The organism is Kitasatospora sp. NPDC051914 (assembly GCF_040680995.1).
Classification (GTDB): domain Bacteria; phylum Actinomycetota; class Actinomycetes; order Streptomycetales; family Streptomycetaceae; genus Kitasatospora.
In genome coordinates, this window is record NZ_JBFAXX010000012.1 from 1 (window position 1) to 114496 (window position 114496).

Here is a 114496-nt window from a genome sequence, read left to right on the forward strand (position 1 = left end):
GTGCAGTCGCGAGGGTGTCTGTCTCGGTCGTCACAAACTGAGGTTGGACACCCTCGCGCTGTCCGCGCAGCTATCCCTTGGAATCAGTCGTCTAGTGCGGACGCGGCCGGTGCCGGGGCCCGGGCCGGAAACCGGCTGCGGCGGGTACGGCCTCGGCGGTCGGCCCGGCGGCTCAGCCCAGCAGGCGGGGGGTCAGCGCACCGCAGGGCAGCAGGCCCAGCTCCGCCCCGGCGTCCCGGAGGTCGGTGAGCACCAGCTCGTCGTGCATCAGCAGCGCCGACTGCTCGGGCCAGGCGATCGCCCACAGCCAGAGCCCGCGGGCCTCGCCGACGTACACCGCTCGGTCCACCGGGGCGTCCGGCACGTGGAACATCGGGGTGGGGCGGCCGGCCGCCATCAGCTTGGCGTCGGCCGGCTTGTAGAGGGAGACCGTCTCGCCCGGGTCGGGCCCGTCCAGGCCGGCGTAGCGGGCGCCGAGGCCGACGCCGAGCTCCTCCGCGACGAGCACCAGCTCGCCGAAGCCGCCCAGCGGGGCCGGGCCGGCGCAGGCGACGGCCGTCGCGCGGGCGCCCGAGAGGTCGTCACCGACGTGTGCGATACCGGTGAAGAGCCAGCCGACCGGCAGCGGCCACGGCAGCCAGACCGGCACCTGGGAGCGGGCCACGGCGACGTTCAGGGCCTCGACACTGGGCGGCAGCACCGGCTGCATCGGGTGGACCGCACCGTGCTGGTCGCACTGCCAGGTGTCGGAGAAGAGACCGGGGGCGCGGACCCGACCGGCGCACCTCGGGCAGCTAGGCTCGCCCCTCATAGCCGACAACGCTCCTCCCTCCGGACCGCCGCGTCAAGGACGATCACCCGTACGGGGTGCCTCGCGTCGGGGCGGCGCGGCCCCGTTGGGAAATGTCCCGTCCCGGGCGGCGGCAAACGTCACGCTGGTCGCACCGGGTGCCACCCGGACGCACTGACGCCCCGTCGTCCTCTCGCAGGGTGACGGGGCGTCAGTGGGTTCCGGAACGCCGGGCGCGGCCGGGGCCGGCCCGCCGCCGCTCACACGTTCTTGCACGGCCGGATGTACAGGCGCTCGCCGGTCGCGGCGGCATCCTTCACGTACTGGCCGACGGTGTCGGCGTCGACGATCAGTCGGTCGGTGGCGACACCGGAGGCGTCGTCCAGTCGGAGGATCTCGAAACGCATGGGCCTCTCCCTTCCCGGCCGCCGGGGCGGCTGCGGCGGGCCGCCGACCACGGGGTCGGCGACCGGCTCCTGCTGGGTCTGTCGTCCGGCGGCTGCTGCTACCCGCATCGTCCCCCCTCGCGCGTCGGGCGGCCTGTGCGCCGAGAGGCGACAGCGCCTCATGGGTCCACAGTGCCGGAGTGCTGATTCCTGGCGGTTGCCCGTCCGTAAAGTCCCGGTTTCGTCGCATACCGCCGACGGGGGAACGGGGGTGCAGGGGTGATGATTCCCGGACAGACTCAAATATTACCCGACCTAAAGAAATCTGTCCCGGGATTTAGCCGGGCAGGGCCGGGCGCGGACAGGGCAGCAGGCCGGGCCGGCGACGCACGAGGGCCCCGTCCCGGCAGCGGGACGGGGCCCTCCGGGCGCGGCGGGATCAGCCCCAGAAGGCGGCCAGGGCGGCGGCCGTCACGGCGGGCTGCTCGGCGTTGGGGGAGTGCCCGGCGTCCGGCACCACCACGTGCGGGGCCTCCAGCCGGTGGGCCATCGCGGCCTGCTCCTCCACCGGCCACGCGTAGTCGCGCACCCCCGAGACCACCTGCACCGGCAGCCGTACGGCGGCCAGCTCGGCGACCCGGTCCGGAGCGGCCACCAGGTGCTCGCCCATCGCGGTGAGCGCCTGCGGCACGTTCGCCACCCATCGGCGGTGCAGGAACTCCGCGATCTCCGGCAGCGGCGCCGGGCCCGCCCCGCTGCCCTCCTCCATCTGCTGCATGACCTGCCAGATCGCCTCCAGGTCCATCGTCCGGAGGGCGTCCAGCAGCAGCTTGGTCCGGGCCGCCTCGACCGGGTCGATCGCCCCCGGGCCGGTGGCCAGCAGGGTCAGCGAGCGCCACGGCAGCGGCCCGCGGACGGCCAGCACGGCCTCGCGCGCCACCTGTCCGCCGAACGAGTGACCGAGCAGGTGCAGCGGCCCCCGGTCGGCGAGCGCCGCCGACATCGCCAGGACGTCCTCGGCCAGCTCGCCGATCCGGTACGCCTCCGGGTCCGCCGGGCCGCCGGTCTCGTGCTGGCCGCGCTGGTCGACCGCGGCCACCCGGTACCCGGCCGCGGCCAGCGGCTCGAGCAGCCCGATGAAGTCCTCCTTGCTGCCGGTGAACCCGGGGACGAGCAGGGCCGTGCCCCGCACCGGCCCGTCCGGCTCGGCCAGCAGGGCGGCGAACCCGCCGCGCGCGGTGGCCAGGCGCAGCGCACGGGCGCAGCCGGGCAGGGTCAGGAACGGCGGGGTGCTCATCGCGGGGGCTCCAGGCGGCGCGAGGGGATCGTGCTCCCGAGCTTAGGCCGTGCCTTGCGGATCTCGTGGGACCGGGCCGCGGCGTCCGGGTGCGTGCCCGGGCCCGCAAACGCCGGAGGGCGGGCCCGGGTCGTTGCGACCGGGCCCGCCCTCCGCGGGTGCTCAGCCCTCCTGGACGACCTCGGCGGTCGCGGTGGAGCGGCGGGTGCGGGTCCGGCGGCGCGGGGCGGCCTCGGCGTCCGCCGCCGCCTCGGTGGCGGTGGCAGCGGCCTCGGTGCCCTCGGCCGCGGCCTTGGCGCGGGTGCGCCGGCGCGGGGCCGGGGTGGTCGCCCTGGCCTCGGTGCCCTCGGTCTCCGTCGCGGGCTTGGCGGCCGCGGTGGAGCGGGTCCGGCGGCGCGGCGCCGGGACGGTCTCGGCGGCCGGCTCGGCCGCGGCCGGTGCCTCCGTGGTCTCGACCACCGCGGTGACGGTCTCGGCGGCGCCGGCACCGCTGCGGGTGCGGCGGCGACGGCGGCGCGGGGCGGCCTCGCCGTCGCCCTCGGCCGGGGCCGCGGGGGCCTCGGCGGCGGTGTCCGCGGTGACGGCCTCGGCCTCGGCGCTCGCCCCGCCGCGGGTGCGGCGGCGCTCACGGGTGCGGCGCGGGCGCTCGGCCGGCTCGGCCTCGGCGGCCTGGCCGCGTCCGCCACGCCCGCCGCGGCTGCGGGAGCCGCGTCCGCCGGTCTCGCCGAGGTCCTCGACCTCCTCCGCGTCCAGGCCGGCGCGGGTGCGCTCGGAACGCGGCAGGATGCCCTTGGTGCCGGGGGCGATGCGCAGCAGCTCGTACAGGTGGGCCGAGGTGGAGTAGGTCTCCTCCGGCTCGTTGAACGGCAGGTCCAGCGCCTTGTTGATCAGCTGCCAGCGCGGGATGTCGTCCCAGTCGACCAGGGTCACCGCGGTGCCGGAGGCGCCGGCGCGGCCGGTGCGGCCGATCCGGTGCAGGTAGGTCTTCTCGTCCTCGGGGCACTGGTAGTTGATGACGTGGGTGACGCCCTCGACGTCGATGCCGCGGGCGGCGACGTCGGTGCAGACCAGCACGTCGACCTTGCCGTTGCGGAAGGCCCGCAGGGCCTGCTCGCGGGCGCCCTGGCCGAGGTCGCCGTGGACGGCGCCGGCCGCGAAGCCGCGCTTGGTCAGCTGCTCGGAGACGTCGGCGGCGGTGCGCTTGGTGCGGCAGAAGATCATCGCCAGCCCGCGGCCCTCGGCCTGCAGGATGCGCGAGACCATCTCGACCTTGTCCAGCGAGTGGGCGCGGAAGATGTGCTGCTCGATGTTGGCGACGGTGGTGCCGGTGTCGTCCGGTGCTGCGGCGCGGATGTGCGTCGGCTGGCTCATGTACCGGCGGGCGAGGCTGATGACCTGGCCCGGCATGGTGGCCGAGAAGAGCAGGGTCTGCCGCTTGGCGGGCAGCATGGTGATGATCTTCTCGACGTCCGGCAGGAAGCCCAGGTCGAGCATCTCGTCGGCCTCGTCGAGGACCAGCGAGCGGACCTTGGACAGGTCGAGCTTGCGCTGGCCGGCCAGGTCGAGCAGGCGGCCCGGGGTGCCGACGACGATGTCGACGCCCTTCTGCAGAGCCTCGACCTGCGGCTCGTACGCGCGGCCGCCGTAGACCGCGAGGACGCGGACGTTGCGGACCTTGCCGGCCGTCTGCAGGTCGTTGGTGACCTGGGTGCACAGCTCGCGGGTCGGCACCACGATGAGCGCCTGCGGGCTGTCGGAGAGGTCGGCCTCGGTGGCGCGGCCGGCGTCCACGTCGGCGCGCACGACGACCCGCTCGATGAGCGGGAGGCCGAAGCCGAGGGTCTTGCCGGTGCCGGTCTTGGCCTGGCCGATGACGTCGTGGCCGGTCAGCGCGACCGGCAGGGTCATCTCCTGGATCGGGAAGGGGTGGACGATGCCGACGGACTCGAGGGCCTCGGCGGTCTCCGGAAGGATTCCCAGGTCCCGGAAGGTGGTCTTGGGGGTCTCGGTGGTGGACAGGGTGCTGCCTCTTCCATGTGGGGGCCGAGAGCGAGGGAGGAGCAGCGGGCGACCCGCCGCGGTCAGGGGGAGGAATGCCCCGTCACAGCTCGGGACGCACAACCGCGCCCGCCCCGGGTCGCCTGCCGGGTGGGCGCCCCGTCTCGGGGCGTCGTCGGCGGCGTTGGGGGAGGAATCCCGCGAGGGGCTTGCGCGGGACCTGCGCCGTGCGGCGCGGTCCGCGGCGGCCCTCGCTCGGCCACTGGTGCGGTGCCTGGGCCCGAAGTCCGGGCCAAGGTCGGAGCCGATCGGCTCTCCGACCGGGCATCCGCGTACGTGAGCGCCCGGTGAGGTGTCCGTGCTGAGCACGTCTGCGCGGCCTGCCACCGTTGGCGGGCCGCGCGATCACACCAGGCCTCACTACCACCATACAGGGGCGCGACCACTCGAACACGTGACGCGCCTTACTCCGTTCCCCGTGGGCCCGGCTAGGGTGGCGAGCCATGGAGTCACAGGAATCTGGCGATGTCACCTCGATCGGCGACTGGGCGTCCTGCGCGGCGGACCCGGGCTACCGGGCCGCGGTGCTCGACCTGCTCGGTGCGCTGGCGTACGGCGAGCTGAGCGCGTTCGAGCGGCTGGCGGAGGACGCGAAGTTCGCGCCCGGCCTGGTCGACAAGGCCGCGCTGGCCCGGATGGCGTCCGCGGAGTTCCAGCACTACCAGCAGCTGCACGACCGGCTGGCCGAGGTCGGGGCGGACCCGACCGAGGTGATGACCCCGTTCGTCGAGCCGCTGGAGGCCTTCCACCGGCTGACCGCCCCCTCGGACTGGCTGGAGGGCCTGGTCAAGGCGTACGTCGGCGACGCCATCGCCACCGACTTCTACCGCGAGGTGGCCGTCCGGCTGGACGACGACACCCGGGAGCTGGTGCTGCGGGTGATGGCCGACACCGGGCACGCGGAGTTCGCGGTGGAGCGCGTGCGGCAGGCGATCGAGGAGGACCCGCGGGTCGGCGGACGGCTGGCGCTGTGGGGCCGGCGGCTGATGGGCGAGGCGCTCAGCCAGGCCCAGCGGGTGGTGGCCGAGCGCGACGCGCTGTCCAACCTGTTGGTCGGCGGCGCCCGCGTGGAGGGCTTCGACCTGGTCGAGGTCGGCAAGATGTTCACCCGCATCACCGAGGCCCACACCAAGCGGATGGCGGCCCTCGGCCTGGCGTCCTGAGGGGCGTCGTCGGAGCAACCGGGCAACGCACCCCCGGGTGACCGGGTTGTCCGGGGGCGCCCGGTGTGCGCTGCCGGTGCGGCCTTCAGGCGTGCCGGTGGTGGCGGGCGCGGCGGGGGGCGGTGCGGTCGACGAGGTCGGGGCGGGCCAGGACGGAGACCAGCAGGGCCGAGCAGACCGCGCTGACCGCGAGGGAGGCGCCGGGCTCCTGTTCGGCCAGCACGTAGCGGGAGACCAGCCCGGAGAGCAGGGCCGCGATCACCGCGGTGGACGCCGTCAGGGTGCGGGAGGCCGGGAAGTACTCGGGCAGCGCCAGCAGTGCGCCGGCGCCGACGGACAGGCCGATGAGCGTGTAGGCGATCGTCTCCACCAGCACGGGCAACCTCCCGGGGTCGTGCGGTGCCTCGCCTCCGGCCATACCCCGGGCCGCCGGGTCGTACGCGCTCCGCCGGCGAACTCCCCCGCTCGGACCCGGGACGGCCTGCGCGGAAACGTCGGCGCCCCGCCCTCGGGAAGAGGACGGGGCGCCGGTGGTCCTGCCGTCGGGCCCGGCGGGCCGGACGGCTGCGGGCCCAGTGTTCAGAGCGTGCCGAAACCGACCTTGCGGGCGGCCTGCTCGCCGATCTCCACGTACGCCAGGCGCTCCGCCGGGACGATGATGCGGCGGCCGTGCTCGTCGGCCAGCACCAGCAGCTTGGTGGTGCCCTCCAGCGCCTTGGCGATCGCACCCTCGACCTCGTCGGCAGTCTGCGGGCTCTCGAGAACGATCTCTCGGGGCGCGTTCTGCACGCCGATCTTGACCTCCACGGCTTCCGTCCCTCCGGGGTTGCAGCCATCCACGCGCGTTGTTCGAACGGGTGTCCGAGATCGCCGCGCCGTACGGCTTCACCTTAGAGCACGGGCCGGTCGGTGCGGCGAAGGTCGGCCGATCGCCGCCGGGCCGCGGCTACTCGCCGGAGGCCGGCTTCTCGCCCTCGCCGGGGTGCATCGGGAAGCCCTTGAGGCCGCGCCAGGCCAGGCTCGCCACCAGTCGGACGGCCTCCTCGCGCGGGATCTCCCGGCCCTGCGAGAGCCAGTAGCGCGCGGTGATCTGGGCCAGGCCGCAGACGCCGGCGGCCAGCAGCATGGACTCGGCCTCGGGAAGGTCGGTGTCCTCCTGGATGACCTTGCTGACCAGCGTCGCGCTCATGTCCGAGGCGCGCTCCACCCGCTCGCGGACGGCCGGCTCGTTGGTCAGGTCCGACTCGAAGACCAGCCGGAACGCGCCCGACTCGCTGGAGACGTAGTGGAAGTACGCCTCCATGGTGGCGGCCACGCGGTGCTTGTTGTCGGTGGTCGCCTCCAGCGCGGTGCGGGTCGCCTCGACGAGCGCGTCGCAGTGCTTGTCCAGCAGCGCCAGGTAGAGCTCGAGCTTGCCGGGGAAGTGCTGGTAGAGCACGGGCTTGCTCACGCCCGCGCGGTCGGCGATGTCGTCCATCGCGGCGGCGTGGTACCCCTGGGCGACGAACACCTCCTGCGCCGCTCCGAGCAGCTGTTCACGGCGAGCGCTTCGCGGCAGGCGGGCACCGCGCGGACGCTCCTGCGCCTCCTGGATGGCCGTCACGGCGGTCCTCACTTCACGATCTGGGCGTAGCCGACAGGGCCCGAGTCTACTTTTCGGTAACCCGATCTGCGCCTGGGAAAGCCGAGTAAAGCGCAGAAACGGGCTTGTCGGGAGCCCACAATACGACCCGCGTACGCCCCGTCCACAGGGTGAGACCCCGCCGGGGGCTGGGGAAACGGCCCCCCGGATCACTACGATCGTGCTCCATGAGCGCTGATCAGCAGGTGCAGAGCGAGTCCGGGCCGTACCGCACGGTCGAGGTGCCGGGCGCGGTGCTCGCCGTCGGGCCGAGCGTGCCCGCCGAGGCGGACGGCCTGCCGCCCGCGCTCTTCGTCCACGGCCTCGGCGGCTCCGCCGACAACTGGACCGACCTCATGGCCGAGCTCGCCGGCGAGGTGTCCGGCGAGGCGGTCGACCTGCCCGGCTTCGGCTGGTCCGCCCCGCCGCAGGACGGCAACCTCTCGCTCTCCGGGCACGTCCGCGCGGTCATCGGCTACCTGGAGAAGTCCGGCCGCGGGCCCGTCCACCTGTTCGGCAACTCGCTGGGCGGCGCGGTCTCCGTGCGGCTCGCCGCGCTCCGCCCCGACCTGGTGCGCAGCCTCACCCTGATCTCGCCGGCCCTGCCCGAGCTGCCCCCGCAGGTCAGCGCCTGGCCGACCGCCGCCCTCGCCCTCCCCGGCGTGCCCGCCCTGCTGCGCCGCCGCGCCGCGGCCGGCGGCAAGAGCGCCGAGCAGGCCACCGAGGAACTGCTGCGGCTGGTCTACGGCGACGTCTCGGGCATCCCCGCCGAGCGCCGCGAGCGCGCGGTGGCCGAGTACCGGCGGCGGCTCGGCCTGCCGTACGCGCTGCAGGCCAGCATCGGCTCGGCCCGCGGCATCGTCTCCGCCTACACCGAGCGCGGCGACCAGGCACTGTGGCGGCAGGCCGCGCACGTCCGGGCGCCCGTCCTGCTGGTGTACGGGCTGAAGGACAAGCTGGTCTCGTACCGCTCCGCGCGGCGCGCCTGCGCGGCCTTCCCCGACGCCCGCCTGCTGGTGCTGCCGGAGTCCGGCCACGTGGCGATGATGGAGCACCCCCGGCAGGTGGCCCGGGCCGTCCGCGAGCTGCTCGCCGAGGCCTGACCCGAGCTCGCCCCGAGCATGCCCTGAGCGTGCCCCGAGAGCGGCCCGCGCGGGCGCGCGCGACTCGACGGAACGCCCGGTACAACGCGCCGGGCGGCGGTAGGTCACGCCCTTTCACTCGATCAGGTGGCATGGCGGCGGGCGGTCGAAGAGTTCTCGGCGATCCGCTCTACCTTCGTGCTGTCAGACCGAACAGGTGTGGGGGAGCGGCAGCCGGCACCGGGCCCGAAGCGGCCCGGGCGACGGCTGCACCGCGGAGCCGTGCACCGCGGCCGCGGGGAGAGCGGCCGCGGCCGGGTGCCGCCGACTCTCCGAGCATTGGTGTCACTGGGTGATCAGGCTCCCTGTCTCGCCGTCGTCGAATCCGATCCGTCGCACTGCTCCGGAGGTCGTCGTGCGCATCGCTCTGCTCACCGAGGGCACCCATGCCGTCGCACAACGTGCAGGGGGCGGCTGGTGCGGCCGACTCGCCGGCGCGCTGGCCGAGCACGAGTTCCAGCTCTACCTGCTCGGCACCGGCGGCGGCCCCGAGTACGCCGGGCCGCCGCCGCGCGGGCTCGCCGCCGTCCACGAGCTCCCGATATGGGGCCGCCGCCCGGCCGGCAGACGTCCCGCCGCGCACCGCCGCCGTTCCTACGCCGCCGCGTACGAGGAGCTCGTCCGCTCCCTCGTCCGCCCCGCCGACCGGGCCGGCTTCGGCCCCGCGCTGTACCGCCTGGCCGAGCTCGCCGCCGAGGACGGTGCGCTGCCCGCCTTCCTGGCCTCCGGCCGGGCGCACCGCACCCTGGAGCGCGTCTGGCGCGCACCCGGTGCCGAGACCGCCGCCGGCCAGCCGCTCGTCCGGGACGTCCTGGTCGCCGGCGACCTGCTGGAGCAGCTGCTCCGCCCGCTCTCCGCCCCCTGGTACGGCACCGGCCCCACCGGCCTCGGCTCCGCGGACCTCTGCCACGTCGCCGGCGGCGGGCCCGCCGCGCTGCCGGCCCTGGTCGCCAAGCACCTGCACGGCGTGCCCTTCGTCCTCACCGAGCACGGCCTGCACCTGCGCGAGCAGTACCGCGGCTACCGCACCGCGCCCTACCGCTGGCCGGTCCGCGCCCTGCTGCTGGCCTTCTTCCGGCAGCTCACCGCCGAGACCTACCGGCAGGCCGCCGTGCTCACCCCCGGCAGCGCGTACGACCGCCGCTGGCAGGAGCGCTGCGGGGCCGACCCGGCGCGGATCCGGGTCGTGCACGAGTCCACCCCGGCGGCGTCCCGGGAGCCCGCCGGACCCGAGCCCGAGCGTCCCACCCTGGTCTGGGCCGGCGCGCTGGAGCCCGGCCGCGACCCGGAGCTGATGCTGCACGCCTTCGCCCGGGTGCGCACCGAGCTGCCCACCGCCCGGCTCCGGATGTACGGCGAGGAGGCCGCCCCCGGGTACCTCGCGCACTGCCGGGCCATCGCCCGCAAGCTCGGCATCGAACCGGCCGTGGACTTCGCCGGCCGCCCGCCCGCCACCGCGGACGCCTGGGCGGCGGGCACCGCCGTGGTCTTCACCGCCCTCGCCCAGCGCAGCCCCCGGCTGCTCGCCGACGCGATGCTCAGCGGCCGCGCCGTGATCGCCACCGAGGTCGGGGTCGCCCCCGAGGTGCTCGGCCCGGCCGGGCTGCTCGTCCCGCCGCGCAGCCCGCGGGCCCTCGCCGACGCCTGCCTCGCCCTGCTCACCGACGAGGAGCGGCGCGCCCGGCTCGGGCTGGCCGGACGGCTGCGCGCCCAGGAGCGCTTCGCCCTGGAGCCGGAGGCCGCCGCCTTCCGCGAGGTCTACCTGGAGCTGGTCTCCCGCTGGCCGGCCTTCCCCGCGGCGGCCGCGCGGATGCAGCCCTTCGCCCGCCCCGCCGAGTACTGGGTGGCCGGAGCGCCGGTCACCGTCGAAGCGCCGCGCACCCCGGCCCCCGGCGGCGCCCCCGCGCCGGAGGCCGCCGCGGAGGCCGACCCGTCGCCGGACGGCGGCCGGGCCGCGCCCGGGGCGCTGGCGGAGGCGCTCTGATGGCCCGCACCGCCCGCCCGCCCGCACCGCCGGACACGCCCTCCGGGGACCCGGTCCGCGCCCTGATGGCGGACCACCGGCGGCTGTGCGAACAGGCCGTCGACCCGCTCGACATCGCCGCCGGGCTGGAGGACGCCGGCTTCTCCGACGCCACCGCGGCCCACTACCGGCACGCCGACGTCTTCGCCCTGGCCGAGGAGCTGTACGCCCGGGTGGACCGCCGGCCGACCGCGCCGGCTCCGGCGGCCCCCGCCGTGCCCTGGCCCGCCGAGGCCTGTCGTGCGCTCGCCACCGCGGCCCTGCACCTCCCGGCGGCCGGCCTGCTGGCCGCCGTCCCGTGGCTGGCCGAGGTGGTCGGCCCGGTCGCGGCCGTCCCGGTGGCGCTGCTCGCGGTGGGCTGGCTCAGCCTGGCCGCACCGGCCCGCGGCCCGTCCGCCCGGGCGGGCTACGGCTTCGGCGCGGGCCTGCTGATGGCCGCCGCGGCGACGGGCGGCCCCGGGCCCGCCGCCGTGCTCGCGCTGGCCGCCGGTGCCGCCGACTTCGCCTCCCGGCGGCTGCGCGCCGCCGGCCGCAGGCACCTGGCCTCGGCGAAGACCGAGGCCGAGTTCCGCTCCCGGATGAGGGCGCTGCTGCCGTGCGCGGCCGCCGCCCAGCTCGCCGCGGCCGGTGCGGCCTCCGTACTGCTGCCCGCCGATGCGGGCACGGGTGCGGCGGCCGGGGCGGTGCCGGCCCTGCTCGCGGTGCTGCTGCTGCTCGCCGCGGTGCTGCTGCGCTGCGGCCGGACGGCGGCCGCGCTGGCCGGGCCCGCCGCGGCCGGGGCCGCGCTGGCGCTGCTGCCGGCCGGGGCGGCGCCCTGGGCCTGCGCCGCGGCGGTCGCCGCGGTGGCGCCGCACACCTGGCTCGCCCTGGGCAGCCCGCGCTCCTACCGGGCCTGGCTCGCCGGCGGCCCGCCGGAGGACTGACCGGCCCGGGCCGGCTCCGCATTCCGTACCGCATCCGTAGTCACGCCCGGCCGCATGCGGCCGGGCCTCGTGGAAGGACACCCCCGATGAGGGTGCTGCTGCTGGGCGCCGACGGCTTCATCGGCCGCCGGGTCGCCGACCGTCTGCTCGCCGAGCCCGACCTCCAGGTCACCGTGCTCGGCCGGCGGGACTCGGCCGACATCCGCTTCGACCTGACGGCGGGCAGCCCCGGTGCGCTGTCCCGGTTCCTGGACGCGGTGGCCCCGCAGGTGGTGATCAACTGCGCGGGCGCCACCTACGGCAGCTCGCGGACGCTGATCCGTTCCAACACCCTGGCCGTGGCCACCGTCTGCGAGGCGATCCGGCGCAGCCGGGAGCCCGCCCGGCTGGTGCACATCGGGTCCGCCGCCGAGTACGGGCCCATGCAGCCCGGCGCGCCGATCGGCGAGGGCACCGAGCCGCGGCCGGTCGGCCCGTACGGGGTGTCCAAGCTGGCCGGCACCGAGCTGGTGCTGGCCTCCGGGCTGGACGCCGCGGTGCTTCGGGTCTTCGACGTGGTCGGCCCGGGCGCGCCGCCGGCCTCGCTGTTCGGCAGGCTGGCGGACGGCCTGCGCCGGGCGCTGGTCCACGACGAGCTGCAGGTGCGGATGCCGGACCTGTCCGGATACCGGGATTTCGTCGACGTCCGGGACGTCGCCCGGGCCGTCCAGGCGGCCGCGGTCTCGGCGGCCACCGGGGTGATCAACATCGGCAGCGGGCACGCGGTGCGCGCCCGGGACGCGGCCCACCTCCTGGTCCGGGCCTCGGGTTTCGAGGGGATCGTGGCGGAGGACGGGCGCCCGGCGCTGGTGCCGAGCCAGGGCGGCGAGCACCACCGGGCGGGCGAGCCGCGGCCGCTGCCCGAGCCCGTCCCGTGGCGCCAGGCGGACGTCCGGACCGCGCGCGACCGTCTCGGATGGCGGACGCAGGTGCCGCTGGAGGAGTCCCTGGGCGACGTCTGGCTGGAAACCGCCTGCCGGGTGTGACCCCGCTGCTGAGCCCCCGTACGCCCGTGACCAGCGGCATCGCGGGAATGGCCGACATCTCGGTATCCGATGTCGGCCATCTCACATATCGGACCCACTGTCTCGGAATACCGATGGCACGTGACACTGTTGGCCTAGCAAAAGACCTACCGAACTGACGACCATCGGAGTCCCCGTGTCGCTGCCACCCCTGGTCGAGCCGGCCGCCGAGCTCACCGTCGACGAGGTCCGCCGGTACTCCCGCCACCTGATCATCCCCGACGTGGGGATGGCCGGGCAGAAGCGGCTGAAGAACGCGAAGGTGCTCTGTGTCGGCGCCGGAGGCCTGGGTTCACCTGCGCTGATGTACCTGGCCGCGGCGGGCGTCGGCACGCTCGGCATCGTCGAGTTCGACACGGTGGACGAGTCGAACCTGCAGCGGCAGATCATCCACGGCCAGTCCGACGTGGGCCGCTCCAAGGCCGAGTCCGCGCGTGACTCGGTCAAGGAGATCAACCCGTACGTCGACGTGATCCTCCACGAGGACCGGCTCGACAACTCCAACGTCATGGAGATCTTCTCCGGCTACGACCTGATCGTGGACGGCACCGACAACTTCGCCACCCGCTACCTGGTGAACGACGCCGCGGTGCTGCTCGGCAAGCCGTACGTCTGGGGCTCCATCTACCGCTTCGACGGCCAGGCCAGCGTGTTCTGGGCCGAGCACGGCCCCTGCTACCGCTGCCTCTACCCGGAGGCCCCGCCGCCGGGCATGGTCCCCTCCTGCGCCGAGGGCGGCGTACTGGGCGTGCTGTGCGCCTCGATCGGCTCGATCCAGGTCACCGAGGCCATCAAGCTGCTGGCCGGCGTCGGCGAGCCGCTGGTCGGCCGCCTGATGATCTACGACGCCCTGGAGATGCAGTACCGCTCGGTCAAGGTTCGCAAGGACCCGAACTGCGCGCTCTGCGGCGACAACCCGACCGTCACCGAGCTGATCGACTACGAGGCCTTCTGCGGCGTCGTGTCGGAGGAGGCCCAGGCCGCCGCCGCGGGCTCCACCATCACCTCCAAGCAGCTCAAGCAGTGGCTGGACGACGAGGAGGACATCTTCCTGGTCGACGTCCGCGAGCCGAACGAGTACGAGATCGTCAGCATCCCCGGCGCCACGCTCATCCCCAAGGGCGAGTTCCTGATGGGCAGCGCGCTGGAGAAGATGCCGCAGGACAAGAAGATCGTGCTGCACTGCAAGACGGGCGTCCGCTCGGCCGAGGTGCTGGCCGTCCTCAAGTCGGCGGGCTTCGCCGACGCCGTCCACCTGGGCGGCGGCGTGATCGGCTGGGTCAACCAGATCGAGCCCGAGAAGCCGGTCTACTAGTCGCGAACGAGGAAGGGCCCGCCCGGCTGCTGCCGGGCGGGCCCTTTCCGTACGGGGGCAGGTCCTAGAGGGCGCCCCTGCGCTGCAGCACGTTGTAGGAGATCCAGCCCGGCAGCACCGGCAGCCAGAAGGTCAGCAGGCGGTAGAGGAAGACCGCCGGGGTCGCGGCGGACGGCGGCACGTTGCCGACCGTCAGCGCACCGATCAGGGCGATCTCGACCGGGCCGATGCCGCCCGGGGTGGGGATCGCCGAACCGGCCGCGTTCGCGGTCAGGAAGACCACGGCCACCGCCGAGTAGCTCATCTCGCCGCCGAAGGCCCGCACCGAGGCGTACAGGCAGGCGGTGAAGGAGAGCGTCAGCAGCAGGATGCCGCCGAAGCCGGTGATCAGCTTGGACGGCGTCTGCATCAGGTCGAGCATCCGTGGCACCACGCCGAAGAACAGCGAGCGCACCCGGGTCACCACGAAGCGGCGCAGCGGCGCCACGGCGGCCACCACCAGGGCGAGCACCGCCGCCGACAGCACGCCGATGATCACCGCGCGGGAGGCGCCGAGGTCGCCGTTCTTCTGCGACCCGGTGATCAGGCCGAAGCTGAACAGCAGCAGCAGGTGCCCGCCGAGGCCGGCCAGCTGCGAGGCACCGACACTGGCGACGGCCTGGCCGGAGCGGATGTTCGCCTTCTGCAGGTAACGGGTGTTCAGCGCGATGCCGCCGATCGCGGCGGGTGCGACCAGCTTCACGAAGGAGCCGGCGAGCTGCGCGGCGACCGTCCGGCCGAACGGCAGCCTCTCCGGGACGAAGCCGGTGAGGCTCATCGCCGCCGCGACGTAGGTGACGGCCGCGGCCGCCAGCGCGAGGGCGGCCCAGCCCCAGTCCATCTGGGAGAGCTTGAGCTGGCCGGGCTGGATGGTGGTCAGCGCCAGGTACGCCGCGAAGGTCAGCGCAATGACCATGATCAGCGTCTTCGGCTTGAGCCGTTCCAGCTTGGCCGGGGCGAGCGGCGCCTCCGGGGCGATCTGCAGGATCTGCCGCCGGATGCGGCTCAGCAGGTCCTCGCCGGCCGCGGCGATGTCCTCCTCGGCCTGCTCCTGGGTGCGCTCGCCCGCGGCGACCTGCTCCAGCGCCAGCGCCTGCGCGGCGGCCTTCCGCTCCTTGGTCATCCGCTGCAGGTCGATCCGGGTCGACCTGCTCAGGCCGACCGGCTGCAGCAGCGGCAGCGCGGAGGCGACCCGGTCGGCGCCCAGCACCCGGTTGGCGACCGCCACCGACCGCTCCGGGCCGACCCGCAGCGCGAAGGTGGTGAGCAGCTGGGCGACGTCGATGCGCAGGGTCAGGTCGCCGGCCGCGATGTCGCCGCCGGAGAGGTTCACCAGGCAGCCGGTCTTCTCGTCGACCACCAGCAGCGACTCGCCGGTCAGCCGGCGGTGTGCGATCCGACGCTCGTGCAGTGCGGCGACCGACTCCCACAGCGAGACCATCACGTCGTCGGTGATCTCGTCGTCGGCCAGCTCGTCGAGGGTCCGGCCGGCGACGTTCTCGTACACCAGGATCGCGGCGTCCGGGCCCAGCTCGGAGGTGGCCACCAGCTGCGGGGCGAGCGCCCCCGAAGCGGCCGCCGCGTACGCGATCAGCGCCTCCTGCTCCAGCGCCTGGCGCAGCGACTGCGGGCTGCGCCGCACGGCCACCGAGCGCAGCCTTATCCGCCGCCACGCCCGGTAGAAGAAGCCCGAGGCCTGCTGCTCGCGGTCGATGATGTGGACGTCCAGCAGCGGGCCGTCCTGCTGGGTCACCAGGTAGCGGCGGGTCTCGCCGGGGGCGTCGGGCGCGCGGTGCGCACCGGAGGGGGTGAAGCCGACCTTGCGGAGCCCGATCAACAGGTGCTTGCCGGTCGGCCGGATGTTGGGCGAGCCGATCGCGTACAGCGTGCCGTACGCCACCGACCAGCCGATCAGCACGGTGAGCAGCAGCGACAGCGGCGTGGTGTAGCCGCTGATCAGCTCGGTGGCCCCGCTGAGGAGGACCACCACCCACAGCGCCACCCGCCAGCGCGGGCGGCTCGACATGCCGACCGCCGTCATGTAGGCGATCACCGGGGCCAGATAGCCGTGCACCGGGTCGGTGAGCGTGTCACCGCCACCCGGCGGGAACTGGGTCAGCGCGTCCCGGACGGCCGGCGGCGCCCCGGCCGCCACCCACCAGTCGACGCCCAGCGAGACGCCGTAGGCGAGCACCGAGGCGAGCACGCCGTCGGCGACCCGCAGGCCGTCCCGCTTGATCAGCCGCTCCACCGCGAAGGCCAGCGGCACCGCCAGCACCGCCACGCTGGAGGCCAGCGCGGCGATCGTGCTGAACACGCCGGGCACCTTGTCGGCGTTGGAGGAGATGTCGGTCTCGATGCCGGTGGTGGTCGACACGGCGACCTGCGCCAGCACGAACACCGCGATGATCCCGAGCACGCCCGCCAGGAAGCGCAGCAGGTCCGACGGCCGGTGGGCGCGGGCGGCGAGCAGCGGCTCGTCCACGGCCAGGTGCTCGCCGGTCGGCTCCTCGGCCGGCAGGTCGCCCATCGCGTCATGGCCGTGCTGCAGGTGCCCGTGCTGCGGGTGTCCGTCCTGCGCGTGCCCGTCCTTGCCCGGCGCGTGCCGCTGCGGGGAGACTGTCGGCGGTTCGGGTTCTGGGCCCGCAGACCGGTCGGTGGCGGACTCGTCGGAGCCCTTGTCCACGTTCACGTCTGCCGTCCCGGTCATCTGGTCTTGTCCTCGTATCACCCACGTTCTGCCCCGAAGATGCTGCCATGCCGCGGCTCCTCGTGTGGGACAGGGGCCGGATCGGGCGCGGCGGATCGCCCGCACGGGGCCCGGGAAATCGACCGGATGGGGAGAAATGCCGCACCAGACCGACGGGCCCGGCGGGGACGTCCTGCCGCCCTTCGCCGAAGCCGTGCTCGACCTCACCGAGCGCATCCCGCCCGGCCGGGTCATGACGTACGGGGACGTCGCCGAGTACCTCGGGCAGGGCGGCCCGCGCCAAGTGGGCCGGGTCATGTCACTGTACGGCGGCGGAGTGCCCTGGTGGCGGGTCATCCGCTCGGACGGCCGCCCGCTGCCGGGCCACGAGCACCGCGCCCTCCCCGAGTACCGCGCCGAGGGCACCCCGCTGCGCACCGTCGGCGGCGAACCCCGCGTCGACCTGGGGCGGGCCCGCTGGGACGGCAGCTGACCGCCCGCCGGACCGGATTCCCGGAAGGGGTGCGCGGGGCGGGGCTGTCGGTGCAGGATCGTAGGCTCGGTGCGGACGCCTCCACCCCCGGTGCGCCCGTACGAACCGCACGACCGCCGCACGACCAGCCTGGACCGCAGTGACCTCCCCCTTTCGCCTGGTGCGCAGCCCGCTCGCACGACCGGCCCCGCCCGTCCTGGACGAGTTCCAGCGGGCGGTGGCCGAGCATGCCGGCGGGCCGCTGCTGGTCCTCGCCGGCCCCGGCACCGGCAAGACCACCACCCTGGTCGAGGCGGTCGCCCGACGGATCGAGCACGGCACCGACCCGGAGCGCATCCTCGTCCTCACCTTCAGCCGCAAGGCGGCCATGGAGCTGCGAGACCGGATGACCGCCCGGATCGGCGCCGCCGGGGCGGCGCCGCAGGCCACCACCTTCCACTCCTTCTGCTACGCCCTGCTCCGCGAACAGCAGGAGCCCGAGGAGGCCGCCGAGCCGCTGCGGCTGCTCTCCGGCCCCGAGCAGGACGTCATGGTCCGCGAACTGCTCGCCGGCGGCGCCGAGGACGCCCGGGACGGCACCGGCCGGATCTCCTGGCCGCTGGACCTGCGCGCCTGCCTGACCACCCGCGGCTTCGCCGACGAGGTCCGCGCCGTGCTCGCCCGCAGCCGGGAGCTCGGCCTCGGCGAGGCCGAACTGGCCCGCTTCGCCGAGGGCGTCCAGCGCCCCGACTGGGCCGCCGCCGCCCACTTCCTCGCCGACTACCTCGACGTCCTCGACCTGCGCGGCGTCCTCGACTACGCCGAACTCGTCCACCGCGCCGTGCTGCTCGCCGAGCGCCCCGACGCCGCGGTGCGGCTCGCCGCCCGCTACGACGTGGTCTTCGTCGACGAATACCAGGACACCGACCCCTCCCAGGTGCGGCTGCTGCGCCGGCTCGCCGGGGGCGGCCGCGACCTGGTCGCGGTCGGCGACCCCGACCAGTCGATCTACGCCTTCCGCGGCGCCGACATCAACGGCATCCTCGACTTCCCGCAGACCTTCCGGCAGGCCGACGGCCGGCCCGCCGAGGTCAAGGTGCTGCGGGTCTCCCGCCGCTCCGGCGCCGTGCTGCTCGCCGCCACCCGCGAACTCGCCCGCCGGATGCCGATGGGCCGGCTGCCCGCCGACAAACTCGCCCAGCACCGCGCCCTGCGCCCCTCCCGCGAGGGCGGCCGGGTCGAGGTGTACACCTACCCCACGCCCGGCACCGAACTCGACTCGATCGCCGACCTGCTGCGCCGCGCCCACCTGGAGGACGGTGTGCCCTGGGGCGAGATGGCCGTCCTCGTCCGGGCCGGCGCCCGCTCCATCCCCGGCGTGCGGCGGGCGCTGTCCGCGGCCGGCGTCCCGCTGGAGATCGACGGCGACGACCTGCCGCTGCGCGAGGAGCCCGCCGTCACCCCGCTGCTGCTCGCCCTGCGCGTCTGCGCCGAACCGGTCGACCGCCTCACCCCCGACACCGCCCACACCCTGCTCACCGGCCCGCTCGGCGGCCTCGACGGCTCCGACCTGCGCAGGCTCGGCCGCGCCCTGCGCGAGGAGGAGCGCACCGCCCTCCGCGACAGCGGCGAGCAGACCGCCGTCCGGCCCGCCGAGGAACTGATCCGCGAGGCCCTCGTCGAACCCGAGCGGCTCGTCGCCATGGAACCGGCCGCCGCCCGCCGCGCCCGCGACCTCGGCACCCTGCTGCGCAAGGTCCGCGAACTGCTCGCCGGCGGCGGCAGCGCCGAGGACGCCCTGTGGATGCTCTGGGACGGCAGCCGCCGCTGGCGCGAACGCCTGGAGCGCGCGGCCCTGCGCGGCGGCGCCGCCGCCCGCAACGCCGACCGCGACCTCGACGCGCTCTGCGCCCTCTTCGAGACCGCCGCCCGCGCCGAGGAACAGGTCGCCGGCCACCGCAGCGCCCCCGACTTCCTGGCCGAACTCGAAGCCCAGGACATCGCCGCCGACACCCTCACCGTGCGCACCGTCCGCCCCGAGGCCGTCCGGCTGATGACCGCCCACCGCTCCAAGGGCCTGGAGTGGCGGCTCGTCGTCGTCGCCGGCGTCCAGGAAGGCCTCTGGCCCGACCTCCGCCGCCGCGGCTCCCTGCTGGAGGCCGACCGGATCGGCCGCGACGGCCTCGCCGAACCCCTCTCCCCGGCCGCCCTCCTCGGCGAGGAACGCCGCCTCTTCTACACCGCCGCCACCCGCGCCAAGGACCGGCTGATCGTCACCGCCGTCAAGGCACCCGCCGAGGACGGCGACGAACCCTCCCGCTTCCTGCGCGAGCTCTACCGCGAGGAACTCGACCCGCGCACCGGCAAGGTCCGCACCCGCACCCCCCAGGTCACCGTCGCCGACATCACCCACCGTCCGCGCCGGCCGCTCTCCGTGGCCGCCCTGGTCGCCGAACTCCGCGCCGTCACCGTCGACCCGGGCCGCTCGCCCGCCCTGCGCCGCGCCGCCGCCGAACGCCTCGGTCGGCTCGCCGCGGCCGCCGACGAGGACGGCGCCCCGCTCGTCCCCGCCGCCCACCCCGACCGCTGGTGGGGCCTGCTCGACCAGACCGCCGCCCCCGAACCGCTGCGCTCCCCGGACACCCCCGTCCGGCTCTCCGGCAGCGGCCTCGAACAGCTCGACAGCTGCGCCCTCCAGTGGTTCCTCGACAAGGACGTCCGCGCCGCCGGCACCACCAGCTCCGCCCAGGGCTTCGGCAACGTCCTGCACGCCCTCGCCGACGAGGTCGGCTCCGGCCGCACCCCCGCCGACCTCGCCGTCCTCATGGAGCGCCTCGACACCGTCTGGGACGCCCTCGCCTTCGACGCCCCCTGGAAGTCCCACCAGGAGAAGACCGAGGCCCGCGCCGCCCTCGAACGCTTCCTGCACTGGCACGTCCTCGAACGCGGCCGCACCACCGTCGCCACCGAGCACGGCTTCGACCTCACCCTCACCGTCGGCGGCGTCGCCGTCCGCATCCGCGGCTCCATGGACCGGATCGAGCAGGACGCCCTCGGCCGCGCCTACGTCGTCGACTTCAAGACCGGCAAGCAGATCCCCACCGAGAAGTCCCTCCCCGAGCACAAACAGCTCGCCGTCTACCAGCTCGCCGTCCGCAACGGCGCCCTCGACGGGCTGCCCGGCATCCCCGGGGGGATCGCCTCCGGCGGGGCCGAACTCGTCCACCTCCGCGAGCCCGGCAAGACCGACAAGGAGGCCCCCAAGGTCCAGCAGCAGGCCCCGCCCGAGGGCGAACCCTGGATCGAGAACCTGCTCGCCGACGCCGCGGGCCGCGTCCTCGCCGAACGCTTCGTCCCCACCCAAGGCGACGGCTGCACCCGCTGCACCTTCCGCAGCAGCTGCACCGCCCAACGCGACGGCCGCCAGCTGATCGAGTAGGGGAGGGGCACTCAGGGGCGCGGGCCGACCCCCGGCGCCCCCGTGTGCTCACCCCGGGCGCCGGTACGGGCTGTCGGCGGAGCCGGTTAGCGTTGGGGGGTGCGTTCCGTGCTCGACGATCCCGGTCAGTTGAAGGAGCTGCTCGGCATACCGTTCAACGCCGAGCAGATGCAGGCCATCGGTGCCCCGTTGGAGCCTGCCGTGATCGTGGCCGGTGCGGGTTCCGGCAAGACCACGGTGATGGCCGCCCGGGTGGTGTGGCTGGTCGGTTCGGGGGCGGTGGCGCCGGAGCAGGTGCTGGGTCTGACCTTCACCAACAAGGCGGCGGGCGAGCTCGCGGAGCGCGTCCGCACGGCCCTCGTCCGCGCCCGCGTCCTGGAGCCCGACGACGCCGAGTCGCTGGGCGAGCCGGAGATCTCGACCTACCACGCCTTCGCCGGCCGGCTGCTGAAGGAGCACGGCCTGCGCCTGGGGATAGAGCCGGACGTCCGGCTGCTGGCGGACGCCACCCGGTTCCAGCTGGCGGCCAAGGTGCTGCGGTCGGCCCGCGGCCCGTACCCCGCGCTGACCGGCACCTTCTCGGCGCTGGTCGCCGACCTGATCGGCCTGGACTCCGAGCTCGCCGAGCACCTGGTGGAGCCCGAGCGGCTCCGCGCGTGGGACGGCGACCTGCTGGACGTGCTGGCGACGGCGAAGCTGACCAACGACGACCTGCGGGCGGTGCCGAACGCGGCCCGGGCCCGGCAGGAGCTGCTGCGCCTGGTGGAGGACTACCGCCGGCGCAAGCAGGCCGGCGGCCTGATGGACTTCGGCGACCAGATAGCGGCCTCGGCGCGGCTGGCGCAGGAGCGCCCCGAGGTGGGCCGGCTGCTGCGCGAGCAGTACCGGGTGGTGCTGCTGGACGAGTACCAGGACACCTCGGTGGCGCAGCGGCTGATGCTGGCCGGCCTGTTCGGGGCGGACGGCGGCGACGGCGGCGGCCACCCGGTGACGGCGGTCGGCGACCCGTGCCAGGCGATCTACGGCTGGCGCGGCGCCTCGGTGGCGAACCTGGACGACTTCCCGGTGCACTTCCCGCGGGCGGACGGCACCCCGGCGGCGCGCTTCGCGCTGAGCGAGAACCGCCGCAGCGGCGGCCGGCTGCTGGCCTTCGCCAACCAGCTGGCGGCACCCCTGCGCGCCATGCACGAGGGGGTGGAGGCGCTGCGCCCGGCGCCGGACGCGGAGACGGACGGCTTCGTGCGCTGCGCACTGCTGCCGACGCACGCCGAGGAGATCGACTGGCTGGCCGACCGGATCGCGCACCTGGTCCGCACCGGGACGGCGCCCGGCCGGATCGCGGTGCTCTGCCGCGGCGGCGCCGCCTTCCCGGACGTGCACGCGGCGCTGGTGGCCCGCGAGGTGCCGGTCGAGGTGGTGGGCCTCGGCGGCCTGCTGCAGCTGCCCGAGGTGGCGGACCTGGTGGCGGTCTGCGAGGTGCTGCAGGACCCGACGGCCAATGCCGCCCTGGTGCGGCTGCTGATCGGCCCGCGCTGGCGGATCGGTCCGCGCGACCTCGCCCTGCTGGGCCGGCGGGCCGCCGAGCTGGTGCGCACCGAGCGGCTGCAGGGCGATGCGCTGGCGGCCGCGGTGGCGGGCACCGACCCGACCGAGGTGGTGTCGCTGGCCGATGCGCTGGAGACCTTCCTGGAGGCGGAGCAGCCGGACGAGCTGCCGTTCTCGCCGGAGGCGCGGGTGCGGTTCGCCCGGCTGGCGCGGGAGGTCCGCGAGCTGCGCCGGGCGCTGGCCGAGCCGCTGATGGACGTGCTGCACCGGGTGCTCGCGGTGACCGGTCTGGAGGTCGAGCTGTCGGCCTCGCCGAACGCGCTGGCCGCGCGCCGCCGGGAGACGCTGCACGGCTTCCTGGACATCGCGGCGGGCTTCGCCGACCTGGACGGCGACCCTGGCCTGTCCGCCTTCCTGGCCTTCCTGCGGGCGGCGCAGGAGTACGAGCGGGGCCTGGACGCCGGGCTGCCCGGCGGCGAGGACACCGTGAAGGTGCTGACCGCGCACAAGTCCAAGGGCCTGGAGTGGGACGTGGTCGCGGTGCCGGGCCTGGTGAAGGGCGGTTTCCCGTCCGGCCAGGGCCGCGAGCGCTGGACGAGCACGCGCCGGGTGCTGCCGCACGCGCTGCGCGGCGACGCCGACACCCTGCCCGGCGATCCGCCGTGGACGGCCAAGGGCATGGGCCTGTTCAAGAAGGAGATGGCCCGGCACTCCCAGGTGGAGGAGCTCCGGCTCGGCTACGTCGCCTTCACCCGCCCGCGGGAGCTGCTGCTGGCCTCCGGGCACTGGTGGGGGCCGAGCCAGAAGCGGCGCCGCGGCCCGTCCGACTTCCTGCTCGGGCTGCGCGAGCACTGCGGCCTGCCCGGCAACGGCGAGGTCGAGCTGTGGGCCGGGGAGCCGCTGCCGGACGCGGAGAATCCGGCGCTGGCGCGGTCCGCGGAGACGCCCTGGCCGATGCCGCTGGACGCGCCCGCGCAGCTCGCCCGCCGCCGGGTGGCCGAGGTGGTGCGGCGCAGGCTCGCCGGGGCGCCGCCCGCGCCCGAGGAGGAGCTCGCCCCGGAGGACGCCCGGCTGGTCGCCTCCTGGGACCGCGACCTGGACGCGCTGCTCGGCGAGCTGGAGCGCTCCCGGCGCTCCGTGCGCGAAGTGCCCCTGCCCGCCTCGCTGTCCGCCTCGCAGGTGATGCGGCTGGCCGCAGACCCGGACGGCTTCGCCCGGGACCTGGCCCGCCCGATGCCGCGCCCGCCGCAGCCGGCGGCCCGCCGCGGCACGCGCTTCCACAGCTGGGTTCAGTCCCGCTTCGAGACGGAGGAACTGCTGCTCCTGGAACCGGACGCGCTGCCCGGCGCGGACGACGACGGCATCGAGGACGAGCGCGACCTGGCCCGGCTCAAGGAGGCCTTCCTGCGCAGCCCGTACGGGGACCGGGTGCCGTACCGGGTCGAGGCGCCGTTCCAGCTGCTGCTGGCGGGGCGCGTGGTGCGCGGCCGGATCGACGCGGTCTACCGGGAACGTGACGGTGGCTCAGGGTCACCGCACCCGTGGCGCTACGAGGTGGTCGACTGGAAGACCCACCGGGAGGAGACCGCCGACCCGCTGCAACTCGCCATCTACCGGCTGGCCTGGGCCGAGCGGATGGGCGTCGGGCCGGAGCAGGTCAGTGCGGCGTTCCTGTACGTGCGCAGCGGCCGGGTCGTCAGACCCGCAGGACTTCCTGACCGAAAAGAGTTGACCAGGCTCCTGATCGGGAATAGTGAAGAATGAGTCACGCAGAGCATCCAAGCCGTCACGGGATCGTGCGAAACCTGTGCACTGTGCACTTTTCGCGCCTATTGTGGGGTCGGTAACCGGTCACCCCGTACTCCGGCCGCATGCGGGGGCTGCACGCCCCTGACTTTCCGTCATCACCGCAGGTGTCCCTGGCACCGGCGACCTTCTGCTGGAGAGACCGACGTTGAGCGCGACCGGATGGATCAGAGACCGGCTCGCGGGGCCCGCCCCGGGGGCAGACCCGGGCAAGGTGACGGGCACCTGGCCGAGAACCGCACTGGCGCTGCCGTTCATCGGCATGGCGCTGGTGGTCTCCCTTGACTTCTTCAGCAACACCGAGGTGACGGTCGAGCCCGCGCTCACCGCCGTCCCGGCGCTGGCCGCCGTGGTCAGCCGGCGCACCTGGTACCCGCTGCTCATCGGCGTACTGACCGAACTGGCCGCCTTCCTGATGGCCGGCTACAACCAGGTGCTCGGCGAGTCGGTGCACAGCGCCACCGTCTTCGCCATCGCCCTGGTCGCCGGCATCGGCTGGGTCTCCACCACCCTGAGGCTCCGCCAGGAACTCGCACTGGCCGAGGCCCAGCTGGTCGCCGAGATCGCCCGCCGGGTGCTGCTGCGGCCCGTCCCCGACCGGGTCGGCAGCGTCCGCGCCGCCGTCCACTACGCGGCGGCGCACGCACACGCCTCCATCGGCGGCGACCTCTACGAGGTGGTCAACACCCGGCACGGCGTACGGGCCGTGGTCGGCGACGTCCGCGGCAAGGGCCTGGCCGCCGTGGAGACCGCCGCCGCCGTGCTCGGCGCCTTCCGCGAGGCCGCCCACCAGGAGGCCTCGCTCGACCGGGTGGCCGGCTGGCTGGCCGTCAGCCTCGACCGGGCCCTGCACGAGAACGACCACCCGGGCATCGAGGAGGAGTTCGTCACCCTGGTGCTGATCGGGCTCCGCTCGGACGGCACCGCGGAGATCGTCAACTGCGGCCACCCCGCACCCGTCCTGCTGCGCACCGGCGAACCGGTCGCGCTGCTGGAGCCGGCCGAGCCGGTGCCGCCGCTCGGCGTGCTCGACCCGGCCGACGTCCGGCCGCCGGTGCAGCGGCTGCCGCTGCGGCCCGGCGACCGGGTGCTGCTCTACACCGACGGCGTGATCGAGGCCCGGGACGGCGGCGGGGCCTTCTACCCGCTCACCGACCGGCTGCCGCACTGCGCCACGGGGTGCCCGGTGGAGGTGCTGCGGAACCTGCACCAGGACGTGGTGCGGCACGTCGGCCACAAGCTGGGCGACGACGCGGCGATGCTCCTCCTCCAGTACGAACCGGTGGGCCCCCACCTCCCCGCCCAGGGCGGCCGCCCCGTGCTCGCCAAGGGCACCGGCCGGATCGGCTAGGGCCGGCCCGCAGGGGCGCGGGGCAACCCGTCGAGTCCGGGGCAGCCGCTCAGGGCCGGCCCGCGCCCCTGGGCGGTCTGCCGCTACAGGTCGACCTCGACGAGGAGGGGGCGGTGGTCGGACACGGGGGTGCGGGGGGCGTCGGCGGGGCCGACCGCGGTGCGGGGGACGCCTACCGCCAGGACGTGGTCGAACTGGACGGCGGGCTTGTGGGAGGGGTAGGTGGGGGTGCGGGCCAGGTCGTACCAGCCCTGGAGGCGGGGGCGCGGCTCCCGCACCCGCCGCCGCCGTCCGCCGTCCTGGGCGAGGCGGGTGCGGCGGGCGGCCCGGGCGGCCCTGATCCGTTCGCGTGAGGTGCTGCGGTCGAGGGCGGTGGCGCCGCCGAGCACGGTCCGCGGGACCGCGCCGATCAGGTTGAAGTCGCCCAGCACCAGGTAGGGCTGCGGCAGGTCGGCGATCCAGCGCCGGATCGCGGCGAGCTGCGCCACGTTCCACCCCGGCACGAAGGACAGGTGGGCGGCGACCACGGTGAACGGGCCGTGCCGGCCCTCGAGCACGGCGGCCAGTGCGGCCCGCGGCTCGTCCGGGACGGGGGTCAGCCCGCGCCGTCCGGCGACCCGCAGGGGAAGCCCGAAGGGCGCGGGGGCGAACCGCCGGGCCCGCCAGTGGTGCACTGGGAGCCGGGTCAGCAGGGCGGTGCCGTAGGCGGGCCGGTCGGTGGCGGAATCGACCTCGGCGGGGCCGTAGACCTGCAGTTTCGTCATGGTCGGGTCGTGCACCCAGCCGGCGAGCGGGGCGGGCCGGCCGTGCAGGGCCGCGGCGAACCGCCAGTCGGCCGCGCCCATGGCCTTGGCGGCGACGGCGGCCTGGTCGGCCAGGCCGGAGCGCTCCTGGTGGCGGTCGACCTCCTGGAGGGCGAGCACGTCGGCGTCCAGTTCGGCGATCGCGTCCCCGAGCGGGGCGGCGGGGTCGGCCGGGAGGGGCAACGGAGTGCCGTCGGCGGCGAGCGGTTGACCGTGCAGCAGGTTGAAGGTGGCGATGCGCAGCTGGGTCACATCCCCGACCGTACCCGGTGCCGGGCTTGAGGCCCTCGGGCATACCGGGTATACATACTCGGTATGTCGATCCGTCATGGTCTCCTCGCCCTCCTCGACCAGGGCCCCCGGTACGGCTACCAGCTGCGCTCCGAGTTCGAGGCCCGCACCGGTGCCACCTGGCCGCTGAACGTCGGCCAGGTCTACACCACCCTCGGGCGGCTGGAGCGCGACGGGCTCGTGGAGCCCGCCGGCGAGGACGACGAGGGCCACCTCTTCTACGCCGTCACCGATGCAGGACGCACGGAACTGCGCCAATGGTTCGACACCCCGGTGCCCCGGACCAATCCGCCGCGCGACGAGCTGGCGATCAAGCTGGCGATGGCCGTCGGCGTCCCCGGGGTCGACGTGCAGGCGGTGGTGCAGTCGCAGCGCCGGCACAGCATGAAGGCACTGCAGGACTACACCCGGCTCAAGGCCCAGGCGCTGACCGCCGCCGAGCAGCAGAGCGACCTCGCCTGGCTGCTCGTCCTCGAGCAGCTGATCTTCCAGACCGAAGCCGAGATCCGCTGGCTCGACCACTGCGAGACCCGTCTCGCCCAGCACGCCTCGCGTCCCGCGCAGGCTCCCGCGCCCGCCACCGAATCCGCACCGGCCACCGGCACCGCGCGCACGCGCCGCCGCAGCCGCATCTGATCAACCGACAGCAGGGGGAAGCATGAGCACCACCCACACCGAATCGCGGCCACCCGTGCTGCACCTCGACCAGGTCAGCCGGGTGCACGGCCAGGGCGCCGCCGAGGTGCACGCCCTGCGCGGCGTCGAACTCGTCGTCCACCCAGGCGAGCTGGTCGCCGTCATGGGCCCGTCCGGCTCCGGCAAGTCCACCCTGCTGACCCTGGCCGGCGGCCTGGACAGCCCCAGCTCCGGCCGGGTGCTGGTCGAGGGCACCGTCCTCGGCGAGCTCTCCCGCAAGCAGCAGGCCCAGGTCCGCCGCCGCTCCATCGGCTACGTCTTCCAGGACTACAACCTCATCCCGGCGCTCACCGCCGCCGAGAACATCTCCCTGCCGCGCGAGCTCGACGGCGTCTCCGGCCGCGCGGCCCGCCGCGAGGCGATCGCCGCGCTGGAGGAGCTCGGCATCCCGGAGCTCGCCGACCGCTTCCCCGACGACATGTCCGGCGGCCAGCAGCAGCGCGTCGCCATCGCCCGCGCCCTGATCGGCGACCGCCGGCTCGTCCTCGCCGACGAGCCCACCGGCGCCCTGGACTCCACCACCGGCGAGGCCGTCCTCGCGGTGCTGCGCGCCCGCTGCGACGCCGGCGCGGCCGCCATGATGGTCACCCACGAGGCCCGGCACGCCGCCTGGGCGGACCGCGTGGTCTTCCTGCGCGACGGCCGCCTGGTCGACCAGAGCGTCAGCCACGACGCGGCCAGCCTGCTGGTCACCGCCGCCACCAACAGCGTGAAGGGGCCCGGCGAGTGAACCCCCGAGCCTGGCGGGTCGCCCTGCGGATAGCCCGCCGCGACGCCCTGCGCGCCAAGGGCCGCAGCGCCCTCGTCCTCGCCATGATCGCCCTCCCGGTGCTCGGCGTGGCCGGCGCCGACGTGATGTACCGCAGCGGCGAACTGGAGCCCCGCGAGCAGGCCGTCCGCCTGATGGGTTCGGCCGACGGACTGCTCCACGCCTTCGGCCGCGGCACCGTCGTCCTCCAGCCGCCGAACGCCGAGGAGAGCGGCTGGGGCGTCCCGCCGGAGGAGGGCAAGAAGCCCACCGCCGAGCAGGTCCGCAGCGCGAAGGCCGACCCCGCAGCGCTCGCCAAGGAGCTGCTGCCCGCCGGCACCGTGCTGGTGCCCGTTCCCGCGGGCGAGAGCGCCTCGGCCACCAGCAAGGAGGGCCGCCTCGGCGCCGAGACCACCGAGGCCGACCTCACCGACCCGGTCTGGCACGGCCGGCTGAACGTCGTGGAGGGCCGGGCCCCGAGCTCCGCGCACGAGATCGCCGCCACCCGGGGCTTCCTCGACAAGTCCGGACTGCACCTCGGCGACCGCACGGCGCTGCACGGTCTGGACGGCACCCCGTTCCTCATCACCGCGGTCGCCGAGTTCCCCGGAGAGCTGGGGGCCGTCACCCTGGTCGGCCGCCCGGGCGAACTCGTCGCCCCGCTGCGCGCCGCCAACCGCGGCACCGACCAGGACAGCCGCTACGGCGGCGAACGGTGGCTGGTCCGGCTGCCGCAGGGGGCCGCCGCCCTCGACTGGCCGAAGGTGCTGGAGCTCAACAAGTACGGCCTCGGGCTGACTTCCCGTGCCGTGCTGATGGACCCGCCGCCCCGCTCCCAGGTGCCCTACTACGTCGACATGGACCGGCACGGCTACGGAGGTGTCGACACGGTCGGCCTGGTCGTCGTCGGCACCGTCGTCGGCATGGCGCTGCTGGAGATCGTGCTGCTCGCCGGGCCCGCCTTCGCGGTCGGCGCCCGCCGCTCGCGCCGCCAGCTCGGCCTGCTCGCGGCCGGCGGCGGCGACCGCTCGCACATCCGGGCCGTGGTGCTCGGCGGCGGCGTGGTGCTCGGCCTGGCCGGTGCCGTGGTCGGCGTGGTCCTGGCCGTCGTCCTGGTCGCGGTGCTCCGCCCGTGGGCCGAGGAGGCCGCCGGGATGCGCTTCGGCCACTTCGACCTGCAGCCGCTGGACCTGCTCTGCATCGCCCTGATCGGCCTGGTCACCGGCCTGCTGGCAGCGGTCGTCCCGGCCTTCCAGGCCGCCCGGACGGACGTCGTCGAGGCGCTCACCGGCCGCGGCTCGGTCAGGCCCCCGAGCCGCCAGCTCGCCGTCGTCGGCCTGGTGACGGTCGGCTCCGGCGCCGCGCTCGCCCTGCTCGGCACCTTCACCGGTGCCGCCGGCCGTGCCCTCGGCGTGCTCGGCGGCTCGGCGCTCGCCGAACTCGGCATGATCGCCTGCACGCCGATGCTGGTCGGCCTGTTCGGCCGGCTCGGCCGCCACCTCTCGCTCAGCCCCCGGCTCGCACTGCGCGACGCCGTACGCCACCGCGGCCGCACCGCCCCCGCCGTCGCCGCCGTGATGGCCGCGGTCGCAGGCTCCGTCGCGGTCGGCGTCTACACCGCCAGCGACGATCTGGAGCAGCGTCGGAACTACCGCGCCGAGATGCCCGCCGGCGCCGTCCGGCTGATGGCCGACGACGGGCCGGGTCTGCGTTCGGCCGACCTGCCGGCACTGCGGGCCGCGGTCGAGCGGTCCGTCCCCGACCTGGGCCCGCGCGCCGACCCGCTGATCACCGCGTACGGGAAGGACTGCGCCCGCATCTCCTGCGGCTGGGTCGAGGTGGGCATCCCCAAGGAGCGCCGCTGCCCGACCCGCGACCCCGACAACGAAGACCGGACCATGGACAACGCCGAGATCCGCCGGATCAACCGCACCGACCCGCGGTGCGCCGACGACCCGATCTACGGCGGCGTCGCCGGATACGTCCCGGCGGGCGACGCCACGGTCCTGCGCAACCTGTTCGGGGTGAACGACCCGGCAGCCGCCCAGGCGCTCGCCGACGGCAAGGCGGTGGTCTTCGACGCCAAGTACGTCAAGGACGGGAAGATCACCCTCGACCTGACCGTCGCCGAGCCGGAGACCACCGAGGACATCAACGCCGCCAGGCCCGGCAAGCCGGTCGTGCACCACGCGACCGTCGACGCCGTCGTCGTCAAGCCCGAGGTGGTCGCGGCCCAGGCACTGGTCAGCCCGAAGACCGCCGAGCGGCTGGGACTGAGCACCCGTCCGGTCGGCAGCGTGTGGCGCCCGGCCGCGGCGCCCTCCGACGGGGCCGAGCAGAAGGCCTCCGCCGCCGTCGGCAAGCTGGACGACGCCGCCGACGTCCAGGTCGAGCGGGGCTACCGCTCCCAGCAGACCCTGGTCGGCCTCGCCCTGACCGGCTTCGCCGGCCTGGTCGCCCTCGGCGCCGCCGGCATCGCGACCGGCCTCGCCGCCGCCGACTCGCAGCGCGATCTGGCCACGCTGGCCGCGGTCGGCGCGACGGGCGGCATCCGGCGCCGGCTCTCCGGCTTCCAGTGCGGGGTGATCGCCGCGATGGGCACCGTCCTCGGCACGGTCTGCGGCGTGATCCCGGCGGTCGCGCTGCGCAAGATGGAGGCATCCGCCGTGTACGACTCCTCGTACGGGATGCTCAAGCCGGCCGAGGCGGTGATCGCCTTCCCGTGGGCGGAGCTCGCGGTCACCCTGGTCGGCCTGCCGCTGCTGGCCGTCCTGCTGGCGATGCTGTTCACCCGCTCCCGCCTGATGCTCACCCGCCGCTCGGCCTGACCGGCGGACAGGGGCACGGGCCGACCGCAGGGGGCGCTGGGGGTACCTCCCGGCCGAGGGCCGGGGGAGAACCGCACAATTCGGATGTCCCGGACTGTGCGGATCCCCGCGCCCCCTGCAGGTCCACCGGGGTGATCGAGGTTACGGGGGTGCGCGCCGCCGGAGGGCGGCACGCACCCGTCCGGGCGAACTAAAGTCGTCCGTATGACGAAAACCCCGGACAGCGTCGTCCGCTCCTACATCGACGAGCACGAGCCCGCCTTCCTGCAGGACCTCTCCGACTGGCTGAGCATCCCCTCCGTCTCCGCCGAACCGGACCGGGCCGGCGACGTCCGCCGCTCCGCCGAGTGGCTGGCCGCCGCGCTGCGCAGCACGGGCTTCCCGGTCGCCGAGGTGTGGGAGACCGACGGCCTGCCGGCGGTGTTCGCCGAGTGGCCGTCCGGGGACGCCTCCGCGCCGACCGTCCTGGTCTACGGGCACCACGACGTGCAGCCCGCGGCCGAGGAGGACGGCTGGGAGACCGAGCCCTTCACCCCGACCGTGGTCGGGCGACGACTGTTCGCCCGCGGCGCCGCGGACGACAAGGGCCAGGTCTTCTTCCACACCCTCGGGGTGCGCGCCCACCTCGCCGCCACCGGCCGCACCGCGCCGGCGGTCAACCTCAAGCTGCTGATCGAGGGCGAGGAGGAGTCCGGTTCGCCGAACTTCGCCGCCCTGGTGCGCCGCGAGGCCGAGCGGCTCGCCGCCGACGTCGTGATCATCTCGGACACCGGCATGTGGTCCGAGACCACGCCGACCGTCTGCACCGGCATGCGCGGTCTGGCCGACTGCCAGATCGACTTCTTCGGCCCGGACACCGACATCCACTCCGGCTCCTTCGGCGGTGCCGTCCCCAACCCGGCGGAGGTGGCGGCCTCGCTGGCCGCCGCCCTGCACGACGCGGACCGCAGGGTCGCCGTCCCCGGCTTCTACGACGGCGTGGTCGAGCTGACCGAGCGGGAGCGCGAGCTCTTCGCCGAGCTGCCCTTCGACGAGGCCCAGTGGCTGCGGGTCGCCAAGTCGTACGGCACCCGGGGCGAGGCCGGCTACTCCACCCTGGAGCGGGTCTGGGCCCGTCCGACGGCCGAGGTCAACGGCGTCTGGGGCGGCTACACCGGCCCCGGCGGCAAGACCATCGTGCCGTCCGAGGCGCACCTCAAGCTGTCCTTCCGGCTGGTCGCCGGCCAGGAGGTGGAGAAGGTCCGCGAGGCCGTCCGCTCCTGGGTGGCCGATCAGGTGCCGGAGGGCATCCGGTACGAGATCGCCTTCCCCGGCGCGACCCGCCCCTGCCTGACGCCGCTGGACCACCCGGCGCTGCAGGCGGTCGTCCGGGCTATGGGCCGGGCGTTCGAGCAGAAGATCCTCTTCACCAGGGAGGGCGGCTCCGGGCCCGCCGCCGACCTGCAGGACGTGCTGGGCGCGCCGGTGCTGTTCCTGGGCATCTCGGTGCCCTCCGACGGCTGGCACTCCGTCAACGAGAAGGTGGAGCTGGACCTGCTGCGCAAGGGCGTCGAGACCTCGGCGTACCTGTGGGGCGAGCTGGCCGGGGACGGGCAGCGGGCCTGATGACGACGATGCGGGAAATCGGGAATTGCGGACTTCGAACGGGGATGGACCGAGTTGAGCAGCGCGTCTGACACCGGGCACCTCGCCCTGGCCCGCGCCGGGGTGGACCGTGCCGCGCACCACCGGTTCGACGAGCCGTGGCTGGCCGCGGCGTGGAGCCACCCGACCACCAGGGTGCTGCCGATCGCCGGCGGCGAGGTCTTCGTGGTCGACACCGAGCGGGGCACCGAGCTCGTCCTGCTGCCCTCCTTCGAGGCGCCGGACAGCGGCGACCGCTTCTACCTGGGTACGGACGAGGACGGCGTCTCGTACTTCGCCCTGGCCGGCGAGAGCCTGCCGGGCCGGCTGGACGGCGACGCCCGCCCGGCCGGGCTGCGCGAGGTCGGCGCCTCGCTCTCCGACCGGGACGCGGGGCTGCTGGTGCATGCGGTCGCCCTCGAGCACTGGCACCGGCTGCACAGCTTCTGCTCGCGTTGCGGCCACCGCACCGAGAAGGCCGGCGCGGGCCACGTGCGCCGCTGCACCTCCTGCGCCGCCGAGCACTACCCGCGGACCGACCCGGCGGTGATCATGCTGATCACCGACGGCGAGGACCGCTGCCTGCTGGGCCGCCAGGCGATCTGGCCGGAGGGCCGCTGGTCGACCCTGGCCGGCTTCGTCGAGCCCGGCGAGTCGATCGAGCAGGCGGTCGCCCGCGAGGTGCACGAGGAGGCCGGGGTGCGGGTCTCCGAGGTCGAGTACGTGGCGAGCCAGCCGTGGCCGTTCCCGTCCAGCCTGATGCTGGGCTTCATCGGGAGGGCCGACCCGGCCGGCACCGGGATCACCGTGGACGGCGAGGAGCTCGCCGAGGCGCGCTGGTTCTCCCGCGAGGAGCTGAAGGCGGGCATGGCGGCGGGCGAGATCCTGCCGCCGTCGGGGATCTCGATCGCCCGGCACCTGGTCGAGCTCTGGTACGGCGAGCCGCTGCCCGCGGCGGCCCGCTGGTAGCACCCGGCCGGGGCATTCGGATCACGAAAAAGGGGGCGCGCGGCGATTGTCTGCGCGCCCCCTTTTGCTTCGGTCCTTCGATTAAGTGCGCACCGCTTTCGTTCTTGCCGTGCTGTTCGGTCGATCCCGATCGGAGCCGTCCGTACCGGCGCCCATCTGCGGCGGAGTGCGCCCGCATGCGCTGTTCGCGCCCGTTCCAAACCCCCTGACCCGCGTTCTTGGCCGGTTTTCCTGAAATGCGGGAAGCCGTCTGACTAGATTCACCGGTGTGACGATCCCCCGAGCCGGAGTGCCCGCCCCCAAGTACCAGCGCCTCGCGGCCGACCTGCGCCGCCGGATCGAGTCCGGCGAGTGGCAGGGCGGCGCGCAGCTCCCCGTCGAGACCGAGTTGGAGCACCACTACGGCGTCGCCCGCAACACCGTGCGCCTGGCGGTCGACGTCCTGGTCAACGAGGGGCGGCTGGTCCGCCTCCAGGGCAAGGGCACCTACCTCAAGCAGCAGCCGATGCTCGACCACCGGGCCTACGGCCCGCCGCACGGCGCGGCCGGCCCGGCGGACTGCCTGGCAGCCCCCTCCGCGGTCTACGCCGACGAGGCCGTCGCCTCCGGCCGCCGGCTGACCTGCGACTTCGAGATGCTCGTGGTGCGCGCCCGGGCCGACATCGCCGAACTGCTCGGCATGCTGCCGGGAGAGGCCGTGGTCGTCCGCCGCCAGCTGAGGCTGACCGACCGCGAGCCGTACTCGATCGAGGAGAGCCACTACCGCGCGGGCCTCGCCGCGGGCACGCCGCTGATGGAACCGGTACCGGTGCCCGGCGGCGACGAGACGGTGCTGGCGGCGATCGGCCGCTGCGAGTCCGCCGCGGCGGACCGCCTGGTGGCCCGGATGCCGGGCCCCGAGGAGGCCGCCTGGTTCGAGGTCGGCCCCGGGGTGCCGCTGCTGGTGCAGACCCGGGTCACCAGCGACGCCCGCGGCCCCGTCCGGGTCGTCGAGACGCGCTACGCGGCCGACCGCTGCCGCCTGCTCTACGGGCTCGGCCCGCTCGCCGCGGAGGCCGGAGCCGGCCTCCGGGTGCCGGCCGGGGTCTCCTGAACGGGCCGCCCCCGCGGTCGGGCCCCCGAGGCGCCCGGCCCCCAGATCCGTCCGGAAGCGGCCTCCGGACGCAGCCGGCCCCGGCGGAGGGAATCCGCCGGGGCCGGGCCGCCGTACCCGGAGGGCACGCGGCGCGGCCTCCGATTGGCTAGCATGCCGGGCGTCCAGCGAGGCCTGCCGCCGCCAGGCGGCCGCCGGTACCCGTCGGGGGGATCCTGTGCAGCAACCGTCGTCTTTCCCGCCGCCCCAGGAACCGCCGTCCCACCCGCCGACGGGCACGGGAACGGGCGCACCGGAGGGGCCGCAGCGGTCGCACATCAAGCTCTGGGGCGTCGTCGCCGCGGTGGTCAGCGCCATCGCGGGGGTGGCCAGTGCGGTGGCTGCGTTCACCGGAGGCCCGTCCGGGCCGGACCGCGCTCCGTCGGCCCAGGTGACGGTGACCGTCGCGCCGCCGCCCGCCGGCGGCAGCGCCCAGCAGGTGCCGCCCGCCGGGGCCTCCGCCACGAACGCCGCCGCGGAGGGCGTCCGCTGGTCGGGGCCGATCGTGCTCGGCCTCGAAGGCATCGACCTGACGCAGTCGCCGCCGCGCAAGGGGAGCCCGCCCTTCACCCGTCCCGCGGCCGCGCGGAGCGGCAGCAACGGGATGATGGTCAAGGGCACCGTGGCGCTCTGGACGGGCAACGGCGCGCCCACCGCCCAGGGCTGCAAGGACCTCCTGCTCACGCAGTCCCGCGACGAGGCGGACGTGGCCGCGGGCGACGTGGTCTGCCTGGCCGAGGGCAGTTCGCCGGTCGCCGCGCTCAAGGTGACCGCCACCCACTACGACCGGGGCGGGTACGGGGAGCTGGACGGCGAGCTCACCGTCTGGAGCCTGCGCCTGAACCGCTGACGGCCTTCGGGCAGCGCGGTCTTCGGGAAGCGCGGTCTTCGGGAAGTGCGGTCTTCGGGAAGTGCGGGGGCGGGCACACGCGTACGTGTGCCCGCCCCGCGGGTCCTGCGGGCTGACGCCGGGTCAGCCGGCCAGCGCGGCCTGCACCTGGCGCAGGCTCGGGTTGGTCATGACGACGTCCTCGCCGCCGCTCTTCGGCGACACCAGCACGGTCGGCACGGTCTGGTTGCCGTTGTTCACCGACTCCACGAAGCTCGCCGAGGCCGGGTCCAGCTCGATGTTCACCTCGGTGTAGGCGATGCCCTCGCGCTCCAGCTGGCTCTTGAGGCGGTTGCAGTAGCCGCACCAGGTCGTGCTGTACATCGTGACGGTGCCGGACATGGCGGCGTGCTCCTTCGGAGAGGGGGCGTACGGTCGTGGGTCCCAACGCCCGGCGTGCACCCGGCATTCCGCGCACGCCCGGCGCGTGCGGAACGCCACACGCGGGGAGGCGGGCCGATCGTCGTACCGCAGCAGCCGGCCTGTGGACAACCCGCAGGCTGTCACCGCCGACTGCCAGGATGTGCGTCCGGCCGCACCGCCCGCCGGGCTGAGAGGATGGTAGTCATGCAGGAAGAGCTCTCGGGCATGCCGTCCGACCCGTACGAGTCCTGGGGCGGCGCCCCCGCCGGTGCCGACGCGGTGCTCGCCGGGCTCGACCCCGAGCAGCGTGCCGTCGCCACCGCCCTCACCGGCCCCGTCTGCGTCCTCGCGGGCGCCGGCACCGGCAAGACCCGGGCCATCACCCACCGGATCGCCTACGGCGTGCGCAGCGGCGTCTACCAGCCCCAGCAGGTGCTCGCGGTGACCTTCACCGCCCGCGCTGCCGGCGAGATGCGCGGCCGGCTCCGCCAGCTCGGCGCCGAGGGCGTGCAGGCCCGCACCTTCCACTCCGCCGCGCTGCGCCAGCTCCAGTACTTCTGGCCGCGGGCGATCGGCGGCGAGGTCCCGCGGCTGCTGGAGCGCAAGGTCCAGCTGGTCGCCGAGGCCGCCTCCCGCACCGGCCTGCGCGTGCAGCGCACCGAGCTGCGCGACCTCACCGGCGAGATCGAGTGGGCCAAGGTCACCCAGATCGTGCCCGACGACTACCCGGCCGCCGTCGCCAAGAGCAGCCGCGAGGCCCCGCGCGACCCGGCCGAGATCGCCCGCGTCTACGCGACGTACGAGCAGGCCAAGCGCGACCGCGGCCTGATCGACTTCGAGGACGTGCTGCTGCTCACCGCCGCCGTCCTGGAGGACCGCCCGGAGATCGCCGAGCGGGTCCGCGCCCAGTACCGGCACATCACCGTCGACGAGTACCAGGACGTCTCCCCGCTCCAGCAGCGGCTGCTGGAGCAGTGGACGGCCGGCGGCGCCAGCCTCTGCGTGGTCGGCGACGCCAGCCAGACCATCTACTCCTTCACCGGCGCCACCCCCGACTACCTGCTGAACTTCCGCACCCGGCACCCGGACGCCACCGTGGTGAAGCTGGTCCGCGACTACCGCTCCAGCCCGCAGGTCGTCCACCTGGCCAACGGGCTGCTCGCCCAGGCCCGCGGCCAGGCCGCCCGGCACCGCCTGGAGCTGGTCTCCCAGCGGGAGGCCGGCCCCGACCCCGAGTACGCCGAGTACCCGGACGAGCCGACCGAGGCCGAGTCCACCGCCCACCGCATCCGCAAGTTGCTGGACAGCGGCGTGCGGGCCAGCGAGATCGCCGTGCTGTTCCGCACCAACGGCCAGTCCGAGGTGTACGAGCAGGCCCTCGCCGACCTCGGCCTGCCCTACCAGCTGAAGGGCGCCGAGCGGTTCTTCGAGCGGCCCGAGGTGCGCGAGGCCGGCGTGCTGCTCAAGGGCGCCGCCCGCGCGTCCGACGACCCGCTCACCGCGGACGCCCCCGACCTCGCCGGGCAGGTCCGCGCGGTGCTCGCCACCCGCGGCTTCACCGCCGTCCCGCCGGCCGGCTCCGGCGCCGTCCGCGAGCGCTGGGAGTCGCTGGCCGCGCTCGTCCGGCTCGCCGAGGAGTTCGAGGCCGGCCGCCTCGCCGCCGGGGAGAACGCCGGGCTGGCCGCGTACGTCGCCGAGCTCGACGCCCGCGCCGCGGCCCAGCACGCCCCCGCCGTCGAGGGCGTCACCCTGGCCTCGCTGCACGCCGCCAAGGGCCTGGAGTGGGACGCCGTGTTCCTCGTCGGCCTCAGCGAGGGCACCCTGCCGATCATCTACGCCAAGACCGACGAGCAGATCGAGGAGGAGCGCCGGCTGCTCTACGTCGGCGTGACCCGCGCCCGGCAGCACCTCAGCCTCTCCTGGGCCCTCTCGCGCTCTCCCGGCGGCCGGGCGAGCCGTCGGCCCACCCGCTTCCTGGACGGCCTGCGGCCGGGCTCCGGTACGGCGCAGGGCGGCGGCCGCGGCGGCCGGGGCGGGGTCGAGCGCGGCGAGGCCCGCGCGGCCTCCCGCCGCGCCCCGCGCGGCCCGGTCACCTGCCGGGTGTGCGGCCGCACCCTCACCGAGGCGGTGGAGCGCAAGCTGCGCCGCTGCGAGGGCTGCCCCTCCTCGATGGACGAGGCGCTGTACGAGCGGCTGCGCGAGTGGCGGGCCCGCCAGGCGAAGAAGCAGGGCGCGCCGGCGTACGTGGTGTTCACCGACGCGACCCTGATGGCGATCGCCGAGGACGTCCCGTCGAGCGAGCGCGAACTGGCCCTGATCTCCGGGGTCGGCGCCATGAAACTGGACAAGTACGGCGCCGCTGTGCTGTCGTTGTGCGCGGGGGAAGAGCCTGTCGACGACATCGCGGACGGGCTCGTGGGGGAGCCGACCGAGCCGGCCTGAGCCGCTCGCGGAGATCACTCCGGAACTCGCCGGAAAAATAGTTTGCGCCCCGTACGCCGCGCGCAATAGCCTGCCGGAGCGGTCAAGGGGACGAGATCGCAAGGCCGCTCGGAGGGCCACCTTCAGCGTGCCGTTCGGGCGCGACCGGATCTTTTCGGGTCCGACAGCGCCGGTACAGCAGCAACACCGCACCACCAGCAGGACCGACCGACATCCGAACACCGGGGCCCGGGGAACTGGGCACCGCGAGACGCCGAGAGGAGGCGAAGACAGTGGAAACCACGAAGACCATCACCAAACTGACTGGCCAGACCGTATTCGCCATGCCCGCGGGCGCCCTCTCGCTGTTCGGCACCCGTTGCACCTCGACCACCGTCTCGCGTCTGCGTGGCGCGGTCGTTCTGGCCGACAACGGTCTGGGTCTCCAGGGCACCGATGTCTCTGTTGTCAGTGGCTCCGGCTTCACTGGCTTCGGCGGCGCCGATTCCCGCGAGACGGGTCTGTCCCGTGACTGGGCGATCTTCGGCGGCGGCCTCGAGCTGCGCGACGAGCGACCGACCCAGGCACCGAAGGCAGTGGCAGTGGCAGCCATGCATGGCAGCTATGTGCGCGTCTCCGGTGCCGGAGCCGCCAAGCAGGACGAGCAGCTGATCAACCTGGCCCAGGCCGCCCAGATGGGCGCCCAGGCCACCCGGATGAGGGCCTTCCGCGGCCCGGAACCCTGGAGCGAACGCACCTGAGGAAGCCTCAGGTCGGTCTCCAGGGCCGCGGAACCCGTCACACCGGGATCCGCGGCCCTTCTGTTTTGTCCGGTACGTCAAGACAAACCCAGGCCCCTCGGGGCCTCCGGTCCGGCCCCACCAGCCGGCTGGACCGGAACCACTGAGAAAAGACGAGGAAGAAGTGTCCACGGTCATCACGCCGCCCCTCCCGTCCGTACCGACAGACAAGTTCACCAAGGCCGACCAGGCCGACCCCCCGGAGGTTTCCCTGATGCAGCAGCTCTCTTCGCTCGACGAGGCCGACGCCCTCGGCCAGACCGTCCCGTGCCGGGCCTTCGACCCGGAGGTCTTCTTCGCCGAGACGCCGGCGGACGTCGAGTACGCCAAGTCCCTCTGCGGCACCTGCCCGGTCAAGGAGGCCTGCCTGGCCGGCGCGCTGGAGCGGCGCGAGCCGTGGGGCGTCTGGGGCGGCGAGCTCTTCGTCCAGGGCGTGGTCGTGGCCCGCAAGCGGCCGCGGGGCCGTCCGCGCAAGACCGAGGTCATGGCGTGATCACCGCCGACATGCCCACCGGTCACGGAACCGCAGGCGTCCGACGGGGAGAGCAGCCCCCTCAGGACAGCGCCCTGCGCCGATCCGTACGCATCGCCGCCGCCAAGGCCGATGCCGCAGCCCGCCACCCCTTCCCGAGCACGCACCACGAGCAGGACCACCACATGACCCCCGCCGCCGATCACCCCGCCCGCTTCGAGCAGCACCCCGAACTCCACGCCCCGAACAGGAACTTCGACATGCATCTCCTCCAGGAATCCCTGGCCCGCGCCCATATGCAGGAACTAACCCGCGAGGCGGAGCGCCAACGACTCGGCGCGCGCCTCGTACGGGCCGACCGCCTCGTGCGGAAGGCCGAACGTGCGTCGCTGCGCGCCCGCAGGGCGCTTGCCACCGCCCTGATGTGACGGACCGCCGCCGGTCCCGCCCCGACCGGGGCGGAGCCGGACGGCCCGTCCAGTGACCAGGCAGAGAACGGAACGACGGCCGCCCCCTTGCGGAAAGGGGCGGCCGTCGCCGTGTGCGGGCCCTGTCCGGGGCGGCCCGCGGGCCCCGGCTCAGCGGCCGGCGAACCCCGGCAGCCAGGCGGCCAGTTCCTCGCGCAGCCGCACCTTCGCACCCAGCTGGCAGAGCACGCCGATGGTGCTCAGCGTCACCCGGTGGATCAGCAGGTAGGACGGCGGCAGGTTGAGCTGCTTGCCCAGGTTGTACGCGGGCGAGCGGGGATCGGCGATCCGGGCCGCCTGCGCCCGCATCCAGTCCCGGGTGAAGGTGAACTCCTCCACCCGGGTCGGTTCGATGATCGGCACCAGGTAGTCCAGCACCGCGTTCGGGTCGAGCGTGATGGTCGGCCGGACGAAGCCCTCCTGGCGGAGCATGTCGTAGACCGCCCCGGCCTCCCCCTCCAGGGCGAGCCGCAGCGCCGTGCCGATCGGCTCGGGCAGCCCGCCCGGCAGCCGGTCGACCGTGCCGAAGTCCAGCACCCCGAGCCGCCGCTCCCCGGCCGGCCCGTCGCCGAGCAGCCGGAAGTTGCCCGGGTGCGGGTCCGCGTGCAGCAGCCCGGTGCGGGTCGGCCCGGCGAACAGGAAGCGGGCCAGCAGTTGCCCGGCCCTGTCCCGCTCCGCGGCCGAGCCGGAGGCGATCACCCGGGCCAGCGGGGTGCCGTCCATCCACTCGGTGACCAGCACCTGCCCGGCCCGGTCGACCACCCCGGGCACGGCGATGTCCGGATCGTCGGCGAACTCCTCCGCGTGGGCGCGCTGGGCCTGCGCCTCCAGGCCGTAGTCCAGCTCCTCCGCGACCCGTGCCCGCAACTCGGCGATCAGCGGCTTCATGTCCATCCCGGGGATCAGCGGCCCCAGCACCCGGGCCAGCCTGGCCAGTTGGCCGAGATCGCCCAGCAGCGCGTCGCCGGCCCCCGGGTACTGGACCTTGACGGCGACCGTGCGGCCGTCGTGCCAGACCGCGCGGTGCACCTGTCCGATCGACGCGGCGGCTGCCGGGCGGTCGTCGAAGCTGCGGAACCGCTCCCGCCAGTCGGCGCCGAGCTGTTCCGCCATCACCCGGTGCACGGTGGCCGCCGGCATCGCCGGGGCCGAGTCCTGGAGCTTCGTCAGCGCGGCCCGGTAGGGGCCGGCGACGTCCTCGGGCAGCGCGGACTCGAAGACCGACAGCGCCTGGCCGAACTTCATGGCGCCGCCCTTGAGCTGACCGAGCGTCGAGAACAGCTGCTCGGCGGTGCGCTGCTGCAGCTCGGCCGTGACCTCCTCGGCCGGCCGGCCGCCCAGCCGCTTGCCCAGCCCGAGCGTGGCACGGCCCGCGAAGCCGAGCGGCAGCGCCGCCAGCCGTGCGGTACGCGTCACGGCCTTGCGCGGAAGATCGCTCACCCCGGGGCCTCCCAGTCGGGTCGCGCCCGCCGGGGCCGGCCGGCGCGCGCAGGCACCGGACGCGGCCCGCCACGGGCAGTGGTCACCTCGCCATTGTGCCCGCTCCACCGGGCACGTCCGGCGAATAATGCGGACTGGTATTCGGGCGCGCAACCCGGCGGTGGGGCGTACCGCGCGAAGTTCACCTCAACGGGGCACCCCGAACGCCTGCCGAAGGGATTCACCCCCTCCTGCCGACCCGCCCGACCGGCGCGGCCGGCCGGGCCGGGGGCGGCGGGCCCGATGCGCGCCAGAGGCAGCCGCAGGCCGGGTGGGCGCGCAGCCGCAGCCGCCGCACCGTGCCGTCGGCGGCGGAGAGCTCGCACCAGCCGTCCACGCTCGGCGGCAGCACCCCGTCCAGGTAGAGCTGGGCGTGCAGGGCGGCCAGCCCGGCGACGGCGGTGGCGAGCGCGCTGTCGCAGGCGGGCGTCCGGGCCCGCCCCGGGCCGGCGCCCTCCAGCTGGGCGAGCAGCCGCGGCCAGCCCGGGTCCTCGTCGTGCCTGGTCAGCGCGGCGCAGCCGCCGCAGGCCGAGGCGCCGGGGACGACCAGCGGCCCGACCACGCCCAGGTGCTCCAGCACCCCGACGTACAGGTGCGGCACCCCGGCCCGGACCAGCTCGTGCGCCTCCACCGCCCCGCCGGTGTGCGCGGCGGAGCCGTCCCGCGGTGCCAGCACGACCAGGGCGGGCGGCCCGGCGGCGACCGGGGCGGGGCGGCGGCCGACGGCCGGGGGCACCCCTGCGGCCCGCTGCACGGCCTCGCGGGCGGCGGTGCTGCGCAGCCGTCCGACGTCGGAGGGCGGCAGGCCGGCGGGCGAGCAGTCCGCGGCGGTGACCCGGCCGCCGTCCGCCACGGTGACGGTGCCGATGCCGCCGGCCGCGAGGGCGGCGGCCAGCGCGGTGCCGACCCGGCCGGCGCCCCGCACCTCCACCCGGGCGCGCCGGCGGGCGGTGAGCACCTCCGCGGCCTCGCCGGGCTCGGGGTGGACCAGCGAGAGCCCGGCGGCGTCCGGCCCGAGGAGTTCCCGCTGCGGCTGCGGGAAGCCCTCCAGGGCCTCGCGGAGGGCCTCGGCGTCGTCCAGCAGCTCGCCCCGGGCCAGCGAGTCGAGCAGGGCCCGGCAGACGCCGGTGTCCAGGCCGAGCGCCTCGCCGGCCGCGATCAGCCCGGCGGTGTCCCGGCTGCCGTCGACCAGCTCCAGGAAGGCGGCGACGGTGCGGTCGACCTGCTCGACCAGCCGGGCGTGCCGGCGGACGGTGCCGAACTGCAGGGTCCGCTCGTCCCGCCAGAGGCGGGAGAGGGCGGGTTTGAGCATCGGGCGCATGGTGTCCCTCCTGGGCGGTGCGGTGCCGCGGGCGGCGCCGCGGTGAGGGCAGGATGCCCGATCCGGCGGAGGCCCCGCCGGGCGTTGTCCACAGGCCCGGTCGCATGATCCGACCATCGGTGCGTACACCCTGTGGACAACTTCCGTTCGCGCGACGTGCGCCATCCCTGCACGCCTCCGCGGGCCGGGCAGCCCCGCATCGTCGGAGGCGGCGGGTAACGTCGGGTGCCATGGCGGCCGAACCGGACACCCGATCCCCGTCGCCGCGCCGACGTCCCCGGGCAGCCTCCGGGTACGGCGCCGCGGCGCCCGGTGCGCACGGGCGCGCCCGCACGCCGGAGCCGCCCCCCGACCCGCTGCCGCAGGCGGAGCCCGGGCCGCAACCGGGTCCCGCCGCCCCGCCGCCGGTCGACCCCGCCGTCGAGGTCCGCCGCAGCGCCCGGCGCAGCCGCACCGTCTCCGCCTACCGCGAGGGCGACCGCACCGTCGTGCTGATCCCGGCCCGGATGTCGAAGGCCGAGGAGCAGCGCTGGGTGGCCCAGATGCTGGAGCGGCTGGCCCGGCAGGAGAGCCGCCGCACGCTCGGCGACGACGCGCTCGAGGCCCGTGCCCGGGAGCTGTCCGAGGCGTACCTGGGCGGGAGGGCCGTCCCGCGGCAGGTCCGCTGGGTCACCAACCAGAACACCCGGTGGGGCTCCTGCACGCCCGCCGAGCGCACCGTCCGGCTCTCCCACCGGCTGCAGGGCATGCCCGGGTACGTCGTGGACTACGTGCTGCTGCACGAGCTGGCGCACCTGCTGGTGGCCGACCACGGCCCGGGGTTCTGGGCGCTGCTGGAGGCCTACCCGCGCACCGAGAGGGCCCGCGGCTACCTGGAGGGCGTGGCCGCGGCCGGCCGGCTGCCGCACCCGCCGGCCGGCGCCGGCCGGCCCGGGGCCGACGGCGGGGATCCGGCCGGGGCGGACGACTGCGACTGACATCGGGGGCCGGTCGGGGCTGCTGTGCGGGCGGGCCGCTGGGATATGGTCTCGGGGATCAGCAGCCGCACCAGGAGGGGGCCGGTCCGCGCCATGTCCAGGGAACTCGCCAAGGCGTCCCGCGTCCGGATCAGTGAGCTGACCGCGAGCACCGAGCTCTACCTCGGGGTGCACATCGCGGCGCCGGGGTTGACCTTCGACATCAGCTGCTTCGGTCTGGACGCCGACGAACGGCTCAGCGACGACCGCTACTTCGTCTTCTTCAACCAGCCCGCCAGCCCCGAGCAGTCGATCCGGCTGCTGGGCGCGCAGGAGGGCGACTCCGAGGCCTTCGCGGTGGTGCTCCCGGCCGTGCCGGACGCCGTCCACAAGCTGGCGCTCACCGCGACCATCGACGGCGACGGGCAGATGTCCCAGGTGGCCGCCGGCCACGTCCGGATCGTGGCCGGCGGCACCGAGGTCGGCCGGTACAGCTTCACCGGCGCGGAGTTCTCCACCGAGCGGGCCGTGATGCTGGCGGACGTCTACCGCCGCGGCGGCGAGTGGCGGTTCGCCGCGGTCGGCCAGGGCTTCGACGGCGGCCTGCGCGCCCTGCTGGAGAACTTCGGCGGCGAGGTCCTCGACGAGGAGCAGCCGGCCCCCGAAGCGGCCCTCGCGCCCGTGCCGCAGCAGGCGGCCGCCCCCCGGCCGGTGGCCGCGCCCGCAGCACCGCCCGTCCAGCAGCCGTACCCGGACGCGACCCTGCCCGCCGTGCCCGTGCCGCCCGCCGTCCCCGCCCAGCAGCCGTACCCGGACGCCACGCTGCTCGCCGTGCCCGTGCCGCCCGCGGCGCCCGCCCCGGGCGCCGCCCCCGCCGGGGTGCGGATCTCGCTGACCAAGTACACCGAACTGCCGGAGAGTCCCGGCTGGGTGAAGCAGAACGACCACCTCGTCCGGATCAGCCTGACGAAGGGCCAGGACATCCTGGCGCTGCAGGGCAGCATGGTCGCCTACCAGGGCAAGGCCGACTTCGCGCACGAGGGTTCCGGCATGCTGCGCAAGCTGGTCGGCAATCTGACCGGGCAGCAGCTGAAGCTGATGCGGATCACCGGCGAGGGCCAGGTGTTCCTCGCCGACGAGGCCTGCGACCTGCACGTGGTGCGGCTGGAGGGCGACTCGTTCTGCGTCGGCTCGGACCGGGTGCTGGCCTTCGAGGCGGGTCTGGAGCACGAGGTGCGCCGGATCGAGGGCGAGGGCCTGCCGCACGGCGGCTTCTTCACCCTGCAGTTCAGCGGCCACGGCACGGTCGTGGTGAAGACCAACGGCATCCCGGTGGTGCTGCCGGTCACGCCCGCCCCGGAGACGTACGTGGACGTGCAGGCGCTGGTGGCCTGGTCCCGCGGCTCGCAGGTGATCACCACGGCGCCGGTGCGGATCCGCCGCTCCGCGTACGCCGGGCACGCCGCGGAGTCGTACAGCCTGCAGTTCCGCGGTGCGCCGGGGAACTTCGTCGTCGTCCAGCCGTTCGAGGTCTGAGGTCCAGGAGGATTCATGGAGGCGCAGTTCCTCGCGGGGAGCGGGCTGGACGCGTACCGGGCGGCCGACACCGGCGCGCGGATGAGCAACCACGGCACGGCGATGTGCCGGGTCGCCCTGACGGCCGGGGCGGACGTGTACGCCAAGGCCGGGGCGATGGTGGCCTACGACGGCTTCCTGCAGTACGAGCCCGTCCCGCAGTCCTTCCGCCGGGCGCTCGGCGAGTGGGCGTCCGGCGAGCGCAGCCCGCTGCTGCAGTGGACGGGCGACGGCGCGCTGTACCTCGCCGACATGGGCGCCGACGTGCTCAACCTGCAGCTCGCCGACGAGTCGCTGTCGGTGAACGGCTCGCACCTGCTGGCCATGGACGCCACCCTCGGCTGCACCGTGGAGAAGGTCCGCGGCGCCGCCCTGCTGGCCGGCACCGGCCTCTACAACGTCACGGTGAGCGGCACCGGCTGGGTCTCCGTCACCTCCCGCGGCGTCCCCGTGGTGCTGGACTGCGCCGAGGCCGAGACCTACGTCGACCCGGACGCGCTGGTCGCCTGGACCACCGGCCTGGAGGTGCGCACCCGGCGGACGGTCAAGGTCGGCTCGCTGATCGGCCGGGGCAGCGGCGAGGCGATGCAGCTCGGCTTCCGGGGCTCCGGCTTCGTGGTCGTGCAGCCCAGCGAGGACACCGCCGACCGATTCAAGATCCGCGGCTGAGAACCGAGTTCGAGGAGCCCTTCCCGTGCAGAGCCCCCTCCTGTCGCACACCGCCGGCACCGGCACCGACCGCTTCGCGCTGCAGAACCCGCAGCTGCTCCGGGTCACCCTGGACGGCCGGTCCGAGGTGCTGGCCCGCAGCGGCGCGATGGTCGCCCACGTCGGCCGGCTCGACTTCACCGGCTGGACCCCGCCCTCCGGGGGCCGCCGCGCCAACAACAACCGGCGCCGCGACGCCGGCGTGCTCGACCTGATGCGCTGCTCCGGCACCGGCACCGTCTACCTGGCCAACATGGCCCAGCACCTGCACGTGCTGAAGCTGGACCAGGAGCGCCTGGTGGTCACCAACAGCTATGTGCTGGCGCTGGACACCACCCTGGACTGGCACACCGTGGCGATCGAGAACGGCGACCGGATCGCCGGCGTCGGCACCCGCTGCCTGGAGTTCTCCGGCAGCGGCAGCCTGGTGCTGATGACCTCGGGCCGGCCGCTGGTGCTGCCGGTCGAGCCCGGCAGCTACGTGTACGGCGACGCGGACGCGGTGGTCGGCTGGTCGTCCGGCCTGGACGTCCAGCTCCAGGCGCAGAGCAGCAACACCGAGGCGTGGCGCCGCCGCGGCACCGCCACCGAGGGCTGGGAGCTGGCCTTCACCGGCCGCGGTTACGTCGTCGTGCAGCCCAGCGAGCTGCTGCCGCCGCAGCGCGTCCCGCGCGGCTGACCGTACGGCTCCGCCCCCGGTGCCGGCCGGCACCGGGGGCGGAGCGCGGGTCAGACCAGGGCGCGGGCGAGGCCGACGAGGGTGCGCACCGAGCCGTCGGTGAGCTCGGGCAGCTCGTCCCAGGAGAACCAGCGCAGGTCCAGCGACTCCTCGCTGATCAGCTCCTGCGCGCCGGCCGGGGCGACGGCCACGTACTGCACGTCCAGGTGGGTGTTCTCCGGAGCGTCCTTGCCGGCGCAGCGCACCCGGTGCCGGTCGAGCTTCACCGGCACCGGCAGGCCGCCCTCGGTGAGCAGGGCGAGCCCGGCGATGCCGGACTCCTCGGTGGCCTCGCGCAGCGCCGCGTCCGCGAGCGTGCTGTCCCCGGGCTCGCAGTGGCCGCCCATCTGCAGCCACCGGCCGACCTTGGGGTGCAGGGTCAGCAGCACCCGGCCGGCGGACGGGTCGACGACCACCGCGCTGGCGGTGATGTGGGCGGGCGTGCAGGCCCGCAGCATGCCGTCGGGACGGTCGGCGAGGTGGTCGAGGTAGTCCGTCCGCAGCCGGTCCTGGGCGGGGTCGGACGGGTTCCAGTCGCCGAGGACGCGCACGGCGTCCCGGTGCAGGGCGTCGGTCACTTGCCGCCGTCCTTGCCCTCGTCGCCGTCCTTGTCCTCGGCGGACCCGGCGGACCCGGCGGACCCGGCGGACCCGGTGTCCTCGCCGCGGGCGGCGTCGCCGAGCAGCTTGTCGAGGGCGTCGAAGTCGATGCCGCCCTCCTCCGCGCGGTGCACGAAGCCGTCCGGGTCGTCGAGGTCCGCGGCGGTCGGCAGCATGTCGGGGTGCTCCCACAGGGCGTCGCGGCCCTCGATGCCGCGGGCGTCGGAGAGCGAGGCCCACAGCCGGGAGGCGTCCCGCAGCCGGCGCGGGCGCAGCTCCAGGCCGACCAGCGTGGCGAAGGTCTGCTCGGCCGGGCCGCCGGTGGCGCGGCGGCGGCGCAGCGTCTCGCGGAGCGCCGCGGCCTGCGGCAGGTGAGGCTGGGCCGCGGCGTGCACCACCGCGTCCACCCAGCCCTCGACCAGCGCGAGGGCGGTCTCCAGCCGGGCGAGCGCGGCCTTCTGCTCCGGGGTGTCCTCGGGCTGCAGCAGGCCGCCGGCCAGCGCCTCCTGGAGGGCCTCCGGGTTGGTCGGGTCGAGCTGGCCGACCAGCTCCTCCATCCGCGAGGTGTCGACCTTGATGCCGCGCGCATAGGCCTCGACCGCGCCGAACAGGTGCGCCCGCAGCCACGGCACGTGGGCGAAGAGGCGCTGGTGGGCGGCCTCGCGCAGGGCGAGGTACAGCCGGACCTCGTCGGCGGGCACGCTCAGGCCCTCGCCGAACTCGGCGATGTTCTGCGGCAGCAGCGCGGCCTTGCCGGCCGGGGCGAGCGGCAGGCCGACGTCGGTGGAGCCGACCACCTCGGCCGCCAGCGCACCGAGCGCCTGCCCGATCTGGGTGCCGAACATGGCGCCGCCCATCGAGCGCATGACGCCCATCAGCGGGCCGGCCATGGCCTGCATCTCCGGCGGCAGCACGCCGCCCATGGCGTTGCCGACCCGCTCGGCGACCGGGTCGACCAGGTCCTTCCAGACCGGCAGGGTCGCCTCGATCCACTCGGCGCGGCTCCAGGCCACCGCCGTGGTCGAGCCGGACGGGAACTCGGTCGCGGCGTCCAGCCACAGCTCGGCGAGGCGCACGGCCTCGGTGACGGCGGTGCGCTCGGCCGCGCCGACCGAGCGGTCCTTGCTGCGGCCCTCGGCGGGCTCGGCGACGACCGTCTGCCGGGCGATGTTCTGTGCCAGCTCCCAGTTCACCGGGCCGCCCTCGAAGGAGAGCATCTGCCCGAGCTGCTGGAAGGCCGCGCCCAGGTCGTTGGGGTTGAGATTGCCCATCATCGCGCCGAACGGGTTGTCGCCCGCCGCGCCGCCCATGCCGAACAGCGCGCCGAGCGGGTTGCCCGCACCGAAGCCGAAGGGCTGCTGAGGGGTCTCGCCCTGACCGCCCTTGCCCTCGGCGGCGGCGTCGCCCTGGTCGTCCTTCTTGTTCTTGCCGTCCTCGGGCTCCTCGGGCGGGACGGAGAATCCGAAGGGGAGGTCGCTCACGGGGTCCTCAGATCTGCTCGGCCGTCACGCGGGATGTGGCGGGGAATTCGTGTGCCCGCGAAGGCGGGACGTGTCCATGGTCTCGCGGCCCGATGGCGCCGGGTGCGCCCGCCGGGCCCTTGCCTCGGGCAGGATGGACGGTACGTGACACTCGTACGTACGCACATAAGCTAACCGTGGAGGATGGCCGGTGAGTTCCCCGCCTTCGGACGTTCGCTCTGGGCTGACCGGAGGTGAGGACGACACCGCGGCCGCCGCGGGTTCGCCGTCTCCAGCCTACGGCGGCAGGCCGCTGACCGTGGCCGTCACCGGAGCGGCCGGCGTGCTCGGCGAGCGGGTCGCGGCCCGCCTGGTCGAGTCGCCCGGGGTCCGCAAGGTGCTGGCGATCGACGACCGCCGCGGCGAGGTGCCCGGTGTGCAGTGGCGCATCCTGGACGTCCGCGACCCGGCCGTGGCGGAACGGCTGGCCGGGGTCGACGTGGTCGTCCACCTGGCCATGGACCTCGGCATGGAGACCGATCCGCGGGCCCGGAGCGCGTACAACGTGCGGGGCGCGCAGACCGTGGTGACCGCCGCCGCGGCCGCCGGCGTCTCCCGGGTGGTGCTGTGCACCTCCGCCATGGTCTACGGCGCGCTGCCGGACAACGAGGTGCCGCTCGCCGAGGACTCCGAACTGCGGGCCACCGAGGAGGCCACACTGGTCGGCGACCTGCTGGAGATCGAGCGCCTCGCCCGGCGCGCCCCGCGCGCCCACCCGGGCCTGCAGATCACCGTGCTCCGCCCGGCCGTGGTGGTCGGCCCCGGCATCGACACCGTGCTGACCCGGCACTTCGAGGCCCCGCGGCTGCTGGTGGTGGCCGGTTCGCGGCCGTGCTGGCAGTTCTGCCACGTCGACGACCTCGCCTCCGCGCTGGAGTACGCGGCGCTCGGCCTGGTCGAGGGGGAGGTCACCGTCGGCTGCGACGGCTGGCTGGAGCAGGAGGACGTGGAGGAGCTCTCCGGCATCCGCCGCATGGAGCTGCCCGCCTCCCTCGCCCTCGGCACCGCGGCCCGGCTGCACCGCCTCGGCCTGACCCCGGCCCCGGCCGGCGACCTCGCCTACACCATGTACCCGTGGGTGGTCTCCGGCAGCCGTCTCCACGAGGCGGGCTGGCGCCCGTCGTACGGCAACGAGGAGGTGCTCGCCGAACTCCTCTCCCAGGTCTCCGGCAAGCACGCCGTCGCCGGCCGCCGCCTCGGCGGCAAGGAGGCCGCCACCAGCCTCGGCGCCGCCGGAGCGACCGTGGCCCTGGTCGGCACCGCCGCCCTCGTCCGCCGCGCCCGCAAGCGCAGGAGGTTCTGAGGCGCTCGGGGCGGCCGGGCCGTCGTTCCGGTATGCGGAATGGTGCAATCGTGATGCGGAAGCCCTTGCCGAATGCCACCCGGCATGGGGAATCATGGTGGCCATGTCCGAGAACCACGACCCGATCCGCCTGCTCGCCATCCGGGACACCCCGCTCTCGCTGGACGAGGTGTACGAGGCGGTCGGCGACGACGCGGCCGGCGGCACCACGGTCTTCGTGGGGACGGTCCGCGACCACGACGGCGGCAAGTCCGTCTCCGCGCTCGAGTACAGCGCCCACCCGACCGCCGAGCGGGAGATGCGCCGGATCGCCGAGAAGATCGTCGCCGACTTCCCGGTGAAGGCGCTGGCGGCGGTGCACCGGGTCGGCCGGCTGGAGATCACCGACAAGGCGGTCATCGTCGCGGTGTCCTGCGCGCACCGCGGCGAGGCCTTCGAGGCGGCCCGCCGGCTGATCGACGACCTGAAGCACCAGGTGCCGATCTGGAAGCACCAGGTGTTCGTCGACGGCGAGGAGGAGTGGGTCGGCGCGGGCACCTGCTGAGGGCCCGCCGACGGGCGCCGTCGCCCGTTCGCCTCACCGCCGCCGGAGGCTCTGCGGCGGTCCGCCACAGGTGTGTCATGACCCCGCTGCGGGTGAACCCGCGGCCGTAACCCGATAGGCGCTGCCGCCGTTGTCTGCGCGGACGGTTAATCTGCTGATAGACACGACGAGCTGGGAGTACGGACATGGCTGCGCTCGCCTGGTTGATCATCCCCGTCGCCGCCGCACTGGCCGCCATGGTCTGGGCGGGCTGGGCGGCCCGCACCCCCCGCGCCACCGGTGACCCGGCCTCGCTCGCCGAGCACGCGAGGTTCCGCGCCGCCATGGAGCGCTCCACCGCCGGTTCCGGCGACTCCTCCCGCGACTGAGCCTCCGGGCCGGGCAGCGCCGGGCCGCCGCCGTCCCGTACTGTCGAGCCATGCCACGCCGCTCCGCGACGATGCTCGCCGCCACCCTGCTGCTCATAGGCCTGCTCTGCGCCTCCGTGCTGATGCGGGTGCCGTACACCGAGATGAGCCCGGGCCCGACGTACAACACGCTCGGCGTGCAGGAGAAGAAGTCGGGCGAGTCGGTGCCGGTGATCGAGATCAAGGGGCGCGAGACCTACCCGACGAGCGGGCACCTCAACATGACGACGGTCCAGGTGACCGGCGCCAAGTACGAGCCGAGCCTGGTCTCCGCGGTGATCGGCTGGCTGCGCAAGGACGTCCTCGTGGTGCCGCACGACAACGTCTACCCGAAGGGCCAGACCGACAAGGAGGCCCAGCAGGAGAACGCCGAGCAGTTCGCGTCCTCCGAGGACAGCGCCAAGACCGCCGCCCTCAAGCAGCTCGGCATCCCGGTCGGCTCGCAGACCGTGGTGTCCTCGGTGGTGGCGGGCGGGCCGTCCGAGGGCAAGCTGCACGCGGGCGACCGGATCGTCGCGGTGGACGGCACCGCGGTGACCGCCAAGGACCAGGTGGCCGCGCTGGTCACCAAGCACAAGCCGGGCGAGAGCGTGGAGTTCACGGTCGTCCCGCACACCGCCGGCGCGGCCGGCACCGGTGGTTCGGGCAGCGGCGGCACGGCGGCCGAGAAGAAGGTGGCGATCACCACCGGCAGGGCGTCCGACGGGCGGGCCATCGTCGGCATCCTGCCGGGGACGGACCACACCTACCCGTTCACCATCGACATCGGCCTGCAGGACGTCGGCGGCCCGAGCGCCGGCCTGATGTTCTCGCTGGGCATCGTGGACAAGCTGACGCCGGGCGACCTGACCGGCGGCAAGTTCGTGGCCGGCACCGGCACCATCAGCGACGAGGGCCGGGTCGGCCCGATCGGTGGCATCCAGATGAAGCTGATCGCCGCCCGGGACAAGGGCGCCGAGTACTTCATGACGCCCGCCGACAACTGCGCCGAGGCGGCCAAGGGCACCCCGGGCGGGCTGCGGCTCGTCAAGGTGGACTCGCTGGACGACGCGCTGAAGGCGCTGGACCAGATCCGCTCCGGCCAGACCTCGGCGCTGCCGTCCTGCCCGAAGTAGCGGCCGGGCCGCCCCCCCCCGGGCGCGAGCCCGCGGGGAGGGCGGCCCCCAGCCTCAGGAGAAGGTGGCGAGCAGGGCGTCGGTGAGGCCCGGCACCAGGTCGGGCCCGGTCAGCACCTCGCGCGCGACGTCCTTCTCGCGCAGCCGCAGGGCGATCTCCCGGGAGCCGTCGCGCAGCACGGCGGCGGTGATCCGCACCTCCTGGCGCTGCGGGTGGTTCGCCACCCAGTCCGCCAGCTCCTTCTCGGTGGCGTTCTTCGGGCGGGACTGCTCGGCGCCCGGGGGCAGCATCAGCCGCTCGACGACCAGCGCGCAGCCGGCGACCTGGTCGGGCCAGGCGATGGTGCCGAGGAACTTGTCCAGCTCGGCGCCGGCCGGCAGCTCCTCCTGCTCGACCGGGGTCAGCCCGGTCGCCTCGTCGTCGGCCAGGCCGAGCTGGCGGGCCAGCCTCGGGTCGGCCTTGCGCAGCGCGGCGGTGTCGACCAGGGCGAACAGCCGGGCCGGGAGGTCCCAGCCGAGCGTCGCCGCGTACTCGTCGATCTCCAGGGCGGCGCGGGTCAGCGGGGACGCGGCCGGCGGCAGGCCGTCGCCGGCGGGCGTGAGGGGTGCATCGGACATGCCCCCATCCTCACACGTCCGCACCGCCCCGGAGGCCCGCCGTTCCCGGTAACGGTCGGGTCTCGGGAGGCCCGGCGGGAACTCAGGTGAAGACGGACTAAGTTGCACTGAGGACCGAACCGACCACGTCGACGACACAGCAGAGGTGCCACCTTGGTTTTCCAGATGCCGGACCGCCCGGAGCCGGGCTTCCGCGCCAGAGTCGGCCCGCCCTCACGGCGCACCCGGGTCACGCTGGCGACCGCCGGCGTCCTCGCGGCGCTCTTCATGCTGTTCGTGCTGGTCTCCGGCTTCTGGACGGACTGGCTGTGGTTCAGGTCGGTGGACTACGGCACCGTGTTCACCACCCGGCTGCGGACGAAGGCCGTCCTGTTCGCGGTCTTCGGCGTGCTGATGGCCGTCGTGGTCGGCCTCAACCTGTGGCTGGCCTACCGGCTGCGGCCCCCGCTGGCCGCGATGTCGGTCGAGCAGCAGAGCCTGGACCGCTACCGGATGGGCGTCGCCCCGTACAAGAAGCAGCTGCTCGTGGCGGTGGCGCTGCTGACCGGCCTGGTGGCCGGCGCGGCCGCGTCCGGGCAGTGGCGCACCTGGCTGCTGTGGACCAACCAGACGCCGTTCGGCGTGAAGGACCCTCAGTTCCACCGGGACGTCGCCTTCTACGCCTTCGACCTGCCCTGGTACGAGTTCCTGCTCGGCTTCGCCTTCAGCGCGGTGATCGTCTCGCTGCTGGTCTCGGTGCTGGTCCACTACCTCTACGGCGGCCTGCGACTGCAGGGCCCGGGCCGCCGGGCCAGCCGCGGCGCGCAGGGCCACCTCGCGGTGCTGCTCGGCATCTTCGTGCTGCTGAAGGCGGTCGCCTACTGGCTCGACCGGTACGCGCTGGCGGTCAAGTCCGGCGGGTACAAGGGCGTGGACGGCTGGACGGGCCTGCGGTACGTGGACGCCAACGCGTTCCTGCCGGCCAAGACCATCCTGTTCTTCGTCGCGGTCATCTGCGCGCTGCTGTTCTTCCTGACGCCGATCCGCCGCACCTGGGCGCCGGCGCTGATCGGCTTCGGCCTGATGGCGCTCTCCGCGGTGCTGATCGGCGGGGTGTACCCGGCGATCGTGCAGCAGTTCCAGGTCAAGCCGAACGAGCAGGCCAAGGAGACGCCGTACATCCAGAAGAACATCGACGCGACCCGCAAGGCGTACGGCATCGCGGGCGCCGAGACCCAGCAGTACGACCCGAAGGAGGGCACCAAGGAGGGTGCCCCGGCGCCGGACGCGCAGACCGTCGCGGACATCCGCCTGCTGGACCCGAACGTGGTCGCGCCGACGTTCCAGCAGAACGAGGCGCTGCGCAAGTACTACGCCTTCCCGCGGACGCTGGACGTCGACCGCTACGGCAACCAGGACACCGTGCTCGGTGTCCGCGAGCTCGACCTGAGCGGTGTGCAGCAGCGGAACTGGATCAACGACCACTTCAAGTACACCCACGGCTACGGCGTCGTCGCGGCCAAGGGCAACCAGGTCGACGGCAACGGCAACCCGGTCTACACCCAGTCCGGCCTGCCCACCGAGGGCACCTTCGGCGACTACCGCCAGCGGGTGTACTACGGTGAGAAGACCCGGACGTACTCGATCGTCGGCGGCACCAACCAGGAGATCGACTACACCTCCGAGGCCGGCGCCGACCAGACCTTCACCTACGACGGCGGCAGCGGCGTCTCGCTGGACAACCCGCTGACCCGCGCCGCGTACGCGGTGAAGTTCGCCGAGCCGCAGATCCTCTACTCCGGGGCGATCACCGACGGCGCCCGGGTGATCTACGACCGCACGCCCAAGGAGCGGGTGGAGAAGGTCGCGCCGTGGCTGTCGATCGACGCCGACCCGTACCCGGTGGTGCAGGACGGCAAGCTGGTCTGGGTGCTGGACGGCTACACCACCTCGGACGGCTACCCGTTCTCCTCCAAGACCACCCTGGGCGAGTCCACCAAGGACTCGCTGACCGACCAGCGCGGCCGCACCCTGACCGCGGTCAACACGGTCAACTACATCCGCAACTCGGTGAAGGCCACGGTCGACGCGTACACCGGCGCGGTGACGCTCTACCAGTGGGACGACAGCGACCCGGTGCTGAAGACCTGGATGAAGGCCTTCCCCGACACGGTCAAGCCGCGCGCCGACATCCCGGCCGCACTGCTGCCCCACCTGCGCTACCCGCAGGACCTCTTCAAGGTGCAGCGCGACCTGCTCGGCCAGTACCACATGACCGACGCCGACGCGTTCTTCAACGGCACGGACATCTGGCAGGTCCCGCTCGACCCCACCACCAACACCGGTGAGGTCCAGCCGCCGTACTACCTGACGCTGAAGATGCCCGGCGCCCCGTCCGCGAGCTTCTCGCTCTCCAGCAGCTTCGTGCCGAGCGGCCGCGACAACCTGGCGGCGTTCATGGCCGTCAGCGCCGACCCGGGGCCGGAGTACGGCAAGATCCGCATCCTGAAGATCCCGGCCGGATCGGGCGCGCTCGGGCCCAAGCTGACCCAGGCGAAGTTCAACTCCGAGAAGGCCGTGGCCAATCAGCTCACCCTGCTGAAGACCGGCAGCGACTCCGACATCGAGTACGGCAACCTGCTGACCCTCCCGGTCGGCGGCGGCCTGCTCAACATCGAGCCGGTGTACCTGCTCGGACGCGGCGCCAAGGCGCCGGTGCTGCAGAAGGTGCTGGCGGTGTACGGGGACAAGGTCGCCCTGGAGGACAACCTGGCGAAGGCGCTCGCCGCCGTGCTGCCGGGCGCCTCGGGCAGCGCGACCGGTACGCCGACCGCCCCCACCACGCCGACCACGCCCACTCCCACCACACCCGGGCCGGGCGCCAACCCCGAGCTGCAGAAGGCGCTCCAGGACGCCCAGAAGGCCTTCACCGACGGCCAGACGGCGCTCAAGAACGGCGACTGGGCGGCGTACGGGCAGGCGCAGAAGGCACTTCAGGAGGCGCTGGACCGGGCCGCCAAGGCGCAGCCGGCGAGCGGATCGGCGAGCCCCTCGCCGTCCCCCTCGGCCTCGCCGTCGCCTTCGGCCACCTCCTGAGCTGCGACAACCGATTGTTGGTCCACTCCGCGTCCGTGCTATGGTTTATCCACCGACGCGGGGTGGAGCAGCTCGGTAGCTCGCTGGGCTCATAACCCAGAGGTCGCAGGTTCAAATCCTGTCCCCGCTACTGAAGATCAGGGCCCGGAGCCCGCCAGAGACAATCTGGCGCTCCGGGCCCTGACGTTTTCCGATCAAGGGTGCCCCGGCTCCGGTAGTATCGGCAGGGCCGGCCCGGCCCCGCCGCCGCTGCCGGGGTTTGTGCGGCCCGAGTGTCGGGAAATCGACAAAGCGCTGAAGCAATCCCGCAGGCTTCGGCCCGCTCCGCCCAGACGTGGGCCCGGGGCAGGTGTATGCGGGTTCCGGGTGATGCGACGATGGAACACATGGGGGATGCGGAACGGCTGTTGACTCCCTGTTCGAAGGAGGGGGAGCCGAGGCCGTCGACACCGGCGCCCCCGGCGGATGCCGCAGCACTGGGGGAGCGGGAGCCGGCATGAAGCTGATCGGTAGGAAGGACACGGGGGCGAGGCCGGCACCGGCCGGCCGACAGGACGAGCACGCCGAGGTCGACACCGACACCTGGGCGCAGTCCGCCGACGACACCCAGCAGGGCCTGCCCGCCCAGCGCAGCTACGGCCCCGAGAGCCTGGTGCGGATCTCCGCCCAGCAGCTCGTCGACGCCGTCGGCCGCTACCCGGCCACTGCCGACGACGAGTCCGCCGGCGAACCGGAGGACGCCGCCAGCTTCGAAACCGCCCTCGCCGCCCGCGAACAGGCCGCCCTGGAGACCCGCCACCGCTCCGCCGCGGACGCCGGCGACCCGGGCGCCGCCAGCCAGCTCGGCGCCCTGCTGCTGCGCCGCGGCGACCTGGAGGACGCCGAACCCTATCTGCGCGCCGCCGCGGCGGCCGGCCTGCGGGCCGCCGCCAACAACCTCGGCGTGCTGTTGCACCAGCGCGGCCACCGCACCGAGGCCGCCCAGTGGTGGCGGCAGGCCGCCGTGGCCGGCTCCGCGCCGGCCGCGCACGCGCTCGGCCTGCAGCTGCGCGACCAGGGCGAGGAGGAGGCCGCCGAGTACTGGCTGCACTTCGCCGCCGAGCACGGCCACCCGCTCGGTGCCTACGCGCTGGGCGATCTGATGGAGCATCGGCGCGACGTGCGCGCCGAGCGCTGGTTCAAGGTGTCCGCCGACGCCGGGCACCGTGAGGCCGCGTACCGGCTCGCCCGGATGCGCGAGGCGGCCGGCGACAAGGACACCGCCGAGACCTGGTACCGCACCGCCGCCGCCCGCAGCCACGCCCGCGCGGCGCTGCGGCTCGGCGTGCTGCTGGAGGAGCGCGGCGAACTCGACGAGGCGGCCCGCTGGTACCGCCAGTCCGCGCAGAACGGCGAGCCGCGGGCGGCCTGCGCCCTCGGCTTCCTGCTGCGCGACGCCGGCGACCTCGCGGCCGCCGCCGAGTGGTGGCAGGAGGCGGCCGAGGCCGGCGACGGCAACGCCGCCAACGCGCTCGGCGCCCTGCACGCCGGCCGCGGCGAGGCCGCCGAGGCGGAGCGCTGGTACCGTGCCGCCCTCGACGCCGGCGACCACAACGGCGCCTTCAACCTCGGCCTGCTCTGCGCCGGTACGGGCCGTGACGCCCAGGCCGAGCAGTGGTACCGCCGGGCCGCGTACGCCGGACACCGGGAGGCCTGCAACGCGCTGGCCGTGGTGCTGCTGCAGCGCGGCGACGAGTCCGGCGCCGAACCGTGGTTCTCCAAGGCCGCCGAGGCCGGCAGTGTCGACGGCGCCTTCAACCTGGGCGTGCTGCACGCGGGCCGCGGCGAACTGCCGCAGGCCCACGAGTGGTATGCGCGGGCGGCCGCCGAGGGGCACGGCGAGGCCGCGCTCCAGCTCGCGGTGGTGCACGAGCAGCGCGGCAACCCGACCGGAGCCCTGGAGCGCTACCGGCAGGCGGCCGTCGGCGGCTCCGCCGAGGGCGCCTTCCGGCTGGCCTCGGTGCTGGAGCGGCGCGGCGACGCCGACGCGGAGGTCGAGCACTGGTACGCGGTCGCGGCCGAGGCCGACCACCGCCGCGCCCAGGTGCGGATGGGCGTGCGGGCCGCCGAGCGCGGCGAACTGCAGACCGCGGAGCACTGGTACCGGCGGGCCGCGGAGGCCGGCAGCCGCAGCGCGGCGTTCAACCTGGGGCTGCTGCTGGCCCGGCAGGACAGCGAGAGCGAGGCGATGCTCTGGTACACCCGGGCCGCCGATGCCGGCCACGGGCGGGCGGCGCTGCGCCTCGCCCTGCTGGCGCTGCGGCGCGGGGAGCCGGTGCAGGCGGAGAACTGGTGCCGGAGGGCCGCCGAATCGGGCCCGGCCGAGGTCGCCGAACGGGCGGCCCGGCTGCTGGGTGCGCTGAACGCAGAGCTCAGCGCGTAGGGACGCCCCCGACGGGGTGCCCGGTCACGCGTTCGTACAGTCCGGACAGAGGCCGCGGTAGGTGATCTCGGCGCCGGTGACGGTGAAGCCGAAGCGTTCCGTGCTGGGGAGGGCGGCCACCGGGTCGCCCTCGGGGCGGACGTCGCGGATGGCGCCGCAGCCCGAGCAGACCAGGTGCTGGTGGGCGTGGTGCGCGTTGGGGTCGTACCGCTTGGCGCGGCCGTCGGTGGCGACCTCCAGCACCTCGCCGAGGGAGACCAGCTCGCCCAGGGTGTTGTAGACCGTGGCTCTGCTGATCTCCGGCAGTCTCGCCACGGCGCGCGCGTGCACCTCGTCCGCCGTGAGGTGGACATGATCACCGTCGAGGACCTCTGCGACCACGCGGCGCTGCGAAGTCAGCCGCCACCCACGTCCGCGAAGTCGTTCCAGCAGGTCACTCATGTGTTCAGGGTAAGCGACGTTCCGGAGTTGGTTCCAGTATTGACTTAGACAAAGTCCAAGTTAGGATCGAGTCCGTCACGACCGGACCACGCGGAGGACCCTCACCATGACTACCCAGGACGAGCTGCGGCCCACCCTCACCACGGAGTCCGGCGCTCCGGTGGCCGACAACCAGAACACCGAGACGGCCGGCATCGGCGGCCCGGCGCTCATCCAGGACCAGCTGCTGTTCGAGAAGCTCGCCCACTTCAACCGCGAGCGCATCCCGGAGCGCGTGGTGCACGCCCGCGGCGCCGGCGCCTACGGCACCTTCACCGTCACGGCCGACGTCACGGCCTGGACCCGGGCGAAGTTCCTCTCCGAGGTCGGCAAGCAGACCGAGACCTTCCTCCGCTTCTCCACGGTGGCCGGCAACCTCGGCGCGGCCGACGCGGTGCGCGACCCGCGCGGCTTCGCGCTGAAGTTCTACACCGAGGACGGCAACTACGACCTGGTCGGCAACAACACCCCGGTGTTCTTCATCAAGGACGCCATCAAGTTCCCCGACTTCATCCACACCCAGAAGCGGGACCCGTACAGCGGCTCGCAGGAGGCGGACAACGTCTGGGACTTCTGGGGCCTGTCGCCCGAGTCCACCCACCAGGTCACCTGGCTGTTCGGCGACCGCGGCATCCCCGCCAGCTACCGCCACCTCAACGGCTACGGCTCGCACACCTACCAGTGGCAGAACGAGGCCGGCGAGTACTTCTGGGTGAAGTACCACTTCAAGACCGACCAGGGCATCAAGAACCTCACCCAGGCCGAGGCCAACAAGCTCGCCGGCGAGGACCCGGACAGCCACCAGCGCGACCTGCGCGAGGCCATCGAGCGCGGCGAGTTCCCGACCTGGACGGTGCAGGTGCAGATCATGCCCGCCGCCGACGCCGCGAACTACCGCTTCAACCCGTTCGACCTGACCAAGGTCTGGCCGCACGGGGACTACCCGCCGATCGAGATCGGCAAGCTGGAGCTCAACCGCAACCCCGACAACATCTTCGCCGAGGTCGAGCAGTCGATCTTCTCCCCGGCGCACTTCGTGCCCGGCATCGGCCCGTCCCCGGACAAGATGCTGCAGGGCCGCCTGTTCGCCTACGCGGACGCGCACCGCTACCGCGTCGGCATCAACGCCGACCACCTGCCGGTGAACCGCCCGCACGCCACCGAGGCCCGCACCAACAGCCGTGACGGCCACCTCTACGACGGCCGCCACGGCCGCCAGAAGAACTACGAGCCCAACAGCTTCGGCGGCCCCGTCCAGACCGGCCGCCCGCTGTGGTCCGCCGTCCCGGTCGCCGGCGCCACCGGCAACCACGAGGCGCCCTCGCACGCCGAGGACAACGACTTCGTGCAGGCCGGCAACCTCTACCGGCTGATGGACGACGGCGAGAAGCAGCGCCTGGTCGAGAACCTCTCCGGGTTCATCGCCAAGGTCTCGGCCGACCGCGACGACATCGTCGAGCGGGCGATCGAGAACTTCCGCAAGGCCGACGCCGACTACGGGCAGCGACTGGAGAACGCCGTCCGCGAGCTGCGCAAGCAGAAGTAGCGATCGAAGCCTGCGGGCCCCGGGAGCGCAGCGGCGCACCCGGGGCCCGTGAACCACGTCCGGGGCTACAGCCGCAGCAGCCCGTCGCGGATGCGCTCCAGCAGGGCCACCGACACGTCCTCCGCCGCCCGCTCGTGCACCCGCACGTACCGCTCGGCCGCGAGGTCGGCGACCAGCACCCGGGCCACCCCCAGCGGGACCGGCAGCAGCGCCGCCAGTTCGGCCACCGACCGCGGGTACTGGCAGAGCTCGACGATCCGGTGGCGTTCGAAGCCCAGCGGCGCGGCCAGTGCGGCCGGCGGGGCGGTCACCAGCGTCTCGATCCGCAGCTCGTCCCGGACCGGCCGGGTGCGGCCCGAGGTGATCACGAACGGGCGGACCACCTCGTCCGCCCCCGGGTCCCCGAAGCCCGTCATACCGTCACCCCGCCGACCGGCACCTGCCGCGGTGCGTGCACCAGCAGCTCCGACGGCAGCGCCACGCTCGCCGTCACCCCGTGCACCGGCGCCGGGGCGAGGCGGACCACCGCACCCAGCCGCTCGGCCAGCCGGCCCACCACGTAGTGCCCGAGCCGACCGCCACCGCCCAGCAGGAAGCTCTCCCGGCCGGCCAGCCGGGCGTTCGCCCGGTCGAGCTGCGCGTCGTCCAGGCCCGGTCCGTGGTCCATCACCGCGATCAGGAAGCCGTCCACACCGACCCGGGCGAAGACCTCCACGTCGGTGTCGGGCGGCGAGGCCGCCAGCGCGTTCTCGATCAGCTCCGCCAGCAGGTGCGCCACCTCGGCGACCGCGCCGCCGTCCACCATGGCCTCGTCCACCTGCCGCAGCACCACCCGGCGGTAGTCCTCCACCTCGCCGAGGGCGGAGCGCACCACGTCGCCCAGCGCCACCGGCTGTGGCCAGCTGCGCGGACTGGCCTCGCCGACGAGCACCAGCAGGCTCTCCGCGTTCCGCCGCATCCGGGTCGCCAGGTGGTCGAGCTCGAACAGGTTCGCCAGCGCCGCCGGATCGTGCTCGCCGCGCTCCAGCGCCGACAGCAGGCCCAGCTGCCGGGTCACCAGTGCCTGGTTGCGCCGGCCCAGGCCGGCCAGCGACTCCGCGGTGTTGCGGCGCAGCACCGACTGCTCGACGGCCAGCCGCACCGCCGTCCCCGCCACCTGGTCGAGCGCCGCGCCCAGCACCTCCAGCTCCGCCGTGCCCGCCGCCGCGGACGAGCCGGGCGACGCCGCCTCCCGGCCGGCCTGCGCCCGCTCCACCGCCTCCGGCAGCACCTTGTCGGCCAGCTCCTCCGCCTCGGCGGCCAGTGCCGCCACCGGCCGGGTGATCGACCGGGTGGCCAGCAGGCCGAGCAGGACGGCGCCGGCCACGGCGGCGAGCGCCAGCCCCGCGTCGATCAGCAGTGTCCGCAGGGCGTCCGAGCGCAGTTCCGCCGCCCGGGTCCGGCTGTCCTCGGCCGCCTGCGACTGCACCGAGTACAGGCCGTCGACCAGCTCGGTCGCCGCCTGCCACCAGGCGTCCGCGCGCACCGGCAGCCGGGTGCCCGCGAAGCCGTCCAGGGCCTGCTGCTCCATGCCGGCGACGGTCACCGCGGCCGGGCTGCGCAGCACCGCGTCGAGTGCGGCGGCGCGGGCCGGGAGCGCGGTGCGCGGGACGTCGGCGAGCGCGGCACTCTTGACCGCAGTGATCCGGACGAAGGCCGGGTACTCGCTGCTGCGGAAGGCGCCGGCGGCGAGCACGCCGTTGAGGGTGCCGCGTTCCAGGGCGGCGGCCTCGGTGGCTTCGCTCAGCGACTGCAGGGTGCCGAGGGCGTCGGCCAGCCGGCGGTCGCCGGTGCCGTCCCGGTCGGCGAAGGCGGCCGCGTTGAGCGCGGTGACCGCGCCGGTGAAGAACTCCAGGGCCTCGGCCCGGGTGGCGGCGCCGGTGTCGGTCCGGCCGCGCAGCCGGGCCAGGGTGCTCAGCCCGCCGAGCGCCGTGCGCACCCTGTCCGCGCCGGGCGGATCGGCGGCCAGCCGCTGGTCGAGCGCCCGCCGGGCCCGGTCGGCGGCCTCGCGCTGCGGGGAGAGCTGCGTCCGGAAGGACTCCTCGCCGCCGAGCAGGCCGGCGGTCAGGCCGCGCTCGCGCTGGAGCTGGTGGACGAACTCCCCGGTGGCGGCCACCAGGGCCACCCGGTCCCCGGTCCGGCCGGCGTCGGAGTACCGACCGGCCTGGCCGGCGGTGCCGACCGCACCCAGCACCACCAGGGCTCCGGTCGGAAGGGCGAGCAGCAGGGCGAGCCGGTGGCGGATGCTGCGGAGCGTACGCACGTGGGGAGGCCCCCTCGGCAGACGGCCCGGCGGGGTGGGCGCACGGGGAACGGAGGCGCGGTAGGGGATACCGGCCACTGGTTCACCGAGCCTAGGGGCCTTCTGTTGCAAGGGAGTTGCCGCTCCCTCAGCGCCACGGCGAACGCACTGCGGGTGGCCGGCAACCTCGCCGACCACCCGCCGAAACACGCCCGTCGGACGGGCCGCCCGCCGCGGCTCAGACGCTGAGCCGGCGCAACGCCTCGCCGTGCAGCAGCCCGTTCGAGGCGACCGCGTCGGCGCCGTTCGCGCCGTCCAGGCCGTCCAGGCCGGTGAAGCGGCCGCCCGCCTCCTGCACCACGATGCACGGTGCGGCCATGTCCCAGAGGCTGAGCTCCGGCTCCGCGGCGATGTCCACCGCGCCCTCGGCGACCATCATGTACGACCAGAAGTCGCCGTACGCCCGGGTGCGCCAGCAGGCCCTGGTGAGGTCCAGGAACGGGTCGAGGCGGCCGCGCTCCTCCCAGCCGGTCAGCGAGGAGTACGAGAAGGAGGCGTCCTCGATCCGGCCGACCTGGGAGACGTGGATGCGCGTCGCCTTGGCCAGGCTCCGCCCGGCGTACGCGCCCAGGTTGCGCGCCGCCCACCAGCGGCGGTTCAGCGCCGGTGCGGAGACGATGCCGACGACGGGCTGCAGCTCGCCGTCGATGCCCTCCTCGAGCAGCGCGATCAGCGTCGCCCAGACCGGCACGCCGCGGACGTAGTTCTTGGTGCCGTCGATGGGGTCGATGACCCAGCGGCGCGGGCCGGAGCCGTGCAGGCCGTACTCCTCGCCCATCACGGCGTCCCGCGGGCGGGCCCGCTGCAGCACGCTGCGCACCAGTTCCTCGGCGGCCTTGTCGGCGTCGCTGACGGGCGTGAGGTCCGGCTTGGTCTCGACCTTGAGGTCCAGCGCCTTGAAGCGCTCCAGGGTGACCGAGTCGGCCGAGTCGGCGAGGACGTGGGCGAGTCGGAGGTCGTCGTGGTAGTCGGCCATGCCCGAACCCTAGCGACCCCGGGCCGCTCAGGGCAGCGCGGCTCGCACAGCGGACCGAACCGGCGTGCGGATCAGTGTCCGGAACCGCTCAGCTGGAGGCCGACCACGCCGGCGATCACCAGCGTGATGGAGACCAGTTTGAGCACGCTGCTGGACTCGTTGAAGAAGAGGATGCCGTAGGCCGCGGTGCCGGCCGCGCCGATGCCCGTCCAGACCGCGTACGCCGAACCGACCGGCAGCGACTTGAGGGAGAGGGTGAGCAGGCCGAAGCTGCCCAGGGCGAAGGCGCAGAAGCTGATGGTGGGCCAGAGCCGGGTGAAGCCGTGGCTCAGCTTGAGGTTGATCGCGAAGCCGGTCTCCAGCAGACCGGCGAGGACCACCATGGCCCATGCCATCGGGCTGACTCCCTTGCCCCTCGGAGCGCCGGGCCGACTTGGTCCGACTTTCCTATGATCACCGGCCGTGGCCCGTCCGACACCTCCGGCGGGAACCGGACCGACCGGCAATCGGGGGGTGGGTGAAGGAGCGGCGTCAGGGAGAGCCGTGGCGCCGCGGCGGCGGTCAGTCGCCCTCGCGGGCCTCGCGGCTGGCCAGCAGCCGGCGCAGCGAGTACAGCCGGGCCGCCTCGGCGTTGCCCTCCTCCACCCAGGCGTCCAGGGCGCAGTCCGGCTCGTCGTGGCTGCAGGCGCGCGGGCAGTCGACGGTGCCCGGCTCCAGGTCGGGGAAGGCGTGGATCACCCGGGACGGGTCGATGTGCGACAGCCCGAAGGAGCGGAAGCCCGGGGTGTCGATCACCCAGCCCGGATCCAGCGCCTTCTTCGAACCGGGCCTGGCCCCGGGCGGCGGCGGCAGCCGCAGCGCCAGCGCCGAGACGGTGGTGTGCCGGCCGCGGCCGGTCACCGCGTTCACCTGCCCGGTCGTCCGCTGCCGCTCCGGCACCAGCGCGTTGACCAGCGTCGTCTTGCCGACGCCGGAGTGCCCGATGAACACCGTCGAACGCCCGCGCAGGTACTCGCGCACCGCCTCCGCACCCGCCGTCCCCAGCTCGTCCCGCCGGGTCACCACGTACGAGATGCCCAGCGGCGCGTACGCCTCCAGCAGCGGCTCGGCCGGTGCCAGGTCCGACTTGGTGAGCACCAGCAGCGGCTCCATCCCGGCGTCGTACGCCGCCACCAGGCAGCGGTCGATCAGCCGCGGCCGCGGCTCCGGGTTGGCCAGCGCGGTGACGATCGCCAGCTGCTCGGCATTGGCGACGACGATCCGCTCGTACGGGTCGTCGTCGTCCGCGGTGCGCCGCAGCACAGAACTCCGCTCGGCGACCCGGACGATCCGGGCCAGCGTGTCCGGCTCACCGGACAGGTCGCCGACCAGGCTCACCGTGTCGCCGACCACGACGCCCTTGCGGCCCAGCTCGCGGGCCTTCATCGCGACGACCTGCCGCTCCCGCTTGGTGCCGCCCTCGACCAGGCAGGTCAGCCGGCCCCGGTCGACGGTGAGGACCATCGCCTCCGCCGCGTCCTCGTGCTTCGGCCTGATCCTGGTGCGGGGCCGGGAGCCCCGGCGGGCCGGGCGGTTGCGGATGTCGTCCTCGTCGGCGTCCTTGCCGTAGCGGCGCATGCTGCTCTGCCCCCGTCAGCCCTGGCCGAGGAGGTCGGCCCACATCTGCGGGAAGTCCGGCAGGGTCTTGGCGGTCGTCGCCACGTTCTCCACCCGGACACCCTCCACCGCGAGGCCGATCACCGCGGCGGCGGTCGCCAGCCGGTGGTCCTCGTAGGTGTGGAAGACGCCGCCGTGCATCGGGCGCGGCCGGATGCGCAGGCCGTCCTCGGTCTCCGACACGTCGCCGCCCAGGTCGTTGATCTCCTTGGCGAGCGCGGCCAGCCGGTCGGTCTCGTGCATCCGCAGGTGGGCGATGCCGTACAGGTGGGACTCGGAGTCCGCCAGCGCGGCCACCGCGGCGATCACCGGGGTCAGCTCGCCGACGTCGTGCAGGTCGGCCTCGATGCCGTGGACCTTGCCGGTGCCGGTGAACTCCAGGCCCTCGTCGGTGAACCGGCAGGAGCCGCCCATCTGCGTGTAGATCTCGCGCAGCTGGTCGCCCGGCTGGTACGTGTGCTTCGGCCAGTCGCGGACGGTCACCCGGCCGCCGGTGACCAGCGCGGCCGCGAAGAACGGCGCCGCGTTGGAGAGGTCCGGCTCGACCACCAGGTCGCGGCCGATCAGCGCGCCCGGGGTGACCCGCCAGACGTCCTTCTCGCCGCCGTCCTCCGGCGCGTCGACCTGGCCGCCCGCCTTGCGCACCATGTCCACCGTCATCCGGATGTGCGGCAGCGAGGGCACCGTCTCGCCGATGTTCCGGATCTCCACACCGTTGTTGTAGCGCGCACCGGACAGCAGCAGGGCGGAGATGAACTGCGAGGACGAGGAGGCGTCCACGTCGACCGTGCCGCCGTCCACCGCACCGGTGCCGTGCACGGTCAGCGGGAAGCCGCCGCGGCCGCCGTCGTCGATCCGGGCACCGAGGGCGCGCAGCGCGTCGATCACGCCGTGCTGGGGGCGCTCGTAGCAGCGCGGGTCGCCGTCGAAGTGCACCGCGCCGTCGGCGAGCGCCGCGAGCGGGGGCAGGAAGCGCATCACCGTGCCGGCGTTGCCCACGTCCACCTGGGCCGGGCCGCGCAGCTGCGCCGCCGGGATGACCCGCCAGGCCTCGCCGCCGCCGGTGCCGCCGCTCGCCTCGTTGACCGTCTCCTCGACGGTGACGCCGAGCGCCCGCAGGCCGTCCGCCATCAGCTGGGAGTCGCGGCTGCGCAGCGGCCGGCGGACCCAGCCGGGGCCGTCCGCGAGCGCGGCCAGGATCAGCGCGCGGTTGGTCGCCGACTTGGAGCCGGGGATGGTGACGGTCGCGTCCACGGCGGCGGTGGCGACGGGGGCGGGCCACAGGGCATCGGTCATGCCGCCAAGTCTAGGGGGAGCGGGCGCGGCGGCCCGGAGCGCATTCGCATGGCGGACGGGGGGTCTGCGCGGTTTCCGTGAGGGCGGTGTGCCCACCGACCGTCACCGCACGGACCTCGGCTCACTGTTTCCAGTGCAGCAGCCAGCTCGCGCCGCCCAACAGGCAGGACAGCGCCACCACCAGGAACAGCGCCACCCACAGCACCGCGCTCACCCCGGTGAGCCGGGCCAGCTGGTCCGCGTCGGAGTCCGGGGCCCCGCCGCTGCGCCGCTTGCCCTGCAGCTCGACCACCGGCCGCACGCCGGCCAGCAGCAGGAACCACACGCCCAGGTAGGCGAAGGCGGCCTGCACCTGGCTGCCGCCGTACCAGGAGACCACCAGGAAGAGCGCGCCGGTGAGCACCACGGCCAGCAGCCCGAAGGCGTTGCGGATCATCACCAGCATCCCGGCCAGCAGCAGGATGGAGATCCACAGCAGTGCCGTGATCCGGCCGTCGGCGAGCAGCGCGGCGCCGCCGAGGCCCAGCAGCGAGGGCGCGACGTAGCCGGCCGCGGCGGTGAGGATCATGCCCGGCCCGGTCGGGCGGCCGGAGGAGATGGTCAGCCCGGAGGTGTCCGAGTGCAGCCGGATGCCGGACAGCCGCCGCCGGGTCAGCAGCGCGGCGACGCCGTGGCCGCCCTCGTGCGCGATGGTCACCACGGTGCGGCTGACCCGCCACACCGGGGACGGCACGATCGCCAGCAGGGCCAGTGCGGCGGTGGTCATCACCAGCCAGTTCGGCGGGTCGGGCTGTACGCCCGCCACCCGCTCCCAGACCTCCGCGATGTCCATGCCGATCCCGCCTCCCTTGGTCCTGCCGGTCCGGCAGCCTCCCATGCCGGGACGCCGCAGCGGTAGCGGGCGGTTCGGTCCGGTTCGTCCCCGGCGGTGCCGGATTCCCGCCCCGGGCGGCGGGTGCGCCGTGGCAAGCTGGCCCCCATGTGCGGCCGCTTCGCCTCCACCAACAAGCCCGAGGACATCGTCGAGGTGTTCGGCGTCCGGCAGTGGGACCCGACCGAGACCGTCGCCCCGAGCTGGAACGTGGCGCCCACCGAGGCGGCGTACGCGGTGCTGGACCGGGCGCCCAAGGGCCAGCAGCGGCCGGTGCGGCAGCTGCGGGTGCTGCGCTGGGGGCTGATACCCGCCTGGTCGAACTCGCCGGACACCGCCGTCAAGATGATCAACGCCCGGGCCGACACGGTGCACGAGAAGCCCGCCTACCGCCAGGCCTTCGCCTCCCGCCGCTGCCTGCTCCCGGTCGACGGCTACTACGAGTGGCAGACGGTCAAGGAGGGGAAGGGCCGGCCCCGCAAGCAGCCGTACTTCGTCTCCCGCGCCGACGGCGGCATGCTCGCGCTGGCCGGCCTGTACGAGTTCTGGCGCGACCGCACCCGCCCGCCCGGCGACCCGGACGCCTGGCGGGTGACCTGCACCGTCGTCACCACGGAGGCCGAGCCGCTGCTCGACCCGATCCACGAGCGGATGCCGCTCTTCCTCGACCCGGGCGCCTTCGACGCCTGGCTCGACCCCGGCCTGAGCGACCCGGACGAGCTGCGCGGCCTGCTGGTGCCGCCGCCGCCCGGCGCCCTGAAGGTCCACCCGGTGGGCGCGGCAGTCGGCAACATCCGCAACAACGGCCCCGAGCTCGTCCGCGAACTCACCGAGGACGACCGCACCACTCTCTTCTGAGCACCCCGGTGCCGACCGGTGCCGGTGCCGCAGGCCGGGCGTGCATAGGCTCCTCCCATGCAGAAGCTGGTGCCGACACCGGTCGGCGATGCGCGGGTGACGGTGTACGCGGAGGCCGGGGCCAGGGGACTGCTCGCCCTCGGGCACGGGGCCGGCGGCGGGGTGGAGGCGCGGGACCTGCAGGCGCTGGCCGCCGCACTGCCCCCGCTCGGCTTCTCGGTGGCGCTGGTCGAGCAGCCCTGGCGGGTGGCCGGGAAGCGGATCGGCCCGGCGCCGAAGACCCTGGACGAGGCGTGGCTGCCGGTGATGGCGGAGCTCGCCGGGGAGGGGCTGCCGCTGGTCGCGGGCGGCCGCAGCGCCGGTGCCCGGGTCGCCTGCCGGACGGGGGCGGCCTCCGGCGCGGTGGCGGTGCTCGCGCTCGCCTTCCCGCTGCACCCGCCGGGCAAGCCGGAGAAGAGCCGGGCGGAGGAACTGCTGCACACCGGGCTGCCGACGCTGGTGGTGCAGGGCGGCGCGGACACCTTCGGCACCCCCGGGGAGTTCCCCGGCCTGCCGGAGACCCACCGCCTGGTCGAGGTGGCGCACGGCAGCCACGGCTTCGCCGTGCCCAAGCGCGCGCCGGTCGGCCAGGAGGAGGCGCTGGCCGGGCTCACCGGTGCCGTTGCGCACTGGCTGGGATCGGTGCTGCCGATCGGGTGACGGCGGCGGGAATGCACGGGCGCCGGGCGCGGTTGCAAGGACCGTCAGCAGAGTCCTGGTGGAAAGGCAGCGTCCATGGGTTCGATCGCGTGCCCCGAGCGGCCGGAGGAGCGGGCGGCGCAAGGCGCCCTCGTGCCCGACTGGTCGGAATGGATTGTCGCGGGCGAGAAGCCGGTGGGCCGGATATCCTCCATTTCGGGTCGGCCCGCGGTGGGCCGGGCCCGCAGTTCCGAGGAGGTGGGTCCGGTCGTCGGGACCGAGGACGAGGCCGTGCCGGGTGCCGTGCCGGGTGAGGGCGTGCCCGAGGGCGGGGCACTCACCGGGGACGAACTGGCCGAGGCCATCGGCGAGGACACCTTCCGGGTGTCCTCGGACGAGACCGAGGACGCGCGCCGGGAGCGCTTCGAGCGCGACGCGCTGGCCTTCCTGGACCCGATGTACTCGGCGGCGCTGCGGATGACCCGCAATCCGGCCGACGCGGAGGACCTGCTCCAGGAGGCGTTCGCCAAGGCGTACGCGTCCTTCCACCAGTTCCGCGAGGGCACGAACCTCAAGGCGTGGCTGTACCGCATCCTCACCAACACCTTCATCAACTCGTACCGCAAGAAGCAGCGCGAGCCCCAGCGCACCGCGGCCGAGGAGATCGAGGACTGGCAGCTCGCCCGGGCCGAGTCGCACATGTCGACCGGGCTGCGGTCGGCGGAGGCCCAGGCACTGGACCACCTGCCGGACAGCGACGTGAAGGACGCCCTGCAGGCCATTCCTGAGGAGTTCCGGATCGCCGTCTACCTGGCGGACGTCGAGGGCTTTGCGTACAAGGAGATCGCGGACATCATGGGTACACCCATCGGTACGGTGATGTCCCGACTGCACCGTGGCCGCCGTCAGTTGCGCGGCATGCTGGAGGACTACGCCCGCGAGCGCGGTCTCGTGCCGGCGGGCACCGGTGCAGGGCAGGAAGCGAAGGGCGCGGGCTCATGAGCTGCGGCGATCCGCACGACACCGAGTGCGGCGAGGTGCTCGACCACCTCTACGAATTCCTCGACAACGAGATGGCCGAGGGCGACTGCGTCAAGCTGCGGGTGCACTTCGAGGAGTGCTCGCCCTGCCTGGAGAAGTACGGGCTGGAGCAGGCCATCAAGGCCCTGATCAAGCGCTCCTGCGGCTGTGACGACACCCCGGCCGACCTGCGCACCAAGGTGCTCGCCAGGATCGACTCCATCCGGGCCGGCCAGCGCTCCGCCCAGGTGTCGGCCGAGGAGGGCGCCGGGCACGGCGCCGCCGCGGCCACCGCGGCGGCGACCGAGTAGGCACCGCAGGACGGTCGTGTCCGGCACGGGCCGGCGCCGGGGGTCGCCCCGGGCGCCGGCCCGTGCCGCACCCGGGGTCAGCAGGCGCCGTCGTCCGCCCAGACGCCCCACTGCCCGCTGTTGGTCGGGATCTCGTTCTGCGTCCACCACTTGGCGTGGTAGTTCCGGCCCTGGTACGAGACCTTGTTGCCGTTGGTGTAGACGGTCGACGCGTTCCAGGCCGGCAGCGTGCAGGTGCCGGGCTTCCCGGTCGGCGAGGCTGAGCCGGTCGGGGTGCCGGTGGGGGTCGCGGTCGGCGTGGCGGTGGGCGGGGTCGCGCCGGCGAACTTCACCGTGTACTTGGTGAAGTCCCAGTCGCTCTGCGCCACGCTGGAGCAGGAGCCGGACAGCCCCGGGTCGACGGTGCCGGGGCACTGGCGGTCCCGGTTGACGGACCAGAAGGTGTAGCGGGCCAGCTCGTGCGCGGTCGCGAAGTCCAGCACGGCCTGGAAGTCGGCCTGCTTGAAGTACTCGGCGACGTCGGTGCGGCCGTTCATCAGCGAGACGCCCTCGTGGGCGTAGGCGGTGGCCTCGTCCCAGCCGAAGGTGGTCTGCAGGATCTTGTTGAACTTCACCAGCGCATCGGTCTGCGCCGCGGCGCCGTTGAAGCCGCCGTCGAACGGCATGATGGAGAAGTTGTTCGGCGTGAAGCCCTGGGACTTGGCCTCGTTCAGCATCTGCTGCCCGAACCAGCCGGTGCCCGCGTTGGTGCCCGCCGTGGTGATGGAGACGTAGAGCCCCGGGTTGTTCTTCTGGAGGATCTTCGCGGCGCCGATCTCGTTGTGGATGGCCGCCGCGTTCTCGTACTCCGGCTCCTCCAGGTCGAAGTCGATCGCCTTCAACTGGTACTTGGTGATGACCTTCTGATAGCCGGCCGCGGTGGCCTCCGGGGTGCCGCAGCCCTGGCCGAGCTTGTTGCCGCCGTAGCCGCCGACCGAGACCGAGACGTCGCCGCCCTTCGCCCGGATCTTCTGGATCACCGCCGGCATCACGGTGTCCGTCTCGATCGAGGAGGTGCCGCCCCAGGAGGGCGTGCAGCCGCCCGAGTCCAGGATGAAGGCCAGCTGGAAGGCCTTCTGGCCGGTCGCGTCCATCACCGCGGCCGGGTCCGGCGGCGAGTTGTCCTCCGGCATCAGATAGGGGGCCGACGCGTACCAGTTGCTGCCGAGGCCGGCCGCCGCAGGGGAGGAGGCGAGGGCGTCGCCGCCGGCCAGCGCGGCGGCCGCACCGCCCGCGATCAGGCCGAGCGCGGCCACGGCCGCCGCTGCGGCGGCGCCGCGCCGGCGGCGGTGCCGGCCGGGCGCGGGGGAGCGGAGCTGGGCACGTTCCATGGGGGACCTCTCCGGGAGAGCAGGACGGACCGCCGGCCGTACGAGCGGCCGGGGCGGTCGGGTGACGGGACGTCGGCATCCGCGCGGCGATGCCGTGGTGCACTCCCGGCCGCACGGGGCGGCCGGGCCCCTTCCGGACGGGGTCACCTCACGGTGGACTGGACCACTGGCAGGGTCAAGGGCCGTGCGGCAGGCTTGGGCCTCCCTTAAGGAAGCCTTCGGGAAGCGCTCTCACGGCCGCGCCGGCCGCGCTGCCCGGCAAGCCGTTCCGACGATTGGGCCCTTTCACTCGTTCGGGTGAGCTGGCGCTGCATCGACTGCGTCATTGCGCGATCGTGCGCCCCGCCGCCCGGACTCGGGCCTATTCTCCTCACTGGCCCGCGAACGGGACGGGCCGGGCACGGCGGGGGAGGCTGACATCGCAAGCGAAGGCGAGGGCGACGCCCTGACCGGGGCCGCGGCCCGATACGCCGCCGCGGTGCTGGCCGGCGCCGCCTGCTGCCTGCTCCCGCTCGCCACCACCCTGCGCGGCCCGCTCGGCGGCACCGTCGACTGGCCCCGCCTCGCCCTGCTCGCCTTCCTGCACACCTGCGCCGAGTCCCTCGCCGTCGGACTGCCCACCCCCTGCGCCAGAGTCGGCCGACGGCTGCTGCGCCGACCGCCCCGCGAACCCCGCGAGCCCGCCCGCGCACTGCCCGGCCGCGGCTTCTTCCCGGTGCTCTTCGCCGGCGTCCTGCTGCTCCCGCCCGCCGCGGCCGCACTGGTCGCCGTCCCCGGCGCGCTCACCGCCCACATCCCCCGGCCGCGCCGGCTGCGCCGGCTCTGGAACGCCGCCCAGCTGGCCGTCGCCGCATTCGCCGCCGCCGCCGTCTACCGGCTGCTCGGCGGCCCGCACCTGCTGCTCGGCGCGGACTTCCCCGCCGCGGCCCTCGGCGCGATGGCCGCCGTCGCAGCGTTCTGCCTGGTCAACGCCGTTCTCGTCGGTGTCATGCGGCAGCTGGACACCGCCCGCCCGCACCGCGCCGCCCACCCCGCCGACCTCGCCCGGGCCGCCGGCGCCGTGGTGCTGCCCGCACTCGTCCAGGGCGCCGGCGGCCTGATGGTCGCGGTCCTCTGGCAGGGCCCGTACGGTGCGTTCGCGGCGGTGCTCGCCCTGCTGCCGCTCTCCATCTCCGCCTGGATGTTCGCCCAGGGCCACCGGGAGGCCGGCGCTCACCAGGCCACCGTCCGCGCCCTCGTCCAGGCCGTGGAGATCAAGGACGCCTACACCCGCGGCCACAGCGAACGCGTCGGCCGGGCCGCCGTCCTGATGGCCCGACAGCTCGGCATGGCCGAGGACCGCATCCGCACCCTGCACTTCGCCGGCACCCTGCACGACGTCGGCAAACTCGGCGTCGCCACCGAACTGCTGCGCCGCAACGGCCCGCTCACCGAGGCCGAGCGCCGCGCCGTCGAGGTCCACCCGGTCTTCGGCCACGAACTCGTCCGCGACCTCGCCTTCCTCGGCGAGGCCCGGGCGGGCATCCTGCACCACCACGAACGGCTCGACGGCCGCGGCTACCCCGCCGGCCTGGCCGGCGACCGGATCCCCGAGTTCGCCCGGATCATCTCGGTCGCCGACGCCTTCGACTCGATGACCTCCACCCGCTCCTACCGGCGCGGCCGCCCCGTCACCGAGGCCGTCACCGAACTCCAGCGCTGCGCCGGAAGCCAGTTCGACCCGGCCATGGTGCAGGCCCTGGTCGCCGCCGTCGACCTGCACGGCTGGCAGCCCGAGCCGCCACCGCCCGGCGGCTGGGACGGCGAGGTCCCGGACATCCCGCTCGGCGTCCCCGAGCCGGCCCACCGGGTGCCCGGGCCGGGCGGCCGGATCACCGCGGGCGGGTCGCCGTGAGACCCGGCCGGCGCGGCGGCTTCCTCCGGCCGTCCGCCGTCCACGCCGCCGCAGCCCTGCTGCTCGGCGCGGCCCTGCTCCACGTCGCCGTGCACGGCCTCGTCCAGCCGCAGGTGGCCCTCGCCTTCGGCACCGTCGTCGCGGCCGGCGAACGGGCCAGGATCACCCTGCCCGGCGACCGCGAGCAGGCCCCGCTCGGCACCGCCGCCGCCCTCGCCTACGCCCTGCTCGGACCGCTGCACGGCACCCCCACCGGCCACGGGACACTGCAGGTCGTCGCCGTCACCGGCCTCGGCACCCTGGCCGGCCTGCTCCCGCTCGCCCTGCCCGGCGTCCGCACCCGCCGCGCCGGCCCCGGTCGGCACGCCCGGCCCGCCCCCGGCCTGCCGGACGCCGCCCGCGCCGACATCGCCTCCCGGCGGCTGCTCACCACGGCCTTCGCCGCCCTGCTCTTCCAGCCGGTCTACGGCAGCGGCCTGCTCGACCGGGCACCGATCGTCGGCCCGGCGTACGGGGCCCTGCTGACCGGCGTCGCCGCACTCACCGCGCTCTGCGACGCCGTGCTGGCCGCGGTGCTGCACCGCGCCCGCGCCGGCCTGCGGTTCGCCGCCGCACTGGAGGACGAACTGCGTTCGCTGCTCGGCATCGGATCGGCGATCGTCGCCACCGGCATGCTGGTCAGCCTGCTCGCCGGCGAGGTCGGGCTGTGGGCGCTGCCGCTGTTCTGCACCCCGCTGCTGCTGGCCCAGGCGTCCTTCCGGCGGGCCGCGGCGATCCGCGCCACCACCGGGCAGACCATCGAGGCGCTCGCCCGGGCCACCGAGGTCGCCGGCTACACCCCACCGGGGCATGCCCGCCGGGTCGCCGACACGGCGTGCGCGCTGGGGCGCGAACTCGGGCTCGGGACCCGGGATCTCGCCCTTCTGGAGTACGCCGCACTGATGCACGACATCGGCCAGCTCTCGCTGGTCGAACCCGTACCCGGCGGTGCCACCGCCATGCTGCCGCCCGCCGAACAGCAGCGGATCGCCCGCCTGGGCAGCGAGGTCATCCGGCGCACCGGCGTCCCGCGGCGGGTCGGCGACCAGGTCGCCCGGCTCGCCGACCCCTTCCGGCTGCCGGACGGCGCCGCCGACCGCAGCCTGCCGCTGGCCGCCCGCATCATCCGGGTCGCCAACGCCCACGACGACCTGCGCACCGAGGCCCGCGGCCGCGGGCTGTCCGAGGCCACCGCCGCCTTCGCGGCGCTGGAACGGCTGCGGCTGGAGCGAGGCCGCGGCTACGACCCGGCCGTGGTCGACGCCTTGGCCAGAGCGGGCGCCGCGGGCCGCGAACCGGCATGAACCGCCGCGCGGGGAGCGCGGGCCGCCACAGGCGTGGTTGGATGCGGTCGTAGCGTGGAACACCGGATGCGGGGCCACCCGGCACACCGGATCGTTCCCGTTGCAGCAGCCGGCCTCGGAGCATGTGCTGAGAACTGGCGGACGACAACGGCAGGGACGGAACGTGAGGATCTTCCACCGCGCAAGGCACCGGCCGTCGGCCACCTGGCGGCAGACGACCGACCGCGCCTTCACGCTCATCGGCGACGGCCGCTACGAGGACGCCGGCGCCCTGCTCGTCATGGCCGCCGACCTGGAGCCGTGGCTCTCCGACTCCTGGTTCAACCTCGCCCTGCTGCACAAGTTCCGCCGCGACTGGGAGCAGGCCCGCACCGCCGGGCTGCGCGCCGTCGCCCTGCTCGACCGGGCGACCGGTGCCCCCGACTGGTGGAACCTCGGCATCACCGCCACCGCCCTGCAGGACTGGCCGCTCGCCCGCCGTGCCTGGCAGGCGTACGGGCTGAGACTCCCCGGCGGGCCCGGAGTCCCCGCCGACGGGCCCGTCGACCTCGACCTCGGCACCACCCCGGTGCGGCTCTCCCCGGACGGCGAGTCCGAGGTGGTCTGGGGCCGCCGGCTCGACCCCGCCCGGATCGAGGTGCTGTCCATCCCGCTGCCGTCCTCCGGCCGCCGCTGGGGCGAGGTCGTGCTGCACGACGGCGCCCCGCACGGCGAGCGGGTCGCCGACGGCGTCGCCTACCCCGTCTTCGACGAGATCGAGCTGTGGGCGCCCTCCCCGGTGCCGACCTTCGTGGTGCTGCTGCAGGCCGCCACGGCGGGTGACCGGGACGCGCTGGAGCGTCTGGTCGCCGACGCCGGGTACGCCGCCGAGGACTGGACGAGCTCGGTGCGGCTGCTGTGCCGCGCCTGCTCGGAGAGCCGGATGGCCATCGACGACGGCCACACCGCCCACCACGACCCGCACGACGACGGCGACCCCACCCACCCCGGCCACCTCAGCCACCTCAGCCAGGGCAGCATCGGCACCTCCTGGCTCGCCGAGCGCGAGTGCGGCATCGCCGCCCCCGCCGGCCTGGTCCGCACCCTCCTGGACCGCTGGGTCGCCGCCTCCCCCGCCACCCGGGCGTACCGGGACCTCGAAGAGGTTTGTTGAGGAAGGGGTTCGCCCGGCGCCGTACCCTTGAGCGGTACACCTGGACGGAACCACGGAGCGGAAACCAGCGATGGCCGACGAGCACGAGCACGACCACCCCGAGCAGGACGAGACCCCGGTGCAGAAGGTCGTCGGCGAGCTGCCCGACCTCTCCAAGGGCACGGCCCGCCCGATCACGGTCTTCGGCAACCCGGTGCTGCACCGCGAGGTCGCCACGGTGACCGCCTTCGACGGCGAACTCGCCTCGCTCATCGACGACATGTTCGTCTCGATGTACGCCGCCGACGGCGTCGGCCTGGCCGCGAACCAGATCGGCGTCGACCTCAAGGTCTTCGTCTACGACTGCCCCGACGACGAGGGCGTGCGCCACGTCGGACACGTCGTCAACCCGGTGCTGGAGGAGCTGCCGCCGGGCCGCCGCGCCCTGGACGACTCCGCCGAGGGCTGCCTGTCCGTCCCCACCGCCTACATGGACCTGGCCCGCCCCGACTACGCCGCCGTCACCGGGGTCGACAAGGACGGCAACCCGATCCGGGTCGAGGGCACCGGCTTCTTCGCCCGCTGCCTCCAGCACGAGACCGACCACCTGTACGGCTACCTGTACATCGACCGGCTCTCCAAGCGCGACCGCAAGGACGCCCTGAAGCAGATGGCCGAGGGCACCCCCAAGTACGCCACCGTCCCGAACGACTGACGGACCGCCCGACGGCACGCGCGAGGGCCGCACCCGGAACCCGGGTGCGGCCCTCCTGCGTGACCGGTGTGCCGCGGCCTAGAAGTCGTCGTCGAAGGAGACCGAACCCTCGACGGCGACCTGGTAGGCGGAGACCCGGCGCTCGAAGAAGTTGGTCAGCTCCTGGACGTTCTGCAGCTCCATGAACCCGAAGGGGTTGGTGGAGCCGTAGCGGATCGGCAGGCCGAGGCGGGCCAGGCGCTGGTCGGCGACGGCCTCCAGGTACTGGCGCATGGACTCGGTGTTCATGCCGGGCAGGCCCTCGCCGCAGAGGTCGCGGGCGAACTGGAGCTCGGCCTCGACGGCCTCCTCCAGCATCTCGGTGACCTGCTTGGCCATATGCTCGTCGAAGAGGTCCGGCTCCTCCTCGCGGACGGTGTCCACGACGCTGAACGCGAAGTCCATGTGCATGGACTCGTCGCGGAACACCCAGTTGGTGCCGGTGGCCAGGCCGTGCAGCAGGCCGCGGCTGCGGAACCAGTACACGTACGCGAAGGCGCCGTAGAAGAACAGGCCCTCGACGCAGGCCGCGAAGCAGATCAGGTTCAGGAGGAACGCGCGGCGGTCCTCCTTGGTCTGCAGCGAGTCGATGTGGTCGACCGCGTTCATGTACTTGAAGCAGAACTGCGCCTTCTGGTGGATGGAGGGGATGTTCTCCACCGCCGCGAAGGCCGCCGCGCGGTCGTCCGGGTCGGGCAGGTAGGTGTCGAGCAGCGTCAGGTAGAACTGGACGTGCACGGCCTCCTCGAACAGCTGCCGGGACAGGTAGAGCCGGGCCTCGGGCGAGTTGATGTGCTTGTAGAGGCTCAGCACCACGTTGTTGGCGACGATCGAGTCACCGGTGGCGAAGAAGGCGACCAGGCGGCCGATCATGTGCCGCTCGCCCTCGCTCAGCTTGGCGAGGTCGGCGACGTCGGAGTGCAGGTCCACCTCCTCCACCGTCCAGGTGTTCTTGATGGCGTCGCGGTACCGGTCGTAGAACGACGGGTAGCGCATCGGGCGCAGCGTCAGCTCGAAGCCCGGGTCGAGCAGCATCTTCTGGCGGTCGTCGGTGCTCACTGGCAGGCCTCGCAGGACTCGGGGTTCTCCAGGGAGCAGGCGATGGCGTCCTGCTCCTCCTGGCTCATGGTCGGCGCCGGCACCGGCACGGCGGCGCGGGCGCCCGTGGCGGCCTGCGCGATCCGGGTGGCCGGGCGCGACCGCAGGTAGTAGGTGGTCTTCAGGCCGACCTTCCAGGCGTACGCGTACATCGAGCTGAGCTTGCCGATGGTGGGCGCGGCCATGAAGAGGTTCAGCGACTGGCTCTGGTCGATGTACGGCATGCGGGCCGCGGCCAGGTCGATCAGCGCGCGCTGCGGCAGCTCCCAGGCCGTGCGGTACAGCGAACGGACCTCGGCGGGCAGCCAGTTGAGCTCCTGGACGGAGCCGTTGGTCTCGCGCAGCGCGTCCCGGGTCTGCTGGTCCCAGACGCCGAGCTCCTTGAGCTCGCGCACCAGGTACGGGTTGACCTGGAGGAACTCGCCGGAGAGCGTCTCGCGCTTGAACAGGTTGGACACCTGCGGCTCGATGCACTCGTAGACGCCGGCGATCGAGGCGATGGTGGCGGTCGGCGCGATCGCCAGCAGCAGCGAGTTGCGCAGGCCGGTCTCGGCGATCCGGGCGCGCAGCGCGTCCCAGCGCTCCGTCCACTGCGGGGCGGCGGCGTCGAAGTGGTCGATGTGCAGCTCGCCGCGGGCGGCACGGGTCTCGCCGTACGCCTCGTGGCGGCCGAACTGCTCGGCGAGGTCCGCGGAGCGCTCGTAGGCGGTGAGCATGATGCGCTCGGAGATCAGGGTGGAGAGGGTCTTCGCCTCGGCGGAGTCGAAGTCGATCCGCAGCTGGAAGAAGACGTCCTGCAGGCCCATCACGCCGAGGCCGACCGGCCGCCAGCGGGAGTTGGACGTGCCCGCCTCGGTGGTCGGGTAGAAGTTGATGTCGATGACCCGGTCGAGGAAGGTCACCGCGGTGCGGACGGTGGCGTCCAGGCGCTCCCAGTCCATCGCGTTCACGAGGTCGGCGGCGGTGGCGCCGGCGGCGACGTGGGCGCCCAGGTTGACCGAGCCGAGGTTGCAGACGGCCGTCTCGGAGTCGTCGGTGACCTCCAGGATCTCCGTGCACAGGTTGGACGAGTGCACGGTGCGGCCGGGCAGCGCGGTCTGGTTGGCGGCCCGGTTGGAGGCGTCCTTGAAGGTCATCCAGCCGTTGCCGGTCTGCGCCAGGGTGCGCATCATCCGGGCGTACAGGGTCTGCGCCGGGATGGTGCGGACGGCCTTGCCGGCCTGCTCGGCCTTGCGGTACGCCTCGTCGAAGTCGGCGCCCCACAGGTCGACCAGCTCGGGGACGTCGGCGGGGGAGAACAGCGACCAGTCCTCGTCGGCGTTGACCCGGCGCATGAACTCGTCCGGGATCCAGTGCGCCAGGTTGAGGTTGTGGGTGCGCCGGGCCTCCTCGCCGGTGTTGTCGCGGAGCTCCAGGAACTCCTCGATGTCGGCGTGCCAGGTCTCCAGGTACACGCAGGCGGCGCCCTTGCGGCGGCCGCCCTGGTTGACCGCGGCGACCGAGGAGTCCAGGGTGCGCAGGAACGGCACGATGCCGTTGGACTGGCCGTTGGTGCCGCGGATCAGGCTGCCGCGGGAGCGGATGCGCGAGTAGGACAGGCCGATGCCGCCGGCGTGCTTGGACAGCCGGGCGATCTGCGCGTAGCGGCTGTAGATCGAGTCCAGGTTGTCCAGCGGCGAGTCCAGCAGGTAGCAGGAGGACATCTGCGGGTGCTTGGTGCCGGAGTTGAACAGCGTCGGAGAGGACGTCAGGTACTCCAGACGGCTCATCAGCCGGTACAGCTCCGCCACCTCGGCCACCGACTGCTCGCTGTCGCCGACCGCGAGGCCCGCGGCGACGCGCAGCAGGAAGTACTGCGGGGTCTCGACCACCTTGCGGGTGATCGGGTGGCGCAGCAGGTAGCGGGACTGCACGGTGCGCAGGCCGAAGTACTCGAAGCGGTCGTCGCCCTGCAGGTCGACCAGGGCGTCGAAGGCGTCCGCGTGCTTGGCCACGAAGGCCGCGGTGGTGTCGCCGATCAGGCCCTCGGCGTGGCCGACGGCGATCGAGGCGGCGAAGGTGACCGCGCCCTGGGAGACCGCCTCGTCGCGGATCTCCAGCGCCAGCAGGCGGGCCGCGAGCTTCGAGTACTGCGGGTCCTCGGCGATCATCGACGCGGCGGCCTCCACGGCCAGCCCGCGCAGCTCCGCGAAGTCGGAGCCGGCGTGACGGCCGCGCAGTGCGGCGGCGGCGACGTGGCCGGGGTCCACCTGGGGGAGGTCGGTGCTGCGGTCGGTGAGCAGCCGGAGCAGCGCAGCACCGGGGTCGGTCTGGGCGGACTCGGCGATTCCCTGGGAGGGCAGGGTGACTGAGGCAGCGACGGTCAAGGCGCACTCTCTCCTGTGGCGGCAGCGGACGCTTCGGGTACCCCGCGGGCCTGGGGCCGGGGGTGCGTCAGGGCGTGCGCGCGGCAGGGCAGAACGGCACGCCCGATCCGAGTCGAGGCGCGCGTCGCCACCCGGCCCACCCGCGAGGCCCGGACGTACAGCTGTGCTTCATGGCATCTGCGGGGAAGCCGGTGGCACACCGTCGGCAGGCCCTCGGACTGTGCGGGCCCGGACGTTCACGGGCCTGCTCACCGTTGCGGGGCAGTCCCGGACTTGCACCGGGTTCCCCTGCGTCGACAGCGAGAGTGAGCATACATGTAGTGGTGTCTCCGTGATGTACCCCCATATCTTGTGCACGCAGCGTGTCGCGTCCGTGGCTGGACACACTCCGGTGAGCGCAGTGTGCACATCCGACCCGCCCCTGACCCACCCGTTGTGCTCACGGAACGGTCACCACCCGAGACTGCGCCGCACCCCATGGCCTACGATCTCTGGCCATGAGTGACGGTACGGGGGCCACGCCCGGTTGGACGGGTCAGCCCGGGTCCCAAGAGGGACCGGCGAATCCCGCGGAGCAGGGGGCACAGGGTGCCCAGTCCTTCCCGCCGCAGGTCGGCTTCGGCACGCCGCCCGGCTTCCCGTCGCAGCAGCAGTGGGCCGTTCCGCAGCAGCAGCCCGCGACCGCGATGCCCGACTGGGAGGCGCTCGCCGAACAGCACGAGGCCCGGTCGCGCCGCAAGAAGCTGATCTGGACGGGCGGCATCGTGCTGACCGCCTGTCTGCTGGGCGGTGCGGTCGGACTGGCCGTCATGAAGGGCGTGCACGGCACCCCGGAGGCCGGTCCGTCCTCGGGCGCGTCCACCTCCGCCTCCCCGCGCCCGTCCGGCTCCGGCTCGACCGCCTCGGCCAACTCGCCCACCGTGCCCGGCCAGCCCGAACTGCTCGCCGACCGCTCCGGCCAGGCGAACATCGCGATGGGCCCGGACGCGCAGGTCAGCGAGGTCCAGGGCGGATACGCGCTGCGCCTGCGCAGCAACGGCAACTCCTTCGCCCAGTCGGCGAACCAGGTGATCGACGTCACCAAGAGCTTCTCGATCTCCGCCTGGGTCTACAACGAGGCGCCGGGCGGCTCCCGCACGGCGATCAGCCAGGGCGACGGCATTTCGTACTCCTTCGACCTCGCCCGCGACGACGCCAACGGCAAGAAGGCCTGGGCGTTCCGGGTGCAGACCGCCGACGGGGGCGCGGACGGCACCGTCGTGGTGGCGGCGGCCCCGGACAGCGTGCAGACGGTGGGCCAGTGGGCGCTGCTCACCGGCGTGTACGACGCAGGGCAGCACAGCATCACGCTCTACGTCAACGGCGCGCAGGCGGCCACCGCCAAGCTCAACGGCGGCATCTGGGCGGGCCCCGGCCCGCTGCAGCTCGGCCGCAGCCGGCACCACGGCATCTGGGGCGGCAGCTGGGCCGGGGTGATCGGCCGGATCATCGTGTGGGACGAGGTCCTGAACCCCCAGCAGGTCGCCAGCCTGAAGACCGGCGGCACCGGACTGAGCGCCAAGCCGGCCGGTTCCTGGCTCGTCGGCGGCTGAGCCGGCGGAACGCCGCAGCGCGGACACGGCCCGGTCGGGCCGTGTCCTGCCTCACGCATGCCGTGGTGTCACCGGCGAGTGGCGTGTGAAAAGATGGCGCCCGAGCGAACGGGGATGGCGGCATTCGGCCGAGTGGGGGCGCATTGGGTTCGACGGCGTCCGAACGCGGTCGGCCGGAACCTCGGTGAGTTCAGGCGAGGGGAGGCGGCCGCACACCGGCCGTCGTCCGTGGACCGGCCCCGCCGCCTGAGAGGCCGTCGGGGACCGTCCCGACCTGTCGTCCGACACCCGACCCCCGGACCGGCCCGCTCACCCGAGGGGGCGGGACGAGCAGTTGCTTTACAGGGGGAATAGAGCGTGAACACTCTGTCCATCGTGATTCCCGCGCTCAACGAGGCGTCAAACCTCCCGGCGGTGATGGGCACGATCCCGGCGGCGGAACTCGCCGCCGCCGGCTGGAGGACCGAGGTCGTCGTCGTCGACAACGCCTCGACGGACGACACCGCAGCCGTCGCCCGTGCCCTGGGCGCCCGGGTGGTCCTGCAGCCCGAGCGCGGTTACGGGAACGCCTACCTGGCCGGGTTCGACGTCGCCACCGGGGACGTCATCGCGACCGGTGACGCCGACTGCACCTACCCGTTCGACGCCCTGCCGGACCTGTTGCGCACTCTGGTCGACCACGACGTGGAGTTCATGACGACGGATCGCCTGCACCGCCGCAACCGGCGCGCCATGAAGGCCTCGCACTTCGTCGCCAACCACGCCCTCAGCGCCCTCAGCCGCACCCTCTTCCGCAACGGCCTGCGGGACTCCCAGTCCGGCATGTGGATCTTCCGGCGGTACATCTGGGACGGCCTGGACGTGCGCTCCCGAGGCATGGCCTTCTCCCAGGAGATCAAGAACGCCGCCACCTCGGCCGGGTACCGCTTCATGGAGGTCCCGATCGAGTACCGGACCCGCGGCGGCGAGGTGAAGCTGAACGCCCTGCCGGACGGCATGGCCAACCTCCGCCAGCTCTTCAACCACCGCTTCCGGCGGCACGACGCCCAGGCGCCCGCCGTCGAGTCCGGGCAGGCCCGCATCCCCGCCCAGCAGAAGCGCAGCGAACGCATCGAGGCGGTATGAGCATCCGGTCCGGGGAAGCCCCGGCCGGGACCGGGCCGGAGCCGGTCGTCGCCGCCGTCCCACGGCGGCGGCGGCGAGCCCTGCCGTCCCGGCTGCCCGCCGTGCTCGCCGGCACCGTCGCGGCGGTCGCCGTCGCCTGCACCCTGTGGGCCGTCCCGGCCACCCGGGAGGTGCTGCTGGACTCCTTCACCGAGCGTCCCCGGACCTACGCCGAACTGTTCTTCACCGCCTCGCCCGGCTTCGAGGGCTCCACCGTGGTCGTCCCGATCGCGGTCACCGACCACGGCGAGGGCGCCCACGGCTACCAGGTCCTGGTCACCCTGGAGTCGCCGAGCGGGCAGACCCTGGCCAGCTCCACCACGGCCCTCACCCCCCGCTTCGGCGCGCCGGTGCCCCTGGTCGCGAAGCTGCAGACCAACGCCGACGTCGCCCTCGTCCGGGTCGCCCTCGTCGGCCACCCGCAGAGCCTGTACTTCCGCTTCGGGAAGTCCCAGACCCCTCATGGCTGAGGCACCGGACGCACCCCCGACGAGCCGCCGCCCTGGAACCCTGATGCGTACGATCCTGCAGGTCACCCCCTACTACCCGCCCCACCTCGGCGGCCTCGAACGCGTGGTGGAGAACCTCTCCGTCCAGCTGGCCGAGCGCCACGAGGTGCGGGTGGTCACCACCGCGCTGGGCGCCGGCGGCGCCGGACGGCGCACCGGCGGACCGGTCGCCGTCCGCCGGCACCGGGCCGTGGAGGTGGCGCACACCGCGCTCGCCCCCGGGCTGCCGGTCTCCCTGCTGCGCGCACCGCGCGGCGCCGTGCTGCACCTGCACTGCGCGCACGCCCTGATGCCCGAACTCGTCGCGCTCACCGCCCGGCTGCGCCGGCAGCGGTTCGTCCTGCACTTCCACCTGGACGTGGACGCCTCCGGCCGGCTCGGCCGGCTGCTGCCCGCGTACAAGAAGCACGTCCTGGCCCGGGTCATGCGGGCCGCCGCCGCCGTCATCGTGCTGACCGACGCCCAGGGCGCCTTCGTCCGGGACACCTACCGGGTGCCCGCCGAGCGGGTCTTCACCGTGCCCAACGGCGTCGGCCGCCAGTACTTCATGCCCGTCCGCACGCCGGAGCCCGGGCCGCTCCGGCTGCTGTACGTCGGCCGGCTCAGCGCCCAGAAGAACGTCGCGCGGCTGCTCGACGCGATGGCCCTGACCGAGCGGCCCGTCCGGCTGCGGATCGTCGGCGACGGCGAACTGCGCTCCCGGCTGGAGGCCCGAGCCCGGCAACTCGGCCCGGAAACGGTCGAGTTCGCCGGCGGCCTGCACGGCGAGGACCTCGTCGCCGCGTACGCCGCGGCCGACGCCTTCGTCCTGCCCTCCGACCGGGAGGGCATGCCGCTGGTCGCCCTGGAGGCGATGGCCGCCGCCCTTCCGGTGATCGCGACCGACGTGCCCGGCAACCGCGAACTCCTCACCGGAACCGGCCTGCTGGCCGCACCCGAACCGGCCGCCCTCGCCGCCGCGATCGACCGGCTCGCCGCCGACCCGGCGCTGCGCGGCCGGCTCTCCGAACGGAGCGCCACCGCCGCCCGGGCCTACGCCTGGGAGACGGTCGCCGCCCTGGTCGAAGAGGTCTACGCCGAGGCCGGCCTGTGACCGCCCGCGCCCTCCTCCCGTACCTCCGCGGACGCAACGGCGTCGTCCTCGGCAGTGCCCTGGCCTGCGTCGTCGAGATGCTGCCCGGGGTGCCCGGGGCGGTGCTCACCGCCGCCGGGCTCTGGCTGCTGATCGGCGCCCCCACGGCGCTCTGGCGCGGCACCGCCGCCAAGGCGGTCTCCTCCCGCGACGCGAGCCTGATGGTCGCCGTCGGCCTGGCCGTCGTCACCGACCTGCTGATCGCGCTCGGCGTCAACACCCTGCTGCCGCTGTTCGGAGCGGACCACCCGCTCACCCGGATCAACCTCGCCGGGGCGAGTGCCATGACCGCGGCCGTGCTGGGCGCCTTCCTGCCCGAGGAGGAACGGCCCGCCGGCATCGTCCGCCGCCGCGGCCTCCCCCGGGGAACGGCACCCCTGGCCGGCCTCGGCGCGCTCGCCCTGCTGCTGTCCGTGGCCGGCCCGATCAGGCTCAACAACGGGCTCACCGGTACCGTCAGCGTGCTGGCACTGGTCGCGATAGCGGGCCTGCTGGTGCTGCTGATGCTCCGCCGCCGCCGGTACCCGGTGCCGCTGCTGGCAGCCGGGCTGTACGTGGCCGCCGCCGCCCTGCTGCTGCTCAACTCGCTGCGCGGCTGGGGCATCGCCGGACACGACATCCAGCGCGAGTACGAGTACTTCCGGCTCACCCTCGGCGGCTCCTACTGGAACGTCGAGCTCTACCCCGACGCCTACAACGCCTGCCTGAGCATCACGCTCCTCCCGGTGGGCATCACCCGGCTCACCGCGATCCCCGGCATGTACGTCTTCAAGGTCGTGCTGCCGCTGCTGTTCGCCCTGACCCCGGTGCTCGTCCACCGCGCCGTGCGCAACGTGGCGCCGCAGATCGTCGCGCTCCTCGCGGCGGCGTACTTCATGCTCTTCCCGACCTTCTTCACCGACATGACCTTCCTCGGCCGGCAGGAGATCGCCTTCCTGCTGCTGGGCTGCGCCATGGCGGTGCTCACCGACGGCGGCCGGCCGGTGCGCGCCCGGCGGGCGGCCGTCCTCGCGCTGCTGGTCGGCTGCGTGCTCTCGCACTACTCGACCACCTACGTGGTGGTGGCCACCCTCGGCACCGCCTACGCCGTCGAACTGCTGTGGCGGCTCGCCTCCCTGCGGGCCCGGCCCCGGCAGCGCCGCCGCACCAGGGTGGCCGGCACCGGCTCGGTCGTCACCTGGTGGCTGGTGCTCGTCCCGGCGGTGCTCGCCGTGGTGTGGGCCGGACCGGTCACCCACACCAGCGTGCAGCTGAAGACCACCCTCGGCACCGTCGTCCAGGAGGTCCTGCACCCGGGTCAGGGCAAGGGTGGCTCCTCGGACACCGCGTACAGCCTGTTCGGCGGCGCCAAGGCGAGCCCCCAGCAGCGACTGGACGAGTTCCGGGCGGAGACCGTCAAGGCGACCGAGGCCAAGCGCGCCGTCGGCGACTACTTCCCGCTGCCGTCCGTCGACGGCTACCGCACCCGGGCCGTGCCCCAGGCGGACATGCCGCTGACCGCGCTCGGCAGCGCCCTCGACACCGCAGGCATCAGCGTCACCGGGCTCAACGGAGCCCTCCGCCAAGGCGCGGCACTCCTCCTGCAGGTGCTGGTCCTGGTCGGATTCGCCGCCGTGCTGCGGGCCCGCCGCCGCTTCTTCCGCCCGCTGCGCGACCAGGTCACCCTCACCGTCGGCGCCCTCGCCATGGTCGCCCTGTTCACCCTGCTTCCCCAGCTGTCGGTGGACTACAGCGTGCTCCGCGCCTTTCAGCAGGGCCTGTTCTTCTACGCGCCGTTCCTCGCCGCCGGCACCCTGTGGCTGCTGCGCTGGGCCGGCCGCCGCACCGTGCCGGTCGCCTGCGCCCTCACCGTGGCACTCTTCCTCGACCTGACCGGCGTCGTGCCCAAACTGCTCGGCGGGTACCCGGCGCAGCTCCAACTCAGCAACGCGGGCCGATCGTTCGACATCTACTACCCGCGGGCCGAGGAGGAGATGGCCGTCTACTGGCTGGAGAGGCAGATCGCCTCCGACAAGTCCCAGCTGCTGCAGACCGACCGGTACACCTTCAGCCGGGTGCAGACCTTCATCACCGGGCCCGCCCAGGGCGACATCCAGCCGGTCGTCATCCGGCCCAACTCCTACGTCCTGCTGGGCACGACCACCGTCCGCAAGGGTGAGGTGACGGTCTTCTACCGTGGGGACCTCATCACCTACAAATATCCGACGGCACTGCTGAGTGCGACCAAGAACCGGATCTACAGCAGTGAGGGAGCGGTGATCTACCGATGAGCACGCCCACCGGGACGCCGCGGGTCCTGATGGTCAGCCACTACTACCCGCCGCACCTCGGCGGCATCGAGAACGTCGCCCGCCAAGAGGCCGTCCACCTGGCCGCCCTGGGCGCAGAGGTGACCGTGCTGACCAGCGGCGACCACAGCTCCGTCCGCGACGAGGACGGCGTGCGGGTGATCCGGATCGCCGCCTGGAACGGCGCCGAACGGGCCGGCGTGCCCTTCCCCGTCCTGTCGCCCCGCGTGCTCGCCACCGCGCTGCGCTGCGCCCGCCGGGCCGACGTGGTGCACATCCACGACTGCCTCTACCTCACCTCCTGGGCCGCCGGACTCGCCGCCGTGCTCACCCGCACCCCGCACGTGCTCACCCAGCACGTCGCCCTGGTCGAGCACCCCTCCGCGCTGGTCCGCGCCGTCCAGCGCGCCGTGTACGCGGTCGCCGGCCGCGGCCTGTTGCGCCGCGCCCGCCGGGTGATCACTCTCAACGCCGCCGTCGCCGAGTTCGCCGTCCGCGGGGGCGCCCGCCCCGAGCGCGTCCGCCACCTCGCCAACGGGGTGGACACCGCGCTCTTCCGCCCCGCCGCCTCGGCCGCCGAACGCGCCGACGCCCGCAAGCGCCTCGGCCTGCCCGCCGACCGCGTCCTCGCCCTCTTCGCCGGCCGCCTGGTACCCAAGAAGGGCTACGACCTGCTGCTCGCCGCACACCGCCCGGAGGACGGCTACGACCTGGTGTTCGCCGGCGACGGCGATTCGCAGGCCCTGGCCGGCCGCCGGGGCGTGCACGCCCTGGGCGCCCTCGCCCCGGAGGACCTCGCCGACGCCTACCGCGCCTGCGACCTGTTCGTCCTCCCGTCCACCGCCGAGGGGTTCCCGCTCACCGTCCAGGAGGCCATGGCCTCCGGCCTGCCCGTGGTCACCACCGACGACCCCGGCTACGCGCCCTACGCCCTCGACCGCACGCTCGTCCGGCTGCTGCCGCGCGACGAGGCCGGCCTGCGCACCGCACTCGCCGAACTCGCCGCCGACCCCGGCCTGCGGGCCCGCATGGCCGCCTACTCCCGCCGGTACGCCACCGACGCCTTCTCCTGGCCCGAGCACAGCGCCGCCCTGGTCGAGCACTACGGGGACCGCGCATGAGACCACGCACCCCGCGTCCCGGGCCGGGCGCCCGCACCCGTGGCTAGGCGCCGCGGCCGGCACGCCCGGCCGCCGGACCAGGTGTACCGCAGCAGCTTCTTCCTGCTCGCCTCCTCGGTGACCACGGCCGGCCTCGGCTTCCTGTTCTGGGTGGTCGTCGCCCGCTTCTACACCCCCGAGCAGGTCGGCCTGGCCACCTCGCTGATCTCGGCGACCTCGCTGCTCGCCTACCTCAGCATGTTCGGACTCAACAGCACCCTGATCCGCTTCCCGGCCCCGGAACCCGCCCGCAACGGCCAGATCACCCAGGCCGTCGCGCTGGTGGCGACCGCTGCCGCCACCGCCGCCCTGGTCTACCTCGTCGGCCTGCCGCTGTACGGGCCCAAGCTGCTGTTCGTCCGCAACGACCTCCTGCAGGCCGCTGCGTTCGTGATGTTCTGCGTCTGCGCGGCCGTCAACACGCTCACCGACTCCGTCTTCGTCAGCGCCCGCCTGCCGCAGTTCAACGTGCTGGTCGACGGGATCGTCCAGGGCCTGGCCAAACTCGCCCTGCCGGCCGCCCTGGTCGCCCTCGGCCCGTCCGGCGTCGTCGCCTCCACCGGAGGCGGCTACCTGGTCGCCGTGCTCGCCTCCCTGCTGCTGATGCACCGCCGGATCGGCTTCCGCTTCGACTTCCGCACCCGCGGCACCCGCCTGCGCGAACAGCTCGGCTACTCGGTGGCCAGCTACACCTCCAGCCTGCTCAACCTGCTGCCGCTGATGGTCGTCCCGCTCATCGTGCTGGAACGCCTCGGCACCGCCGAGGCCGGCTACTACTACGTGGCCTTCCAGATAGCGAGCATGCTGCACGCCGTCTCCGGTGCGGTCGGCGAGGCGCTGTTCGCCGAGGTCTCCTCCGACGAGTCCCGTTTCGGCGAACTGCTGCGCCGCTCCGCCCGGATCATCGCCGCCGTCCAGGTGCCGGCCGTCCTCGCGGTCGCCGCCGGCAGCCCGCTGCTGCTGCGGATCTTCGGCTCCTCCTACGCGGACCGGGGCAGCGGCCTGCTCACCGTCCTCGCGGTGTGCGCCCTCGCAGTGGCCCTCAACACTTGGGCCAGCTTCGGCCTCAAGGCGGCCCGCAGCATGACCCACCTGATCCTCAGCAACGTCCTGTTCGCCGCGGTGACCATCGGCCTCACCGCACTGTGGGCACCGCGCGGACTGGTGTGGATCGGCCTGGCCTGGGGCATGGGCAACCTCCTGTCCGGGATCTATGCGACCGCCGCCCTGCTCGCCCGGCGCCGGCGGCCCGTCCGGTCCGCCCCGCCCTCCCACCCGGCCGCCCCGGCCCCGCAGGTACCCCCGGGGTGGCAGGCACCCCCGGGGTGGCAGGTCCCGCAGCCGCAGCCGGCTCCGCAGGGATGGCAGGCTCCGTCGTCCCCGTACGTCCCACCGGGCCGGCCACCGACGGGCGCACCGCCGCGCACCGTCCCCCACCCGTACGTCCACCCCGCCCCACCGGAGGAACACCGCCGATGAGGATCGTCGTCGTCAACGCCTACGTCCGCGGCAACGCCGGGGACGCCGCCCTCCTCTCGGTCTGCCTCCGGCACGTCCGCGAGGCGTTCCCGCACGCGCACACCGCCATCGCCGGCATGGAGGACGCCGTCGTCCACCCGGACTTCGAGGGCGTACCCAACCTCGGGTCGATCCGCCGTTACGTCGCCGACGGTGAGGTCTCGCTCGCCCGCCGCATCCTGCGCAAGCTGCTGGTCGCACCGCTCGCCCTGCTCGCGCTGCTGCTGCCCCGGCCGCTCGGCCGGGCCCTGCTGCGGCTGCTGCCCGCCGAGGCCCGCCGGGAGGCCGAGGCGGTCTCCCGGGCCGACCTCGTGGTCTCCATGGGCGGTGGCTACCTCAATGCCCGGCCCGGCCTCGACGGGCACCAGAACGTCTTCTTCGTCCTGCTCCCGGCCCTGCTCGCGCAACGCGCCCGGGTGCCGGTGGTGTTCGCCCCGCAGTCCTTCGGCCCGTTCCCGGCGGAGCTGCAGCGACGCCTCGTCCGCCGCGCGCTGCGCCGCTCGCCGCTCGTCCTCGCCCGCGAGGCGCTCAGCGCCGAGCTGCTGGAGCAGTGCGGGCTGCCCACCGGGCGGATCGGACGGGCCGTCGACTCCGGTTTCGCGTACGCGCCCGAGGAGTACCCCGACTGGCGGGCCCGCCTCGGAGTCGCCCCCGGACAGCCGCTGGTCGGTCTCACCGCCCGCCGCTGGCTGGAGCCGGCCGCCCAGGAACGCTACGAGCGGGCCCTCGCCGAGGTCGTCGACCGCGTCCAGGCCGCCGGCCACCGCGTCGTCCTCATCCCTCAGGTCAGCACCGGCTACCTGGGCGACGACGACATCCTCGTCGAGCGCCGGATCGCCGCCCACTGCACCAGCACGCCGCTGCAGCTCGACGAACGCGTCGACTACCGCGAACTGCGCTCCCTCTACGGCGAATGCGCCCTGCTGGTCGGCACCCGCTTCCACTCGGTGATCTTCGCCCTCACCAGCGGCGTCCCCTGCGTCGCCATCGGCTACGAGCACAAGACCGCCGGGATCATGGCCGAACTCGGCCTGTCCGAACACGTCGTGCCGATCGCCGAGGTCACCGCCGAGCGCCTCTGGGCCCTCGTGGCACCGCTGCTGGGGCCCGCCGCCGACGAGTACCGGGCGCTGCTCGCCGAGCGGATGCCCGATTACGTGGCCCGGGCCGAGCAGTTCCCGGCCCGGCTCCGCGAGTTGCTGCCCAGCGCCGCCGGAGGGCGCGACACCGCCCGGGCGACCGTCTGATGCCCCGCCCGGTCGGGCGCCGGACGCCGCACCGCACACCCGCGGACGGCACCCGCACGGTCGCCGTGGTCACGCCCTACTACCCGCCCAAGATCGGCGGGGTGGAGAACTACACCGCCCGCCTCGCCCGCGCCCTCGCCGAGGACCCGGGCCTGCACCCCGTCGTCATCACCACCCGGCCCGACGGGTTGCGCACCACGGTCGCCACCGAGGACGGCGTCCGGGTCGTCCGCCTCGGCACCTGGCTACGGCTCTCCAACACCCCGCTCAGCCCGCTCTGGCCGTTTCAGCTGCGGCGCTGGCTGCGCCGCACCGGCGCCGAGGTGGTCAACGCCCACAGCCCGGTGCCCGGCCTGGCCGACCTGGCCGTCGTAGTGTCCGGTCGGCGGCGCACCGTCCTCACGTACCACGCCGGTTCCATGCACAAGGGGGAGCCCGGCAGCGGGGCGGCGGACCGGCTGATCGGCCTGTACGAGCGGCACGTGCTGCCGCGGGTCTTCCGCAGGGCCGCCGCGCTGGTGGCGGTCTCCCCGGTCTCGCTGGCCTTCGGGCAGCCGCACGCGGTCGAGATCAGCCCGGGTGCGGACCTCGCCCGGTTCACCCCCGGGCCGCCGCCCTCCGCCCGCCCCCGCACCGTGCTCTACGTGGGCCGGATGGACCGCACCTCGGCCTGGAAGGGGGTGGACGTCCTCGTCCGGGCCGTCGCCGGGCCCTCCTGGCCGGCCGGTGCCCGGCTGCGGCTGGTCGGCGGTGGCGACGCGGTGGCGGACCACCTGGCGCTGGCCCGCAGCCTGGGCGCGGCCGACCGGGTGGAGACCGCCGGCGAACTGAGCGGGCAGGACCTGGTCGAGGCGGTGCGCTCCGCCGCCGTGGTCGTGCTGCCCTCGCGCACCGAGGCCGAGTCCTTCGGGATGGTGCTGGTGGAGGCGATGGCCTGCGGGACCCCCGTGATCGGCTCGGCCGTCGGCGGCATCCCGGGGGTCGTCGCGGACGGCGAGAGCGGCCTGCTGGTCCCGCCCGGCGACCCCGATGCGCTCGCCGACGCCTGCCGACGGCTCCTCGACGACGGGGCGCTGGCCGACCGGATGGGCGCGGCCGGCCGCCGCCGCGCGGAGGAGCACTACGACTGGCGGCAGCTGACGGCCCGCCACCTCGACCTGTTCCGCGGCTGAGCCGCGGCCGCGGCGCTGCGGGAGGCGGCTACTGCGCCTGCGGGCGGCGGTAGTAGGCGGCCGCGGCGTCCTTGAACGCCTCGAAGGAGGGCTTGCGCGTCCCGTCGTAGCGGCGCAGGCCGTAGAAGAGTGACCGGCGCTTCTTGTCCTTCGCGGTGCCCGCGTCCTGTTCGGCGAACCAGAAGACCGCGGTGACGTGCGGGTTGGCGGCGGCGGCCGGGATGGTGTCGCTGGCGATGTCGGCCTGGAACCCCTCGGTCACGTGCGAGGCGTTCGGCGGGACCGTCCGGCCGTCGGCGGCGCCGCCCGGCCCGTTGGTGGGCGCGCCCGTCTCGGTGATCCAGACGGGCATGTTGCCCGAGCCGTACTTGTCCAGAACGGCGACCAGGTTGTCCTTCGCGCTGCTGATCTCCTCCATCGCCGTGCCGAACTCGGTCTTCGCACTGGGCAGATGGGGATAGGTGTAGGGGTGGTAGCTGAGCGCGTCCACCAGCTTGTTGCCGCCCAGCTTGCACACCTGCTCCAGGAACTCGGTGTGCGAGATGTGGGCCTCCGCGGGGTTGGTGGACACGGCGGCCAGTCCGCCCAGCAGCAGGTACGCCTTGGGGTCGGCACCGCGCAGTGCCTTGGAGGTGACCGTGAGGAGCCTGGTGTAGGCGGCCGCGTCCGGCTTGGGCGCCCAGAACGGAATGTTGGGCTCGTTCCAGATCTCCCAGATGTGGATGCCCATCGGCGCGTAGCGCTGTGCGGCGTCCCGGGCGAAGGCGGCGAACACGTCGGGCTTGGCCGGCGGGCAGGACGGGTCGTCGGTGCACCCGGCCGTGCGCGCCCAGCCGGGGGTGTAGCCGATGGTCGGCAGCACCTCCAGCTTGCGCGCGTGGGCGGCCTTCACCACCCGGTCGAACCGCTGCCACAGGTAGTTCTTCGGGTTGTCCGGCTGGATGTTGTTCCAGGACAGGTCGACGCGGATCCACTTCGCGCCGAGCTCCACCGCGTCGTCCAGGCCGATTGCCAGGTCCTGGTCCGACTTCCAGGTGAGGGTGTCGCCGAAGGCGATGCCGATGCGGAGCTGCTTGCCGTTCTGCGGAGCCGTGGGGGAGGGCGCGGCAAACGGCGTCTCGGCCGAGGCGGACGAGGAGGCGCGGGTGAAGACGCTCGCCGTCACGGTCGCCACCAGCGATATCAAGAACGCCAGCACCGCCACCAACAGCCGTTTCCGTCCGGCCCATTGCATCCCCATGCGGTACAGCCTAGGCCAGCCTCCGACGTGCCCTGTCAGAAGGTCAGTGCATAGACCATCAGATCCATGCCCGGCAGTGGCGCCCAGTCCCGCTCGGGGGAGCGGCGGAATCCGAGCCGTTCGTACACCCGGTGGGCCTCGGTCATGTCCGGGCGGGTGGAGAACGCCATCCCGGCCAGGCCGAGTTCGCGGCTGCGCTCCATCGACGCCCGCACCAGCGCGGTGCCGACGCCCCGGCCGCGGGCCGACCGGGACACCGCCAGCATCCGGATCTCGCCCTCGTGCGGCAGCGAGATGTCGGCCCAGGCGGTGCCGCCGACCGCGAAGGTCACGCAGCCGAGCACGCGCCCGTCCCCCGCGTCGACCGCGACGAGGAGTTCGGCCTCCTCGCTGCGCCGGCGGGCGTCGCGGAGGAGCGCGGCGTACCGGCCGTCCGCGAGGCTGTAGCCGTCGCCGACGAAGACTTCGACCGAGAGCTCCCCGGCCGGGTCGAGGTCCTGTTCGCGGGCTCGGCGGATGACGACGTCCATCCCCCCAGTCTGCCCTCGTCCCGTCCGCTTCCGGACGGGGTCCGGTGCAGCCGGTCCGGGACGGCCGGGTCGGCGGGGTATCCGCCGGGGCGGTGCCAGTTGTCGCGGCCGTTGCGGCCGGAGCGGTCGACCTCGCGGCCGACCACCGCTCCGATCAGGGCGAAGCCGCCGACGGCGGCGAACAGGATCACGGCGCTCATGAACACGGAGGAGGAAGTCATGCCTCCACTGTCCCGGGGCGGGCACGGCCCGACGAGTGGCAGAAAAGCCCTCTTGCATCGAAATCCTGCCAAGGGCATCCTGGGGCCATGCTGAAGAACGTGGTCGCCGTCGTCCTGGAAGAAGTGCACCCCTTCGAACTCGGCGTCGCCTGCGAGGTGTTCGGCCTCGACCGCACCGACGAGGGCCTGCCGGTCTACGACTTCGCCCTCGCCTCCGACCGGCCGGGCCCCAAGCGCACCCACGCCGGCTTCACCGTCGACGTCCCGTACGGCCCCGAGCGCCTCGCCGAGGCCGACCTGGTCGTGCTCACCGCCACCGGCCTGCGCGACGAGTACCCGCCGGAGCTGATCGCGGCCCTGCGGGCCGCCGTCGAGGGCGGCGCCCGCGCCCTCTCCATCTGCAGCGGCAGCTTCCTGCTCGGCGCCGCCGGCCTCCTCGACGGCCGCCGCTCCACCACCCACTGGAAGCACGCCGCCGAAATGGCCCGGCGCTTCCCGCTCACCACCGTCGAACCCGACGTGCTCTACGTCGACGAGGACCCGGTCATCACCTCCGCCGGCACCGCCGCCGGCATCGACGCCTGCCTCCACCTGGTCCGCAAGGTGCAGGGCGCCGAGGTCGCCCGCGGCATCGCCCGCCGCATGGTCGTCGCCCCCCACCGCGAGGGCGGCCAGGCCCAGTTCGTCAACCGGCCGCTGCCCGAGCCGGGCGTCGACTCGCTCGCCCCCGTCCTCGACTGGATGCGCCACCACCTCGACGAGGACGCCGGCGTCGAACGGCTCGCCGTCCTCGCCCACATGTCGCCCCGCACCTTCGCCCGCCGCTTCCAGCAGGAGACCGGCACCACCCCGCACCGCTGGCTCACCGGCCAGCGCATCCTGCTCGCCCAGCGGCTCCTGGAGGGCACCGACGAGTCCGTCGACGCGGTCGCCGCCCGCTGCGGCTTCGGCAACGCGGCCACCCTCCGCCACCACTTCGGCCGCCGCCTCGGCACCACCCCGCAGGCCTACCGCCGAGCCTTCGCCTGCCCGGACGTCCCGGCCGGGGTCTGAGCGCAAGAGCGCGAGGGGCGGAAGGCGCCGACCGGCACCTCCCGCCCCGCACCAGCCCGCAGGGGCGGGCCGTGCGCTACTTCGCGAGTGCTGCGGCACCCGCCTGTGCGAACTGCTCGTCCAGGTCGCCGCTCGGGGCGCCCGCCACACCGATGCCCGCCACCGGCGCACCCTTGACCTGTACCGGAGCGCCGCCGCCCAGGAACAGCGTGCCCGGGATGTCCTTCAGGTTCGGGGTCTGCGCCAGCCGCTTCACCAGCTCCGAGGTCGGCGCGTTCCAGGACACCGCGGTGAACGCCTTGCGCTCCGCCGACTCCGGCGACTGCGGGCCGGCACCGTCCCCGCGCAGCGCCACGACGGTGTTGCCGTTGCGGTCCACGACCGACACCGACACCTTGTACCCGCCCTTGCCGGCCGCGTCCATCGCCGCCAGCGCAGCCCTGGTCGCCGCCGCCACCGTCAGGTGCGAGGACTCCACCACGTCCTTGCCGCCGGCCTCGGCCTTGACCGCCGCCGGCGCGGCCGCGGCGCCCGCGGTGTCGGCGTTCGCCGACACCGCACCGAAGGTGCCCGCACCCAGCGCGGCCACCGCCAGCGCACCGCCCAGCACCCGCGCCCTCGTCGACGACTTGATCATCCCGCACTCCTCGGTGAATCCCCGGCCTGCCCCAGCGGCTCGGCCACACACCGATCCTCCGCGCCCCGAGGCCCCCCGCACGTCGCCGGTCCGGCCCCCGTACGCAGGCATGATGGAGGACACCGGGGTCAACCGATCGGCCGATGCACGGGGCCCGCGGCCGGGCGAGAATCCGAACGGGCGAGCACCCCCGGGTGGCCGCCCGAGAGGAGGAGGACAGGTGGGACCCCCGCAGCGTGCCGATGCCGATGCCGACGAGCGGCGGCTCGCCCTCGTGCTCGACGGTGCCTTCCTGCTGCTCCTCGCCGGCTCCCTCACCCGCTACCTCACCCACCACCCCGGCAGCCCCGCCACCCCCTGGGTGATCGGCCTCTCCACGGCACTGGCCGTTGCCCAGCTCACCGGCTCCCGGCTGCTCGCCCCGACCGGGGCCGACCGCCGCAACCGGCCGGCCGTCGCCGCGCTCGCCCTGGTCACCGCCCTGTGGGTGGTCCTCGTCGTGCTGGCGCCGAGCTTCGCCTGGTGCGCGGTGCCGCTCGTCTACACCGCGCTGCGCACCCTGCCGACCCGCGCGGCCCTGCCGCTGGTCGCCGCCCTCACCGCCCTGGTGACCGTCGGCCAGGCCCGGCTGCCCGGTCCGGCGGACGCCAATCTGCTGATCCTGCCGCCCACCGTCGCCGCCCTGGCGACCGCGGTCTTCCTCACCATGCGGCGGCAGACCGCCCGGCAGCGGGCCCTGGTCGACGACCTGGTCCGCACTCGCCGGGACCTCGCCTCGACCGAGCGCCGCGAAGGCACCCTCGCCGAGCGCGAGCGGCTCGCCATGGAGATCCACGACACCCTCGCCCAGGGCCTCTCCAGCCAGCAGATGCTCCTGCAGGCCGCCGACCGCACCTGGGAGAGCGACCCGGACACCGCCCGCCGGCACGTCCGCACCGCCACCGCGGTCGCCGGCCGCAACCTCGCCGAGGCGCGCCGCTTCGTCCACGACCTCGCCCCGGCGGAGCTCGCCGACGGCGGCGGCCTCGACCGGGCGCTGCGGGCCCTCGCCGAGCGGGAGAGCGCCGAGAGCGGCCTGCCGGTCCGGTTCCACCTGGACGGTGCGCCCGTCCCGCTGCCGCCCGCCGTGCAGGCCGCGCTGCTGCGGATCGCCCAGGGCGCGCTCGCCAACGTCCGGGAGCACGCCGGCGCCACCGGCGCCGTCCTCACCCTCTCCTACCTGGGCGACCAGGCCGTCCTGGACGTCGCCGACGACGGCCGCGGCCTGCCCCCGGACACCGCGGCGCCCGCCCCGGCCCGCGGCCACGGGCTGCCCGCCATGCGGGCCCGGCTGCGGCAGCTCGGCGGCACGCTCACCGTGGAGAGCACCCCCGGCGAGGGCACCGTGCTCTCCGCCGCCGTCCCCCTGCACCCCGGGAGGTCCGCATGACGCCGTCGGTACGGCTCCTGGTCTGCGACGACCACGCCGTCGTCCGGGCCGGCCTGCTGGCGCTGCTCGCCAGCGCCGGCGACATCGAGGTGGTCGGGGAGGCCGGCAGCGGCGAGGAGGCCGTTGCGCTCGCCGCCCGGTTGAGGCCGCAGGTGGTGCTCATGGACCTCCAGCTCGGCGAGGGCATCGACGGGGTCGAGACGACCCGGCGGATCACCGCGGGCGAGGGGGCTCCGCACGTCCTCGTCCTCACCACCTACGACACCGACGCCGACATCACCCGGGCGATCGACGCGGGGGCCACCGGGTACCTGTTGAAGGCCGAGCGGCCGGAGGAGCTGTTCGCCGCGGTGCACGCGGCGGCGGCCGGGCGGACGGTGCTGTCGCCGCCGGTGGCCTCCCGGGTGATGGCGCAGATGCGGGCGCCGGCCCGCCGCCTCACCGACCGGGAGCAGGAGATCCTCGCCCGGCTCGCCGAGGGGCTCGGCAACCGGGAGATCGCCCGTGCCCTGTTCATCAGCGAGGCGACGGTCAAGACGCACCTCAGCCGCATCTACGACAAGCTCGGGGTGGACACCCGCGCGGGCGCGGTGGCCGCGGCGAAGGAGCGCCGCCTCCTCACCTGAGCGTGCCGGGCCGCCCGGGCCGCCGGTCTCAGTCGGCCGGGCCGGGCAGGTGCCCGGTGGTGTTCCACAGGTCGGGGCGGAGCCGGCCGTCGGCGGCGCGCCAGCGGCTCGCGGAGCAGTTGTGGACGGGGGCGCTGTCGAGCAGCTCGGGCTCGGTGAGCCGGTCCAGGACGTGGCGGAGCATCAGGACGGTGCAGTCGTGCGCGACCACCAGCACCGGCCGGCCGGCCTCCTCCTCGGAGAGGTCGCGGAGCACCCCGCGCACCCGCAGTGCCACGTCCAGCCAGGACTCCCCGCCGGGCGGCCGGTAGTACAGCTCGCCCATCCGCCGGCGGCGGGCGGCCTCCGCGGGGTGCTCCTTCTCGATGGCGGCCCGGGTGAGCATCTCCAGGACGCCGAGTTCTCTGTCCCGCAGGCGTTCGTCGTAGCGCACGGGCAGCCCCACCGGGACGGCGCCGAGTCCGGTGGCCTGGGCGACCGCGATCCTGGCGGTCTCGGCGGTGCGGACGTACGGGGAGCACCAGACGGAGCGGGGCCGGTCGGCCGGCGGCAGGGCGGCCCACCAGCGACCGAGGGCCTGGGCCTGGGCCTGGCCGTGCAGGGAGAGCGGGATGTCGGCGTCGCGGCTGGTGATCGGGACGGTCAGCGCGCCCGCCTCCTCGGCGAGCCGGAACTCGACGTTGGCGACGGACTCGCCGTGCCGGGTGGCGATCAGGACGGAGGGCAGCGGCCGACTGCCCTCGCGTTCGGTGCGGTGCCCGTTCAGGATGGTGCCGGCCTCTGCCATCGCCCGTCTCCCCGTCTTCGTCTTCTCGCGCTGCGGTGAGCGCGGCGGCGCCCCGGGTGATGGGGGGTGGACGCGCCCGTGGGGAGCCGCGCCCCGACACGATGATCGCGCCGCCACCTCCAGTGTTGACGGTGGTGGCGGCGCGAGCACAGGGCGCACGAGGGGCGGCACTGTGCGCCCCTGGTGATGCGTGCGCCGGAAGGGCGCGGGGCCCGTGTAGCGGGTCGGTCAGTGCGCCGCGGCGGGCTGCGGGGCCCGGTCCACGGCCTCGTCGCCGGCGTCGGCGGTGTAGTCGCCGGTGCGGGTCTCGTCCGCGCCCTCGGGCGCCTTGGCGGCCTTCAGGACGAGGGTGAGCACCACGGCCACCACCAGGTTGAGCACGAAGGCGGTGAGGCCGATGTAGCCGATCTCGCCGATGAACGGGATCTCCGCCGAGTTGCCGCCGAAGTGCTTGGTGGCGGCGGATTTGATCCCGTAGGCCTTCCAGGTGCCGTAGGCCATGCCCGCGGCCCAGCCGGCCAGCAGCGCCCAGCGGTGGAACCACCGGGTGAACAGGCCGCCGACGACGGTGACGAAGGTCTGCAGGATCCACAGGCCGCCGAGCAGCTGCAGGTTGATCGCGAACTGCTTGTCCATGGCGAGGACGAAGGCCAGCGCGCCGACCTTCACCAGCAGCGAGGCGATCTTGGCGACCCGGGTCTCGTCCGCCGGGGTGGCCTCCGGCTTGAGGAACTCCTTGTAGATGTTGCGGGTGAAGAGGTTCGCGGCGGCGATCGACATGATCGCGGCGGGCACCAGGGCGCCGATGCCGATCGCGGCGAAGGCCACGCCGGTGAACCAGTCCGGGAACATGTTCTCGAACAGCTGCGGCACCGAGAGCTGCGGGTTGAAGCCCTTGACGCCCTTGCCCACGCCGGCCGCGATCGCCATGAAGCCGAGCAGCGCCAGCAGGCCGAGCATCAGCGAGTACGCGGGCATGATCGCCATGTTGCGGCGCACGGTGTTCCGCGACTTGGAGGCCAGCACGCCGGTCACCGAGTGCGGGTACATGAACAGGGCGAGCGCCGAGCCGAGCGCCAGCGTGGCGTACGTCCAGTGCGAGCTCGGCCCGAGGATCAGCGAGCCGCCGGGCTTGCCGGTGGCCGGGTTGACGGTGGAGAACTTCTGGGCCGCGGAGTCGAAGATGTGCCCGTAGCCGCCCAGCCGCATCGGGATGTAGATCACCGCGACGATGATCACGACGTAGACCAGGGTGTCCTTGACGAAGGCGATCAGCGCCGGGGCCCGCAGTCCGGAGGAGTAGGTGTAGGCCGCGAGCACCGCGAAGGCCAGGAACAGCGGCAGGTCCTTCATGAACCAGTTCCCCGAGCCGCCGACGCCCAGCACGTCCAGCACCGCCTGGATGCCGACCAGCTGCAGCGCGATGTACGGCATGGTCGCCAGGATGCCGGTGAGCGCCACCGCCAGCGAGAGCGCCTTGGAGCCGTACCGGCCGCGCACGAAGTCCGCCGGGGTGACGTACCCGTGCACCCGGGAGACCGACCACAGCCGCGGCAGGAAGAGGAACACCAGCGGGTAGGCGATGATCGTGTACGGCACCGCGAAGAACCCGGCCGCGCCGGTCGCGTAGATCGCCGCGGGCACCGCGACGAAGGTGTACGCGGTGTAGAGGTCGCCGCCCAGCAGGAACCAGGTCACCCAGGTGCCGAAGCTGCGGCCGCCCAGGCCCCACTCGTGCAGGTGCTGGGCGTCGTCGGCGCGCCGCCACCGGGAAGCCAGGAAGCCCATCACCGAGACCAGCACGAAGAACAGGACGAAGACCGTCAGTGCGGTGACGTTGATGCCGGAGTGCATCACTCACCACCGCCCCGGGCGGCCTTGCGGGCCTTCTCGTCCCGGCCCAGCAGCAGGTAGGCGCCGACCGTGAAGAGCGCCGACACCGGCACCCACAGCAGCTGGTACCAGTAGAAGAACGGCATTCCGCCGATCTCCGGCCCGGCCTTGGTGTACGAGGACACCCAGAGCGTGGCCACGATCGGCACGGCGAGGCAGAGTCCGGCCAGGACCCGGGCCGGGGTGACGGCGGGGACGGGCCCGGCGGCCTCGTCCCCCGCGGGGGGTTGCACTTCTGACGACATGTTGCGGCTCCGGCTGAAGAGGGCTCACCTCGTCGGCGCCGCAGCGCGCGGAGCTCGCCCCGCACGCCCGCCGAGCAGCACCTTTGGTGATCGGCAGTCAGTACGGGAGCGAAATGTAGGGCACGGACGTGACCGGTGTCACCAGTACGCGCAGAAACGGCCTGATCCGGCCGGCCCGGGGCCGGCCGGATCAGGCCGTGTGCGCAGCGGTCAGGCCGGCGGTTGCTCGGGCCGCTGCAGCCGGGTGATGAACTTGTACCGGTCGCCGCGGTAGATCGAGCGCACCCACTCCACCGGGGCGCCCTCCGCGTCGAAGGAGTGCCGGGACAGCTGGAGCATCGGCAGGCCGAGGTCGGAGCCGAGCAGCCCGGCCTCGCGCGGGTTGGCCAGCGTGGTCTCGATGGTCTCCTCGGCCTCGGCCACGGTGACCCCGTACACCTCGCGCAGCGCGGTGTAGAGCGAGTTGTGCTTGACCAGGTTGCGGCGCAGCGCCGGGAAGCGCTTCGCGGACAGGTGCGCCACCTCGATCGCCATCGGGTCGCCGTTGGCCAGGCGCAGGCGCTCGATGCGCAGCACCCGGCTGCCGGGCTTGATGTCCAGCAGCGGGGCGAGCCGCTCGTCGGCGCTGATGTAGCCGACCTCGATCAGCCGGGAGGTCGGCTCCAGGCCCTGGGCGCGCATGTCCTCGGTGTACGAGGTGAGCTGCAGCGCCTGGGCGACCTTGGGCTTGGCGACGAAGGTGCCCTTGCCCTGGATGCGCTCCAGCCGGCCCTCGACGACCAGCTCCTGCAGCGCCTGCCGGACGGTGGTGCGCGAGGTGTCGAACTGGGCGGCCAGCGCGCGCTCCGGCGGCACCGGCGTGCCGGCCGGCTGCGTCTCGGTCAGCTGCAGGAGGTGGCGCTTGAGCCCGTAGTACTTGGGCACCCGCGCGGCCGTACCGGTCGCCGCCGCCGTGGACTGCGCCGGCACCGTGGTGCCCTCAGGGAGGGCCGCCGTGCCTCTGTCGCCGCTCATGGCCGCTCTCACTCCTCGCCCTGCAGCCGTCACCGGCTCCTCCGTCGTTGTATCAGCACATGGTCGCACGTGGGGGCCGCCGAGTGTGAGCTCCTGCGGCTCCCGATCGGTCCGGGCGGTGCGTCGGGGCGCCCGGTCAGGCGGACGCCGCGCCCAGGACCAGCCCGGCCAGCGCCTCGGCCGCGGCGACGCCGCAGACCCGGGCGCCGCCGTGGGTGGCGAGGACGGCCGTGCCGCGGCCGCCGAAGGTGTCGGCGAGGCCGTGCGCGGTGCCGATCTCCACCACCACCGCGTCGGGGCGGACGGCGGTCATGGCCAGCGCGGCGCGCAGCATCCAGGGGTGCCGGTGCACGTCGCGGACGACGATCACCAGCGGCCGGTTGACCGCGGCGCCGAGCAGCGGCCGGACGTCGACGTCCGCGCCCTCGGCGGCGACCGCCACGTGCAGCAGTCCGGAGCCCTCGATCCGGGTGGCGGGGGCGCCGACCCGGGTGTGCGTGGTGCCCGGGACGAGTTCGGTGAGGGGGCCGGAGACGCCCCACGGGGTCTGGTCGCCGACCGCGATGTTGGCGCCGGGGGAGAACTCCACCACGTGCGGGACGCCCTCCAGCGGGCGCAGCTCGCCGTGGATGCGCAGGGCCCGGCGGGCGGCGGCGAGGCCGATCCCGACCTCGGCGTGCGCACCGGCCTGGGCGGCCCGTTCGGCGGCGGACCAGCGGGCCACCGCGCGGTTGCGCTCGGCGGCCTCGTGCAGCCGCTCGGCGGAGAGCCGGCCCTCGCGGACGGCCCACACCAGGGCGTCCCGCAGGTAGAGGAAGGCCGCCTCGTCCTGCAGGCCGCCGCCGACGCAGATGGTGTCGGCGCCGGCCGCGACGGCCCGCACGGAGCCGGCGGCGACGCCGTGGGTGCCGGAGATGGCGCCCATCTCGATGCCGTCGGTGACGATCAGCCCGCGGAAGCCGAGCTCCTCGCGGAGCAGGCCGGTGAGGATCTCCCGGGACATGGTGGCGGGCAGCCGCCCGTCGTACGCGGGGAAGAGGATGTGCGCGGTCATGATCGACTTCACGCCGGCCGCGATGGCGGCGCGGAACGGCTTGAGGTGCTCCTGCACCTGCTCGGCGCTGAGGTCGATCCGCGGCAGCCCGAGGTGGGAGTCGCCGGAGGTGTCGCCGTGACCGGGGAAGTGCTTGGCGCAGGCGGCCACGCCGGCGGACTGCAGGCCGCGCACCCAGGCGGCGGTGTGCCGGGCGGCGAGGTCGCCGTCGGCGCCGAAGGAGCGGACGCCGATCACCGGGTTGTCCGGGTTGGAGTTGACGTCCGCGTCCGGGGCGTAGTCGAGGTTGACGCCGACCGAGGAGAGGTCGAGGCCGATCGCCCGGGCGACCTGCTCGGTGAGGTCGGTGTCGTCGACCTCGCCGAGCGCCAGGTTGCCGGGGTACGAGGAGCCGCTCGTCACCTCCAGCCGGGTGACGTCGCCGCCCTCCTCGTCGGTGGCGATCAGCAGGTCCGGGTTGAGCGCGTACATCTCCGCGGTCAGCGCGGCGACCTGCTGCGGGGTACGGATGTTGCGGCCGAACAGCGCGACGCCGCCCAGCTCGCCGGAGCCCAGTCTGCGGCGCAGCCACTCGGGGGCGGTGAGCCCGGCGAAGCCCGGCTGGAGCACCGCGCCGGCGTCCGTGAGCAGTTCGACGCTTTCCGTACCGGGAATCGCCATGGTTCCTTCCCTGGGTGGGGTGCGGGAGGTGAGGGGGTGCGGGGAGCGGGACGCTCCCAGGGGGTCAGCCCTTGACCGCACCGGCGGTCAGGCCCGCCGACACCTTCTTCTGGAAGATCACGAAGAGCACGATCACGGGCAGCGAGACCAGCAGCGCGCCGGCCATCTGCGAGCCGTAGTCGGCGCCGCGGGTGGGGGTGGTGGCGTAGAAGGTCAGCCAGATCATCGAGGTCTTCTGGCCGCCGGTGGAGAGCAGCACGTTGGCGACGATGAACTCGTTCCACGCCTGGATCCAGCTGTACACGCCGGTGGTGATCAGGCCGGGCAGGGTGAGCGGCAGGATGACCCGGAAGAAGGCGCCCCACTGGGTGCAGCCGTCGACCATGGCGGCCTCGTCGAGCTCGGCCGGGATGTTGACGATGAACGAGCGCAGCGTCCACACCACGTAGGGCACGGTGAAGACCAGGTAGGCCAGCATCACGCCGAAGAGGGTGCCGGTCATGCCGGCGTTGTTCATCACCACGAACAGCGGGCCGATGATCGCCAGCAGCGGCACCATCTGGACGACCAGCATGGTGACGATGAAGAAGTTGCGGCCGCGGAAGCCGAACCGGGCGACGGCGACGGCGGCGAGGAAGCCGACGACCAGGCCGAGCACGACCGAGCCCAGGGTGATGGCGATCGTGTTCTGGAGCGCCGGCAGGAACTCCTTGTCGTCGAAGATGGTCTTGTAGCTGTCGAACGAGAACGCCTGCGGCCAGAAGGTCGGGTCCTTGGCGATCAGGTCCTTGTTGGTCTTGAAGGTCGTGATGAGCATCCAGTAGATCGGGAAGCCCATCACCGCGGCGAAGCCGAGGCCGAGGGTGTTCCAGATCCAGGTCATCACGGGGCGCTGCCCGGTGGTGCGGACCTTGGCCCGGACCTTCGGCCCGGCGGCGGCCGCCGGTGCGTCGACGGTGGTGGTCATCGGTCCTGGGCTCCGATCTTGAGCATCTGGCGGATGTAGAAGACGAGCACCGCCAGCATGAGGAGGATCATCGCGATCGAGATCACCGAGCTGTCGCTGTACTTCGAGGCGACGATGCCCTTCTGGAACAGGTAGGTGCCGATCGTCCAGTAGCCGGGCTCGGGAGAGGTGTTGCGCAGCGAGAAGATCTGCGCGAAGACCTGGAAGTCCCAGATGAAGCTCAGCGCGGCGCTGATCATCAGGAACGGCTTGATGACCGGGATGACGACGTGCCGGAACGCCTGCAGGGAGCTGGCGCCGTCCAGCTTGGCGGCCTCCATCAGCTCCTTGGGCACCTGGGTGAGCGCGGCGTTCAGGCCGAGCACCAGGAAGGGCAGCGCGCCCCAGACGATGACCGCGGCGCCGACCACGTACAGGCCGACCGTGGGGTCGGCGAACCAGTCGTAGTGCTTGGTCTTCTCGTCGCCGGTGAAGAGGTAGCCGATGTAGTCGACCACGCCGCCGTTGGAGGCGAACAGCCAGCGGAAGATGGTGCCGGTGACGAGCGCCGGGATGGCCCAGACGAACATCATCACGGTGATGCAGACGACCTTCACCCAGCCGGAGACCCGGTTGAGCAGCAGGGCGAAGAGCATGCCCAGCACCATGGAGAGGACGACCAGCTCGACGGTGAAGTAGATCGAGCGGAGCACGACCTCCCAGAACTGGTCGTCGCCGAGGACCTTGGTGTAGCCCTCGAACCCGATGTACTTCGCGAGCGCCGGGTTGACCAGGTACGAGTACCGGTTGATGTTCTGGAACGAGAGGTCGAACAGCTGGTACAGCGGATACGCCAGGACGCCCACCAGGGCCACCACGGCCGGCAGGATCATGGCGTACGGGATGTAGTGGCCGCCCGCCAGGATGCCGCGCCGGGGCGGCGGCGGTGCGGCCACGGCGGCCGCGGTCTCCTCGACCGCCACCGGCGTTTCGTTCGTTGTCACGCTCATCAGGGTCCTTCCCGGCCCGGGGAACTGGTCGGTACGTGGTGCGCGGGTGGGCAGTCCGCGCTGCTGCACGGACTGCCCACCCCTGCACGCCTCGTCAGCCGTTCAGGTCCTTGAGGACGGTCTCCTCGACCTTCTTGAGCTCCGCGGCCGGGTCGCCGCCGGCGGCGATCGCACCGAAGGCGTTCTTCAGCGCGGTCTCGTCGGCACCGGACCACATCGGGGAGTTCGGGATGAACCAGGTCTGGCCCTCGGCCGCGTCACCGGTCGCCTTGTTGGCCGGCGCGGCGGCCTTGTAGGCGGCGACCAGGTTCTTGGCGTTCGGGATCGCGAACTTGGCCAGCTCGGTCTGCTGCTTGGTGTTGGTGAAGATCTGCAGGAAGGTCGCGCCCAGGCCCGGGTTGGCGGACTTGGCCGGGACGGCCAGGTCGGAGCCGCCGAGGAAGGCGGGGGTGGGCTGGCCGGCCGCGGCGCCCGGCAGGGCGATGCTGGCGAGCTTGTCCTTCAGGCCCGGGTCGCCGACCTTCGGGTCCGCGACCTGGCCGAGCTCCCAGCCGTTGCCGACGATGGCGGCGATGTTGCCCTTGGCCATCAGGGCGTCCTGGGTGGCCTCGTCGGTGGTGGTGCCGCCGACCGAGAACTCCTTCTGCAGGTCGTTCCAGACCTTGACGCCCTCGACGAACTTGGGGTCGGTCAGGGTGCCGGTCCACTTGTCGCCGTCGCTCTTGGCGACGATGTTCTTCACACCGAAGGTGCCGGCGCCGAAGGAGGCGGCGGTGTACCAGTTCTGGCCCGGGAGGTAGAGGGCGGAGAAGTTCGGGGTGGAGGCGTTGGCGGCCTTCACCTTGGCGAGGGCGTCCTTCAGCTCGGCCAGGGTGGTCGGCGGGTTGGCCACGCCGGCCGCGGCGAAGAGGTCCTTGCGGTAGATCAGGACGCGGGCGCCGGCGTAGTAGGGGATCGCGTAGGTCTTGGAGCCGTCCGCGGTCTGGCCGGAGGCGGCCAGCGAGTCCAGGTACTTGTCCGAGTTCTCGAACTGGGACTTCACACCGGTCAGGTCGACGAAGGAGCCGGCCTCGATGTACTTGGCGGTCTGGGTGTTGCCGAGCTCGATGACCTCCGGGGCGTTGCCGGAGAGGAGGGCGGTGTCGAGCTTGGTGGTGTAGTTGGTCCAGGTCTGCCACTGGATGTCGACGTCGGCGCCGGTCTCCTCCTTGAACTGCTTCTTGGCAGCCTCGACGACCGACGGCCAGCCCTTCTGGGCGTCGTCCATCAGCCAGACCGTGATCTTCTTGCCCTTGCCGTCCTTGCTGAGGGTGGCCTGCTTGGCGTCGCCGGAGGAGCCGGACGAGGAGCAGGCGGACGCGACGAGAACGGTGGCAATGGCGGCCACGGCGGCGATCTTGCGGTTCAAACCATCCTCCAGAGGGATGAGCAAGGTGTGGCACCGGGCTGTGGGGGCGTGGCCCTGAAGCGTCGTGCCAGGGGGAATGTCACCGGTGATTGCGATGGGGGAACTGCACGGGTGGAGCGGCAACCGACTTGGTGGAGTAGACCATTGGTGTAGACCAACTGCCCTGGAGATTGGCACGTACCAAAGAGCACCGTCAAGGGTTCTCGACGCCTCGGGGCGCACCGTTATCAACGCTTGACACAGCCGTGCGCTTCTGGTGGTCGACGGGGTTTGGCCTGGACCATCTCGGCCGGAAAATCGGGCGAATGACCCACGAACGGGCATAGATGGCGAACGATCCGCCTGTGGCCCAACCCGCCCTCAAGTGCTCCTTAAGGGGGCCCTAATGGAGCGTGTGGTGAGTGCGTGCTCACGCTGCGCGCCAGCTTGACAACGGCTCTGCAACGACTGGTGCACACGCTCCCGCGCACCGTTGACTCCGTCATTGGTCTGGTCCACGCTCTGCGAACTGGTCTGTACCAATGCGCAGACCTTCCCCGACCCTCCGGAGGAAGCGTGAAGCGGCAGTTGACGGCTGCGATCGGCATGACGGCGCTGCTGGCCACCGTGGCGGGGTGCGGAAGCGGCACCCCCGCCGGGCAGGACCGGGCGGCCTCGGCCTCCGCCGCGACCGGCACGGTGACCGTCTGGCTGATGGGCGAGGCCCAGACCAGCTGGCCCGAGCTCGTGCAGCAGGTGAACGACGAGTTCGCCGCCAAGTACCCCGGGGCCGAGCTCCGGCTCAGGTACCAGACCTGGAAGGACAAGATCGGCAACCTGGACGCCGCCCTGGAGGGCGAGCGCGTCCCCGACGTGGTCGAACTCGGCAACACCGAGACGATGAAGTACATCCTCAACGGCTCGCTCGCGCCGGTGGACCGCACCACCTTCGACAACAACCAGACCTGGATCCGCGGCCTGGTCGACACCTGCACCTACCAGGGCAAGCTCTACTGCGTCCCCTACTACGCGGGTGCCCGCGTCGCCCTCTACAACTCGGCGATGTTCGAGGAGGCCACCGGCAGCGCCGGCGTCCCCGCCACCGAGGACGAGCTGCTCGCCGCCCTCGACAGGATCCAGGCGAAGAACCGCGACAAGAAGGGCTTCTCCGCCCTCTACCTGCCGGGCCCGTACTGGTACGCGGCCATGTCCTACGTCACCGCGTACGGCGGCTCCATCGCCCGCTTCGACAGCGGCGGCCGCTGGCACGGCACGCTCGGCGAGCCCGAGGCCCAGCAGGGCATCTCCCACTTCGTCGACCTGGTGAAGAAGTACAACCACGGCGACCTGACCGTGAACGAGCTCGACCAGGCGGCCGTGCTCGGCAAGCACCGCACCGCGATGCTCTACGGCAACGGCTGGGAGGCCGCCGCCGCGTCCGAGCCGCTCTCCGGCGACCCCAAGCTCAAGGACGTGGTGAAGGTCGCCGGCATGCCCGGCCCGAACGGCAAGCCGCTGCCCTCCTTCATCGGCGGCTCCGACCTCGCGGTCACCGCGAAGTCGCAGGTCCAGGACCTCGCCAAGGACTGGATCAGGATGTTCACCAGCGCCAAGTCGCAGCAGGTGCTGGCCGGCAAGGACACGCTGCCGAACAACCTCACCCAGCTCGCCCCGCTGAAGAACAAGCCGGCCACCGCGGCCGCCGCCAACGCCGTCCCGGACGCCTGGTTCACCCCGGTCGCGCCCGGCTGGGCCGCGATCGAGAAGCAGAACGTCCTGGTCGAGATGCTGAACGACATCTTCAAGGGCACCTCGGTCGAGGCCGCGACCAAGGCCGCCGACGCCAGGATCAACGAGCTGATCAACAACCCGTCCTGAGCCGCGCGGGCGGGCTCCGGAATTCGTTCCGGGGCCCGCGCACCGTAGGATCGAGCGGCACCACCCTTTTTTGCAGCGAGTGTGCGGACTCGCCGCCGTGAGGTCCCTGCCGGGCAGCAGCCCGCCGCGGGGCAGAACCATCTCAACGGAGGCACACCCGATGTCCGACCCGCAGACCGTCCCCGGCAGGATCATGGCGGCGGAGATGGCCGAGCAGCCGGCCGTCCTGCAGCGCATCCTCGACGAGGGCGCCCCCAGGATCCGCGAGATCGCGGCCGGGATCGCCGCCCGCAACCCGCGTTTCGTCCTGCTGACCGCCCGCGGCACCTCCGACAACGCGGCGCTCTACGCGAAGTACCTGATCGAGGTCCTGCTCGGCAAGCCGGCCGGCCTCACCTCGATGTCCACCACCACCGCGTACGGCGCCAGGCCCGACCTCACCGACTGCCTGGTGATCACCGTCAGCCAGTCCGGCGGCTCGCCCGACCTGGTGGCCTCCACCAAGGCCGCCCGCGAGGCCGGCGCCATCACCCTGGCCGTGACCAACAACGCCGGCTCCCCGCTGGCCGAGGTCTCCGAGTTCCACATCGACGTGATGGCCGGCCCGGAGAAGGCGCTGCCCGCCACCAAGACGTACACCGCCGAGCTGCTCGCCCTCTACCTGTTCGTCGAGGGCCTGCGCGGCGGCGACGGCTCGGCCGCCAAGGGGCTGCCCGGCCTGGCCGCCGGCATCCTGGAGCGCCAGTCGGAGGTCAAGGCGCTCGCCGAGCGGTACCGCTTCGCCCAGCGCCTGGTCATCACCTCGCGCGGCTACGGCTACCCGACCGCCCGCGAGGCGGCGCTGAAGCTGATGGAGACCACCTACATCCCGGCCTCGCCGTTCTCCGGCGCCGACCTGCTGCACGGCCCGCTGGCCATGGTGGACAACGTCTCGCCGGTGATCGCGATCGTTCCGGACGGCAAGGGCGGCGAGGCGCTGCAGCCGGTGCTGGACCGCCTCCGCGGCCGCGGCGCCGACCTGGTGGTCGTCGGCCAGCAGTCCCAGGTGGACGCGGCCTCCGCCGGTTTCGCGTTGCCGGCCGGCGTCCCCGAGGAGGTCCAGCCGATCCTGGAGATCCTCCCGCTCCAGCTGCTCGCGTACGAGGTCACCATCGCCCGCGGCCAGGACCCGGACGCGCCGCGCGCGCTGGCCAAGGTCACCGAGACGCACTGACGCCGGGCACACGACGAAGGGGCGCGGTTCACCGCGCCCCTTCTGCCGTTTCCGCCCGGCGGCGGAAAGCACTACGGGCCACGGCGCCGACACAGGACCCTCAACCCGTGCGGCACCGCAGCCCGGAGCTGTCGTCGGCGGCCGGTACGGCCGGGAGTTGTGCGGGACTCCCGGACCGCCGGTGCGCCGACCGAGGAGCGGCCTCGCGCGGTCAGGGCAGTGTGCGCGGGGGGCCTCTCCTTGGTGCGTTTCCCATTGTGGACTAGACCAATTGCGGTTGTCCAGGGGTCTCCCTGGATTGGTCTGGACAACATCGCGACAGGTCCCGCCGGGCCGTTTTCGTTAGGCTCGCCCTGTGCCCTCGCTGAACGAACTCGTCCGCCGCCACACCACCCTCACCGGTGCCGACGTGGAGTGGCTGCACCTGCTGGTCTCGGAGTGGCAGCTGCTCTCCGACCTCTCCTTCGCCGACCTCGTCCTGTGGATCCCCACCTGGGACGGCATTCGGTACGTCTCGGTCGCCCAGATGCGCCCCAACACCGGGCCGACCTCCTACCAGGACGACATGGTCGGCCACCTCGTCCCGCGCGGCCGCCGCCCGCTGCTGGACGCCGCCTACGACGAGGGCCGGATCGTGCGCGAGGGCGACCCGGAGTGGCGCGAGGAGGTGCCCGTCCGGGTCGAGTCGATCCCCGTCCGGCGCGAGGGCCGGGTGCTGGGCGTGATCGCGCGCAACACCAACCTGCTGACCGTCCGCACCCCCAGCCGGCTGGAGCTCACCTACCTGCAGAGCGCCTCCGACCTGGCGCAGATGATCGCTGCAGGAACGTTCCCCTACCCGGCCGAGCAGACCGACATGGACACGGCGCCGCGGGTCGGCGACGGCCTGATCAGGCTCGACGCCGACGGCATCGTCACCTACGCCAGCCCCAACGCGCTCTCCGCCTACCACCGGATCGGCCTCACCACCGACCTGGTCGGCAGTCATCTCGGCCGCGCCACCGCCGAGTTGGCGCCTCCCTCGCGCACCGCGGTGCACGAGGCACTGGTCAAGATGGCCAGCGGCTGGGCCCCGCGGCAGACCGAGGTCGAGGCCCAGGGCGGTGTGGTCATCATCCGCTCCATCCCGCTGAAGCCGAAGGGCACCCTCACCGGCTCCCTGGTGCTCTGCCGCGACGTCACCGAACTGCGGCGGCGCGACCGCGAGCTGATGACCAAGGACGCCACCATCCGGGAGATCCACCACCGGGTGAAGAACAACCTGCAGACCGTCGCCGCCCTGCTGCGGCTGCAGTCCCGCCGGATGGACTCCGACGCCGGCCGCGCCGCGCTGGACGAGGCCGTCCGTCGGGTCGGTTCGATCGCCATCGTGCACGAGACGCTCTCGCAGACCCTGGACGAGCAGGTCGCCTTCGACGAGATCGCCGACCGGGTGCTCGCCATGGTGATGGAGCTCTCCCAGGACGGGCTGGTCAGCACCAAGCGCACCGGCAGCTTCGGCATCCTGACGGCCGAGGTCGCCACTCCGCTCGCCATGATCCTCAACGAGCTGATGCAGAACGCGCTGGAACACGCCTTCGGCCCGAAGGCGGCGGGCAACCTGGAGGTCAGCGCCCTGCGGGGGAGGGCCCCCGCCACCGGCATGGGCTGGTCGGACAGCTGGAACGGCGGGGCCAGGCCCGAGGAGTACCTGCTGATCACCGTGCAGGACGACGGCCGCGGCATGCCCGAGGGCTTCGACCCGCAGCAGGCCGGCAACCTGGGCCTGCAGATCGTCAGGACCCTGGTCACCGGCGAACTCGGCGGCACCTTCGACATGGTCGCCGCCCCGGACGGTGGGACGAAGGTCGTCCTGGAGATCCCCGTCCGGTAGACCTCGGGGGCCGGGAACGCCACGAGGCCCTGCCGACCGGGGGGGTGGGTCGGCAGGGCCTCTCAACCCGTTCCGGCCGTCGGGGGGAGTCGGCCGGAACGGGGGCTCTGTGGGTGCGACGCGCTCCTCGTGTTGCACACGGTGAGCGGCCCAGGTCCACGATATTGCTCTCAGTGAGCAGTATCAAGGCCCCTGGCGGCTCGGCGTCGTCCGGGTCGCGCCGTGATGCGCGACCCATCGTGCGGAAGGCCCTGGGAACACCGGGAGACAGGACCTTTGATCATGGGTTGATCGGATGGTGCCGACGGCGTGTCAGGCGGTGCGGGCGCGGTTGCGGGCGGCGCGGCGCTTCATCGCACGACGCTCGTCCTCGCTCATACCGCCCCAGACGCCGGCGTCCTGACCGGTCTCGAGCGCCCACTGCAGGCACTGGTCCATGACGGGACAGCGGCGGCACACGGCCTTGGCTTCCTCGATCTGCAGCAGAGCAGGACCGGTGTTCCCGATCGGGAAGAACAGCTCCGGGTCCTCTTCGCGGCAGACAGCGCGGTGGCGCCAGTCCATGGTCGTCCAACTCCTCCGGTCGGCGGGCGGTGGCCCGGCCGACGCAATCGACGGCTTGTGAATGTGAACGCTTTCACGAATCCCGCAACAACAAAAGCGACCAAAGGCCCATCGGGCCCGGGCGGTCTGTGCTGAGGTGGGGTTCGGGCGATTCGAGGGAGTGCCGCGTGTCCCGCTGCGGCCCGTCCCGATCGCCATGTAGAGGTTCGCAAACCTCAGGCCCGGATACAACCCCCTTCGGCAAGGAATTTTTGATTCTTCGGTGTCGCATAGCTCACAGCCCGTACTTCTATGGGGTGAAGGGGGCTAGCGCGTTCGAGAAGAAGGGAGGAGCCCCCTTCTGGTCACACAATCACACGCAGTGCCCGCCGAACGCCTGTGAAACTGACGCGACTCCTGTCTCCAAGGTGGTCCCCGTCGACCTGAAACGGGGCCGGTTCCTCTGAAACCAAGGTGAAGTGCCGAACGTCGTGATAGGAGACGACGTGCTTCCCGGACGGTCCAGGAGCCGCGGCGCCGCCTTCCGCAGGGGTGTGCGACCGCAGAATCTGACGGACCGTTCGAGCCGTGCCGAACGCCGTCATTCGAGTGATGCCGAAGATGTCAAGGTGCGTCTCGAAGGACGCGGAGGGCGAGGGGTAGACCGGACGGTTCCCCAGGAACGTCCACGGCGAGGTGTTGCTGACTATCGACAGCACCAGGCCCGGCACCGGCTCCTGCCCGTTGATCTCCAGGGTGACGGGGCCCTTCCGGCGGTGCTCACGCTCGGTGACGTAGTGCCGGAGCGCCTGGTTGACGTAGAGCGCGTGCGTGGATCTGCGCCCCTCCCTGCGCTGCGCCTCCACCCGTCCGACCACGCCGGCGTCGAAGCCCAGCCCCGCGGTGAAGGTGAACCAGCGGTCCGAATGCCCCTCGGAGAGCGCCTTGCCCAGGCCGATCGCCCGCTCACGGCGCGCGGCCAGCGCGTCCAGCAGCGCGCCCGTCGCCTCCACCGGGTGGTTCGGCAGGCCGAGCGCCCGCGCGAAGACGTTGGTCGAGCCCCCCGGCACCACCGCCAGGCGCGGCACCCGGTCGGACGGGCCGTGCGCCAACAGCCCGTTCACCACCTCGTTCACGGTGCCGTCCCCGCCGAGGGCCACCACGAGGTCGACCCCGCCGTCCTCGGCCGCGGCCTGCGCCAGGTCGCGCGCGTGCCCCCGGTAGAGCGTCTGGGCGACCTCCAGCTTGAGGTCGCTGCGCAGGGCGTGGATCAGCACGTCGCGGGTGCGGCCACTGGTGGTGGTCGCCTTCGGGTTCACGACCAGGAGAGCGCGCATGAACGCCAGCCTACGGGTCGGTACGCGGGACGCGACGGTTACCCTGCTGGAGTGACCGCAGAGACCGCCCAGCCCCCGTCCGCCCCCGCACCCGGCCAGGAGGGCTCCCGCAGCCCCGCCGGGGACCGCCCGGCCCCGCTGCTGACGGGTGCCGCGATCACCCTGCTGGAGGGTGCTGCACTGGCCGGCTGGGGCCTCTACGACGTCGTCGCCGGTCTGGTCGGCGACCAGGCCGCACTGGGCCGCAGCGAGGCCGGCGCCGCGGTCCTGCTGCTGATGGGCCTCTTCCCGCTGCTGGCCGGCCGGGCACTGCTGCGGCTGCGCCGCTGGGGCCGCAGCCCGGCCGTGCTGACCAACTCGATCTGCCTGCCGGTCGCCTACTACATGTGGCAGGGCGGCGGCGCCGTGCGGGTCGCCGCGGTGGCCGTCGGCCTGCTCGGCCTGGCCGGCATCGTCTCGCTGCTCAACCCCAAGGTCACCGCGGCCCTGTACGGCGACCGCGGCTGAGAACGACGGAGCGGCGGGGGCGCGGTCCGCACCGCGCCCCCGCCGCTCCTCCGCGTCCGGCTCACTCCTCGACGAGGAGCTTCTCCCGCAGCTGGGCCAGGGTGCGGGCGAGCAGCCGCGAGACGTGCATCTGCGAGATGCCCACCTCGGCGGCGATCTGGGACTGCGTCATGTTGCGGAAGAAGCGCAGCACCAGGATCTTCTGCTCGCGCGGCGGCAGCTGGGCCAGCAGCGGCTTGAGCGACTCCCGGTACTCCACGCCCTCCAGGGCCTCGTCCGTCGCGCCGAGGGTGTCGGCCACGGCGGGCGACTCGTCGTCGCTGTCCGGCACGTCCAGGGAGAGCGTGGAGTAGGCGTTGGCCGACTCCAGCCCCTCCAGCACGTCCTCCTCGGAGATCCCGAGGTGCTCGGCCAGCTCGTGCACGGTGGGGGAGCGCCCGTGCCGCTGCGAGAGCTCGCTGGTCGCCGTGGTCAGCGACAGCCGCAGCTCCTGCAGGCGGCGCGGCACCCGGACCGCCCAGCCCTTGTCCCGGAAGTGCCGCTTGATCTCGCCGACGATCGTCGGCGTCGCGTAGGTGGAGAACTCCACCCCGCGCTCGTGGTCGAAGCGGTCCACGGACTTGATCAGACCGATGGTGGCGACCTGGGTCAGGTCG

Annotated in this window: 95 protein-coding genes, 1 tRNA gene, 1 pseudogene and 1 riboswitch (1 of these 98 cut by a window edge); of the genes and pseudogenes, 57 read left to right on the forward strand and 40 right to left on the reverse strand. The window is 73.8% G+C overall.

The window, feature by feature from the left end:
* Nucleotides 1-172: 172 nt before the first annotated feature.
* From AB0M03_RS10370 to AB0M03_RS10385, 4 genes and pseudogenes are all read right to left on the reverse strand, one after another.
* Nucleotides 173-811, reverse strand: a complete 639-nt coding sequence (locus AB0M03_RS10370) for a DUF6758 family protein (protein ID WP_263103775.1) — start codon at nucleotides 809-811, stop codon at nucleotides 173-175.
* A gap of 239 nt (nucleotides 812-1050) precedes the next feature.
* Nucleotides 1051-1197 (reverse strand): hypothetical protein, encoded by a 147-nt coding sequence (locus AB0M03_RS10375; RefSeq protein ID WP_095873289.1) that lies wholly within the window; start codon nucleotides 1195-1197, stop codon nucleotides 1051-1053.
* Nucleotides 1198-1615: 418 nt separating this feature from the next.
* On the reverse strand, nucleotides 1616-2473 hold the full coding sequence (locus AB0M03_RS10380) for an alpha/beta fold hydrolase (RefSeq protein ID WP_363490565.1): 858 nt from the start codon (nucleotides 2471-2473) through the stop codon (nucleotides 1616-1618).
* Between the two features lie 180 nt (nucleotides 2474-2653).
* Nucleotides 2654-4558 (reverse strand): annotated as a pseudogene (locus AB0M03_RS10385) (DEAD/DEAH box helicase); the annotation flags it as partial.
* 416 nt (nucleotides 4559-4974) lie between these two features.
* On the opposite strand from AB0M03_RS10385, the gene AB0M03_RS10390 reads away from it, so the two are divergent.
* Nucleotides 4975-5694 (forward strand): ferritin-like fold-containing protein, encoded by a 720-nt coding sequence (locus AB0M03_RS10390; RefSeq protein ID WP_363490567.1) that lies wholly within the window; start codon nucleotides 4975-4977, stop codon nucleotides 5692-5694.
* An 85-nt stretch (nucleotides 5695-5779) separates the two neighbouring features.
* Here the strand turns inward: AB0M03_RS10390 and AB0M03_RS10395 are convergent, their stop codons facing one another.
* The 3 genes from AB0M03_RS10395 to AB0M03_RS10405 form a co-directional block, all read right to left on the reverse strand.
* Complete coding sequence (locus tag AB0M03_RS10395) at nucleotides 5780-6070, reverse strand: hypothetical protein (RefSeq protein WP_363490569.1); 291 nt, start codon at nucleotides 6068-6070, stop codon at nucleotides 5780-5782.
* A 203-nt stretch (nucleotides 6071-6273) separates the two neighbouring features.
* The gene (locus tag AB0M03_RS10400) at nucleotides 6274-6501 is read right to left on the reverse strand and encodes a DUF3107 domain-containing protein (RefSeq protein ID WP_363490571.1); all 228 of its coding nucleotides are present in this window, start codon (nucleotides 6499-6501) and stop codon (nucleotides 6274-6276) included.
* 139 nt (nucleotides 6502-6640) lie between these two features.
* Entirely contained in the window at nucleotides 6641-7297 is a 657-nt protein-coding gene (locus tag AB0M03_RS10405) for a TetR/AcrR family transcriptional regulator (RefSeq protein WP_363490573.1), read from the reverse strand.
* Nucleotides 7298-7503: 206 nt separating this feature from the next.
* Between AB0M03_RS10405 and AB0M03_RS10410 the strand changes: the two genes are divergently transcribed.
* From AB0M03_RS10410 to moeZ, 5 genes are all read left to right on the forward strand, one after another.
* On the forward strand, nucleotides 7504-8418 hold the full coding sequence (locus AB0M03_RS10410; protein WP_363490575.1) for an alpha/beta hydrolase: 915 nt from the start codon (nucleotides 7504-7506) through the stop codon (nucleotides 8416-8418).
* A 394-nt stretch (nucleotides 8419-8812) separates the two neighbouring features.
* Nucleotides 8813-10441 carry a DUF3492 domain-containing protein gene (locus AB0M03_RS10415; protein ID WP_363490577.1) on the forward strand — a complete coding sequence of 543 codons (1629 nt, stop codon included), beginning with the start codon at nucleotides 8813-8815 and terminating at the stop codon, nucleotides 10439-10441.
* Nucleotides 10441-11403, forward strand: a complete 963-nt coding sequence (locus AB0M03_RS10420) for a hypothetical protein (RefSeq protein ID WP_363490579.1) — start codon at nucleotides 10441-10443, stop codon at nucleotides 11401-11403. Before AB0M03_RS10415 ends, AB0M03_RS10420 begins: the two co-directional genes overlap by 1 nt.
* Before the next feature lie 86 nt (nucleotides 11404-11489).
* On the forward strand, nucleotides 11490-12428 hold the full coding sequence (locus tag AB0M03_RS10425) for an NAD(P)-dependent oxidoreductase (protein WP_363490581.1): 939 nt from the start codon (nucleotides 11490-11492) through the stop codon (nucleotides 12426-12428).
* Between the two features lie 175 nt (nucleotides 12429-12603).
* Entirely contained in the window at nucleotides 12604-13782 is a 1179-nt protein-coding gene (gene moeZ, locus AB0M03_RS10430) for an adenylyltransferase/sulfurtransferase MoeZ (RefSeq protein WP_363490583.1), read from the forward strand.
* A gap of 64 nt (nucleotides 13783-13846) precedes the next feature.
* Here moeZ and AB0M03_RS10435 read toward each other — a convergent pair whose 3' ends face one another.
* Nucleotides 13847-16531 carry a lysylphosphatidylglycerol synthase transmembrane domain-containing protein gene (locus tag AB0M03_RS10435; protein ID WP_363490585.1) on the reverse strand — a complete coding sequence of 895 codons (2685 nt, stop codon included), beginning with the start codon at nucleotides 16529-16531 and terminating at the stop codon, nucleotides 13847-13849.
* 136 nt (nucleotides 16532-16667) lie between these two features.
* On the opposite strand from AB0M03_RS10435, the gene AB0M03_RS10440 reads away from it, so the two are divergent.
* From AB0M03_RS10440 to AB0M03_RS10455, 4 genes are all read left to right on the forward strand, one after another.
* Nucleotides 16668-17003, forward strand: a complete 336-nt coding sequence (locus AB0M03_RS10440; RefSeq protein WP_363490587.1) for an MGMT family protein — start codon at nucleotides 16668-16670, stop codon at nucleotides 17001-17003.
* Between the two features lie 139 nt (nucleotides 17004-17142).
* Nucleotides 17143-20421: an ATP-dependent DNA helicase gene (locus tag AB0M03_RS10445; protein ID WP_363490589.1), complete on the forward strand. Its 3279-nt coding sequence runs from the start codon at nucleotides 17143-17145 to the stop codon at nucleotides 20419-20421.
* A 99-nt stretch (nucleotides 20422-20520) separates the two neighbouring features.
* Nucleotides 20521-23730, forward strand: coding sequence for an ATP-dependent DNA helicase (locus tag AB0M03_RS10450; RefSeq protein ID WP_363490591.1), 3210 nt, complete (start codon nucleotides 20521-20523; stop codon nucleotides 23728-23730).
* Nucleotides 23731-23986: 256 nt separating this feature from the next.
* Nucleotides 23987-25123, forward strand: coding sequence for a PP2C family protein-serine/threonine phosphatase (locus AB0M03_RS10455; RefSeq protein WP_363490593.1), 1137 nt, complete (start codon nucleotides 23987-23989; stop codon nucleotides 25121-25123).
* Between the two features lie 83 nt (nucleotides 25124-25206).
* On the opposite strand, the gene AB0M03_RS10460 is transcribed toward AB0M03_RS10455, so the two are convergent.
* Nucleotides 25207-26178 carry an endonuclease/exonuclease/phosphatase family protein gene (locus AB0M03_RS10460; RefSeq protein WP_363490595.1) on the reverse strand — a complete coding sequence of 324 codons (972 nt, stop codon included), beginning with the start codon at nucleotides 26176-26178 and terminating at the stop codon, nucleotides 25207-25209.
* A 63-nt stretch (nucleotides 26179-26241) separates the two neighbouring features.
* On the opposite strand from AB0M03_RS10460, the gene AB0M03_RS10465 reads away from it, so the two are divergent.
* From AB0M03_RS10465 to AB0M03_RS10495, 7 genes are all read left to right on the forward strand, one after another.
* The gene (locus AB0M03_RS10465) at nucleotides 26242-26853 is read left to right on the forward strand and encodes a PadR family transcriptional regulator (protein ID WP_363490597.1); all 612 of its coding nucleotides are present in this window, start codon (nucleotides 26242-26244) and stop codon (nucleotides 26851-26853) included.
* 22 nt (nucleotides 26854-26875) lie between these two features.
* Nucleotides 26876-27643 (forward strand): ABC transporter ATP-binding protein, encoded by a 768-nt coding sequence (locus AB0M03_RS10470; protein ID WP_363490599.1) that lies wholly within the window; start codon nucleotides 26876-26878, stop codon nucleotides 27641-27643.
* Nucleotides 27640-30489 (forward strand): FtsX-like permease family protein, encoded by a 2850-nt coding sequence (locus AB0M03_RS10475; RefSeq protein WP_363490601.1) that lies wholly within the window; start codon nucleotides 27640-27642, stop codon nucleotides 30487-30489. Before AB0M03_RS10470 ends, AB0M03_RS10475 begins: the two co-directional genes overlap by 4 nt.
* 204 nt (nucleotides 30490-30693) lie before the next feature.
* Nucleotides 30694-32094: a dipeptidase gene (locus AB0M03_RS10480; protein WP_363490603.1), complete on the forward strand. Its 1401-nt coding sequence runs from the start codon at nucleotides 30694-30696 to the stop codon at nucleotides 32092-32094.
* Between the two features lie 54 nt (nucleotides 32095-32148).
* Nucleotides 32149-33081: an NAD(+) diphosphatase gene (gene nudC, locus AB0M03_RS10485; RefSeq protein WP_363490605.1), complete on the forward strand. Its 933-nt coding sequence runs from the start codon at nucleotides 32149-32151 to the stop codon at nucleotides 33079-33081.
* Between the two features lie 268 nt (nucleotides 33082-33349).
* Nucleotides 33350-34174, forward strand: coding sequence for a GntR family transcriptional regulator (locus AB0M03_RS10490; RefSeq protein WP_363490607.1), 825 nt, complete (start codon nucleotides 33350-33352; stop codon nucleotides 34172-34174).
* 376 nt (nucleotides 34175-34550) lie between these two features.
* Nucleotides 34551-35063: a hypothetical protein gene (locus AB0M03_RS10495; RefSeq protein ID WP_363490609.1), complete on the forward strand. Its 513-nt coding sequence runs from the start codon at nucleotides 34551-34553 to the stop codon at nucleotides 35061-35063.
* 123 nt (nucleotides 35064-35186) lie between these two features.
* Here AB0M03_RS10495 and AB0M03_RS10500 read toward each other — a convergent pair whose 3' ends face one another.
* Nucleotides 35187-35444 carry a mycoredoxin gene (locus AB0M03_RS10500; protein ID WP_363490611.1) on the reverse strand — a complete coding sequence of 86 codons (258 nt, stop codon included), beginning with the start codon at nucleotides 35442-35444 and terminating at the stop codon, nucleotides 35187-35189.
* A gap of 246 nt (nucleotides 35445-35690) precedes the next feature.
* Between AB0M03_RS10500 and AB0M03_RS10505 the strand changes: the two genes are divergently transcribed.
* From AB0M03_RS10505 to AB0M03_RS10520, 4 genes are all read left to right on the forward strand, one after another.
* A complete protein-coding gene (locus AB0M03_RS10505) occupies nucleotides 35691-37907 on the forward strand; it encodes an ATP-dependent DNA helicase UvrD2 (protein ID WP_363490793.1) in 2217 nt (738 codons plus the stop codon).
* Between the two features lie 272 nt (nucleotides 37908-38179).
* Complete coding sequence (locus AB0M03_RS10510; protein ID WP_363490613.1) at nucleotides 38180-38647, forward strand: hypothetical protein; 468 nt, start codon at nucleotides 38180-38182, stop codon at nucleotides 38645-38647.
* 175 nt (nucleotides 38648-38822) lie between these two features.
* On the forward strand, nucleotides 38823-39179 hold the full coding sequence (locus tag AB0M03_RS10515; RefSeq protein WP_363490795.1) for a WhiB family transcriptional regulator: 357 nt from the start codon (nucleotides 38823-38825) through the stop codon (nucleotides 39177-39179).
* Nucleotides 39176-39586, forward strand: a complete 411-nt coding sequence (locus tag AB0M03_RS10520; RefSeq protein ID WP_363490615.1) for a hypothetical protein — start codon at nucleotides 39176-39178, stop codon at nucleotides 39584-39586. The genes AB0M03_RS10515 and AB0M03_RS10520 overlap by 4 nt, the downstream gene beginning before the upstream one ends.
* A gap of 150 nt (nucleotides 39587-39736) precedes the next feature.
* On the opposite strand, the gene AB0M03_RS10525 is transcribed toward AB0M03_RS10520, so the two are convergent.
* Both AB0M03_RS10525 and AB0M03_RS10530 read right to left on the reverse strand, forming a co-directional pair.
* Nucleotides 39737-41065, reverse strand: coding sequence for an AarF/ABC1/UbiB kinase family protein (locus AB0M03_RS10525; RefSeq protein WP_363490617.1), 1329 nt, complete (start codon nucleotides 41063-41065; stop codon nucleotides 39737-39739).
* A gap of 220 nt (nucleotides 41066-41285) precedes the next feature.
* Nucleotides 41286-42416, reverse strand: coding sequence for a ThiF family adenylyltransferase (locus tag AB0M03_RS10530; protein ID WP_363490619.1), 1131 nt, complete (start codon nucleotides 42414-42416; stop codon nucleotides 41286-41288).
* A 239-nt stretch (nucleotides 42417-42655) separates the two neighbouring features.
* Here AB0M03_RS10530 and AB0M03_RS10535 point away from each other — a divergent pair, with 239 nt between their 5' ends.
* The 4 genes from AB0M03_RS10535 (at nucleotide 42656) to AB0M03_RS10550 (ending at nucleotide 46343) form a co-directional block, all read left to right on the forward strand.
* On the forward strand, nucleotides 42656-43402 hold the full coding sequence (locus tag AB0M03_RS10535) for a M48 family metallopeptidase (RefSeq protein WP_363490621.1): 747 nt from the start codon (nucleotides 42656-42658) through the stop codon (nucleotides 43400-43402).
* A gap of 93 nt (nucleotides 43403-43495) precedes the next feature.
* On the forward strand, nucleotides 43496-44917 hold the full coding sequence (locus AB0M03_RS10540) for a TerD family protein (protein WP_363490623.1): 1422 nt from the start codon (nucleotides 43496-43498) through the stop codon (nucleotides 44915-44917).
* A gap of 15 nt (nucleotides 44918-44932) precedes the next feature.
* Nucleotides 44933-45625 (forward strand): AIM24 family protein, encoded by a 693-nt coding sequence (locus AB0M03_RS10545; RefSeq protein ID WP_363490625.1) that lies wholly within the window; start codon nucleotides 44933-44935, stop codon nucleotides 45623-45625.
* 25 nt (nucleotides 45626-45650) lie between these two features.
* Nucleotides 45651-46343, forward strand: a complete 693-nt coding sequence (locus AB0M03_RS10550; protein ID WP_363490627.1) for an AIM24 family protein — start codon at nucleotides 45651-45653, stop codon at nucleotides 46341-46343.
* A 50-nt stretch (nucleotides 46344-46393) separates the two neighbouring features.
* Here AB0M03_RS10550 and AB0M03_RS10555 read toward each other — a convergent pair whose 3' ends face one another.
* On the reverse strand, nucleotides 46394-46960 hold the full coding sequence (locus tag AB0M03_RS10555; protein ID WP_363490629.1) for an NUDIX hydrolase: 567 nt from the start codon (nucleotides 46958-46960) through the stop codon (nucleotides 46394-46396).
* Nucleotides 46957-48462 carry a zinc-dependent metalloprotease gene (locus AB0M03_RS10560; RefSeq protein WP_363490631.1) on the reverse strand — a complete coding sequence of 502 codons (1506 nt, stop codon included), beginning with the start codon at nucleotides 48460-48462 and terminating at the stop codon, nucleotides 46957-46959. The genes AB0M03_RS10555 and AB0M03_RS10560 overlap by 4 nt, the downstream gene beginning before the upstream one ends.
* Before the next feature lie 292 nt (nucleotides 48463-48754).
* Here AB0M03_RS10560 and AB0M03_RS10565 point away from each other — a divergent pair, with 292 nt between their 5' ends.
* The 4 genes from AB0M03_RS10565 to AB0M03_RS10580 all read left to right on the forward strand — a co-directional run bounded on the left by AB0M03_RS10565 (nucleotide 48755) and on the right by AB0M03_RS10580 (nucleotide 51870).
* Entirely contained in the window at nucleotides 48755-49804 is a 1050-nt protein-coding gene (locus AB0M03_RS10565) for an NAD-dependent epimerase/dehydratase family protein (RefSeq protein ID WP_363490797.1), read from the forward strand.
* A 94-nt stretch (nucleotides 49805-49898) separates the two neighbouring features.
* Complete coding sequence (locus AB0M03_RS10570; protein WP_363490633.1) at nucleotides 49899-50348, forward strand: molybdenum cofactor biosynthesis protein MoaE; 450 nt, start codon at nucleotides 49899-49901, stop codon at nucleotides 50346-50348.
* 185 nt (nucleotides 50349-50533) lie between these two features.
* A complete protein-coding gene (locus AB0M03_RS10575; RefSeq protein WP_363490635.1) occupies nucleotides 50534-50716 on the forward strand; it encodes a hypothetical protein in 183 nt (60 codons plus the stop codon).
* A gap of 50 nt (nucleotides 50717-50766) precedes the next feature.
* Nucleotides 50767-51870: a PDZ domain-containing protein gene (locus tag AB0M03_RS10580; RefSeq protein ID WP_363490637.1), complete on the forward strand. Its 1104-nt coding sequence runs from the start codon at nucleotides 50767-50769 to the stop codon at nucleotides 51868-51870.
* A gap of 54 nt (nucleotides 51871-51924) precedes the next feature.
* Here AB0M03_RS10580 and AB0M03_RS10585 read toward each other — a convergent pair whose 3' ends face one another.
* A complete protein-coding gene (locus AB0M03_RS10585) occupies nucleotides 51925-52488 on the reverse strand; it encodes a PPA1309 family protein (RefSeq protein ID WP_363490639.1) in 564 nt (187 codons plus the stop codon).
* A 165-nt stretch (nucleotides 52489-52653) separates the two neighbouring features.
* Between AB0M03_RS10585 and AB0M03_RS10590 the strand changes: the two genes are divergently transcribed.
* The 3 genes from AB0M03_RS10590 to AB0M03_RS10600 all read left to right on the forward strand — a co-directional run bounded on the left by AB0M03_RS10590 (nucleotide 52654) and on the right by AB0M03_RS10600 (nucleotide 57985).
* On the forward strand, nucleotides 52654-55563 hold the full coding sequence (locus tag AB0M03_RS10590; protein ID WP_363490799.1) for a UPF0182 family protein: 2910 nt from the start codon (nucleotides 52654-52656) through the stop codon (nucleotides 55561-55563).
* A gap of 56 nt (nucleotides 55564-55619) precedes the next feature.
* Nucleotides 55620-55693, forward strand: a tRNA-Met gene (locus tag AB0M03_RS10595).
* 366 nt (nucleotides 55694-56059) lie between these two features.
* A complete protein-coding gene (locus AB0M03_RS10600; RefSeq protein ID WP_363490641.1) occupies nucleotides 56060-57985 on the forward strand; it encodes a tetratricopeptide repeat protein in 1926 nt (641 codons plus the stop codon).
* A gap of 24 nt (nucleotides 57986-58009) precedes the next feature.
* Here AB0M03_RS10600 and AB0M03_RS10605 read toward each other — a convergent pair whose 3' ends face one another.
* On the reverse strand, nucleotides 58010-58426 hold the full coding sequence (locus AB0M03_RS10605; protein ID WP_363490643.1) for a Fur family transcriptional regulator: 417 nt from the start codon (nucleotides 58424-58426) through the stop codon (nucleotides 58010-58012).
* A 106-nt stretch (nucleotides 58427-58532) separates the two neighbouring features.
* Here AB0M03_RS10605 and AB0M03_RS10610 point away from each other — a divergent pair, with 106 nt between their 5' ends.
* Nucleotides 58533-60011, forward strand: coding sequence for a catalase (locus AB0M03_RS10610; protein ID WP_363490645.1), 1479 nt, complete (start codon nucleotides 58533-58535; stop codon nucleotides 60009-60011).
* 65 nt (nucleotides 60012-60076) lie between these two features.
* Here the strand turns inward: AB0M03_RS10610 and AB0M03_RS10615 are convergent, their stop codons facing one another.
* From AB0M03_RS10615 to AB0M03_RS10645, 7 genes are all read right to left on the reverse strand, one after another.
* Nucleotides 60077-60427, reverse strand: coding sequence for a DUF742 domain-containing protein (locus AB0M03_RS10615; RefSeq protein ID WP_363490647.1), 351 nt, complete (start codon nucleotides 60425-60427; stop codon nucleotides 60077-60079).
* The gene (locus AB0M03_RS10620; protein ID WP_363490649.1) at nucleotides 60424-62313 is read right to left on the reverse strand and encodes a nitrate- and nitrite sensing domain-containing protein; all 1890 of its coding nucleotides are present in this window, start codon (nucleotides 62311-62313) and stop codon (nucleotides 60424-60426) included. Before AB0M03_RS10620 ends, AB0M03_RS10615 begins: the two co-directional genes overlap by 4 nt.
* Before the next feature lie 217 nt (nucleotides 62314-62530).
* Nucleotides 62531-63328 carry a histidinol-phosphatase gene (gene hisN / locus AB0M03_RS10625; RefSeq protein WP_363490651.1) on the reverse strand — a complete coding sequence of 266 codons (798 nt, stop codon included), beginning with the start codon at nucleotides 63326-63328 and terminating at the stop codon, nucleotides 62531-62533.
* 71 nt (nucleotides 63329-63399) lie between these two features.
* Nucleotides 63400-63723 carry a multidrug efflux SMR transporter gene (locus tag AB0M03_RS10630; RefSeq protein ID WP_363490653.1) on the reverse strand — a complete coding sequence of 108 codons (324 nt, stop codon included), beginning with the start codon at nucleotides 63721-63723 and terminating at the stop codon, nucleotides 63400-63402.
* Nucleotides 63724-63889: 166 nt separating this feature from the next.
* The gene (rsgA, locus tag AB0M03_RS10635; protein ID WP_363490655.1) at nucleotides 63890-64945 is read right to left on the reverse strand and encodes a ribosome small subunit-dependent GTPase A; all 1056 of its coding nucleotides are present in this window, start codon (nucleotides 64943-64945) and stop codon (nucleotides 63890-63892) included.
* Nucleotides 64946-64960: 15 nt separating this feature from the next.
* Nucleotides 64961-66280, reverse strand: a complete 1320-nt coding sequence (gene aroA, locus AB0M03_RS10640) for a 3-phosphoshikimate 1-carboxyvinyltransferase (protein ID WP_363490657.1) — start codon at nucleotides 66278-66280, stop codon at nucleotides 64961-64963.
* 121 nt (nucleotides 66281-66401) lie between these two features.
* The gene (locus AB0M03_RS10645) at nucleotides 66402-67112 is read right to left on the reverse strand and encodes a M50 family metallopeptidase (RefSeq protein ID WP_363490659.1); all 711 of its coding nucleotides are present in this window, start codon (nucleotides 67110-67112) and stop codon (nucleotides 66402-66404) included.
* A gap of 147 nt (nucleotides 67113-67259) precedes the next feature.
* Between AB0M03_RS10645 and AB0M03_RS10650 the strand changes: the two genes are divergently transcribed.
* From AB0M03_RS10650 to rsrA, 4 genes are all read left to right on the forward strand, one after another.
* On the forward strand, nucleotides 67260-68009 hold the full coding sequence (locus AB0M03_RS10650) for an SOS response-associated peptidase (protein WP_363490661.1): 750 nt from the start codon (nucleotides 67260-67262) through the stop codon (nucleotides 68007-68009).
* A gap of 57 nt (nucleotides 68010-68066) precedes the next feature.
* Entirely contained in the window at nucleotides 68067-68708 is a 642-nt protein-coding gene (locus AB0M03_RS10655) for an alpha/beta family hydrolase (RefSeq protein WP_363490663.1), read from the forward strand.
* A 237-nt stretch (nucleotides 68709-68945) separates the two neighbouring features.
* The gene (locus AB0M03_RS10660; RefSeq protein ID WP_363490665.1) at nucleotides 68946-69689 is read left to right on the forward strand and encodes a sigma-70 family RNA polymerase sigma factor; all 744 of its coding nucleotides are present in this window, start codon (nucleotides 68946-68948) and stop codon (nucleotides 69687-69689) included.
* Nucleotides 69686-70018, forward strand: coding sequence for a mycothiol system anti-sigma-R factor (gene rsrA / locus AB0M03_RS10665; RefSeq protein WP_363490667.1), 333 nt, complete (start codon nucleotides 69686-69688; stop codon nucleotides 70016-70018). Before AB0M03_RS10660 ends, rsrA begins: the two co-directional genes overlap by 4 nt.
* Nucleotides 70019-70095: 77 nt before the next feature.
* Here rsrA and AB0M03_RS10670 read toward each other — a convergent pair whose 3' ends face one another.
* Nucleotides 70096-71388, reverse strand: coding sequence for a chitinase (locus AB0M03_RS10670; protein WP_363490669.1), 1293 nt, complete (start codon nucleotides 71386-71388; stop codon nucleotides 70096-70098).
* 478 nt (nucleotides 71389-71866) lie between these two features.
* Here AB0M03_RS10670 and AB0M03_RS10675 point away from each other — a divergent pair, with 478 nt between their 5' ends.
* The 4 genes from AB0M03_RS10675 (at nucleotide 71867) to def (ending at nucleotide 76472) form a co-directional block, all read left to right on the forward strand.
* Nucleotides 71867-73282 (forward strand): HD-GYP domain-containing protein, encoded by a 1416-nt coding sequence (locus AB0M03_RS10675; RefSeq protein WP_363490671.1) that lies wholly within the window; start codon nucleotides 71867-71869, stop codon nucleotides 73280-73282.
* On the forward strand, nucleotides 73279-74625 hold the full coding sequence (locus AB0M03_RS10680; protein WP_363490673.1) for an HD domain-containing phosphohydrolase: 1347 nt from the start codon (nucleotides 73279-73281) through the stop codon (nucleotides 74623-74625). The genes AB0M03_RS10675 and AB0M03_RS10680 overlap by 4 nt, the downstream gene beginning before the upstream one ends.
* 163 nt (nucleotides 74626-74788) lie before the next feature.
* Nucleotides 74789-75778 (forward strand): hypothetical protein, encoded by a 990-nt coding sequence (locus AB0M03_RS10685; RefSeq protein WP_363490675.1) that lies wholly within the window; start codon nucleotides 74789-74791, stop codon nucleotides 75776-75778.
* Nucleotides 75779-75848: 70 nt separating this feature from the next.
* Entirely contained in the window at nucleotides 75849-76472 is a 624-nt protein-coding gene (def, locus tag AB0M03_RS10690) for a peptide deformylase (RefSeq protein WP_363490677.1), read from the forward strand.
* A gap of 78 nt (nucleotides 76473-76550) precedes the next feature.
* Here the strand turns inward: def and AB0M03_RS10695 are convergent, their stop codons facing one another.
* Complete coding sequence (locus tag AB0M03_RS10695) at nucleotides 76551-77546, reverse strand: ribonucleotide-diphosphate reductase subunit beta (RefSeq protein ID WP_363490801.1); 996 nt, start codon at nucleotides 77544-77546, stop codon at nucleotides 76551-76553.
* A gap of 20 nt (nucleotides 77547-77566) precedes the next feature.
* Nucleotides 77567-79951: a ribonucleoside-diphosphate reductase subunit alpha gene (locus AB0M03_RS10700; RefSeq protein WP_363490803.1), complete on the reverse strand. Its 2385-nt coding sequence runs from the start codon at nucleotides 79949-79951 to the stop codon at nucleotides 77567-77569.
* Between the two features lie 210 nt (nucleotides 79952-80161).
* A riboswitch (cobalamin riboswitch) is annotated at nucleotides 80162-80305 on the reverse strand.
* A gap of 167 nt (nucleotides 80306-80472) precedes the next feature.
* Between AB0M03_RS10700 and AB0M03_RS10705 the strand changes: the two genes are divergently transcribed.
* The 9 genes from AB0M03_RS10705 (at nucleotide 80473) to AB0M03_RS10745 (ending at nucleotide 91757) form a co-directional block, all read left to right on the forward strand.
* Entirely contained in the window at nucleotides 80473-81567 is a 1095-nt protein-coding gene (locus AB0M03_RS10705; RefSeq protein ID WP_363490679.1) for a LamG domain-containing protein, read from the forward strand.
* A 357-nt stretch (nucleotides 81568-81924) separates the two neighbouring features.
* Nucleotides 81925-82692 (forward strand): glycosyltransferase family 2 protein, encoded by a 768-nt coding sequence (locus tag AB0M03_RS10710; RefSeq protein WP_363490681.1) that lies wholly within the window; start codon nucleotides 81925-81927, stop codon nucleotides 82690-82692.
* Nucleotides 82689-83201: a hypothetical protein gene (locus AB0M03_RS10715; RefSeq protein WP_363490683.1), complete on the forward strand. Its 513-nt coding sequence runs from the start codon at nucleotides 82689-82691 to the stop codon at nucleotides 83199-83201. Before AB0M03_RS10710 ends, AB0M03_RS10715 begins: the two co-directional genes overlap by 4 nt.
* A 43-nt stretch (nucleotides 83202-83244) precedes the next feature.
* On the forward strand, nucleotides 83245-84333 hold the full coding sequence (locus AB0M03_RS10720) for a glycosyltransferase family 4 protein (protein WP_363490685.1): 1089 nt from the start codon (nucleotides 83245-83247) through the stop codon (nucleotides 84331-84333).
* The gene (locus AB0M03_RS10725) at nucleotides 84330-86642 is read left to right on the forward strand and encodes a DUF6541 family protein (protein WP_363490687.1); all 2313 of its coding nucleotides are present in this window, start codon (nucleotides 84330-84332) and stop codon (nucleotides 86640-86642) included. Before AB0M03_RS10720 ends, AB0M03_RS10725 begins: the two co-directional genes overlap by 4 nt.
* The gene (locus tag AB0M03_RS10730; RefSeq protein WP_363490689.1) at nucleotides 86639-87781 is read left to right on the forward strand and encodes a glycosyltransferase family 4 protein; all 1143 of its coding nucleotides are present in this window, start codon (nucleotides 86639-86641) and stop codon (nucleotides 87779-87781) included. Before AB0M03_RS10725 ends, AB0M03_RS10730 begins: the two co-directional genes overlap by 4 nt.
* 39 nt (nucleotides 87782-87820) lie before the next feature.
* Nucleotides 87821-89299, forward strand: coding sequence for a lipopolysaccharide biosynthesis protein (locus AB0M03_RS10735; protein ID WP_363490691.1), 1479 nt, complete (start codon nucleotides 87821-87823; stop codon nucleotides 89297-89299).
* A complete protein-coding gene (locus AB0M03_RS10740) occupies nucleotides 89296-90585 on the forward strand; it encodes a polysaccharide pyruvyl transferase family protein (RefSeq protein ID WP_363490693.1) in 1290 nt (429 codons plus the stop codon). Before AB0M03_RS10735 ends, AB0M03_RS10740 begins: the two co-directional genes overlap by 4 nt.
* Nucleotides 90585-91757, forward strand: a complete 1173-nt coding sequence (locus AB0M03_RS10745; RefSeq protein ID WP_363490695.1) for a glycosyltransferase family 4 protein — start codon at nucleotides 90585-90587, stop codon at nucleotides 91755-91757. The genes AB0M03_RS10740 and AB0M03_RS10745 overlap by 1 nt, the downstream gene beginning before the upstream one ends.
* Nucleotides 91758-91785: 28 nt before the next feature.
* On the opposite strand, the gene AB0M03_RS10750 is transcribed toward AB0M03_RS10745, so the two are convergent.
* Complete coding sequence (locus tag AB0M03_RS10750; protein ID WP_363490697.1) at nucleotides 91786-92997, reverse strand: cellulase family glycosylhydrolase; 1212 nt, start codon at nucleotides 92995-92997, stop codon at nucleotides 91786-91788.
* A gap of 35 nt (nucleotides 92998-93032) precedes the next feature.
* Complete coding sequence (locus tag AB0M03_RS10755) at nucleotides 93033-93527, reverse strand: GNAT family N-acetyltransferase (protein ID WP_363490699.1); 495 nt, start codon at nucleotides 93525-93527, stop codon at nucleotides 93033-93035.
* A gap of 308 nt (nucleotides 93528-93835) precedes the next feature.
* On the opposite strand from AB0M03_RS10755, the gene AB0M03_RS10760 reads away from it, so the two are divergent.
* Nucleotides 93836-94801: a helix-turn-helix domain-containing protein gene (locus tag AB0M03_RS10760; protein ID WP_363490701.1), complete on the forward strand. Its 966-nt coding sequence runs from the start codon at nucleotides 93836-93838 to the stop codon at nucleotides 94799-94801.
* A 76-nt stretch (nucleotides 94802-94877) separates the two neighbouring features.
* Here the strand turns inward: AB0M03_RS10760 and AB0M03_RS10765 are convergent, their stop codons facing one another.
* Entirely contained in the window at nucleotides 94878-95438 is a 561-nt protein-coding gene (locus AB0M03_RS10765) for a heme-binding protein (RefSeq protein WP_363490703.1), read from the reverse strand.
* Nucleotides 95439-95658: 220 nt separating this feature from the next.
* Between AB0M03_RS10765 and AB0M03_RS10770 the strand changes: the two genes are divergently transcribed.
* Together AB0M03_RS10770 and AB0M03_RS10775 are read left to right on the forward strand one after the other, a co-directional pair.
* Nucleotides 95659-96867 (forward strand): sensor histidine kinase, encoded by a 1209-nt coding sequence (locus tag AB0M03_RS10770; RefSeq protein ID WP_363490705.1) that lies wholly within the window; start codon nucleotides 95659-95661, stop codon nucleotides 96865-96867.
* Nucleotides 96864-97493: a response regulator transcription factor gene (locus AB0M03_RS10775; protein ID WP_363490707.1), complete on the forward strand. Its 630-nt coding sequence runs from the start codon at nucleotides 96864-96866 to the stop codon at nucleotides 97491-97493. The genes AB0M03_RS10770 and AB0M03_RS10775 overlap by 4 nt, the downstream gene beginning before the upstream one ends.
* A 28-nt stretch (nucleotides 97494-97521) precedes the next feature.
* Here the strand turns inward: AB0M03_RS10775 and AB0M03_RS10780 are convergent, their stop codons facing one another.
* From AB0M03_RS10780 to AB0M03_RS10815, 8 genes are all read right to left on the reverse strand, one after another.
* Complete coding sequence (locus AB0M03_RS10780; protein WP_363490709.1) at nucleotides 97522-98280, reverse strand: histidine phosphatase family protein; 759 nt, start codon at nucleotides 98278-98280, stop codon at nucleotides 97522-97524.
* Nucleotides 98281-98508: 228 nt separating this feature from the next.
* Nucleotides 98509-100134: a monocarboxylate uptake permease MctP gene (gene mctP, locus AB0M03_RS10785; RefSeq protein ID WP_363490711.1), complete on the reverse strand. Its 1626-nt coding sequence runs from the start codon at nucleotides 100132-100134 to the stop codon at nucleotides 98509-98511.
* Entirely contained in the window at nucleotides 100134-100418 is a 285-nt protein-coding gene (locus AB0M03_RS10790) for a DUF3311 domain-containing protein (RefSeq protein ID WP_363490713.1), read from the reverse strand. The genes mctP and AB0M03_RS10790 overlap by 1 nt, the downstream gene beginning before the upstream one ends.
* Nucleotides 100419-100628: 210 nt before the next feature.
* Nucleotides 100629-101432: a GntR family transcriptional regulator gene (locus tag AB0M03_RS10795; protein WP_363490715.1), complete on the reverse strand. Its 804-nt coding sequence runs from the start codon at nucleotides 101430-101432 to the stop codon at nucleotides 100629-100631.
* A 136-nt stretch (nucleotides 101433-101568) separates the two neighbouring features.
* Complete coding sequence (locus tag AB0M03_RS10800) at nucleotides 101569-103146, reverse strand: glycoside hydrolase family 3 protein (RefSeq protein WP_363490717.1); 1578 nt, start codon at nucleotides 103144-103146, stop codon at nucleotides 101569-101571.
* A 64-nt stretch (nucleotides 103147-103210) separates the two neighbouring features.
* The gene (locus AB0M03_RS10805; RefSeq protein WP_363490719.1) at nucleotides 103211-104113 is read right to left on the reverse strand and encodes a carbohydrate ABC transporter permease; all 903 of its coding nucleotides are present in this window, start codon (nucleotides 104111-104113) and stop codon (nucleotides 103211-103213) included.
* Entirely contained in the window at nucleotides 104110-105096 is a 987-nt protein-coding gene (locus AB0M03_RS10810; RefSeq protein ID WP_363490721.1) for a sugar ABC transporter permease, read from the reverse strand. Before AB0M03_RS10810 ends, AB0M03_RS10805 begins: the two co-directional genes overlap by 4 nt.
* A 100-nt stretch (nucleotides 105097-105196) precedes the next feature.
* Nucleotides 105197-106510, reverse strand: a complete 1314-nt coding sequence (locus AB0M03_RS10815; RefSeq protein WP_363490723.1) for an extracellular solute-binding protein — start codon at nucleotides 106508-106510, stop codon at nucleotides 105197-105199.
* Nucleotides 106511-107065: 555 nt separating this feature from the next.
* Between AB0M03_RS10815 and AB0M03_RS10820 the strand changes: the two genes are divergently transcribed.
* The 3 genes from AB0M03_RS10820 to AB0M03_RS10830 all read left to right on the forward strand — a co-directional run bounded on the left by AB0M03_RS10820 (nucleotide 107066) and on the right by AB0M03_RS10830 (nucleotide 111453).
* Nucleotides 107066-108367: an extracellular solute-binding protein gene (locus AB0M03_RS10820; protein WP_363490725.1), complete on the forward strand. Its 1302-nt coding sequence runs from the start codon at nucleotides 107066-107068 to the stop codon at nucleotides 108365-108367.
* 160 nt (nucleotides 108368-108527) lie between these two features.
* On the forward strand, nucleotides 108528-109580 hold the full coding sequence (locus AB0M03_RS10825; protein WP_363490727.1) for an SIS domain-containing protein: 1053 nt from the start codon (nucleotides 108528-108530) through the stop codon (nucleotides 109578-109580).
* A 355-nt stretch (nucleotides 109581-109935) separates the two neighbouring features.
* On the forward strand, nucleotides 109936-111453 hold the full coding sequence (locus AB0M03_RS10830) for a PAS domain-containing sensor histidine kinase (RefSeq protein WP_363490729.1): 1518 nt from the start codon (nucleotides 109936-109938) through the stop codon (nucleotides 111451-111453).
* A 312-nt stretch (nucleotides 111454-111765) separates the two neighbouring features.
* Here the strand turns inward: AB0M03_RS10830 and AB0M03_RS10835 are convergent, their stop codons facing one another.
* On the reverse strand, nucleotides 111766-112017 hold the full coding sequence (locus tag AB0M03_RS10835; RefSeq protein WP_030267905.1) for a WhiB family transcriptional regulator: 252 nt from the start codon (nucleotides 112015-112017) through the stop codon (nucleotides 111766-111768).
* A 344-nt stretch (nucleotides 112018-112361) separates the two neighbouring features.
* The gene (locus AB0M03_RS10840; RefSeq protein WP_363490731.1) at nucleotides 112362-113333 is read right to left on the reverse strand and encodes a diacylglycerol kinase family protein; all 972 of its coding nucleotides are present in this window, start codon (nucleotides 113331-113333) and stop codon (nucleotides 112362-112364) included.
* A gap of 51 nt (nucleotides 113334-113384) precedes the next feature.
* Between AB0M03_RS10840 and AB0M03_RS10845 the strand changes: the two genes are divergently transcribed.
* A complete protein-coding gene (locus AB0M03_RS10845) occupies nucleotides 113385-113840 on the forward strand; it encodes a hypothetical protein (protein WP_363490733.1) in 456 nt (151 codons plus the stop codon).
* Nucleotides 113841-113901: 61 nt separating this feature from the next.
* On the opposite strand, the gene AB0M03_RS10850 is transcribed toward AB0M03_RS10845, so the two are convergent.
* On the reverse strand, nucleotides 113902-114496 hold the 3' portion of the coding sequence (locus tag AB0M03_RS10850) for an RNA polymerase sigma factor SigF (RefSeq protein WP_363490735.1). 425 nt of this gene lie beyond the right edge of the window; 595 of the gene's 1020 nt are visible here — the last part of the coding sequence; its start codon lies off the right edge, out of view — the gene reads right to left on this strand; its stop codon occupies nucleotides 113902-113904.

What these genes read in the sequence shown, in the direction of transcription:
- AB0M03_RS10370 (WP_263103775.1), bottom strand. Translation starts at nt 811, where the DNA reads ATGAGGGGCGAGCCTAGCTGCCCGAGGTGCGCCGGTCGGGTCCGCGCC.
- AB0M03_RS10375 (WP_095873289.1), bottom strand. Translation starts at nt 1,197, where the DNA reads ATGCGTTTCGAGATCCTCCGACTGGACGACGCCTCCGGTGTCGCCACC.
- AB0M03_RS10380 (WP_363490565.1), bottom strand. Translation starts at nt 2,473, where the DNA reads ATGAGCACCCCGCCGTTCCTGACCCTGCCCGGCTGCGCCCGTGCGCTG.
- AB0M03_RS10390 (WP_363490567.1), top strand. Translation starts at nt 4,975, where the DNA reads ATGGAGTCACAGGAATCTGGCGATGTCACCTCGATCGGCGACTGGGCG.
- AB0M03_RS10410 (WP_363490575.1), top strand. Translation starts at nt 7,504, where the DNA reads ATGAGCGCTGATCAGCAGGTGCAGAGCGAGTCCGGGCCGTACCGCACG.
- AB0M03_RS10420 (WP_363490579.1), top strand. Translation starts at nt 10,441, where the DNA reads ATGGCCCGCACCGCCCGCCCGCCCGCACCGCCGGACACGCCCTCCGGG.
- AB0M03_RS10425 (WP_363490581.1), top strand. Translation starts at nt 11,490, where the DNA reads ATGAGGGTGCTGCTGCTGGGCGCCGACGGCTTCATCGGCCGCCGGGTC.
- AB0M03_RS10435 (WP_363490585.1), bottom strand. Translation starts at nt 16,531, where the DNA reads ATGACCGGGACGGCAGACGTGAACGTGGACAAGGGCTCCGACGAGTCC.
- AB0M03_RS10440 (WP_363490587.1), top strand. Translation starts at nt 16,668, where the DNA reads ATGCCGCACCAGACCGACGGGCCCGGCGGGGACGTCCTGCCGCCCTTC.
- AB0M03_RS10465 (WP_363490597.1), top strand. Translation starts at nt 26,242, where the DNA reads ATGTCGATCCGTCATGGTCTCCTCGCCCTCCTCGACCAGGGCCCCCGG.
- AB0M03_RS10470 (WP_363490599.1), top strand. Translation starts at nt 26,876, where the DNA reads ATGAGCACCACCCACACCGAATCGCGGCCACCCGTGCTGCACCTCGAC.
- AB0M03_RS10480 (WP_363490603.1), top strand. Translation starts at nt 30,694, where the DNA reads ATGACGAAAACCCCGGACAGCGTCGTCCGCTCCTACATCGACGAGCAC.
- AB0M03_RS10500 (WP_363490611.1), bottom strand. Translation starts at nt 35,444, where the DNA reads ATGTCCGGCACCGTCACGATGTACAGCACGACCTGGTGCGGCTACTGC.
- AB0M03_RS10505 (WP_363490793.1), top strand. Translation starts at nt 35,691, where the DNA reads ATGCCGTCCGACCCGTACGAGTCCTGGGGCGGCGCCCCCGCCGGTGCC.
- AB0M03_RS10530 (WP_363490619.1), bottom strand. Translation starts at nt 42,416, where the DNA reads ATGCTCAAACCCGCCCTCTCCCGCCTCTGGCGGGACGAGCGGACCCTG.
- AB0M03_RS10535 (WP_363490621.1), top strand. Translation starts at nt 42,656, where the DNA reads ATGGCGGCCGAACCGGACACCCGATCCCCGTCGCCGCGCCGACGTCCC.
- AB0M03_RS10540 (WP_363490623.1), top strand. Translation starts at nt 43,496, where the DNA reads ATGTCCAGGGAACTCGCCAAGGCGTCCCGCGTCCGGATCAGTGAGCTG.
- AB0M03_RS10545 (WP_363490625.1), top strand. Translation starts at nt 44,933, where the DNA reads ATGGAGGCGCAGTTCCTCGCGGGGAGCGGGCTGGACGCGTACCGGGCG.
- AB0M03_RS10570 (WP_363490633.1), top strand. Translation starts at nt 49,899, where the DNA reads ATGGTGGCCATGTCCGAGAACCACGACCCGATCCGCCTGCTCGCCATC.
- AB0M03_RS10575 (WP_363490635.1), top strand. Translation starts at nt 50,534, where the DNA reads ATGGCTGCGCTCGCCTGGTTGATCATCCCCGTCGCCGCCGCACTGGCC.
- AB0M03_RS10580 (WP_363490637.1), top strand. Translation starts at nt 50,767, where the DNA reads ATGCCACGCCGCTCCGCGACGATGCTCGCCGCCACCCTGCTGCTCATA.
- AB0M03_RS10585 (WP_363490639.1), bottom strand. Translation starts at nt 52,488, where the DNA reads ATGTCCGATGCACCCCTCACGCCCGCCGGCGACGGCCTGCCGCCGGCC.
- AB0M03_RS10590 (WP_363490799.1), top strand. Translation starts at nt 52,654, where the DNA reads ATGCCGGACCGCCCGGAGCCGGGCTTCCGCGCCAGAGTCGGCCCGCCC.
- AB0M03_RS10600 (WP_363490641.1), top strand. Translation starts at nt 56,060, where the DNA reads ATGAAGCTGATCGGTAGGAAGGACACGGGGGCGAGGCCGGCACCGGCC.
- AB0M03_RS10605 (WP_363490643.1), bottom strand. Translation starts at nt 58,426, where the DNA reads ATGAGTGACCTGCTGGAACGACTTCGCGGACGTGGGTGGCGGCTGACT.
- AB0M03_RS10610 (WP_363490645.1), top strand. Translation starts at nt 58,533, where the DNA reads ATGACTACCCAGGACGAGCTGCGGCCCACCCTCACCACGGAGTCCGGC.
- AB0M03_RS10615 (WP_363490647.1), bottom strand. Translation starts at nt 60,427, where the DNA reads ATGACGGGCTTCGGGGACCCGGGGGCGGACGAGGTGGTCCGCCCGTTC.
- hisN (WP_363490651.1), bottom strand. Translation starts at nt 63,328, where the DNA reads ATGGCCGACTACCACGACGACCTCCGACTCGCCCACGTCCTCGCCGAC.
- AB0M03_RS10630 (WP_363490653.1), bottom strand. Translation starts at nt 63,723, where the DNA reads ATGGCATGGGCCATGGTGGTCCTCGCCGGTCTGCTGGAGACCGGCTTC.
- rsgA (WP_363490655.1), bottom strand. Translation starts at nt 64,945, where the DNA reads ATGCGCCGCTACGGCAAGGACGCCGACGAGGACGACATCCGCAACCGC.
- aroA (WP_363490657.1), bottom strand. Translation starts at nt 66,280, where the DNA reads ATGACCGATGCCCTGTGGCCCGCCCCCGTCGCCACCGCCGCCGTGGAC.
- AB0M03_RS10645 (WP_363490659.1), bottom strand. Translation starts at nt 67,112, where the DNA reads ATGGACATCGCGGAGGTCTGGGAGCGGGTGGCGGGCGTACAGCCCGAC.
- AB0M03_RS10650 (WP_363490661.1), top strand. Translation starts at nt 67,260, where the DNA reads ATGTGCGGCCGCTTCGCCTCCACCAACAAGCCCGAGGACATCGTCGAG.
- AB0M03_RS10655 (WP_363490663.1), top strand. Translation starts at nt 68,067, where the DNA reads ATGCAGAAGCTGGTGCCGACACCGGTCGGCGATGCGCGGGTGACGGTG.
- rsrA (WP_363490667.1), top strand. Translation starts at nt 69,686, where the DNA reads ATGAGCTGCGGCGATCCGCACGACACCGAGTGCGGCGAGGTGCTCGAC.
- AB0M03_RS10670 (WP_363490669.1), bottom strand. Translation starts at nt 71,388, where the DNA reads ATGGAACGTGCCCAGCTCCGCTCCCCCGCGCCCGGCCGGCACCGCCGC.
- def (WP_363490677.1), top strand. Translation starts at nt 75,849, where the DNA reads ATGGCCGACGAGCACGAGCACGACCACCCCGAGCAGGACGAGACCCCG.
- AB0M03_RS10695 (WP_363490801.1), bottom strand. Translation starts at nt 77,546, where the DNA reads ATGCTGCTCGACCCGGGCTTCGAGCTGACGCTGCGCCCGATGCGCTAC.
- AB0M03_RS10705 (WP_363490679.1), top strand. Translation starts at nt 80,473, where the DNA reads ATGAGTGACGGTACGGGGGCCACGCCCGGTTGGACGGGTCAGCCCGGG.
- AB0M03_RS10715 (WP_363490683.1), top strand. Translation starts at nt 82,689, where the DNA reads ATGAGCATCCGGTCCGGGGAAGCCCCGGCCGGGACCGGGCCGGAGCCG.
- AB0M03_RS10720 (WP_363490685.1), top strand. Translation starts at nt 83,245, where the DNA reads ATGCGTACGATCCTGCAGGTCACCCCCTACTACCCGCCCCACCTCGGC.
- AB0M03_RS10730 (WP_363490689.1), top strand. Translation starts at nt 86,639, where the DNA reads ATGAGCACGCCCACCGGGACGCCGCGGGTCCTGATGGTCAGCCACTAC.
- AB0M03_RS10740 (WP_363490693.1), top strand. Translation starts at nt 89,296, where the DNA reads ATGAGGATCGTCGTCGTCAACGCCTACGTCCGCGGCAACGCCGGGGAC.
- AB0M03_RS10745 (WP_363490695.1), top strand. Translation starts at nt 90,585, where the DNA reads ATGCCCCGCCCGGTCGGGCGCCGGACGCCGCACCGCACACCCGCGGAC.
- AB0M03_RS10750 (WP_363490697.1), bottom strand. Translation starts at nt 92,997, where the DNA reads ATGGGGATGCAATGGGCCGGACGGAAACGGCTGTTGGTGGCGGTGCTG.
- AB0M03_RS10755 (WP_363490699.1), bottom strand. Translation starts at nt 93,527, where the DNA reads ATGGACGTCGTCATCCGCCGAGCCCGCGAACAGGACCTCGACCCGGCC.
- AB0M03_RS10760 (WP_363490701.1), top strand. Translation starts at nt 93,836, where the DNA reads ATGCTGAAGAACGTGGTCGCCGTCGTCCTGGAAGAAGTGCACCCCTTC.
- AB0M03_RS10765 (WP_363490703.1), bottom strand. Translation starts at nt 95,438, where the DNA reads ATGATCAAGTCGTCGACGAGGGCGCGGGTGCTGGGCGGTGCGCTGGCG.
- AB0M03_RS10775 (WP_363490707.1), top strand. Translation starts at nt 96,864, where the DNA reads ATGACGCCGTCGGTACGGCTCCTGGTCTGCGACGACCACGCCGTCGTC.
- AB0M03_RS10780 (WP_363490709.1), bottom strand. Translation starts at nt 98,280, where the DNA reads ATGGCAGAGGCCGGCACCATCCTGAACGGGCACCGCACCGAACGCGAG.
- mctP (WP_363490711.1), bottom strand. Translation starts at nt 100,134, where the DNA reads ATGCACTCCGGCATCAACGTCACCGCACTGACGGTCTTCGTCCTGTTC.
- AB0M03_RS10790 (WP_363490713.1), bottom strand. Translation starts at nt 100,418, where the DNA reads ATGTCGTCAGAAGTGCAACCCCCCGCGGGGGACGAGGCCGCCGGGCCC.
- AB0M03_RS10795 (WP_363490715.1), bottom strand. Translation starts at nt 101,432, where the DNA reads ATGAGCGGCGACAGAGGCACGGCGGCCCTCCCTGAGGGCACCACGGTG.
- AB0M03_RS10800 (WP_363490717.1), bottom strand. Translation starts at nt 103,146, where the DNA reads ATGGCGATTCCCGGTACGGAAAGCGTCGAACTGCTCACGGACGCCGGC.
- AB0M03_RS10805 (WP_363490719.1), bottom strand. Translation starts at nt 104,113, where the DNA reads ATGACCACCACCGTCGACGCACCGGCGGCCGCCGCCGGGCCGAAGGTC.
- AB0M03_RS10825 (WP_363490727.1), top strand. Translation starts at nt 108,528, where the DNA reads ATGTCCGACCCGCAGACCGTCCCCGGCAGGATCATGGCGGCGGAGATG.
- AB0M03_RS10835 (WP_030267905.1), bottom strand. Translation starts at nt 112,017, where the DNA reads ATGGACTGGCGCCACCGCGCTGTCTGCCGCGAAGAGGACCCGGAGCTG.
- AB0M03_RS10840 (WP_363490731.1), bottom strand. Translation starts at nt 113,333, where the DNA reads ATGCGCGCTCTCCTGGTCGTGAACCCGAAGGCGACCACCACCAGTGGC.